The following is a 113,281-nucleotide window of genomic DNA, read 5'->3' as shown; positions in this document are numbered from 1 at the left end:
GCGACCATGAGCCCCAGCAGCACCATGAAGCCAAGAGAAAGCCACCGGGACGGAACGCCACGAGCTGCCGCAACCTCAGGGTCGAGGCTGTCGAACGTCAGCGGACGCCACACGACAAAGAGCGCTGCCAGCACCACGACGCTGATCACGATGAGCAGGCCGAGTTGCTCACTATCAACCGAGATGATTTGGCCCGTGAGGAGGCCAAACTTGTTTCCACTGCGTCCGGGATAGAGCGCCAGGAACAGGATGCCCAAACCCATACCGAACGGCATGAGCACACCAATAATTGAGTTTCGGTCGCGAGCCTTCGCCCCGAGCATCCCGATCAGAATCGCAGCAACGAGGGAACCCGCGAGCGACCCAGCCACCACATTGGCGCCAAACAGCAGCGCGGCGGCGGCTCCCGCAAAGGAGAGTTCGCTGATGCCGTGCACGGCAAAGGCCATGTCTCGCTGCATTACGAAGACGCCGATGAGGCCGCCCGCGATGCCGAGTACTGCTGCGGCAATCAGGGAAAACCGCACCAGGTTCAGGAGTTCGCCGTAGTCGCTGAAGTTAACGACCTGACCCCAGAATTCGTCGAAGGTCATTCGATCTCCTCCTCGTGATGGTGGTCGCCCTGCGGCGTGCCGGCCACGATGACGCGGCCGCCCACCCGCACAACTTCCACGGGTGTGCCGTAAAGCTCGCTCAGGACCTCGCTGCGCAGCACTTCGTCTGGCGTGCCGATCATGAACTTGCCACCGGCGAGGTACAGGATGCGGTCGACCATGCTCAAAATTGGGTTCACGTCGTGGGTCACAAAAATTACGGCGGTGTCGTGCGCGCGACGGCGGCGATCGATCAGTTCAGAAACGCCGCGCTGATGTTGCAGGTCGAGGCTGAGCAGGGGTTCGTCGCAGAGGAGCAACACAGGGTCAGCGGCCAAGGACTGGGCAACCCGCAAGCGTTGCTGCTCGCCGCCCGACAGTGAACCGAGGGGTTGGCTTGCGTAACCGGTCGCCCCCACGTCAGCGATGAGCTCATCAACGCGTTCTTTTACCGCGCGGGGGAGCGTGGGGAATCCGAAACGGTGCCCATTGACTCCCAGAGTCACCAGATCCCGACCGCGCAAAGGGGTACCAGGGGCCGCAAGTTTTTGTTGCGGGATATAGCCGATACAGCGATCGCCCCGGCGAACCGGATGCCCGGCTACCGTGATCGTGCCCGAGTCGAGCTTCTGCTGCCCGAGGATCGTTTTCAGCAGACTCGATTTGCCTGAGCCATTAGCGCCCAAAACTGCGAGAAACTCGCCGGGTGCGACATCGAGATTCAGGCCTGACCAGAGAGTGCGCGCTCCAAAGCCGAGTACACCATCGCGGATGCTCAACACGGGAACTGCCGCGGACGCCGAACCATCCGCGGCAGAAGCCGGTGTAGTGGCTGTAGTACTCACAGCGTTGCCACCATTACGGGACAAGGACCACCGCGAGTTCGTCCAAGTTTGAAGTCATCCATTGGATGTAGTCTGCACCCTCGGGCAGCGTCTCCGTAAATGACACCACGGGAAGGCCTGCTGCTTCGGCCGCTTCGCGGACTCGCTCAGTCTCGGGGCTTGCGGTCTGCTCGTTGTACGCCAACAGCGCGGCGTGACCGGAATCGATCAGGTCGAGCACCTCGAGCAGAGCAGCCGGGGGAACATCCGAACCCTCTTCAATCGCCTCAGTGAATTCCGGCGACGTGTCATCGTGCAGGCCAACCGCTTCAAGCAGGTAAACGGCAACAGGCTCTGTTACCGCAGCGCCCTTACCCTCCGCGCTCTCGGCGATGGTGTCGGCCTGGTCTTCGAGTCCTTCAAGATCCGAAAGGAACGCTGCGAGGTTTGCCTCGAAAGCGTCGCTTTTCTCGGGGCTCAGTTCCGTGAGCTCTTCGCTGATATGTTCAGCAACGTGCTCGATGGCGTGGAAGCTGTACCAGATGTGCTCGTTGAAGCCCTCGATGTGGTCGTGGTCCTCTTCTTCGTCGCCCTCTTCTTCGGCATGCTCGTCTTCGTCAGCGTGATCGTCGCCGTCTTCCTCAAGCAACCCGGATACTTCGACCGCTTTGATCAGGAGGGCTTCTGAACCGGCAGCTTCATACAGCGCTTCGGCGAAGGGGTCGTAGCCGCCACCGTTGAGGATCATAAGGTCAGCTTCGGAGACAGCGAGCTGGTCGCGAGCCGACGCTTCGTAGCTGTGGGGATCTTGAGCCGGGTTATCGATCAAGCTCGTGACGGTAACGGCGTCGCCACCGATCGTGGCAGCGATGTCACCGTAAACGATCGTGGACGCGACGACGGCGATCGTGCCGTCATCCTCGGTGGGCTCGGTGGCCGAACATCCGGCGAGGGTGAGTGCGGAGACCGCAAGCACGGCCCCAGCGGTCAGCGCGCGTGAGCGCGGAGTTGCAGAAAAGGCAGAGGTGAAGCGAGACAAGGGAGTGTCCTTCGAAAGCTGTAGGTAATAGCGGTAATGAGATTCGTTATCAATAGAGTACACCTGGAACGAGAGGACGGCGAATCAGCCGACATCCATCCCTGCTGGCTACGCTCAAAGGGCCCTGCGATGGGCACAGAAAGCGAGTACACAGTGTCAACACCACTCACCAACTGGGCCGGCAACCTCAGCTACATCGCCGAAACGATTGAGCAACCGACGACCGTCGTTGAGGTGCAAGAAATAGTGGCTCGCTGGCCCCGCGTTCGAGCGCTCGGCACCCGACACTCCTTCAGCGACATTGCGGATACCTCCGGGGCGCTCATCAGCCTGGCCGAACTCGACCCCGAAATTCGGATCGATGCGGCATCGCTGACCGTCAGCGTCACCGGGGGAACCAGCTACGGCATCCTGATGGCGGAACTGCAGAAGCACGGCTTCGGCCTGCACAACACCGGGTCTCTCCCGCACATCTCTGTTGCCGGAGCCACCGCTACCGCAACCCACGGCTCCGGAGACGGCAACGGCATCCTCTCCACCGCCATTGCCGCTCTCGAACTCGTCACGGCAGACGGCTCCCTCGTGACGGTCGATCGCTCCAGCGACGACCTGTCAGCGCTGGCGGTGGGGCTCGGAGCTTTTGGCATCATCACGCACGTGACCCTCGACATCCAGCCCAGCTATGTTGTGCGTCAAGACATCTACCGGTTCGCGCCGTGGGAGACGGTGCTCGAACAGCTGGATGAGGTGATGGCTAGCGCCTACAGCGTGAGCCTTCTTGCTGACTTCGCTAGCCCTACCGTGGCCCAGGTCTGGCTCAAGACCCGCCTCAGCGATGGCGCTGAGGCGCCACTGGCCTCCACCCTGTTCGGCGGCACCTGGTACGACGATTCCGAGGAAGCTTCGCGCGAGCATGTGAACCAGCGCGCGAGCGTGCCCGGCCCGTGGTCAGAACGGATGCCGCACTTTCGCCTCGACGGTCAACCCTCCAACGGCGGCGATGAGTTGCAAAGCGAGTACTACGTCGCGCGCGAGCACGGCGTTGAAGCGTTGCGCGCACTGCGCTCTCTTGGCGCCCAGATCTCGCCGCACCTGCTCATCTCAGAGATCCGTACTGCTGCGGCCGACGCCCTGTGGATGAGCCCCGCCTACGAGCGGGATGTGCTGTGCATCGGCTTCACCTGGGCGAAGCACCCTGCCGAGGTCGCAGCGCTACTGCCGGTGATCGAAGAAACTCTTGCACCATTCGCACCGCGGCAGCACTGGGGCAAGCTTTTTCACTATGGCGCCGACGACATCCACAAACGCTTTCCGCGAACCGCCGACTTCGTTGCGCTTCAGCGAGAGTACGACCCTCACGGCAAGTTCTGGAATCCGTTTCTCGAACGGACCCTAGGGCCCCGCTAGCGCGCTACTTCTTCTTTTTCGCGGCCGCCGGATCAACATCGGGCCGGTGCCCTTTTTCGTTCCAGGTCTTGAGAATCGACCACCCCACCGCAGCGATCGGCACGGCCAACACTGCGCCCACAATGCCGCCCAGAATCGTTCCGGCCGTCAATGCCACCAAAATGACGAGCGGGTGGATGCTCAGCGACTGCGCCATCACGACGGGCTGCAAGAAGTTGCCCTCGAGCTGATTCACCAACACGACGATGCCCAGCACGATTAGTGCCACGACCCAACCGTTGGTCACGAGAGCGACAACGGCGGCCAAGATGCCGGCGACGGTCGCACCGACGAGAGGGATGAAGGCGCCCAAGAACACAATGACCGCGAGCGGCAGCGCCAGAGGAACCTGCAAAATGAGCAGTCCGATACCGATACCGAAGGCGTCAACGGCCGCAACCGTTGCCGTGCCGCGGACGTAGCCGCCCAGAGTGCGCACGGCAGTGTGACCGATGCGGTGTCCGCGTGCGAGGCGTTCGCCATCAAGCGGGCGAAGGAAGAACTCCCAGATGCGGTCGCCGTCTTTGAGGAAGAAGAAAAGGATCACGAAACCGAGCAGGATTCCCGTGACCACCTGAGCCGCCGCTGAAACGCCCTGAATAGCTCCGAGACCGAAGGTTGCGCTCGTCACGAAGTCGATCACCGCGTTCCAGGCATCATCGAGGGCTGTCTGATCGATCGGGAACGGACCGTCGAGCGCGAAGTCCTTGAGTTGCTCAAAGCCCTCGACAGCCGAATCAGAAAGCTCCGACCACTGATCCTCTACGGCGAAAACGACCGCGGTAACCAACCCACCGAACACCACGATTCCGCCAAGCAGCGCGGTCCAGGTCGACAGTGCTCGTCCGACACCACGGCGACGCATCCAGACCACGATCGGGCTCGCAGCCGCAGCGAAGATCAGAGCGATAAGCACGGGAATAACGACAAGTTTGATCTGCGTCAGCGCAAACACAATCACCGAGATGAGCGTGAGCAGCAAGAGCACCTGAAGCGCCCGAATGGACCAAGCGCCCAAGCGGTCGGTCCAGAGGTCGTGGATTCCAGGGCGCGTCGAATCGGATGTGGAGGGAAACACCGACGATTTCTTTCCGAAGATCATTCGGCTACATTACCTATCGCTTCGCCTGATGTGGTGAAGCGATGGAGTGTTGTTGCCTAACGCTCAGCTACTAGTCGAGCAGCAGAGCAGGCTCTTCCAGCACACTCGCAAGATCTGCCACGAAACGGCTCGCAACATCCCCGTCAACAATGCGGTGGTCGAAGCTCGCGCTGACCGTCGTGACGTAACGGGCCCGCACTTCGCCGTCGACAACCCACGGCTTTTGCTTGATCGTGCCCATCGCAACAATCGCCGCTTCACCCGGGTTGATGATGGGGGTTCCCGTATCCATGCCGTACGAACCGAGGTTAGTGATCGTGATCGTGCCGTTCGACATTTCGGCGGGTTGGGTTTTGCCATCGCGTGCCGTCAGCGTGAGCTGCTCGAGGGCCTTGGCGAGCTCGAGAAGGCTCAGTTCTTGGGCATCTTTGATATTCGGAACGATGAGTCCCCGCGGCGTTGCCGCAGCGATACCGAGGTTTACGTAGTGGTGAACGGTGATCTCTTTATCGGTCCAGCTCGAGTTCACGGTCGGGTTGCGACGCACAGCCCAGTTCACGGCCTTCGCCATGATCAATAGCGGACTCACGCGCACGCCAGCAAAATCGGTGGAACTCTTGAGGCGCTTCACGAACTCCATGGTCCGCGTGGCATCCACGTCAGTAAAGACGCTGACGTGCGGTGCAGTGAAGGCGCTGTGAACCATTGCCTTCGCGATTGCCTTGCGCACACCCTTGACCGGAATGCGCTCTTCGCGTTCGTCACCCCACTCCGGGGTTTCGATGTTGCGGAAGACACTCGCTTGCGACGCGTGACGAATCACGTCTTCGCGGGTGGTCTCACCAGCCAAACCTGTCGCCTCGACCTCGGCAAGTTCAACGCCCAAGTCTTTGGCGAGCTTGCGAATCGGTGGCTTCGCAATGATCGGGCTTGCGAACGAAGCGGGGACGGATGCCGGGCGCGGCTTCGAGGGAGCGCTGGCGGCAACGACATCCTTCGCCGGCTGCGCACCCTTGCGGCGACGCGAGCTGACATGCCCGCCGGTGCCGTAGCCCACGAGCACTGCCCCTGGCTTATCGTCTTCGCTAGCGATCGTGGATGCTGTGTCGGCGACCGCGGCAGCCGTGTCATCCTCAGCGCTGCCCTCGGCGCCGACGTCAGACATCATGCCGTGGCTCTCGTCTTCGCCGGAGCCCGGAGCGGTCAGCTCGAGTGAGCCGCCTACCGACTGCACGGTGATGATCGGGGTTCCGACCTCAACGGTCATCCCCTCCTCAACAAGCAGCTTCTGCACGGTGCCTGCAAAAGGCGATGGCAGTTCAACGAGCGACTTAGCCGTCTCGATCTCAACGAGCACCTGGTTGACGACGATTTCATCGCCGGGCGCAACTTTCCAGGAGACGATCTCGGCTTCAGTTAGCCCCTCGCCCACATCGGGGAGAGGAAATTCAGATACGGCCACGAGGGCCTCCTTCGTCAGTAGGCCAATGCCCGGTCGACAGCATCCAAGATGCGGTCAACACTAGGCAAGTACACGGATTCCAGCTTGGCAGGAGGGAATGGGGCGTCGTAACCGCTCACGCGCAGCACCGGTGCTTCGAGTGAGTAGAACGCACGCTCTGCCACGGTAGCCGCAACCTCCGAGCCCACGCTCACATTCCCGGGTGCCTCTTGAACAACAACAACGCGGCCCGTTTTTTGGGCGGATGCCACAATCGGGTCAAAGTCGATGGGGGAGAGCGACCGAAGGTCAACAACCTCAACGCTTGTGCCTTCTTCGGCGGCGAGTTCTGCTGCTTGCAACAACATCGACACAATCGCGCCATGGCCAACGAGGGTCACTTCGGTGCCCTCGCGCACGACGCGGCTGGAGTGAGTGGCGATGCCTGCCGACTCGCGGTCGACCTCACCCTTCTGCCAGTAACGCGATTTGGGCTCGAAGAACATCACCGGGTCGTTGCTGGCGATGGCTTCTTGAATCATCCAATACGCGTCGTGAGGCGTAGCGGGGCTGAGCAGGCGCAACCCGGCAGTGTGCGCGAAGTAGGCTTCTGGGCTCTCTTGGTGGTGCTCAACAGCGCCAATGTGGCCGCCGTAGGGAACACGAATCACGACGGGCATCTGAAGCGTGCCCTCGTGGCGCGCGGTCAGCTTCGCCAGTTGGGAAGTGATTTGGTCAAAGCCGGGAAAAATAAAACCGTCGAACTGGATTTCGCACACGGGGCGGAATCCGCTCATGGCAAGCCCGATCGCGGTCCCCACGATTCCGGATTCAGCCAGCGGAGTATCGAGAACACGCTTGTCACCGAACTCGGCCTGCAGCCCCTCGGTGACGCGAAAGACGCCACCGAGCGGCCCAATGTCTTCGCCCATCAACAGGACTTTGCTGTCAGCAGCCATCGCGGCACGCATGCCCTCGTTGAGAGCCTTCGCCATCGTCATCGTTTCAGTCATCAGTTGCCCTCCTCAAACGATGCCTCGAAGTCGGCGAGCGCCGCGCGCTGTGCATCCATCAGCGGATGCGGGTCTGAGTAGACATTGTCAAACATCGTCGAGCTGGCCGGCACCGGCAACTCGGTGATGCGCTTACGGATGTCGGCAGCGAGGTCGTCACCCTCTGCCGCAATTTCGTCGAAGAAAGCTTGGCTCGCGCCGCGGCCCCGTAGGTAGGTGTCGAAGCGGGTGATGGGGTCACGCTGAGCCCAGAATTCGAGTTCGCTGTTGTCGCGGTATTTCGAGGGGTCGTCGCTCGTGGTGTGGGCACCCATACGGTAAGTGAGGGCCTCGATAAAGCGGGGGCCTTCGCCGGCGCGGGCGGCATCAAGATTGGCCTTGCTCACAGCGAAGCTTGCGAGAACGTCGTTGCCGTCGATTTGAACGCTCGGGATGCCGAAACCTTCGCCGCGCAAGTAGAGCGGGGTGCGCGACTGGCGTGAGACGGGAACCGAGATGGCCCAGTGGTTGTTTTGCAAGAAGAAGACTTGAGGAGTTTGGTAGCTGGCAGCGAAGACCATTGCTTCGCTGACGTCACCCTGGCTCGTTGAGCCGTCGCCGAAGTAGACCATGACGGCCGCGTCGGTGTCGGGATTGCCGGTGCCGGCACGACCTTCGAGGTTCATGCCCATGGCATAACCAGTCGCGTGCAGCGTCTGCGAACCAATCACGAGCGTGTAGAGGTGGAAGTTGTCGTGCTCTTTCGGGTCCCAACCACCGTGGCTGAGGCCACGGAACATCGACAGGATCGTGATGGGGTCGACCCCGCGCATGAGAGCGATGACGTGTTCCCGGTAGGAGGGAAATAGGTGGTCTTGGGGTTTGGCAGCGAGCGCCGAACCCACCTGAGCGGCCTCTTGGCCGTGGCTCGGAACCCAGAGGGCAAGCTGGCCCTGTCGCTGCAGGTTCGCTGCCTCAATATCGAAGCGGCGCATCACCACCATGTGGCGGTGGAACTCCTGAAGAGCGTCATCACTGAGCTTGTCGACGTAGGGGAGGTACTGTTCGCTGGCATCGCTGTGAACGAGCGTGCCCTCGGGAGAGAGCAGCTGAACCGTCGCGGCGGTATAAGACATTCGACTAATCTAACGCGGCCAGCGTTAGATCGTTTCCCTTGAAGCGACAACCTCTTGGGCTGCTCTTAGGAGTTTCTCCACAGATTCCTCTTCGCCAACGCTTACCCGAAGGCCTTCGCCGAGCGCCCGAACGACTATCCCGTGTGACCGGAATACCTCTGCAGCCCAGTCGGTTGCTGACCCGGTCGGCAACCACACAAAGTTGCCGTTGGGGGCGGGTACGTCCCAGCCTTGCTCGCTGAGGCCAGCAACGATTCTGTCGCGCACCGCATTAATGCTGGTCACCCGCTCCAACAATTCATCTTCATGTTCGAGGGATGCGATCGCTGCTTTCTGCGCAATCTCCGTGACCGAGAGTGGAATGGCCACCGCTCGCGCCGCATCCATCACGTATTCGGGGCCGACCGCATACCCGATGCGGAGGCCTGCAAGGCCGTAAGCCTTGGAGAATGTGCGCAACAACACGAGGTTCGGGTACGTGCCGACGAGCGTCTCTCCGCGCACAGCCTCGACGTCGGTCACGAACTCGCGGTAGGCCTCATCGAGAACGACAAGAACGTTCTCGGGAACTGTTGCCATGAAGTCGCGGAATTCGGCATCCGTGACAACAGTGCTGGTGGGGTTGTTGGGGCTGCAGACGATCACGACGCGAGTGGACGCTGTGATGGCGTCGCTCATAGCCGCGAGGTTGTGCCGGTGGTCGCTTTGATTCGCGATCTGCACGCTCGTGGCTCCGGCTGCCGAGACCAACAGTGGGTAGGCCTCGAAACTGCGCCAGGCGTAGATGACTTCGTCGCCAGCGGCTGCGGCGGCGCTCACGAGTTGGGCGAGCACGGCTACCGAACCTGCCCCGACCTGCACGCTGTCGGGCGTAACACCGAAGCGTTCAGCAATCTGCGCCCGCAATGCAGCGGCGGATGCGTCGGGGTAGCGGTTGATCGAGTGCGTCGACAATTGCGCCAGCACCGAGGGCAACGGCTCGTAGGGGTTTTCGTTGGAGGACAGCTTGAAGGCATCCGCGGCGGCGGGCGCACCCTGGCGGTAGGGCACGATGGCGGCGATTTCGGGGCGGAGCTGTACTCGGTTGCTGGTCACGTCACCAGCCTAGGGGCGCGAGTGGATGCATTCGTTTCGCGCCGGTGACAATGTGCGAGGCGATTCGCGCGCCTCGTTGTGCCGCCCTTCAGCGGATAGCCGTTGCGGCAGTACAAACACGTGCTGCATAGTTGAGGTATGAGAATCATCGTGCGCTTGCTGATCAACGCTCTTGCTTTGTGGCTGACTACGGTGGTTGTTGCCGGGGTCGAGATCATTCCTTTTGCTCCCGGGGGAACCCTTGAGGTCGTTCTGACCTTCTTGCTGGTCGCTGCGGTGTTCGGAATTGTGAACGGCGTGCTCGGCAATCTGATCCGTATTGTTGCTTTCCCGCTGTACGTTCTGACACTGGGCCTTCTTGCTCTCGTGGTGAATGGTCTGCTGCTGTTGCTCACGAGTTGGATCTCAGGTCTCTTCGGTTTCGGCCTCGTTGTTGACGGATTCTGGTGGGGAGTGCTTGGCGCGCTCGTCTTGGGTCTCATCAGCTGGTTCATCGGCATCTTGGTTCGGCCCGTAGTAGGCCGCAAGCGCTAAGGCTGCACCCGCTCGTACCCGTAACTAGTGACGGTGGTTACAGCATCCTTGTGAACGGTCGGCGTTAGGTTCGACACGGCGTCGCGAAGAAATTCACTGTCTGTGCTGTCTATTCGGCGCGCAGTTTCTCGATACTCGTCCAGTTGATGGGCTGGCGCCATAACACCGTCGAGTAGCGGACGGCCAGCAAAGACCTCTCGCTCCACGATCACCGCGTGCTGATTTCCTTGAATCCCCCCAGCTGCCGGAACGATGTCATCGCTGTGCTCGAAGAGGAGCGTGGGAACGGTTGGTGGGATCTTGATCTGACCCGTGTTGCCTCCGAACCCGACTAAACCGGTGACGTTGTAGTCTTCCGATTCTGCGAGCCGGGCGATGATCGCTGCCCCCTGAGAATGCCCGGTCAAAGCAACCGCGCTTTCGGCGGTAATACCCGCTTCTGCCATCGCTGCAACCACAGCGCTATACGCCGCCGCCTCCTGGTCCGCGGCGAGGCTGAGATTGCTCGTGCCGTCGAACGGTTGCGCTGAGTCGGAGATAGCAAAGTCAACGGTCCCGGAAACGTACACCTCGAAGGAGTCGTCCTCTCCGGGAAATGATGTCTTTTCTATGCGGATCTGAAACGGAGAATCTGGGGTGGGTTGGGGAATTCGTTCGGCGCGTTCCTCAACAGAGTGGGCGGGCTCCACGCGAGTGGTGTCGCTCTTGCTGACCAGTTGCACCGGCGTTTCTTTCAGCACCCCGGCGATACCTCCCAGCCGCTGGATCGCCCCGGCTGCGGTGGGAAGCCCCAGAACACCCGCCGCGCTCAAGACGCTCACTAGTGATGGCGGTAACCCTGCGGCTCCGGCCAAGAACTCATCGGCATTCATCACACCGAAGCGAACAGCGAGTACATACGCCGGATCGCTTATGAGTTCGTTGAGTTCAGCAGTGAACTTTTCGCTGGCGAACACTTCTGCTGGATTGCGGCCCGTCACGAGAGCTGCTGCTGTGATCCCCAACAGAATCGGCACCGCTGTCACCGACAATGCCAACACTGCGGCGTGCGTCGGGAACAAGAAACCGAGCCACGCCGCGGCATCGGCCGTGATCTTGCGAGAAACTCCCTCGGCGAACGCCTCAGCCAACCCGTAGCTGTCGGCAGCGAATCGCACGAGATTACTCAGGTGCTCGGCACGATGAGCGACTCTCTGAAGGTCAGAGAAAGCGAAGTCGAGGTCATCCTCGGCGAGCGCGGCAGCCGTAGGGATGCCGAGCATCTCGAGTTGGCTGAGGGTGAGCCGGGCATCCACCATCTGAATGGCACCGGCGATGTCCCGCGTCATTTCGGCCGCCCGCTGGAGTGTGCTGACAGCGATGAGCATTTCCTCCGTCGAGACCGAAACGCTGCCACCACCGGAGATGATGAGTTCATCCGACATAGGAGCCCATCTGCTGAAGTGCCAACATCGTTCGATGTTCTGCCGTCTCAATCAAGGTCCGTGCTCGCGTTAGGTCCCGGTGCAGTTCAAGCACCCCGGCATCGAACAGCTCCTGGGCAGGACCGCGCCAGTCGATGCCCGCGTGGGGAAGAAACTCTCGCACAGAGCTGAGCCGGGCAAGGATCATGCGGAGTTGTTGGGCTTGAAATTCAAGTGCGACGCGAGCAGTCGCATCCAGGGGTGTAGTCAATGGTCGCCTTTCGCTGTCACAACTCTCGCCAAACCCCGCCCCACACAGTGGCTACCAACACGTATCGGGGAAGGGAATACGTAGACCAGCGCTGTTGGGGAGTTGAAACTGCGACAGAATGAAGCATGACCTTCGAGCGAGCACTCTCAGACTCGACTGCTTTTAGGGTCTGTTTCGTGTGCACCGGCAACATCTGTCGCTCTCCGATGGCCGAAACAGTGTTTCGAGAGCTTGTTGCCGAAGCTGGCCTTCAGGACCGCATCGCGGTTACTTCCGCCGGCACCGGTGACTGGCATGTCGGGGAGTCAGCTGACCCCCGCACCATCAGCGCCCTTGCCGCACGCGGCTACAATGGTTCTGGGCATCGCGCCCGCCAGTTCGACCCCGAATGGTTTGACAAGTTCGACCTCATCGTCGCGTTCGATCGAGGACAGGAACGCATTCTGCGCACGTGGGCACCCAACGATCAAGACCGATCAAAAGTGCAGCCCATGTTGAGCTTTGACAGCGAACTCGCTCCTCTTATCGACGTGCCAGACCCCTACTATTCGGATGCCGCACTTTTTGATCATGTCCTCGGCATGATCGAGAAAGCGTGCGGCTCACTATTTCGTCAGATCACGCCAGGCATCACAGCACCAACCCCCAACAACCAGGGAGCCCCATGAGCCCGTTGCCCGTTCAACCACTGAGTCCCCTCGATGGCCGCTACCGTCCCGCCGTTTCGGCCTTGGGGGAGTACCTGTCCGAGGCTGGCCTAAACCGGGCCCGCGTGCATGTTGAAGTTGAATGGCTGATTTTCCTCACGAGCAAGAGCCTGTTTGGTTCGAACCCGATGAGCGCCGACCAGGTCACCGCCCTGCGCGCCTTCGCTACCGATTTTGGTCAAGAGCAGATCGATGAACTCGCTCGCCTCGAAGCCACCACCCGCCACGACGTCAAGGCCGTCGAGTATCTGGTGCGCGCCAAGCTCGACGAGCTGGGCCTGAGCGCGATCGCTGAGCTCACTCACTTCGCCGCCACGAGCGAAGACATCAACAATCTCTCGTACGCGCTCACTATCTCGGATGCCGTACGCGAAGTCTGGCTGCCCAAGTTCCGTACCGTGCTCGGTGCGCTTCGCGCGCAGTCCGAGCTCATGCGCGACAACGCGATGCTCGCTCACACCCACGGTCAGCCGGCGACGCCGACCACCATGGGCAAGGAATTCGCGGTCTTCGTGTACCGACTCGACCGCATCCTGATCCGCATTGAAGGCATCAGCTACCTCGGCAAGTTCAGCGGAGCTACTGGCACGTTTGCCGCCCACCTCGCTGCAGACCCCGAGCAGAACTGGCCAGCCCTTTCGAAGGAGTTCGTGGAATCCCTCGGGCTCGACTGGAACCCGCTGACCACGCAAATTGAATCGCACGACTGGCAAGTGGAGCTGTACCAAGCCACAAGTCACGCGAACCGCGTGCTGCACAACCTCTGCACCGACGTGTGGTCGTACATTTCGATGGGCTACTTCCGCCAGATTCCGCAGGCGGGCGCAACCGGTTCGTCGACAATGCCGCACAAGATCAACCCGATCCGCTTCGAAAACGCTGAGGCCAACCTCGAGCTCTCGAGCGCTCTTCTCGAGTCGCTCGCTCAGACTCTCGTGACCTCACGACTCCAGCGCGACCTCACCGACTCCACGACGCAGCGCAACGTGGGTGTCGCCTACGGTCACTCGCTGCTCGCTCTCGACAACATCGAGCGCGGCCTCAAGGAGATCGCCCTCAACCCTGATGCTCTTGACGCTGATCTCGACAGCAACTGGGAGATCCTCGGCGAGGCCATCCAGACGGTCATTCGCGCCGAGGTCACCGCGGGCCGCAGCACCATCAGCGACCCCTACGCCATCCTCAAGGAACTCACGCGCGGCAAGCGCATCAACTCTGTCGACCTCACCGAGTTCATCTCGGGGCTCGACATTGGTGCGGATGCCAAGGCACGTTTGCAGGCGCTGACCCCCGCCACCTATGTCGGCCTTGCGAGCTCGCTCGTTGACTACCTCGGCGACGCCAAGTAGCCCTCGCACTGCGGCGAGCAACTCACGCTAAACAAAGGCCGGTCTCCTCACGGAGGCCGGCCTTTGACGTTTGCGCCCCTGATTGCTCCGTCCGACAGGGGCGCCGCACACCCCTCGGGGCTTAGTAGTACACAGCGAGCGCGCCGTTAGGCCCGTCGATGACCTGCACCGGGGTGTCGAAGATCCGGGTGAGCACGTCATCGGTCAAGATCTCAGCGGGCGTTCCGAACTCGGTGACTTGGCCATCCTTGACGGCACAAATGTGGTCGGCGTAGTGTCCGGCAAAGTTGATGTCGTGAAGCACGATGATAATCGTGCGGCCGAGTTCTTGGGCGGCGCGCTTGAGGTGACGCATCATCTGCACTGAATGCTTCATGTCGAGGTTGTTGAGGGGCTCATCCAGAAGCACATATTCGGTGTCCTGCGCGAGCACCATGGCAACATAGGCGCGTTGGCGCTGTCCGCCCGATAGCTCGTCAAGGTAGCGGTCTTGCAGGCCTTCAAGGTTCAGAAAGTTGATGGAGTTGTTGATCGCCACCTCATCCGCTTCGGTCAGTCGGCCTTGCGAATACGGGAAGCGGCTGAACCCCACGAGCTGACGCACCGTGAGTCGGGCGATGAAGTGATTCTCTTGCCGCAGGATCGCGATGATCTTGGCGAGGTCTTTCGACTTGGTCTTCGCGACGTCGTAGCCCGCGACTTCGATGTGGCCGGAGTCAATCCCGAGCAGGCGACCGATCATGGTCAGCAGCGTGGATTTGCCCGCACCGTTCGGGCCCACCAGCGCGGTGATGCCCCCCTCGGGGATCGTGAGGTCGACCGGCCCAATAGTGATTTCGTGGCCATAGCTTTTGCCCACATTGTTCAGGGTGATCACAGGCGGCCCTTTCTCAGAATGACGATGAGGAAGACGGTTCCTCCGACAAGTTCAACGATGATCGACACCACTCCTTGCGCGTAGAACAGGTTCTTCATCACGAAGTACGCGCCGCCCAAGACCACGAATCCGGCCAACACCGCGATCGGGAAGATGTGGCGATGGTCGTAGGTGTCCGCGAATTGGTAGGCGAGTGTCGCGACTAAGAACCCGAAGAAGGTCATCGGGCCGACGAGCGACGTGGAGACTGCCATCAAGATCGAGACGAAGAACAGTACGCGCATGATCTCGAAGCGGTAGCTGATTCCCAAGTTCGTGGCGGTGTCAGACCCCAGGGCGACGATATTGAGGCGTCGGCCCTGCGAGAGCAGGAAGGTGCCGGCCACCAGGCAGAGCACGAGCGAGATGGGCAGGTAGCTGGCATCCGCATTGGAGATGGACCCGAACAGGCGGGCCGTGAGGATGTCGAACTCGCTCGGCGTGAGCAGGCGCTGCATGAATGTCGACACCGCTCCGAGCCCGCCGCCGATGATGATGCCGACGAGCAGCATGATCTGCAGGTTGCCGTACTTTCCCGTGAGCAACCAGCCGTACAGCAGTAGCGAGAGCCCCACCATCAGCGCGATCTGAAGCAGGAACTGGGGGAGACCCTGCAGGGCAACGATGCCGCTGATGCCCAAGAAGTACACCGCGGAGGTTTGAACGGCCACATACAGAGACTCGAAGCCCATGATGGATGGCGTAAGAATCCGGTTGTTGGTCACCGTCTGAAAACTCACGGTCGCAATCGCCTGGCAGAAGGCCACGACGGCAATCACAATCACGTTGGTAGCGCGCAGCTCAGCGATGAGCCAGAACCCGTCGGTACCGACCGGCATTGGGTTATCCCACGCCAGCAGGCCGACGGCGATCGCGACAGCGGCCACGCTCAGGATGCTGAGGAGTATCCAGTAGCGGCGACGCGCCTTGACCGTGGGGAAGGGCCCCGTCACGCCGGCCGCGCCGACGGCAATAGTCGGCTTCTCTCGAGCATCCAAGGGACTATGCACGGCGGCGCTGCTTCAACAGAAGGGCAATGAAGACGACCGCACCCACGACGCCCAGAATGAGCGACACGGGTACTTCGAACGGCATGATGATCGTGCGGCCCACGATGTCGCACACGGTCACGATGGCGATGCCGAGCAGGCACACCCAGGGCAGGTTGCTGCGCAGGTCATCGCCGCGGAACATCGACACGATGTTGGGAACGATCAGCCCGAGGAACGGCAGATTGCCGACGACAACGGTCACGACTCCGGTCGCTACCGCAATGAGCGCGGTGCCGATGAGCAAAATCTGGTTGTAGTTCACACCGACATTCGTCGCAATGTCTTGGCCGAGCCCCGCCACGGTGAGCCGGTCGGCGAACAGGAAGATCACGACCACGACGACTGCGACGATCCAGAGCAGTTCGTACTGCCCGCGCATCACCGAAGTGAAGCTGCCGGCGAACCACACGGAGAGGCTCTGAAGCATGTCGGTCGAAAGAGCAATGTAGGTGGAGATGGCGCCAACGACGGAACCGAGCATGATGCCGACGATCGGCACGATCAGCGACGAGCGCAGGGTGACGCGGCGCAGGAAGAGAAAGAACACCCCGGTGCCGATGAACGCGGCAATGACCGCACCGGTCATGCGGGCGAGGATGCTGGCTCCCGGAAAGAGAATCATCACGGTGAGCAGTCCGAGGCCTGCCCACTCGGTAGTGCCGGTCATGGTCGGTTCCACGAAGCGGTTCTGCGTCAGCAACTGCATGACGAGCCCGCTCATTGCCATCGCTGCACCCGCGAGCACGAGGGCAACCGTTCGGGGAACGCGAGTAATGCCGAACATTCGTTGGCCGTCATCCGCCCCAAAAATGTCGTAGACACCGATGAAGAGCGAGGCAACCAACAGCAGCACAACGCCCACCGTCGCGAGCAGGAGTTTCCAGTCGAAGAGGGTGGTCGCGTTGGCGGGCCGCCGTCGGGCCAGTGTTGACGTCATCCGTGAGTGAGGGTTTCTGATTGAAGGCCAGAACCGTTCGGTGCTGAAGTTCGCCCGGGGGCACACTTCAGCACCGAACGGCGTGAGTAACGCTAGTTCTTGGCTTCGAGAGCGTCAGCGAGAGCGTTGAAGAACTCGGTGTACGTCTGGATGCCTTCGTTCGTGTAGGTGTCAGCCGGCATGTACACGAGGTTGCTTTCCTGCACCGCGGTGACGCCCGAGAGTGCTTCGGAGCTCTCAAGAACTTCGCTGCCCTGCACGTAGCTGGGGTCGTCAGCGAGAATCGCGGCGTCGCGGTCCATCACGAGAATCCAGTCGGGGTTGGAGTCAGCAATTGCCTCTACCGAGATGTCATCACCCTGGTGGTCTTCGCTGCTGTCATCGACATCCAGTGCGGCGGTGAAGTCGAAGATGTCGAAAAGCGGGCCGAGGGTGCGACCGACGGTCGGAGCCGCGTATCCGATCTCTCCACCGGAGGTGATGACAGCCATCACGGAGTCTTCGCTGTTGTACGCCGCGTTCACGCGCTCGATGGAGGCATCGAAGTCAGCATTCAGCTGTTCGGCCTCTGCTTGCTTGCCGAAGATCTCACCCAGAATGGTGGTCTGGCGCTTGAGCTCGGCGTCAAAGGGCTCACCCTCGCGCGGGTCAAGGTCAACGACCACGGCGTCAGGCACGAGCTTGGCGAAGTCGTCGTAGTACGGCGCAAACCGCTGCCCGTTGATGATCACGTCGGGTTGTACGGCAACGACGGACTCGAGATCGGGCTCGCTGTGGTTACCCAGGTCGATGATCGAGTCATCTTCGGTGTAGGCAATCGTGCTCGGCATCAGCGCGACAGCAGCGGCACTGAGTTCGATTCCCCAGTCCGAGAGAGTTTCGAACGTGCGGTTATCCGTGGCGACTACCGAGGTGAATGGCGTCGACAGCGTGTGGCTGCCGTTGTTGTCTTCGAACTGAACAGATGCTTCAGCCCCGTTTGAATCTGCAGCTTCGGGGGTAGCGGTGCTGCAGGCAGCAAGCGCGAGCGCCAGTACTCCGACGAGTACTCCGTGCCGGGTTCGTGAAAAGTTCATGGTGTCCTTAGTTATTTCGGATGACCGAAAGCGGTCGGGCGTAAAAACGCAACACCCGCTGCAGCGAGTGTTGCTTAGGTAAGCCTAACCTTAATAAAGACTGGGAGTCAAAGAAGTTCCAGTCACCAACCGCATGAACTTCTGGGCGCTCCAAAGAGGTCGATCGGGGCGCACTTCAGCCGTTTTAGGCGGGTGCACACTACCCCCGTACGTCAGAGCACACTAGTGCGAGGCGTCGCGGTCCTGCTCATCCATGTCAAGAAGTTCGTCCTTATCGGGACGAACGGCGAGCACGAGCATTGCGATAACAACAAGCGAGACGATGAACGCAACCCCAGTGAAGATGAGGGCGAGCATCAGTTCACGGGTCGACATGAAAACGACGAGACCGGCGAACAGCCCGAAAATCGCGGAAAGACCGAGCATTTCGGCTGGACGCGTGCGGTCACGCTTGTCTGGGGAGGTCACTATTCTTCTTTCTCTTGCACGGCTGCGGTTACAACATCATGATCGGTTCGACTCCACTTGAGCGAGAATGCCGCGATCACTAGGTACACACCAAGAATGGCCCAATAAGCTCCGAGAAGACCGACTACCACAATGGATGCCGTGAGTTCTCGGTCGATTCCATCGGGTCCTGTGTAGGGCTGGCTGAATCCCGGCGGCACAAGCAGCACGATGAGCGCGAGTAGCGCAGTCAGGCCCCCGACGAAAACCCAGTCGCGGGATGACGCGTCACGTCCCCGGCTGCGGAGACCCAGGTAGAGCTCAAGAAAACCGGTGATGGCGGCGAAGGCTGTCAGCAAGAAGACGAAGTAGGCCTGGCCTCCACCTGTCGCGACGAACGCGGCGACGGCAGTGGCGAGCGTGACGACGCTCTGCGTGATCGTGAAGGAGCGGGCGATACCCCGGTGCGGCGACATGATGCTTGCCGTGAGCAGAACGGCGCCGACCACGAGAGTGAAACTTGCGAGGGTGACAAGACCAAGGCGCGACGAATGATCGGCCGAAAACGTAATGACGATGGCCAGCGCAAGGGCGGGAATAGCGCGAGCTAGCGGCACGTACCACGCAGTGGATGCCGGCAGCGGCTCAGCGTGAGCACTAGTCAAGCGATCGCCTTCTTTCTCAACAAGCGGATGCTTCTAGTGTAGGCCGCTTGGGACACTCCCCTGTCGGGGATGCTGACCAGAAACGCCTAGGACCCTGGCGGCAGGTCGACGAAGCGCGAGAAGTGGCCGTGGAAGCCCACGGTGACGGTGCGCGTCGGTCCGTTACGGTGCTTGGCGATGATCAGGTCGGCTTCACCGGCGCGGGGGCTATCCGCTTCATAGGCGCTTTCGCGGTGAAGCAGGATAACCATGTCGGCGTCTTGCTCGAGCGATCCCGATTCACGAAGGTCGGAGAGCGCTGGCTTCTTGTCGGCACGCTGCTCAGGACCACGGTTCAGCTGCGAGATAGCGATAACGGGAACTTCAAGCTCCTTGGCGAGAAGCTTGAGCGCACGAGAGAACTCGCTGACCTCTTGCTGACGCGACTCGACTTTCTTACCGCTCGTCATGAGCTGCAAGTAGTCGATGATGACCATGCGCAGGCCAACCTTTTGCTTGAGCCGACGGCACTTGGCGCGAATCTCCACCAGAGTCATGTTCGGGCTGTCGTCAATATAAAGCGGAGCATCATTGATGCGGCCACGAGTCTGCGCGATGGTGGTCCAGTCGTTGGCGTGCACCGAACCCTTACGCATGTGCTGCAGCGGAACGCTGGCTTCTGCCGACAGCAGTCGCATAGCGATTTCGCTTCGTCCCATTTCGAGCGAGAACACAATCGACGGCAAATCATGGTGAATGGATGCTGCGCGTGCGAAGTCCAAACCAAGAGTTGACTTACCAATAGCTGGTCGCGCGGCCAAAATGATCAGCTGACCGGGGTGCAGCCCGTTGGTCAGTTCATCGAGCTCAGCGAATCCGGTGGGAACACCGATCATCTGGCCGTCGCGGCCGCGAGCTGCTTCGATTTCGTCGATTGCGCTCTCGACGGCGGTCGTGAGGGGTACGTAGTCTTCGGTTTCAACGCCACCGGTCACGGAGTAGATCTCGGCCTGGGCGTTGTTGACAAGGTCGAGAACTTCGCCCTCGCTGGCGTAACCCATCTGAACGATTCGTGTCCCCGCTTCAACAAGACGGCGAAGGACCGCTTTCTCCGTGACAATCGTCGCGTAGAAGCCGGCATTAGCTGCGGTTGGTACGAGACCAGTGAGGGTGTGAAGGTACTCAACTCCACCGGCTCGGGAGAGCTCACCTGTTTTCGTGAGCTCGTCGGTAACGGCGATGACGTCAGTTGGTTCACCGTGCGAGTAGAGGGTGAGTACTGCGTTGAAGATGGTTTCGTGCTTGGGGACGTAGAAGTCGACTCCGCGTACGGTCTCGATGACATCGGCGACAGCATCCTTGCTCAGGAGCATTCCACCGATGGCGCTTTGCTCGGCAAGGAGGTCGTGGGGAGGTACGCGGTCGCCGCGGGAGCTGCCTCGAGATTCGCCTGATTGACGCTCGTCGCCCGAAAGGCCTAGGTGCGCGATCGACATGGTTTTCCTCCTTGTGGGGCAGCTCTATTTATACGAGTAGCCCCTGACACTCGGGCAGGCTCCTCACTGGGACCCGCTCCAAGGCTGCTTTACCCTACGAAGCAGAATCAACTACCCACAACTGGGGATGTGTATAAACCTGTGCACAACTCGGACGAAACGCCGACTGCTGTGTGAACAACCTGTGGAAACAACTGTGGAAACAGCGGGGAATAAACACTCAAATCGCCGTCTGACCTGCACTTTTAGTTTTCACACACAATGTGTAAAAACATGCCTAAAGTCGAGATTGAGGGTTCCGTATTTTTCGTAATCCTGTGCACAAAAGGCTTGACAACGGGCCTTAAAACACAAGGACGACGAGCCAAGCGGCTCGTCGTCCTTGCGATAAAACAGTTACTTGCTAGCAACCACCTGAAGGGTGATCGTTGCAACGATGTCGTCACGCAGACGGATCGTAGCTTCGTGATCTCCAACAACCTTGATTGCCGACGAGATTTCAATCTTGCGCTTGTCGATGTCGCCAAGTCCTGCAGCGGCAACAGCGTCCGCTACGTGAGCGGGCTTAACCGAACCGAACAGACGTCCACCCTGACCAGCGGTCACGGTGAGCTTGACCTTGGTCGCCTGGAGGCGAGCCTTGAGGTCCTGAGCTTCTTCAAGCGTGGCGTGCTCGCGCGATGCGCGTGCTGCCTTGATGGACTCGACCTGCTTTTCGCCACCGCGAGTCCACGCCACGGCAAAGCCCTGGGGGATGAGGTAGTTACGGGCGAAGCCGTTCTTTACGTCTACAACGTCGCCAGGCGCGCCGAGACCAGTCACTTCGTGAGTGAGGATGAGCTTTGACATGTCGGTGGCTCCTTAACGGCCTGCGCCGGCGTAGGGCAGCAATGCCATCTCACGGGCGTTCTTGACGGCCGTGGCGATGAGACGCTGCTCCTGAACGGAAACACCGGTAATACGACGGGCGCGGATCTTTCCACGCTCGGAGATGAACTTACGAAGCGTAGCGACATCCTTGTAGTCGATAACGCCTACGCGGATCGACTTGGCTGGTGCGGCGTTCTTGCCGTCCTTGCCTTTGCGGATGGGCTTGCGGCGGTCGCCGCTGCTCTTTCCTGCCATGAGTGTTACTTCTTTCTGTAAATAAGACTGATCGTCGAGTGCCTAGAAAGGCGTCTCGTCGGAGTAGTTACCAGGGGTGTTCCATACATCGCCAGATGAGGCTGCAGGAGCGCTAGCTGCCCACGGCTCTTCCTTTGCCTGGCCGCCACCGTTTTGCTGGACTCCACGAGGGGCCGAGCTGTCACGGGGGGCGCGGGTGATCTGCGTCGTTGCATAACGGAGGCTGGGACCGATTTCGTCGATCTCCAGTTCCATGCTCGTGCGCTTTTCGCCCTCTTTGGTTTCGTAGGAACGCTGACGAAGACGACCCTGCGCAACAACGCGGGTTCCCTTGGTCAGTGAGCTGGCAACGTGCTCGGCGAATTCACGCCAGCAGGAAGCGCGGAGGAAAAGTGCTTCTCCGTCTTTCCACTCGTTGGATGCTCGATCGAAGGTGCGCGGCGTAGAGGCAATGGTGAAGTTAGCTACGGCAAGTCCGCCCTGCGTGTAACGCAGTTCGGGATCTGCCGTGAGGTTCCCCACGACCGTAATGACTGTTTCGCCGGCCACGGTTACTTAGCTTCCGCTTCAGCCTTGGCTTCGTCAGCAGGAGCGGCGGGAGCGGCGGGCGCCGGAGCAGCCTTAGCTTCTTCAGCAGGAGCCTTGGTTGCGGCTGCAGGAGTCTTTGCTGGAGCAGCAGCCTTGCGGGCGGCCTTCTCTTCAGCAACCTTCTTGGCAGCAGCTACCTGAGCGAACCCAGCTTCTGCACGCAGCACCTTGGTGCGCATGACAGCTTCGCTGAGTGAGAGTTGGCGGTCGAGCTCATCTGTTGACTTGCTCTCTGCGGTGAAGTTGACGACGGCGTAGATGCCCTCGGTCTTCTTGTTGATCTCGTAGGCCAAACGACGGCGACCCCAAATATCGATGTTATCGATGGTGCCACCGTCATTACGGATGACATTGAGGAACTTGTCGAGACTGGGAGCCACGGTGCGTTCGTCGATCTCTGGATCGAGGATGACCATGAGTTCGTACTGATGCGTCACAAACCCACCTCCTTCGGACTTAAACGGTTACAGACGGTCTGTAACAGGAGGGTGTTGACGTTCATCGAACTGCCTAAAGGCAGTCAGACAACCTGCCCAGTGTAGTTGCTTGGCACGCTAATACTCAAGGTGAGAAGAAAAGCCGCTTTCGCTAGCGGGCGTCTACTGGCGGGCAGCCCACCAGGCTCGCAATCGCTTTTCTGCTTCGTCGTCACCGAGCGGTCCTTCATCCAGACGCAGGTCGAGCAAGAACTTGTAGGCCTCGCCCACCTCACGACTCGGCTTAAGCCCGAGGATCGCCATGATCTGCTCACCGTCAAGATCGGGACGAACTGCAGCAACTCCCTCTGCCTCAGCGATAGCCGCAATGCGGTCCTCGAGATCGTCGTAGGCAAACGAAAGTCGATCGGCCTTGCGCACATTGCGCGTGGTGACATCCGCCCGCGTAATGATGTGGAGACGTTCAAGTTGGTCACCGGCATCCCGAACGTAACGGCGCACGGCCGAATCGGTCCAGGCACCCTCGGTGTAGCCAAAGAACCGCAAATGCAATTCAATAAGGCGCGCCACCGCGGTGATGGTCTCCTTGTCGAAGCGCAGTGCACGCAAACGCTTCGTCGCGAGCTTCGCACCCACAACATCGTGGTGGTGGAAAGTAACAACGCCACCGCGCTCGATCTTGCGGGTCGATGGCTTGCCAATGTCGTGCAGAAGCGCAGCAAGACGCAGAATCAGATCGGGGCTTTCAATGCCCGGCCGACGCTTCTCGAGATCGATCGCCTGACGCAACACGGTGAGGGAGTGTTCGTAGACGTCCTTATGGTGGGCGTGCTCGTCCACTTCAAGCTTCAAGGCGGGCACTTCAGGCAACACTTGGTCAGCAAGGCCGGTTTCGACCATGAGGCGGATGCCCGGCACGGGGTCATCCGTCTTCAAAAGTTTTGTCAGCTCATCGCTCACGCGCTCTACGCTCACAATGTCGAGGCGCGGAGCGAGCTGCTTCATCGCCGCGACAGTAGCGGGGGAGACCGTGAAACCCAGCTGCGACGTAAACCGTGCGGCACGCATCATGCGCAGCGGGTCATCACCGAACGAGACCTCGGGGGAGCCCGGCGTTGTCAGAGTCTTGCTGAGGAGATGTTCAACGCCGCCCCACGGATCAACGAGAACGCGCTCCGGCAATCGCAACGCCATCGCGTTGACACTGAAGTCGCGACGTTCCAGATCTTTTTCGAGAGAATCACCGAAGGCGACAACAGGCTTACGGGTCGCACCGTCATAACTATCGGCACGGTAGGTCGTAATCTCAACCGTCTCGCCATCAATGCGGGCAGCGATCGTGCCAAAGTCCCGGCCGATATCCCACTGCGCTTCTGAAATCGGCTTCACCATGCGCATGATGTCGTCGGGGGTCGCATTAGTTGCAAAATCGAGGTCTGTGACCTTGCGGCCCAAGAACGCATCCCGCACCGGACCACCCACGAGGGCGAGTTCGAATCCCTCAGCAGCGAAGCGCGCCGATAAGGTGGCTACGGGTTTAGAGTCGGCAAGCTGTCCGAGACTCTCGATCGCGTGGGCAACACTCTCCATGATGCGACTAGTTTCGCACGAGCAACGAGTGCAATTTGTCCCCAACCGCGCAAAGCACCCACCATTCAGACAAGGACGAATAAACTCACACCATGCTGGCCACGCGAGAGTACGGGGTAATCCCTTGCTTATAAGAGTCTTTAGTGCCGCTCTGGCGCTCGGTCTCGGGCTCACTCTTGCCGCGAGCGGAGCCAGCGCCGCGCCTGCTGTCACCGATGCTCCGGTGCTAACGACGGCATCCGCGGCTACCGATGTTGCCATTATTGCTCCGTTGACGGTTCCCACCGGCAGTGGCGGTCTTCTCGACGCAGACGCCCTGGCTGACTACACGGAACCTCTTGGTCTTCTCACGCGTCAACTGGATGCCATGGCTGGAAAGCCTGTGGCAATCGCAGTTGATCCGATGATCGTGGCTTCCATTCGCGTGCTCGGCACAAGTGCTCCCGCCTCGGCGCGCGAGTGGCTCGAACGACTCTCACTCATCGACAATGAGATCGTTCCTTTGTCCTACGCGAACGCGGACATCACCTTGGCGACTCAGTCGGAGCTGGGCGCCACGGTAGAACCCATCTCCTTCGACTTCGCTCTCGACTCGTCCAACTTCGCGGTGAGTGACACTCCGGCGCCTACGCCTTCCTCGACAGCTACCGCGCAGGCGGAGGACCCGGACGCGGTTCCTAGTTTTCCCACTACGGAGTCCTTGCTCGCCTGGGATTACGAAATCGATGGCTTTATTCTTCCCCGCACCGACACGGTTGTTGCGAGTGATCTGGCTGCGTTTTCCGATAGTGGCTACAGCACGATCGTTTTGTCGTCGACGAACGTCTCTCGAGAATCCGGCGCCGGCTCGGTAACCACCATCGATGGTGTTACCGCCCTCGTGGCTGATGCAACTGCTTCCTCAGCAATGGATGACGCGCTCGGATCCACCCTCGACCGCGACGTGACTGCCGCCGAAACGGCACTCAGCCAGGCCGTGCTCGACGCCGGTGCTAGCCAAACGGCAGACACCGGATCCGTGTTGATCACGATCGATCACTCATTGGAACTCAGCTCGGCGAGACTAGATGCCGCCCTTGCCACCATGACGGCCAGCCCGTCAATCACGATGGTAAATCTGAGCGAACTAGCATCGACCGAAGCCACTGCGGTAACAATCAACGACATGCCTCAGTCGGAATCGCGCATCGGTGATGTTTCACGAATGTTCGCCGCAGCCCAAGCGGAACGCACGTTCTTCTCGATCGCCGCAGACCCTGAATCTCTTATCGCGGAACGACGGCTTGCTTTGCTCGACGTGCTCGGCACCGTAGAGACTGAGGATTCCACTGACTGGCTGGCTGAAGTAAACAACTTCCTGGTCGACTCCCGTGAGTTGCGCACTTCAGTGACCGTCGTGGAGGCCAGCAACTTTCTGGTTCTAGCCGACAACGGATTTCTTCCCGTGTCGGTCAGCAACAATCTTGGTCAAGCTGTCACCGTTTTCATCACGGTCGACCCACGAACCGGCCTCCTCGCCGTGGGGGACAGTCGAGTAGAGCTGACGATCGAACCCTATTCTCAAGCCAAGGGCGAAATTCCGGTGCAATCGTTGTCAAACGGGGTCGTGGATGTCGAAATTAGCCTCAGCAGCAGCACCGGACTGAAGATCGGCTCCACCACGGTCAGCGAGATCAACGTGCAGGCAGGGTGGGAGACTCCCCTCGTGCTTGCGTTCGGAGCCCTCGTCTTCGTGATTTTCGCGGTCGGATTCGTTCGCAGCATCGTTCGCCGCAGAAAGCCGGCAGATGACTGACCGACCCAATCCCGACGCGATGCCAACGCCCGGAGTGCCCCTGCCCGCCGCGGCCGTGCCAGAGGTCAAGAACTCGACAATCGGGCGAGCGAGCGCTCTTCTAGCGTCCGGCACGTTGGTCTCTCGCATCTTGGGATTTCTGAGCGCCATGGTGCTTGCCCGCACTTTGGGGCTGTTCGGCACGAGCGATACCTATGCCATCGCCAACCAGCTTCCCAAAGCGGTCTATGCCATCGTGGCTGGTGGCGTTCTGAGCGCGGTCATTGTTCCGCAGATCGTGCGGGCCGCTCTGCACAAAGACGGCGGCCAGAAGTTCATTAACCGTCTAGTGACGCTCGGCATCGTCGTTTTCCTCGTCATTACAGTCGCAGCAACGTTGAGCGCGCCTCTTCTTGTGCAGGTGTATGCGCGACCCAGCGTCAACTTTGGGCCAGCAGAGTTCGCACTCGCGACGGCCTTCGCCTACTGGTGCCTTCCTCAAATCCTCTTCTACGCCTTGTATTCACTCCTCGGTGAGGTCCTCAACGCTCGCGGCAAGTTTGGGCCGTTCACGTGGGCACCCGTAGCTAACAACGTGGTCATGCTCATTGGGCTGTTCGTCTTCAGCTTGCTCTTTGGCGACGTGACACAGTATTCGTCCGAGGACTGGACGCCGCAGATGATCGGAGTGCTCGCCGGCGGCGCCACTCTCGGTGTCGCGGTGCAGGCAACACTTTTGGCCTTCTTCTGGCGTCGCGCCGGTCTTCACTATCGCCCGGAGTTCCGCTGGCGCGGAGTGGGGCTCGGCAACGCCGGCAAAGCAGCGGCCTGGACCTTCGGCATGATTCTTGTCACGCAGGTTGCGGGTGCTGTTGGCACCCAGATTGCCAGCCTCGCCTCTACTGTCGCCGCATCGGTCTTCGTCATCACGACCGCGTGGCTCATTTTCATGCTGCCGCACTCCGTGATTTCGGTCTCGATCGGGATGGCCTACTTCACCCGGATGAGTGGCCATGCGCGTGATGGAAACCTCACGGCCATGCGCGACGACGTATCAACCGCCATACGCTCAATTCTGATGCTGCTGATGTTCGCAGCCATCGGCCTCATGGTGATCGCATTCCCGTTCAGCGCACTTTTCTCCACTGTCTATGCCGAGCAATCGTCCCTAGCGATCGTGTTGATCATTTATCTGGTCGGGCTGGTTCCCTTCAGCATCATGTACATACTGCAGCGAGTTTTCTATGCCTTCGAAGACACTCGCACTCCCTTCATCTTGCAGACGATTCAGGTTCTGGTCTATGTTGCGGGCGCTCTATACGTCTCCACTTTTCCGCTCGATCGCATTGCGATGGGGCTCGCCGCGATGATCAGCATCGCCGGCACGATGCAGACGATCATTGCGTTGATCGTGGTCCGCAAACGCGTTCCAGGATTCCAGCTACTTCCTCTCGTGCTTCGCGCTCTGTGGTTCCTCGCGGCGATGATTCCGTCGGCCGCAGCCGGCTTCGGCATCCTGACTCTCCTGGGCGGATTAGGGGAGGGTTCTTTCGCCGTCTCTGGCTTCGCCGGTGCTTTTGTCTCCATCGCCCTTTCGGGTACCGGCATGCTGATTGTCTACGCGGCAACTCTTGCCCTCACCCGCAATTCCGAGTTCTTCGCGTTCGCTCGACCGATCGTGTCTCGACTTCGCCGCCACTAACGGCCGGCCCGTCCCACAGTTCTGCCGTCAAAAAGCGAACTTAAAGTGACGGTGCTCCGAACTCTTGGGTGTTAGCCCCGCACGCCCCAGCCACTCGGAATACTCCGTGGCTAGGATGTGTTGAACCGGGTAATCACAATCCCAAGGAGACACAAAAAGTGCGCCAACTCATCATCATCGGATCCGGCCCAGCCGGGTACACTGCTGCGATTTACGCGGCGCGCGCGAACCTTGCGCCCCTCGTCATTGCGAGCTCTGTTGAGGCTGGCGGCGAGCTCATGAAGACCACTGAGATCGAGAACTACCCCGGCTTTGCCAACGGCATCCAAGGTCCCGAGCTCATGATGGAAATGCAGAAGCAGGCTGAGCGTTTCGGCGCCGAGATTGTTCTCGACGACGTCACCGATCTTCAGCTTGAGGGCCAGGTCAAGAAGGTCACTCTCGGCAATGGAGAAGTGCACGAAGCACTCGCGGTTGTGTTTGCAACTGGGTCTGCTTATCGCAAGCTTGGACTTCCCGACGAAGAGCGCCTCAGCGGCTACGGAGTTTCTTGGTGCGCTACGTGCGACGGTTTCTTCTTCCGCCAGAAGACGATTGCTGTCGTTGGCGGGGGAGACTCGGCCATGGAAGAAGCGACGTTCCTCACCAAGTTTGCTGAGAAGGTTTACGTGATTCACCGCAAGGATGAGCTGCGTGCCTCGAAGGCAATGCAGGAGCGTGCGTTTAGCGACCCGAAGATTGAGTTCCTCTGGAATAAGGCTGTAACCGGCATTACCGGTTCCACCCTCGTTGATGGCATTGATCTCACCGACACCGTCGATGGTTCCACCTCACACGTTGAACTCAGCGGTTTGTTCATCGCGATCGGCGCCGACCCCCGCACCCACTTGGTACACGGCCAGCTCGACATCAACGCCGACGGAACCGTTGCAGTGGATGGTCGTTCCTCTCGCACCAACATCACTGGAGTATTCGCGGCCGGCGATGTCATCGACCCGACCTACCGTCAAGCAGTTACGGCCGCCGGCTCCGGCACCGTCGCTGCGCTCGATGCAGAGCACTACCTTGCATCATTGCCCCGCGAACTCGTTGCCAGCGCAATCCAGCCCGCGGAACCAGCAGCTCCCGTAGCTGCCTCCGTCTAAAAACGTCCCATCGAACAAAGGAATTAGAAATGTCAGCAGCAACAGAAGTAACCGACGCCAACTTTGAAGAACTCGTCATCAACTCAAAAGACACCATCATGGTGGACTTCTGGGCTGAATGGTGTGGCCCCTGTCGCGCAGTCGGCCCCATCCTTGACCAGATCGCCAGCGAAAACTCCGACAAGATCAAGATCGTCAAGCTCAACGTAGACGACAACCCCCAGATGGCTATGAAGTACCAGATCACCTCCATCCCCGCGATGAAGGTCTTCAAGGGCGGCGAGGTCGTCAAGACCGTTATCGGCGCAAAGCCGAAGCCTGCAATTGAAGCAGACCTCGCAGAGTTCCTAGCCTAAAGCCCAGTCTCTGCCGAAAGCCTCCAGCATCCACTATTTGGTGGGTGTACGGAGGCTTTCGTATTTAACGCCCGTGAGACGCTCTGACTCAAGCCAGAGTTTGGTCGCGTCGACGTCCGAGTGTGAGGCTGCGTTCGACTCAACCAATACAGGAGCACCTCGATGCTCGTTACGGCTGCCGGGGCCAAAGAAGTCGCCGCCCTGCGCCGTGGGGTCGGTTGCGGCCCGCAGAGAGGGCCTCGCGCCTTGCCTCGGCGACTGAATACCCAAGAAAACCAGTGATTTGAGCGGGCGCAGATACCAGCGATTGAAGAGGTGGTCGGCTAAACCTGTGCCGGCCGTGCCGGGATGTGCGGCCACGGAGATCGCATCCACCCCGGTTGCTTCGAAGCGGCGTTGAAGCTCGTAAGCGAAGAGAAGATTAGCGAGCTTGGAGCGACCGTAGGCGGCTCGGGGAGTGTATGAGCCGTTGTGGAACATCAGGTTGCCGAATTCCATGAACCCCCAGCGGTGAGCAAGGCTGGAAAGACTGACTACTCGTGCGCCCGGAGTTGCCTCGATGAGGTCCATCAGATGACCAGTCAAAGCGAAGTGACCGAGGTGGTTGGTGCCCAGTTGAGACTCGAAGCCATCGATCGTGAGTTGGGCATCCGTCATCATGATTCCTGCGTTATTGATCAACAGGTCTAGCCGCGAATGTTTCCCGTGAAACATCTCGCTAAATCGACGGACTGATTCCAGATCGGCCAGATCAAGCAACATTGTTTCGAGTGACACGGAACCGAGGTTGTCCAGCAATGCCTGCTTAGCGACTGCAGCCTTCTCGGCGCTGCGCATCGTCATCACAACGTGCGCCCCTGCTTTGAGCAGGGCACGACTTGTTTCAAACCCGAGCCCAGAGTTCGCACCCGTCACCAGTGCCACGGTGCCGGTGAGGTCTCCGATGTCAGATTCTGTCCAGCTAGTGCGAGCGTTCACTAATGTTCTCAATTTCGTAGTCGAGTGCTGTCAGAGTGCTGCGGTGATCGTGACGCAAGCTACCCATTTTCAAAGCAGACCTCATCATTTGAACACGACTTTCTCTGCGTCGCCTTTGAACCTTATTCGGAGCGAAGAGGGATGAGGTTTGGCTGAGATCGCCCCGTAAACGTCGCTCAGTTTCGAGTCCTTAGGGTCAAACGCCTATTGTTTAAAGTCAACCGAACGGGATTGCCCATGACAACACAGCCAAACAACCTTGACCAGTGGTTTGACCACTATGCAGATCGTGCCTCCGGCCTTGCGGCCTCTGAGGTCCGAGCGTTGTTTGCGGTGGCCTCGCGCCCCGAAGTTGTGTCTCTCGCCGGCGGCATGCCGTATGTTTCCGCCCTGCCTCAAGACCTCATTACCGAGTCGATCGATCGCGTGATGCGCGATCGCGGTGCGGCCGCCCTTCAATATGGCTCCGGCCAGGGACTACCTGCACTTCGCGAGCAAATCCTCGAAGTGATGGCTCTCGAGGGAATCCGTGCCAGCGTCGATGACGTTGTCGTCACGACTGGCTCACAGCACGCCCTTGAGCTCGTTACGAAACTCTTCATCAATCCCGGCGACGTCGTTATTGCCGAGGGCCCCAGCTATGTCACGGCTATGGTCGTATTCAAATCGTTCCAGGCCGAGATTACGCATGTTGAGATGGATGAGTTCGGCCTCGTTCCCGATTCGCTGCGGGCTCACATTGCCTCAGTGCGGGCCGCGGGCAAGACAATCAAGTTCTTGTACACGGTTCCGACCTTCAGCAACCCCGCTGGAGTCACTCTCAGCTGGGAACGACGTCTTGAAGTTCTCGAGATTGCCCGCGAAAACGGCATTCTGGTGCTCGAAGACAATCCCTACGGCCTCCTCTATTTCGATGGTCCGCCACCGCACGCGATGCGCTCAGTCGAAGAAGACGGTGTCGTGTATTTGGGCACATTCTCGAAGACCCTCGCTCCCGGTTTCCGGGTTGGTTGGGTGCTCGCTCCCCACGCGATTAGAGAGAAGCTCATTTTAGCGAATGAGGCGGCCGTGTTATCGCCGAGCTCATTTACCCAGAACATCATTAGCGAGTACATGAATGTCTCTGATTGGAAGGGCCAGATCGACACCTTCCGTGGTGTCTACCGGGAACGTCGTGATGCCATGTTGGATGCCCTCGACGACTACCTGCCCGACCTCGAGTGGACTGTACCCAACGGTGGTTTCTACATCTGGGTCACGCTCCCCGATAACCTCGATTCGAAGTCGATGTTGCCCCGCGCGGTCAAGGAATTAGTGGCCTATACGCCAGGTACGGCCTTCTACGCGGATGGGAATGGGCGCAGCAATATGCGTCTGTCCTTCTGCTACCCGACGCCTGACTTCATTCGTGAAGGCATCCGTCGTCTCTCCACTGTGATCAACGGAGAACTTGAGTTGCTCAGCACATTCTCGCAAACAGCCCCTCTCACGGTTGTGCCTCCCACACCGTCGATGATCAACCCTCCAGCCAACCTCAGCTAGGACACCTCATGAACGATTCACCCACTCGCGTCCTCGTTCTTGCTGGCGGAATCTCGCACGAACGCGACGTTTCCCTCCGGTCTGGTCGCCGCGTCGCCGACGGATTGCGCGCTCAGGGCAAGATCGTCGAGCTCCGGGATCCGGATGCCACGCTGCTTCCCTATATTCGCGAATCGAAGCCGGATGTCGTGTGGCCTGCTCTGCACGGTGCCAGTGGTGAAGATGGTGCTTTGCGCGGTCTTCTCGACCTCATCGGCATCCCTTATGTTGGATCGCGAGCGGATGCCGCGCGTCTCGCGTGGGACAAGCCCACCGCTAAGGCTCTAGTCTCGCGAGTAGGAGTGCGCACGCCGCTGTCGATCGCGTTGTCGCGGGACTCCTTCCGTGAACTTGGCGCCCACAGCATCCTCGATGAACTGGCCGATGAACTTTCGGGGGAGCTCGTTGTGAAGCCCGCACAGGGTGGTTCCGCGCAGGGCGTCTCGATCGTTACCGATCGTTCTGATCTCCCGCAGGCGATGGTCAATGCCTACAACTACTGCGACGTAGCCCTCATCGAACAGCGCATCACGGGTGTAGAAATCGCGATTGGAATCCTCGATAGCGGCATGGGCCCGGTTGCTCTGCCCGCCGTCGAGATCGAACCGGTCGACGGAGCCTACACATTCGAGGCTCGTTATAATGCTGGTCAGACCCGCTTTTATACTCCCGCCCGAATTTCCGAGGGTGAAGCTGACCGCGCGGCCGAAGCCGCTCTCGCAGCACATTCCGCGTTGGGCCTTCGCCACCTATCGCGCGTCGACATAATTGTCGATGGCGCCGGCACGCCCTGGTTCCTCGAAGCCAATGTGTTGCCCGGCCTCACCGAGACGTCGATTCTTCCCCAAGCCCTCGTCGCCGCCGGACACGATCTCGGCTGGGTCTATGCTGCTCTCGCGGACATCGCGATGGAAGGTTAACCAGCGCATCATGCACCACAGCTAGGGAATGCACTCACTCAGAGCCCTGGCCTTTTTACAGCCCATTTTGTATCAGTCGGCGCGGTTGCGCCGCATTCGGTCCACTAATCGACTGCGGGTTGAGTTGAGGGGCCAGAACACGGCAGCCAGCACCCAGCTTCTTTCACCTCTGGCCGGTGGCTGGTGGCCGGGTACCGGGTTGCTGGGTACTGGGTACTGGGTACTGATGGCTGCGATCGCACAGCTCGTGGGCCGATCTAGAAGCGTCCACGCCGGTAGCGTTTCACGTGGAACATCTGTGCTCACTCTTCGAGGCGCAACGAATCTCGTGCAGTGGTTTCACGTGAAACATCGTTGCCCACAAAGTTACGGATTTGGCCGAGACTTCAATGTTTCACGTGGAACACTCGTGATCCCAACCGCGGGAATCACGGGGTCTGAACTATCGTGCCCGATAAACCCCGCAACCTCACACTCCGGTGGAGGCGGCCGTGTGTCGTCGCGCAGCGTGATTTCCCTGCGCGAAGAAGCGGGAATCTCAAACCCCCTGTTGCAAACGGACATATCGCTGGCCCTGTACGCCAAAACCGGAGGTGTCTTTTAGCGCCGTCAGGTCACCCCGCTCCCACATACAACATGGGGCGGGGGAGCAGCGGCAGACCATGGGATCGCCTAGCCATATTGCACATGCGCCGAAAAGGGAGCGTGCGAACCGCAACCTAATGTGCGAGGAGAATCTCTGTAGACGCAAAGGCCCAAACATTCGCCGAGGCGCCGAACTTCAAGGCACCGAGCATCAAGACACTGAGCAACGTAGGCACTGAGCACTAGGCACTAGGCACTAGGCACTAGGCACCGAGCACAGTGCCCCGCTAAAGGACCACTGCTACAACCAACCCAGACGCGGCGCCGGGCCAGACCGCATACCAATCCGATGGAACGGTGCAAGAACGGTTTAGGAGTTGAAACCAGTATCGCCGAGCTCTTCGAGAATGCGGTTGAGGTCTGCGACGGTTGCGAAGTCGATTACGACTTGGCCCTTGCTCGCACCGAGCGAAACCTTCACTCGGGTGTTCAGTCGGTCGCCCAGGCGCTCTGCGATCTCATCGAGATGACCCTGCTTCTTGCCCCGTGACGGCTTTGAGCGAGGAGGCTTGGTCGATAAGGAGCCTGCAGCTGCTTCGGCGGCACGAACAGAGAGCTCCTCGTTGACAATTTTCTCCGCCAAACGCTCCATTCCAGCGTTGTCAGGAAGCGATAAGAGCGCTCGCGCGTGTCCTGCGGACAGGACGCCAGCTGCTACCCGGCGCTGAACGCTTTCTGGAAGGCGCAAAAGACGCAAAGTGTTCGTAATTTGGGGCCGTGAGCGTCCAATTCGTTCACCCAGCTGTTCTTGGGTGATGCCGAAGTCGGCTAAAAGCTGCTGGTACGCCGATGCTTCTTCCAAAGGATTGAGGTTTGCGCGGTGCAAGTTCTCGAGCAACGCATCGCGAAGCATGTCTTCATCTGCTGTGCTCTTAATCACAGCAGGAATTGTCGCCAAGCCTAAGTGCTTGCTCGCACGCAGACGACGCTCGCCCATGATCAGTTCATATTGCGGTTGACCGTCAACAGCACCAGCGAGGGGACGAACAACGATTGGCTGAAGCACGCCTATTTCGCGGATCGAGATGATGAGCTCTTCGAGTTCCTCTTGACGGAACTCAGTTCGTGGCTGGCGAGAGTTGGGAACGATATCAAGGGGGGAGAGGCTGGCTAGCCGAGCGCCAGGAACCGACCGAAGCTTGTCCGGTGTTAGCTCTCCGCCAGGAAAAAACACGTCGACGGGACGTTCTTCATTCTCATCCGAGGAGGGGATAAGAGCGCCGATTCCACGACCGAGACCCGTACGTTTTGGTGCTGCCATTATTTGCGTGCTCCTCGGTAAGCAATCTCGGCCGCTGCTTCAAGGTAAGAGAGCGATCCGGGGGAGTTCTGGTCGTAACTGATGACACTTTGCCCGTAGCTGGGAGCTTCGGAAATCCGTACTGAGCGAGGGATGACCGTGGTCAATACCTGCTTGGGGAAGTGCTGCCGCACATCGTCCACAACCTGGTTAGCTAGATTGGTACGAGAGTCGTACATTGTCATCAAGATAGTCGATACCCGGAGACGAGGGTTCAAATGACGCTCGATGAGCTTGATGTTGTTCAGCAGTTGGCTCAAACCCTCGAGCGCGTAGTACTCGCATTGAATGGGGATGAGCACTTCCTGCGCGGCTACGAAAGCGTTGATTGTAAGCAGGCCCAGTGACGGCGGGCAATCAATGAATACGTAGTGGAATGGCTCGGGCGTTTCCGCCAGAAACGCATCCAACGCAGAACGTAGGCGTTGTTCACGAGCCACGAGCGAAACGAGCTCAATCTCCGCGCCAGCGAGGTGAATCGTGGCGGGTACGCAATAAAGAGCGTTGAACTCGGGGCTCTTTTGTACAACGTCGGCCATCGGCACATCGTTGATCATGACGTCGTAGACACTCGGGGTCTCCGAGCGATGCTCCACACCAACAGCGGTTGAAGCGTTACCCTGTGGATCGAGATCGATCACCAAGACCCGTGCCCCGGTCCGAGCGAGCGCGGCGGCGAGATTCACCGTCGAGGTAGTTTTTCCGACCCCACCCTTCTGATTCGCGACGGTAAACACGCGAGGATTTTCAGGCAAGGGGAGTGAAGCGGACGCAACAGCTTCACGTCGGCGAGTCAGATCCGCGACTTCCCGCGCAAGCGGCGTGGTTTCATCGAACGACTTGCCTTGTTCGTTGACTTCGCTTTCGGGATGTTTCACGTGAAACTTTCTCTCAGGGTGATGAAAAACGGGGAGTGTGAAGACTGCGCTGAGCGGAGTCGAATCAGTCCACTCTAGCCCGAAAGACCCTAGTGATCTCGGGGGTGATTCCCTCGCCAAGAACGATCGACTCGACATCCTTCAGCCGCGCTTTACGAATGGCTTTAGATGCAGCTTCAATCTCTTCATCGATGCGCGCACCCTTCATAAAGACCATCTCTCCGCCAGGGGCCAAAAGATGCTCGGTTGATGGGATGAGCTTGGAAAGAGCGGTGACCGCGCGGGCCGTAATCTGAGTCAATCCTTCAGCGTACGGAGCATCCTGCGAACGAGAACGATTAACCACAACATTCGAGAGGCCGAGGCGTTCGGACTCAGCATTGAGCCAATCGACACGCCGCTCCATCGGTTCTATCAACACAAATTCAACATCTGGTCGCGCAATCGCGAGAACCAATCCCGGAAGCCCTGCACCGCTACCGATATCTCCGACAAATCCTGGGCGAAGCAGGGGAGCGACAAGCACACAGTTAATGATGTGTCGAGTCCATAGTCGTGGCACTTCAAGCGGACCAATTAGTCCGAGTTCCTCGCCGCGGAGAGCAAGACTCTCCGTATACGCTCGCGCAACATCAATACGAGGCCCAAAGAGTTCAGCCGCTATCTCAGGCTCGCGCTCAAGCCCCAACTCATCCGTCAATGTTTCACGTGAAACTATGAACGGGTAATGACCGTGTGACGGTCGCGACCCTCGCCGCTTGATTGCGAGACAAAACCGCGCTCCGCAACAACATCGTGAACAAGCTTGCGCTCGTACGACGACATCGCGGGGAGTGCTGCAGAATCTGCGCCGGCCTCAATGCGCTCAACGGCAGTGTCTACGAGCTTCGACAACTCAGCAGCACGAGCCTCACGCGAACCTCCGATGTCAAGAATCAAACGCGAGAATGCACCTGTCTTGTTCTGAACCGCGATGCGAGTGAGTTCCTGAAGAGCCGTCACAGTCTCGGGCTTCGACAACAACCGGAGGTTCGTGTCCTCGCTCGATGTCACGGAAACATACGAGCGTCCGGCACGAGCATCAATCTCGATGTCGCCATCAAGATCAGCGATATCGAGCAGTTCTTCGATGTAGTCGGCAGCAATGTCGCCTTCTTCCTCGAGTTGCGCGGTCGTGCGGTCGTCGCGATCCTCCACAGGAGCGGACTCGACTGCGGTGGTGTCAGTATCAGAAACGTTCGTCATTTCTTCTTTCCCTGCTTCTTCTTTGCGCGGTTCTTACTTACAGGTTGATCCCGCTGCACGTTCTTAGGTTCTTCAATCACAGCAGTTCCGGAGTCGGATTCGGGAGCTTCTTCGATGATTCCCTTGCGCTGATTACGTTTTGCCAAACGAGCTTCGCGAGCGAGCGCCGCTTCACTACCAGGAGTAGGCATGTTGCGAATAACGAGGAACTGCTGACCCATGGTCCAGAAGTTGGAGACGAGCCAGTAGAACATAACGCCCAGCGGGAAAGTAAACCCAGAGAAGGCAAAAACGAGGGGGAGTAGGTACAACATGATCCGCTGCTGGCGGTACATGGGGCTTGCCTTCATTTCAGCCGACTGGTTCTTCGACATGATCTGAAGCTGTGTAATGAATTGTGAACCGGTCATGAGAATGACCATGATCACTGCAGTAACGATGACCGCGGTGTTGCCGTCTGCCGTGCTGATTGCAAGGTGCAGGGGAGCGATGTTGAAAAGTGACGAGGTTCCGAAGGATTCTGAGAGCTCAGCGTTGAGGAGGCCAACACCAGGAGCGTTTCCCTCGAGCTGTGCATTGCGCAGCACCGAAAAGAGCCCGAAGAAGATCGGCATCTGCAGAAGAAGAGGGAGGCACGAACTAAACGGGTTAGTTCCCGCGTTCTTGTACATCGCCATTGTTTCGCGAGACATCGCCTCACGAGAGAACTGATCCTTCTTGCCTTTGTACTTGTCCTGAATCTTCTTGAGTTGCGGCGCGACTTCCATCATGCGTCGCTGACTCTTGATCTGGCGAACAAAGACCGGAATCAAAGCTGCGCGCACAACCAAGACGAGACCGACGATCGAAAGAACCCAGGTCAGGCCGGCATCCGCGTCCATTCCGAAGAATGTAAGGATTTCGTGGAAGGCCACGAGGATTGCCTCGATCACCCACTTGATCGGCCAAAGCAGACTGCCGAAGAAAGCAAAAAGATCCATGAAGTAGTTAGCCCCTTTCGTGGCTTGCGGCTACAACAAAGCCGAATCGAGTGATCTGGTAGCGGTCGTGCCGACGAACCGGGATGTCATCGATTCCGCCTTCGGCCCACGGGTGGCAACGAAGAAGACGACGAGAACCAAGCCACACACCACGGATAACACCGTGTTCCTGAATTGCTTGAAGTGTGTAGTGAGAGCACGAAGGGTAATACCGGCAGACATCACCGTAGAGAGGTGAGATCACTGCTCGATAAATCCGCAAGACAAGGACACACACGTTGCGCGGAAGGAGCATCGCAAATGTCACGACGGAACTCATACCTTCACCACGATGCGGTCGATCCCTTCTGCAATCTCAGCCTGAAGCGTAGTGCACGCAGCTTGCTCAGAACCTGCCAGCGCACGAACCACAATGTCTACGTTCGACTGGACGTGAGGAAGAAGCTGAGCAGCAGCAGCACGAAGCCGACGCCGAACTCGATTGCGTACAACCGCATTGCCTACCGCTTTAGAAACAATGAAACCAAAGCGAACGCTCTGAGACCGCTCATTATTCACAATGTGGACAACGCAGTGCGGTGCTGTGAAACGACGACCGCGACGCACAGCCAAGCGAAAATCGCTAGGAAGCGCCACACGGTTTGCCTTAGACAGCACCGGACGAGATTACGCGGAGAGTTCGGTGCGTCCCTTGCGGCGACGAGCGCTCAGGATCGAGCGACCGGCACGGGTGCGCATACGCAGACGGAAACCGTGAACCTTCGCGCGGCGACGGTTGTTGGGCTGAAAAGTTCTCTTGCTCATAGCTATATCTCCAAGGCCCAGCTCTAGCAGCCGGGAAGAATTGGTAGGCCCAAGGGCCAGAAGTCAACTGATTAAAACTACGGCGTTAAACGGGTGCGGTCAAACCACACTTTCTGCAACGGCGCATTATCCACACAGAATACATCCTTATTGGTAACGACATGCTGTGGACAACTACGATGACTATCAGTGCACAACGGCCAAAAGACCGCAGTATTTCAGCGAGAATAGCTGTACTCACCAGTGGATAAGCCTGTGAGTAAATACTGCCAAGGGATGGGAAAAGAATGTCGGAAACACCCGACCCGACTAAAGGACTGTGGCAAACAGTTCTGACACACCTCAACGGTGATGAGCGAATTACCCCTCAACTGCAGGGATTCGTGAATCTGGTTGAACCAAAAGGCGTCATGGCCGGCACCCTCTATCTCGAGGTTCCCAACGAGCTCACGAGGGGGATGCTCGAACAACGACTGCGCCAGCCGTTCATCGACGCGATCGCCGCTCTCGACGACGAACACGGAATTTCAAACTTCGCCACCGTGGTCAATCCTGAAATCCAACAGGATGCCCTTTCTCAAGACATACCGCGTACCGAGCAGCCCTACATTGAACCGACTCCACAAAAGCCCGTCGAAACATCAACGCCTCGACGCGGCGATTCACGGCTCAATCCCAAATACAGTTTTGACAACTTCGTTATTGGTGGATCCAACCGCTTCGCTCACGCAGCAGCAGTGGCTGTCGCCGAAGCACCAGCGAAGGCCTACAACCCGCTCTTCATCTATGGCGAGTCCGGGCTTGGCAAGACTCACTTGTTGCATGCCATAGGTCACTATGCAGAGAGCCTCTACCCTGGAATCCGGGTGCGTTACGTGAGTTCCGAAGAATTCACCAATGACTTCATCAACTCGATCGCTAATAACCGCGCGTCAGTATTTCAGTCTCGTTATCGTGAGATCGACATCTTGCTGATCGATGACATCCAGTTCCTTCAAGGTAAGGACTCCACTCAAGAAGCGTTCTTCCACACCTTCAACACCCTTCACGATCACAACAAGCAAGTGGTCATTACCAGCGACCTACCTCCGAAACACCTCACCGGTTTTGAAGACCGGATGCGGTCGCGATTCGAATGGGGCCTCATCACCGACGTGCAGGCGCCCGACCTTGAAACGCGAATCGCCATTCTTCGCAAAAAGGCCCAGAGCGAGAAGATGCAGGTGGGCAACGACATCCTCGAATTCATGGCATCGAAGGTCTCATCAAATATTCGTGAACTCGAAGGAACATTGATTCGAGTTACGGCGTTTGCGAGCCTTAACCGCACCGAAGTCGATATGGCTCTTGTCCAGACCGTGCTGAAAGATCTCATCACTCTTGATGAAGATAACGTCATAGCGCCGGTCGACATCATCAATCACACCGCTGACTACTTCAAGCTTTCCGTCGACGACCTCTATGGTTCTTCCCGTTCGCAAGCAATTGCAACCGCGCGTCAGATCGCTATGTATCTCTGTCGAGAAATGACGAACCTCTCGTTGCCCAAGATTGGTCAGCTGTTTGGAAATCGAGACCACACGACAGTGATGTACGCCAATAAGAAGATCACTGAGCTCATGAAAGAGCGTCGCTCGATCTATAACCAGGTCACTGAGCTCACAAGTCGCATCAAACAAAACCAGCGTTTCAGCCAGAAATAGGTTTTCCCACTTGGGGATAACTTGGGGATAACCCTCCCAACTCGCCGGAAAGATTGTTGACCACAAGAATTTTTCTGTGGAATCAAGAATTCGCGTGATTCGAGTTTCCACGAAGAGTGCGAGTGTTCTCCACTGGCCGTCAACAACTCACACCGATGTAGTTTCCAGTAATTACATGAATTTGGAAGAGTTATTCACACAATCCACAACGGTTAAGAGTGTGACCTTTAAAGAATGAAATTTGAATCCCAAATAACCTGTAGTTCGCAAGTGGATTGGCTGTGCCAGTATTAACGGCCAGAGCTTGATCCGGTTAGGGGTAGTTCATGAAGTTTCAAGTCAATCGTGACGTCTTCAGCGAGGCGGTTTCGTTCGCGGTAAAACTGCTGCCGCAACGCACAACGCTGCCGATTTTGAGCGGTGTCTTGATCGAAGCTACCGATGAGGGCCTCACGCTTTCGTCTTTTGACTACGAGGTTTCCGCACGAACACAGATCCTCGCTGAGGTTGAAGAACCTGGTCGTGTGTTGGTTTCTGGCAAGCTTTTGGCTGACATTGCCAGCAGACTTCCCAACGCTCCTGTGCGTTTTAGCACCGAAGACAACAAAATCACCGTCGCCTGTGGCACCGGCCATTTCACGTTGTCGAGCATGCCGGTTGAAGAATATCCTTCACTTCCGCAGATCTCCGACAAGGTGGGAACGCTCAAGGCTGACCTCTTCGCCGCCGCTATTTCTCAGGTCGCGGTTGCTGCATCACGCGACGACGTCACGCCCGTCATCACCGGTGTGCAGCTCGAGGTTTCTGAAAATAACATCTCGCTTGTTGCCACTGACCGCTACCGAGTAGCCGTTCGTGACATCGAATGGGATGCCGGTGCATCCGGAGTCGAAGCTGCAACCGCATTGGTGCCGGCCAAGACTTTGGTCGAAGTGGGAAAGACTTTCGGCAACAGCGGCGAGATTTCCGTCGCGATCACGAGTTCCGATGAACGTGAGCTCATTGCGTTCCAAGCGGATAAGAAAACTGTGACCTCGTTGCTCATCAAAGGAAACTTTCCACCGGTTCGCCGACTTTTTCCCGAGACTGTGGATAACTTCGCTGTCATGAACACTGGCGAGCTCATTGAAGCCGTTCGTCGAGTGTCCCTCGTGCTTGAGCGGGAAGCTGCCCTGCGTTTTACTTTCACGACCGAGGGCGTCACTTTGGAAGCCATCGGGTCTGAACAAGCACAGGCATCCGAAACCATCGACGCGTTCCTCACGGGCGACGACACCGTGGTCTCACTCAAGCCGCAATTTTTGATCGATGGCTTGAGTTCGGTTCATTCCGAATTCGTGCGAATTTCGTTCACCAAGACCGAAAACCCGAACAAGCCAGGCCCTGTGCTAATTACGAGCCAGTCATCGAAGGATCAGCCAGGCAGCGACAACTACAAGTACCTGTTGCAGCCCAACCTTTTGTTGAGGTAATCCATGGCGGAAACTATGCATGTCGGAATCATTGGCCTAGGAAAAATGGGTGGCAACATGCGCGAGCGCATGCGAGCCGCCGGTCTCACAGTGACCGGGTACGACCCCAATCCTGAGGTTAGTGATGTGGCCGATCTGACCGACTTGGTGGATGCGTTGCCGGCCCCCCGCATTGTGTGGGTCATGGTCCCTTCCGGCACGATTACGGATTCTGTAATTACCGATGTCGCGGCATTGCTCACACCTGGCGATCTCGTCATCGATGGTGGAAACACGCGGTTCACGGATGATCAACTTCACCGTGATCAGCTCGAAGAACTCAATCTTTCCTTCGTGGACGTCGGAGTCTCTGGTGGAATCTGGGGACTTGATAACGGCTACGGGCTGATGGCCGGTGGCAATAAGACGGATATCGAACGAGCGATGCCGATCTTCGACGCTCTTCGCCCCGAAGGCCCGCGCGAAGAGGGTTTTGTTCATGCTGGCCCCGTTGGTGCAGGTCACTACGCCAAGATGGTCCACAACGGCATCGAATATGCCCTTATGCAGGCCTGGGCCGAAGGCTTTGAACTACTCGACAGCCGCAAGGATCTCATCGAAGACGTTCCCGGCACCTTTAAAGCTTGGCAGCGAGGAACAGTCGTTCGCTCCTGGTTGCTTGAACTTCTCGTGAAAGCTCTCGAAGAAGATCCCGAATTTTCTGATATTGCTGGCTACGTCGAGGATTCGGGGGAGGGCCGTTGGACTGTACACGAGGCTCTCAATCAAGCCGTTGCTGTTCCGACGATTAGCGCCGCAATTTTTGCACGTTTCGTTTCTCGTCAAGAAGACTCTCCTTCCATGAAGGCGGTCGCCGCTCTCCGCAATCAGTTCGGCGGGCATAGCGTCCGCAAGAGCTAAGTTTCGCCGCAATGCGTGTAACTCATGTGGAGCTCAAAGATTTCCGTAATTACAAGGGCCTGACTCTAGAACTGGCCGCAGGACCGACCCTCATCGTAGGTTCCAATGGCCAGGGTAAAACGAATCTAGTTGAGGCTCTTGGATTCTTGAGCACGCTCGGTTCACACCGCGTCTCGACTGATCACGCCATGGTTCGGCAATCAACGGATGCCGCAATTGTGAGAGTGCGCCTCGAACATAATGAACGAAAATTCTTGGCCGAAGTGCAGATCAATCGTTCTGGGGCTAACCGTGCTCAGATCAATCGTTCAGTTATCCGCACCCGCGAACTTCCGCGCTACTTTTCCAGTGTTCTCTTCGCGCCAGAGGATTTGGCGCTCGTGCGCGGCGAACCCTCCGGGCGGCGGCGCTTTATCGATGAGCTTCTCGTGCTTCGCTCTCCACGATTCAGTGGGGTAATGAGCGACTACGAACGTGTCGTGAAGCAACGTAACATGCTGCTGAAATCAGCACGGGCATCCGGCATTCGAGACGCCCAGTTGAGCACTCTCGATGTGTGGGATGAACGGCTCGTCGCCTTTGGTGCCGAAATCATCAGCGCCCGCAGTGCCTTGGTTGCTGATCTTAGCCCCGAAGTGTCCCTTGCTTACGAACGTATCGTCGGTGCAGATCACGGTGCATCGCTCGCCAATTCGTTGAGCATCATTTCTCGTCAGGATGACGCAGAAAACGCGGTAGCCACTAGCGCGGTTGGCGAAATAATTTCAGTCGCTGACGCGACGGCAGCATTCACCGCGGCCCTGGCATCCGTACGAAAAGCAGAACGTGATAGAGCAATTACCCTCGTTGGACCGCACCGCGATGACTTGATCTTCGGACTCAATGGGTTGCCAGCGCGAGGGTATGCCAGCCACGGCGAATCGTGGTCGTTCGCTCTCGCGCTGAAGCTGGCATCCGCTGAACTGCTGCGTCGCGATTCTTCGGCAGGCGACCCGGTGCTTATTTTGGATGATGTCTTTGCAGAGCTCGACCAATCTCGTCGCGAAAGACTTGCGACTTCGATCGCGGGTTTCGAACAAGTTCTCATAACCGCTGCGGTATTTGGCGATGTTCCGACGGAACTCGCGGCGAATGTAGTGCGCATCAGCGCCGGCGAGGTGATTGACGATGAATGACCGGGATCCTGCGGTGGATGAGCACGTTGCGGTCTATCTCCGATTCCGCGATGTTTTCGGTGATGCCAGCAAACGTTCGTATATGGCGCGCAAGCGTAATCGCAAGGAGCCGGGAACGAGCGTTCCTTTTGCCCCCGGTCGCGATCCGCACGGACTTGGCGATGTGATGGATAACCTCACGATGAGCATGGGGTGGAGCTCTCCCTTGGCTCGCTCTGAATTGATTCTTGCCTGGACCACAATTGTTGGCGCCGAAACGGCAGAACACTCGGAACCGATCGGGATTGAAGAGGGAGTGCTGACCATCCGGTGCGATTCCACCGCGTGGGCAACCCAACTTCGACTCATGCGTGGCCACATCACAACGACGATCGCTCAACAGCACCCGGAAGCCGGTGTGGAATCCGTGCGCTTTGAAGGGCCCAACGCCCCTTCGTGGAAAAGAGGCCCCAGATCAATTCCAGGTAGGGGCCCGCGAGATACTTACGGCTAGGAAGGCAAAATAGGTCACGCTACTAAAGAAACTCCCGCAGAAGGCAATTTGAGCGCCGCGGGCTCTCGGAATTTGGTAGAATCTCCAAAGCCGTCGGACGCGCCTCCTCAGGGAGTTATCCGCTCTGAATGGCCAGCGTGAACTAGCGGCAGGAGCCTAACTTCAGATGACATCGACGCCCGAGAACGACGTGCCCGAAAGCCATATCATTGCCAACGGTCATGTTGCCGCTGACAGTTACGGTGCCGATCAGATCCAGATCCTTGAGGGTCTTGAGGCCGTGCGCAAGCGCCCCGGTATGTACATCGGTTCGACCGGCCCCCGCGGTCTTCACCACCTTGTGTATGAGGTTGTGGATAACTCTGTGGATGAGGCTCTCGCGGGTTACTGCGACAACATCAACATTTGGCTCCGCAAAGACGGCTCGGTTCGAGTTCGCGATAACGGCCGCGGTATTCCGGTCGATCTTAACCAGCAGGAGCAGAAGTCCACTGTTGAAGTGGTTATGACGATCCTGCATGCTGGTGGAAAATTTGGTGGCGGCGGTTACGCCGTCTCCGGTGGACTCCACGGTGTTGGTATTTCTGTAGTGAACGCACTCTCGGCAGAAATCGACACCGAGGTTCGTCGTCAGGGACACGTCTGGCGGATGAGCTTCGCTAACGGTGTGCCGACAGGTCCCCTTACCCAAGGCGAAAGCACCGACGAAACAGGTACTCAGCAGACTTTCTGGCCGAGCAAGGAGACTTTCGAAACAGTCGAGTTCGACTTCGAAACTCTGCGCGCGCGCTTCCAGCAGATGGCATTCCTTAACAAGGGACTGCGCATCACTATCACTGATGAACGTGGCGAAGACGAAATCTCCGAGAGCTACATGTACGAGCGTGGACTCGTTGACTACGTGGAGTACTTGAACAAGACGAAGAAGAACGAACTCATCCACCCGGATGTCATCGCCTTTGAATCGGAAGACACCGAGAAGAGGATTTCGCTCGAAGTCGCGATGCAGTGGACGGCGGGATACTCCGAAAGTGTTCACACCTATGCCAACACCATCAACACTCACGAGGGTGGAACCCACGAAGAGGGTTTCCGCGCTGCGCTCACCACTTTGGTGAACCGCTATGCGCGTGAGAAGAACATCATCAAGGAAAAGGACGACAACCTTTCTGGTGATGACGTGCGTGAGGGGCTGACCGCAGTCATCTCAATCAAGCTGGGCGAGCCCCAGTTTGAAGGCCAGACCAAGACCAAGCTCGGTAACACCGAAGCGAAAGCATTCGTTCAGCGAATTGCTGGGCAGCAGCTCGGTGACTGGTTCGACCGCAACCCCACGCAGGCCCGCGATGTTATTCGCAAAGCCATTCAGGCATCCCAAGCGCGACTCGCTGCCCGTAAAGCGCGCGAACAGACTCGTCGTAAGGGTTTGCTTGAGTCGAGTGGAATGCCCGGAAAGCTGCGCGACTGCTCGAGCAAAGACCCGTCACTGTCTGAGATCTTCATGGTTGAGGGTGACTCGGCCGGCGGTTCTGCTGTACAAGGTCGTAACCCCGAGTTCCAGGCAATCCTCCCGCTGCGAGGCAAAATCTTGAACGTCGAGAAGGCGCGCCTCGATCGCGCTCTCGGCAACGCCGAAGTCCAAGCAATGATTACTGCGTTCGGCGCTGGTGTCGGCGAAGACTTCGACCCCGAGAAGGCTCGGTACCACAAGATCGTTTTGATGGCTGATGCTGATGTTGATGGCCAGCACATCACGACGCTGCTTCTCACTCTGCTCTTCCGCTACATGCGTCCGCTGATCGATTTGGGTTACGTGTACTTGGCGCAGCCCCCGCTCTACCGCCTCAAGTGGAGCAACGCGCAACACCAGTATGTGTACAGCGATGCTGAGCGCGACGCCCTGACCGAAATGGGTCTCGCGGAGGGCAAGCGCATGCCGAAGGACAACGGCATCCAGCGTTACAAGGGTCTTGGTGAGATGGACTACAAGGAATTGTGGGAAACCACGATGGATCCCGCCACTCGCACGCTTCTTCAAGTCACCCTCGATGACGCTGCCGCGGCAGACGAAATCTTCTCGACCCTCATGGGCGAAGACGTTGAGTCTCGCCGAAACTTTATCCAGCGCAACGCCAAAGACGTCCGCTTCTTAGACATCTAGCTCGCTACGAGCACACGGCGCCCGCACTCGCGACTCACACAGACTGGAATTGACACTTAATGGCTGACGAAGAAACTCCGAAGAAGACCTTCGAGGATGCACCCATAGACGACCGCCACGACAAGATTAATCAGGTCGATCTTCAACTGGAGATGCAGCGCTCCTACCTCGACTACGCGATGAGCGTCATCGTGGGTCGTGCGCTTCCTGAGGTGCGCGATGGCTTGAAGCCTGTGCACCGTCGTGTTATTTACGCGATGTACGACGGTGGCTACCGCCCAGACAAGGGTTTCTCCAAGTGCACCCGCGTCATCGGTGATGTCATGGGGCAGTTCCACCCGCACGGTGACTCGTCGGTGTACGACGCCCTCGTTCGTTTGGTACAGCCGTGGAGCCTTCGTTATCCATTGGCCCTAGGCCAAGGAAACTTCGGATCTCCCGGCAACGATGGTGCTGCTGCCCACCGTTACACGGAAACCAAAATGGCTCCCCTCGCTATGGAAATGGTGCGGGACATTGAAGAAGACACCGTCGACTTCCAAGACAACTATGACGGCCGCACCCAAGAGCCGACGGTTCTTCCTAGCCGTTTCCCGAACCTGCTCGTCAATGGTTCTGTGGGTATCGCGGTCGGTATGGCTACAAACATTCCGCCGCACAATCTCCGCGAAGTTGGCGAGGGTGCCCTCTGGCACTTGGCCAACCCAGATGCTTCTCACGAAGAGCTCGTTGAGGCGCTGATTCAGCGCATCAAGGGGCCGGACTTCCCGACCGGCGCGCAAATTCTTGGTGTCAAGGGAATTCAGGATGCGTACCGCACGGGTCGTGGTTCGATCACGATGCGTGCTGTAGTGAATGTCGAAGAACTTCAGGGTCGCACGTGCCTCGTCGTCACCGAGCTCCCGTACCAGGTGAACCCCGACAATCTGGCACTGAAAATCGCCGACCTTGTCAAGGACGGCAAGCTCGCCGGGATCGCCGACATCCGCGACGAGACGTCTGGTCGTACCGGCCAGCGCCTCGTCATCGTGCTGAAGCGCGATGCTGTGGCGAAGGTTGTTCTCAACAACCTCTACAAGCACACGCAGCTGCAGGAAAACTTCGGTGCGAACATGCTCGCGATTGTCGATGGCATCCCGCGCACGCTCTCGATTGATGGCTTCATCACCGAGTGGGCTACCCACCAGATCGAAGTGATCGTTCGCCGCACCGAGTTCCGCCTGCGCAAGGCTGAAGAACGTGCCCATATCTTGCGTGGTTACCTCAAGGCTCTGGACGCTCTCGATGAGGTCATTGCCCTCATCCGCCGTTCGCCCACCGTTGAAGATGCGCGCAACGGCTTGATCGATCTCCTTGACATCGATGAGATTCAGGCCCGCGCAATTCTCGACATGCAGCTGCGTCGACTCGCGGCCCTTGAGCGCCAGAAGATCATCGACGAACACGATGCTATCGAGCTCGAAATTGTTGAGTTCAAGGCAATCATTGCGAGCAAGGAACGCCAGAGCAACATCGTCAGTGAAGAACTGACGGAGTTGCTTGCCAAGTACGGCGACGACCGCCGTACCGAAATCATGATGGGTTTCGATGGCGACATGAGCATGGAAGACCTCATCCCCGAAGAGGAGATGGTGGTTACTGTGACGCGCGGCGGTTACGTCAAGCGCACCCGCAGCGACAACTACCGCAGCCAGCACCGCGGTGGCAAGGGAGTCAAGGGCGCACAACTTCGGGCCGATGACATTGTTGACCACTTGTTCGTCACCACGACGCACCACTGGTTGTTGTTCTTCACGAACACCGGCCGCGTGTACCGCGCCAAGACCTACGAGCTGCAAGAAGGTGGCCGGGATGCCAAGGGGCAGCACGTTGCCAACTTCTTGGCGCTGCAGCCCGGCGAAGAGATCGCTCAGATTCTCGACATCCGTGACTATGAACAGTCCACATACCTAGTTCTTGCAACGCTCAAGGGTCTCGTCAAGAAGACCGCCTTGGCGGAATATGACACCAACCGCAGCGGTGGCATCATCGCCGTGAATCTGCGGGAAGGCGATGAACTCGTGTCGGCCCTGCTGGTGGAGAACACCGACGACGTTTTGTTGGTTTCGCGTAAGGGAATGTCCATTCGCTTCACGGCATCCGATGAAGCACTGCGCCCCATGGGTCGTTCAACGTCTGGTGTGATGGGGATGAGCTTCCGAGAGGATGACCAACTGCTCAGCGCGAGCGTGGTTCCCGACAGTGGCTTCGTGTTCGTCGTCACTGAGGGTGGCTTCGCTAAGCGCACTGCTGCCGACCAATACCGCGTTCAGGGTCGTGGTGGTTTGGGTATCAAGGTTGCCAAACTTGACGGTACTCGTGGCGACTTGGCCGGTGCTTTGATGGTCGGGGATGAGGACGAAGTTCTTGTGGTTCTTGCCAGTGGCAAGGTGGTACGCTCATCTGTCGCTGAGGTTCCGGCCAAGGGCCGTGACACCATGGGAGTGGTTTTTGCCCGCTTCGCAGCGGATGACAAGATCATTGCAATCGCACGAAACAGCGAACGAAATCTAGAGAAAAAAGAACTTGAAGCTGGGAACGATAGTGTTCCAAGCGAAGATGCCCCTGCTGGGAAGGACGAGTCGGTAGATGAGTAGTGTCGCAGAGAAGCTGCAGCGCAAGTCGCAGCGCCAAACATCGGTAAAACAGGTTCGCCTGAAGCTCGTGTACATCGACTTCTGGTCGGCCGTTAAGTTCTCATTCCTAGTAGCAGTGTCTTTGGGAATTGTCCTCGTGGTGGCATCGCTTCTGGTGTGGATCGTGCTGAACTCCACCGGAATTTTCGGAAAGGTCGATGAGATCTTCCGGGATATTTTGAGTGACGAAACCTTCAGCGTGGCGACAACGTTCTCTCTTGCCCAGGTCGGAGGATTCTCGCTGGTCGTTGCCATCTTGAACGTTTTGATCGGTACTGCACTCGGCGCAATTTCGAGTATGCTTTATAACTTCAGCGTTCGACTTACTGGCGGAATCCTCGTGGGTTTCACTAACAACTAGTCGATTACGCCAAACGGTCAGAATGCGATACTCTCGTATCTGCCCAACGGGGGTATAGCTCAGGCGGTTAGAGCGCTTCGCTGATAACGAAGAGGTCCGTGGTTCAAGTCCACGTACCCCCACTGGAATCTCCACAAGAGGTTCCTTAAATTGGGGCCTTAGCTCAATTGGTAGAGCGCCTGCTTTGCAAGCAGGAGGTCAGGGGTTCGATTCCCCTAGGCTCCACAGCAAGAACAAAAACCCCGGCCAGTCTTCTGGCCGGGGTTTTTGCATGTCTGGGGGAGTGCAATGTGATCGTGTGATTCTCGGCACTAACTCTGTTATCAATGATTACATGTCTGTGTTATCGTCGATATCATGGATGCACGCGCGACGATAATCGAAGCAGCGGCCCAGCTGCTTGCCGATTCACCCCACGGAGATATTTCCACGCGGGCGGTGTGCGAAGCAGCGCAGGTTCAGCAGCCGGCGCTTTATCGTCTATTTGGCGACAAAGCAGGATTGCTCGGCGCAACAGTCGACCACGTGTGGGACCGCTACTTGAGCGTGAAGCGCGCAGCAGTGAAATCTGCCGACCCTCTTGTTGACCTTCGTCGAGGCTGGGACAGCCACACCGCCTTTGCCCTCGCAAATCCCCAGGCGTATCGCCTGCTCTTCGGCTCTACCGTCGCGGTCGCAACTGACTCGGCGGCAGAAGCGCTTCGGCTGCTTCGAGAAGTGTTGGAACGACTCGCCGCGGAAGGACGACTTCGGGTGAGCCCGGCCATCGCCGCACAACAAGTGATGGCAGCAAACACCGGAGTCGCACTCGCACTCATTCTTCGCCCCGTGCAGAACCCAGACAAGGGCATCTCCGAAAGGATGCGCGAAAGCATCGTGGCCGCGATTCTCACGGACACGGACACGGACACGGACGCGGACGCGGATGATCCCGCCAGCACTGATTCGTCGGCACCGACGAGCGAGTCTGGAGCGGCTGTGACGCGCACCCCAGCACCACAGACGGCCGCGATCACGCTTCGGGCCGCGCTACCCCTAGTCGCGAGCGGAAGCTTCAGCGCAAACGAACTCGCGCTTCTCGATGACTGGCTTGACCGCATCCAGAATCTGACCACTGTCGACGAGAGCGATGGAACGCCATGAACCCCACGCCAGCAACCCATGCCCTGCGGGATGACTCGGAGGGTATACCCACCACGAGGCTCGACCGCGTCGCGCTCGTCACGGGCGGATCGGGCGGAATAGGCCGGGCCGTTGTTGAGCGCCTCGCCCAGGATGGCTTTGCGGTTGCCGTGCACTACAGCGGTAACAAGGCTCGCGCCGATGAGACGGTAGTTCAGCTCATCGCCTCGGGTGCCCGTGCAATTGCAGTCGGGGGAGACGTAGCTGATGAGGAAGAGATGATCGCGGCCTTTGACGCGGTCGAGGCAGAATTCGGTCGAATCGACGTCGTGGTGAACACGGCAGCAATCATGGTGCTTGCCCCGATCGTTGAACTCGATCTCGATGACTTGGATCGGATGCACCGCACCAACATCCGCGGCACGTTCGTGGTTTCTCAACAAGCAGCACGACGGGTGCAGGCGGGCGGTGCGATCGTGAACTTCTCCACCTCGGTGACGCGCACGCAATTCCCCACCTACGGCGCTTACACGGCTAGCAAAGCCGCGGTGGAAGGTCTGACGCTCACTCTCGCCCGTGAACTTCGCGGCAAGGACGTGACGGTCAATGCTGTGGCTCCTGGGCCGACCGCAACGCCACTGTTTCTGGATGGCAAAGACGACGCCACCATCGAGAAGCTCGCCCAAGCGGCGCCACTTCAGCGATTGGGACAGCCAGACGATATCGCGGAGGTAGTTTCGTTTCTCGCGGGCCCTGCACGGTGGATCAATGGCCAAATTCTCTTCGCGAATGGCGGACTTGATTAGCAAGGTCAGCGCACGACAAAAAAGTTCTGGCCCAGTTCGTTGGGAACTGGGCCAGAACTTTTAGAGGTTGGAGCTACACCGTGTGAGGTGCGAAGCAGCGGAAGGCTACGCCGTCTCTGCTTCGTCGTCGATCCACAGGTCATCATCCGCGCGAAGTGTCTGCCACGCGGCGTACGCAACGCCGACTGCAGCAACGACGCCGATGCCGATGAGAATGTAGCGACCGAAGCCGGCAGACTTGGGCTGGGGTTGTGCCTTCATAAGCCCGGTCTTCTCGCCAGCGGTCGCAGCGAGACCCGAAACGCGAGCGAACGCATCCCGAACCTGCTGGTTCTTGGCCACTTCGAGAGCTGCAAGGGCTGTGCCGAGCGCTGACGTGACAGCAGGCAACACATCACCCTTGACCTTGGAGCGGGTGCTCTCGGCCACTGAGCGGGCTCCAGCAACGGATGACGACACAACGGGCTTCACCCGGGAGTCGATCGTGTTGTGAATCTTGGGGCTGACTTCTTCGCGGGCGTAACTGGCGGCCTGATGGCTCGCCTCTCGTACAACCGCAGAAGCGTGATCAAGCAGCTCCTTTTGGTCGGCCCACAGGTCTTCAGCTTGACCTTTCAAGCGCTTGAGTTCTTTCCGGCGTTTGCGAGTTAGTGCCACGGGAAACCTCCAAAGATGGTCGAACGGTGAGTCCATACTGCCATGGCCTCTTCTGTGTGCGCACTGCTTTGCCTGTGAGCCCCCTGAATAACAAGGATCTGAGGCTCAGGTTCGCTATGTAAGAATTGACCTTATGTCTCAACACACCGCAGTTGCCACGATCAAGACAAACCTCGGAGAAATCCGTCTCAACCTCTTCGGCAACCACGCGCCGAAGACCGTTGCTAACTTCGTTGGTCTCGCCAAGGGCGATATCGAATGGACCCACCCCGCCACCGGGCAGAAGACCACAGCGCCTCTCTACGACGGCGTCATCTTCCACCGCATCATCAAGCAGTTCATGCTTCAGGGCGGCGACCCCCTGGGCAAGGGCATCGGCGGCCCCGGCTACAACTTCGACGACGAAATCCACCCCGAGCTCGACTTCTCGGCTCCCTACATCCTCGCCATGGCAAACGCCGGAACGCGCGGAGGCAAGGGAACCAACGGTTCGCAGTTCTTCATCACCACGGTTGCTACTCCCTGGCTTCAGGGCAAGCACACCATCTTCGGTGCCGTTGCTGACGACGAGTCGCGCAAGGTAGTCGACGCAATCGAAGCCGTCGACACCGATGGCAGCGACAAGCCCCTCACCGACATCGTCATCGAGTCCGTCACGATCGACGAGGTCTAACCTTCGTGACCACATCCCCGGATGCCAGTGGCAACTATTGCTACCGGCATCCTGACCGGCAAAGTTTTACACTCTGCCAACGATGTGGGCGCACCGTATGCCCCAGCTGCCAAACGCAGGCAGCTGTGGGCGTACATTGCCCCGAGTGCATTAAAGAAGCCCGCGCTAACGGGCCGAAGCGCAAACCTGTTCTGGTTCGCGCAGCTCGAGCCTCCGAGGGCAAACCCGTAGTCACATACACGTTGATCGGTCTCACTGTCGCAATCTTCCTGCTGCAGCTCATTCCGGGTCTCGGCGTGACTCAAGCGCTCGTGTACTATCCACCTCTGACGGCTATTGAGCCGTGGCGGATGATTACTTCGGCCTTCCTGCATTCAACAAGCAGCATCTTCCACCTCGGCTTCAATATGTTCACGCTCTTCATCTTTGGGCGCGTGCTGGAGATTCCGCTGGGTAGAGCGCGGTTCATCGCGCTGTATCTGATTAGTGCGTTGGGTGGCTCTGTTGCCGTCCTGCTGCTTGCACCGACCTCGGTCGTGTTGGGCGCATCTGGATCGATCTTCGGAATCGTTGCAGCGTTCTTCGTGATTCAGCGCCGTATGGGCGTGAACAACCGCGTGCTGCTGATCGTGCTCGTGATCAACCTCGTCGCTGGCTTCATTCCCGGATTGAACATCTCGTGGCAGGCCCACGTGGGTGGACTCGTCACGGGTGCCGTTCTCGCGCTTATCTTCGTGCGCCAAAGGAATAAGCGATCCGCTAATTCGGAGATCGCGTTAGTGGCCCTCGTCGTCGCGGCTTTGATCAGCCTGACACTGGTGCGGATCTTCGTTCTATAGCTGACTAAAAGTTATCCACAGGGTTATTAACACTGGGTATAACTACACGCGTGTAATTTCTAACGCCACCGTGTTGTCATCAGGAATCCGACGAAGAGGATTCCGAAGCCGACCAGGATGTTCCAGCTGCCGAGCGATGCAACAGGCAACTGCTGGTTGCTCACATAGAAGACGATGATCCACGCGAGCCCGATCAGCATGAAGCCAAACATGACGGGCTTGAACCAGACCGCGTTGGGGGCGTCTTCAGCGGGACGCGACGATGATTTTTCTGCAGAGTTACGGGCCATGGGAGAGATTCTAGCGCGAACGCCCTGAGTGCTGAACGGCCGCGCGGAAACCAGCCAGAGTCTGCGGATAGAATTGCGCCTATGGTTCTCGAAGACGGCCGCCGCGTGCGGCGCAGTGCGAAGCCCCGCCGCCCTATCTCTTTCATTGGTGTGCTCGGTGAAATCTTCATTACCGCCGGCGTAGTTGTGCTGCTCTTTCTTGTCTGGCAGACCTGGGTAAACAGCTATTTCGTCAGCAATGCACAGCGCGATGACGCTCTCGAGCTCAGCCAAGAGTGGAGCAAGGGCGAAGCTGTCACTCTGGCGCCGGATGAGCGTGCCGACCCCGGCGTGCCCGTGGTCGACGAAGCTCCCGGACAAGCAGTCGCCTTCGGCACGTTGATCGTTCCGCGTTTTGGCGAGGACTACGCGATTCCGATCGCCGAAAGCGTGAGCCTCTACAGCGTGCTCAATGCACAAGGCGTTGGCCACTACACCGGAACCCAAATGCCCGGCGAGGTCGGCAACTTTGCGGTTGCTGCTCACCGCACCGGCTACGGTGACCCCTTCTTCGATATCGACAAGCTTCAGCTCGGTGACAGCATTTATGTTGAGACCGAAGCCGGTTGGTACCGCTACGTTTACCGTTCTCTTGAATATGTTCTGGCATCCGGTGTTGGAGTTCTGGAGCCTGTTCCACAGTTCGGGGGAGCAGCGGCCAGTGATCGCATCATGACGCTCACGAGCTGCAACCCCATCCACACCGCCGACGAGCGCATCATCGCCTACGCGGTGTACGACACTTGGTATCCGCGATCTGAGGGTGCCCCCTCGGAGATCTCGGCGATCGCCCTCAATCTCGAAGGAGCTGGCTAATGTACGCTGCCCTCTGGCGGGTGCTTCCAGGACCCGCAATTATTCGCGTTCTCCTGTTGTTGGTGATGGCCGCGGCCATCGTGGCTGCCCTGTTCATGTGGGTCTTCCCTTGGGCTTTGCCGCTGGTGACTCCACTGGATGCGACGGTGCAACAGTGACCCGCATCCTCGTCGTTGATAACTACGACAGCTTTGTGTACACGCTCAACGGGTATCTGCTTGAGCTCGGCGCTACCACCGAGGTCGTGCGCAACGACGCTTTCAGCGCGGATGACGCGGCCGCCGTTCTCGCGGACTACGACGCGGTGCTGCTCTCGCCTGGTCCGGGCACTCCGGCCGACGCTGGCGTGAGCATCCCGATCGTGCACGCAGCTCTTGCCTCGGGTATGCCATTGCTGGGAGTGTGTCTCGGGCATCAGGCGATTGCTGAGGCTCTCGGCGCCACAGTTACTCACGCGGCTGAGCTCATGCATGGCAAGACGTCGCAAATCGAACATGATGACAGCCTCATCTTCCGCGACATGCCTCAGCCGTTCACCGCTACGCGGTATCACTCGCTTGCCATCGTTGATGGCACTGTGCCTGATGACCTCGTGGTCACTGCTCGCACGCATGACGGAATCATCATGGGTGTGCAGCACGCAACGCAGCCTGTGTACGGAGTGCAGTTCCACCCCGAGTCTGTGCTCACCGAGGGTGGTTACTTGATGCTCGGCAACTGGTTGTCTCGCGTCGGCATGACTGAAGCGCCCGCGCTAGCGAAGACGCTGACGCCCCTCGTTCACAACTAGGAAGCGTCGGCAGACGCCGCCGGAGCTGGCGAAATGCCGTAACGCTCAGCAGTGAGGCGTGAGACTATCGCAGTCTTAGCCAGCGCAGTACTGCAGCGTGATCTCGGACTTCTGAGCTTGGTCGCCCACGATTGATTGGTAGCTGACCGTATTGCCGGAGCATCCGAAGTCCGCACTCAACTTCACGCTGAGCTGCAGGCCGGTGAGCGTCGTGTTCGCTTCACCGATGTCTTTGCCGGTGACATCAGGAACCTGCACGAGCCCATTGGACACGACGAGGTTTACAGTTTCACCCTCGCGGATTACCTCACCGTCTGAGGTGCGCTCCGCATCCCCGCGGGGGTCGGAACTGATGACGGTGCCCTTGCTGAGATTGGGCGAATAGGTCTGGGAGGTTGTGCCGTAGACCAGCCCCGCCGACTCGAGGAGCTTGATCGCCGCTTCTTCTTGCATGTTGCTGACATTCGGCACGGTCACCGGAGTGCGACCAAGCGAGACAACAACCTGAATTTCGAGGCCGAGAGGCACAGTCTGGCCGGGGCCAGGATCTGTGCGGATGATGATGCCCTCTTCAATAGTCTCGCTGGCCTGATTGACCCGCTTCGGAATGAGGTCGAGCTCTGTGAGCAGAGCGGCACCCTCTTCGTAAGTCAGGCTCGCGACATCCGGAACGTCCACTGCACTGGTTCCAGAGAGCTGAGCCGGAGTGAGGCTGAAGGCCCAGACGACGACAGAGACAATGATGACAACCATGAGAGCAATTCCGCCCCAGATCCAGGCAACCGGAGGACGGTTCTGGGTGCGCGGAGTGCGATCGTTCTCATCGACCGCGAGCTGACGGAAGGTGGCGTCGCTGCCGGCAGTGCTATTCGGGTTGACCCCGAAGAGGGTGGAATTAAAATCGGTGGATGCGAGTTGCTTGCGTTCCGGAACCGAGCCGGCAGCAGCTGCCTCAAGGTCGGTGCGGAACTCGGCAGCACTCTGGTAGCGGTCGAAGCGATCCTTCGAGAGCGACCGCAGTACGACAGCATCGAGAGCAGGGGAGACAGCGGCAACCATCGTGCTCGGGGGCACTGGCTCCGAGTTCACGTGCTGATACGCAACGGCGACCGGGTTTGCTCCAGTGAACGGCGGCTGCCCGGTGAGAAGCTCGAACAGAACAACGCCGGTGGAGTAGAGGTCGGAGCGGGCATCCACCCCTTCGCCACGAGCCTGCTCGGGAGAGAAATATTGGGCGGTGCCGACGATGGCACTCGACTCAGCGATCGTCGCAGCGGAGTCAGAAACCGCACGGGCGATGCCGAAGTCCATGACTTTCACTTGGCCACTCTTAGTGACCATGATGTTGCCGGGTTTGATATCGCGGTGAACGACTCCAGCACGATGCGAGTACTCAAGAGCCGTGAGTACTTGCGAGACGATGCGTGCTGACTCGTCGGGAGCAATCGGGCCTTCAGCCACGATGTCTTTCAACAGACGCCCGTCGACGTATTCCATGATGATGAACGGGATGAGGGTCTCATGACCCGTCTCATCGATTACGGACTCTTCGCCAGCATCGAAAATTCGCACGATGGTGGGGTGCGCCATCTTTGCGGCATCGTGAGCTTCCCGCCGAAAACGGGTACGGAACGCAGGGTCGTTCGCCAGCGACGGCTTGAGCAGCTTGATCGCCACACGACGACCTAGCCGCGTGTCCATTCCCAAGTGAACATCAGCCATACCGCCGTGGCCAAGAAGTTCGCCAATTTGGTATCGCCCGGCGAGCTGGCGTACGCCCTTTGCCACGCCTTCGCTCACTGGTTCACTCCTGTTTGTTGTGGGGTCTGTACCGACTCAGTCTATCCGTTGCGAGTAGTGATATTGCCTCACGGACCGGCAACGATCGTGACCGTGACCGGCTCAGAAGACGGCGACTCAAGATCGGTACACACTGCGGTGTACGAGATCTTTGTAGTGTCGCCCTCATTCGACGGCAGCACGATGTCGAACTGGCTCACGCCGGCGGCATAGCTGGAAGCTCCAGCGTTGGGGCCGCCCACCACGAGGAAGTTGAATGACGTTAGCGGATGACCAGCAGGGCAACCCTCATACGTCGTCCACTTCACCGTGACAGGTTCGTCTCCGTAGTAGGGGCCGAGTGGGGTCAACGTCGTCGCAGAAGGCTGCGTCGGGTCCGGAGTCACCGCAATTTTGTCGTAGAAGTAGACCGTGATGGTTTCGCCCTTAGAGACGTTGCCGGTAGGGGCTGCCTGGTACGAGAAACCAACCTTTTCAGACGACGGTGCCTCGGTGCCGATCTGAGCATCGAGCACGAGCTCTTTGTCTTCGAGAATCTGCGCGACCGCATCTTGCTTGCGGTCCAAGAGTTCATCTTCGCTGAGCGCGACTACTGTGGGCGTGGGTTCCGGCGAAGGCTCCGCAGACTCGGTAGCGCTCGGCGATGCGCTTGTTGCCACGGGCTCTTCATCGCCCGGGCTCGCGAGCAGCGCGATGATCGCACCGATCAAGACGACGGCCAGCAGGGAAATGAGCGCAACGATCGGCCAGGTCCACGGATTGCGACGCTTGGTCTCCTCGAGAACTTCGCCCGGGGTGACGGCTGCGCCGGCAGGGTTCGCGGTCGTGAGAACGCGAGTCGCCTGTGTGTTGTTGCCGTAGTTAAGGCCGACGGTCGCGGCATGAGAGTTATCGCCCAAGATGCCGGGAACCGCGGTGGCTGCAGCAGCGACATCCCCGCGGCGCAACGACTGTGCTGCGCGAGACAGGTGAGAAGCGGATGCCGGGCGGTCGCCGGGTGACTTAGCCAAGCACGCGTACACAAGATTGCGCACCGGTTCGGATACCGTCATCGGCAGCTCGGGTGGAGTCTCGTTGATCTGTGCCATCGCGATCGCGACCTGCGATTCGCCCGTGAACGGGCGGCGGCCAGCGAGGGCTTCGTAGGCGACGATTCCAAGAGAGTAAATGTCGGTTGTCGGGGAGGCGGGGTGACCACTGGCCTGTTCAGGCGAGAGGTATTGCACCGTTCCCATGACTTGACCGGTTGCGGTCAGTGGCACCTGATCGGCGATGCGGGCGATACCGAAGTCGGTGATCTTGACGCGGCCTTCTGGTGTGATCAGAAGGTTTCCGGGCTTGATGTCGCGGTGTACGAGACCTGCAGCGTGGGCAGCCTGAAGCGCGGCGGCGGTCTGAGACACGATATCGAGAACACGGTCGGGGTCAAGAACGCGTTCACGTTCAAGGATGGCGCTGAGCGCTTCGCCAGGAACCAGTTCCATGACGAGGTAGGCGCTGCCCTCTTCTTCGCCGTAGTCGAAGACGTTGGCGATGCCCTCGTGGTTGACGAGAGCAGCGTGGCGCGCTTCGGCACGGAAACGCTCCAAGAACCCGGGGTCCCCGAGGTACTCGTCTTTGAGGATCTTGATCGCAACCGTTCGACCGATCACGAGGTCTGTTGCTTGCCAGACCTCGCCCATGCCACCAATCGCTACGCGACTGGAAAGCTGGTATCTACCGCCGAATGTGAGTCCACTAGTTGGTCTCATCTGTTTAGCACCGCCTCTAGTACTTGACGCCCAATTGGTGCGGAGAGCCCACTCGATGTGCCGGACTGTCCTAGTCCGCCACCGTCTTGAACAACTACCGCGACAACAACTTCTGGATCATTTGCCGGCGCGAATCCGGTGAACCATAGGGTGTATGGCTCGCCTTCTCCGTTTTCTGCTGTACCGGTTTTACCTGCAACCTCAACCCCATCAATACTGGCAGTGTTCGCCGCACCGTTACTGACCCCATCCACCATCATCTGGGTGAGTGCAGCCGCGGTTTGCGGACTGATTGCCTGATTGAACAGGGTTGGCTCGAAGGATTGGATGGTTGTGAGATCGGAGGACACGATGCTCTCAACAAGATTGGGCTGCATCAGAGTGCCGCTATTGGCGATTGCCATCGACACCATTGCCATTTGCAGGGGGGACGCGCGAACGCTGGATTGACCGAATGCGGAGAGCATGGTCTGGGGAGCGTCAAGCGCGCTAGGGTAAACGCTCTCGGTCGAGGCGAGCGGCACAGAGACGCTCTCGTTGAAACCGAACAGGTTGGCCTGCTCGCGAATCGCGTTAGATCCGAGCTCTGCACCCAACTGAGCGAACGGGATGTTGCACGAGAGCCGGATTGCCGTAGCGATTGATGCGGTGCTGCCCGAGCCACACGTCGCGCTGTCGGAGTTGCTGATGACGAAGGTGCTCTCGGGGAGCTGCAGCTCTGCAGGGTTCGGGAACGTGCTGTCGGCGGTGTAGTCGCCGCTCTCGAGAGCAGCAGCAGCGACGACGAGCTTGAACGTCGATCCGGGAGGGTCCAACGGTCCGGCAAGTGTGCGGTTATAGAACGGGTCATCCGGGTCAGCGAGCAGGCGGTCATACGCATCGATGACCTCGCTCGTGTTGTGAACGGCCAACTCGTTGGGGTCATACGACGGCTTGGACACCATCGCCAAGATTTCGCCTGTATCGGGCTTGATAGCGATTACGGCGCCCTTGAGGTCTCCAAGGGCATCCCAGGCAGCCTGCTGAATCACAGGATCGATCGTGAGCTCGACAGCAGCACCGGTGGGGTTCTGTCCGGTGAGGATTGAGTTCACCTGATCAAAGAACTGATCGTTCGAGGAACCACTGAGGTAGTCGTTGAGCGAATCTTCGAGACCAGTGTTGCCCTGGTTCAGAGTGAGGTAGCCGGTGATCGGCGCATACAGCTCGCCCTTCGGGTAGACCCGCAAGAACTTGAACTCGTCATCCACAGGCTCTGAAAATGCGATTGGTTCGCCATTGACGAGGATGGGGCCACGCTCGGCCGAGTAGCTTGCGTAGAGCGTGCGCACATTGCGACCATCCGCCTGCAGGCTGTCGGCCGTGACAACTTGAATCACTGAACTTGAAATGAACAAGCTCACAAACATGAGAAGCACGACGGCGCTTACTCGCTTGAGTTCGCGGTTCACTGTCCCACCACCAATCGGTTTTCGATCGAGGGCTCAATAACGAGCTGCGGCTGGTGACGCACGGTGTCAGAGAGGCGCAGCAAAAGCGCTGCAATGATCCAGTTGGCGACCAGCGATGAACCACCGGCGGCCAAGAACGGGGTCGTGAGACCCGTCAAGGGAATCACGCGTGTGACGCCACCGATAACGACAAAGACCTGGAGGGCGATCACAAAAGCGAGACCGACACCCAAGAGGCGGCCGAAATCATCTTGACCGGCAAAGCCGATACGGAATCCACGAGACACAAACAGAAGGTACAACGCCAGAATTGCGAAGATGCCGATAAGTCCCAGTTCTTCGCCGAGCGACGCGACGATGTAGTCGCTCTCGGCGAGGGGGGTTATCTCGGGGCTGCCTCGTCCAAGCCCGGTACCGATGAGGCCACCGTCAGCGAAACCGAAAAGGCCCTGAACCAACTGGTAGCTTCCTCCGGTTGCCTCGTAGACCTCCTGATTGAAGGGATCGAGCCAGGCGTCAATACGGCCAGAAATGTAGGTGAGGTAGCGGCTAGCGACAAAAGCGCCGCCCAAGAACATGGCCATTCCGAGCAGAATCCAGCTCGACCGCCCTGTTGCGACGTAGATCATCACGAGGAAGAGCCCGAAGTAGAGCAACGCTGTTCCCATGTCGCGTTGGAAGATCAACACGAGCATGGATGCGACGAAGACAACGATGATGGGGCCGAGGTCGCGGGCGCGAGGGAAGGTCATCCCCAGGAACTTGCGACCAACCATAGAGAGCGAATCACGCGCCGAGACGAGATACCCAGCGAAGAACACCGCGAGAGCGATCTTCGCGAGTTCGCCCGGTTGGAAAGAGAACGCACCGATTTGAACCCAGAGGCGGGCGCCGAATCGGGTGTCGCCAATGACCGGCGCAAGCGGCAGCAGCAGCAGGGCGATACCGCTGAACATTGCGATGTAGCGATAGCGCTGCAGCACTCGGTGATTCTTGATGATGATGAGCACCGCCATGGCGATGATGATCGCAATGCCGGTCCAGACGATCTGGCGAACGCCGCCGCTGCCCCAGCCAGTAGATTCGTCCGCCAAATCAATGCGGTAGATCATGGCGATACCGAGACCGTTGAGCACCGTAATGATGGGCAGAATCAGGGGGTCGGCATCCCGCGCTGTTTTGCGCAGCGTGATGTGCATCGCGAATACGAGCACACCTAGCAATCCCGAGAGGCCCAAGACGGTGTAGCCAAGGTGGCCCATCGCGCCCAATTGCACGAGAGCGATAGCGCCCAAGTTGATGCCAATTGCGACAATGATCAGCAGCAATTCGAGGTTGCGCAGGCGCGCAGGAACCCGCAGTTTAAGACGGATGTTTTCGGTGATAGCTCGGGGGCCGGCCGCCGCTGAGGCCCGAGCGTCAGCGCTAGGGGACACGGGCATCAGACAACATTTCTACAATGCGTTGGGCATCCTCAAGGTCACTCGCATTGATGGTGTTCTCAACGCTCGAGCGCAAATAGAGGGGAAGATCAACAACGCGAACGTCGGTGATTTGGTAAACGTGGGACAACGAAATCGGGCCGATGCTTTGCTGCACACCCTGATAGATAGCAACCTTGCCGTCATCCGTCCCCACGAAGTGCTGCTGTTGCGTGTACTGGTAGCCCAGAACTAGACCCGTAATGATCGCTGCGATAGTGAGGGTGATGAAGGTAATCCACGAAATGCGGCGGCGGCGAACTCGGCGGCGATCCTCGCGGATGATGGCCTGGTAGTACTCGTCAGACTCGGGCTCGAAGTGGCTGTCGTCGGTTTGCGTCGCTTTTAATGGGTGCAGCAACAGGTTCGGCAAACGAACCGGCTTCTTCACGATTGTCGGCTCGAATGAGAGCGGGGAGGCTGCGGAACCAACCATGAGCGGCGGCTCGTGGGCTGACGACGCGTCGTCGCCGACATCCACCAATACAACGGTGACGTTGTCGGGGGCACCCTGATCGAGAGCAGCCTGAACGAGACGCTCGGTCGCGACCTCCGAGTCGGTTACCCGGCGAAGGATTGCCGCGATTTTCTCTTCAGTAACGAAACTGCTCAGACCGTCGGAGCACAGCAACCAGCGGTCACCGGGCTGGGTGTCAAAAACTTCGGTGTCGATCTCGGGCGACGCATCAACGTCACCCAACACCCGCATCAAGACAGATCGCCGCGGATGCACGGCCGCTTCTTCGAGGGTGATACGGCCGCTTTCGACCAGACGTTGCACGAAGGTGTGGTCGTGAGTCATTTGCTTCATCGTGCCGTTGCGCAACAAATAAATGCGCGAGTCACCAATGTGGGCCATGCCCATCTTGTTGCCGACACGAACCATTCCACTGACCGTGGTGCCCATGCCAGTGAGCTCATTGTGCTCGATAACGGTGTCAGAGAGGATGCGGTTGGCGGCGAGCAGAGTGTCGTGCAGCGCCTGAGCTGCTTCTTCCGCTGTCTCAAAAACGTGGTCGGCTTCTACAACATGCTTGATAGTGATTGCGGAGGCGACGTCACCGCCAGCATGACCACCCATGCCGTCCGCGACGATAAAGAGGTGACTGCCGGCGTACGCACTGTCCTGGTTGTTAGCCCGAACCTTTCCCACATGGGAGGCGGCAGCACTGTTGCCCGAAGTGGCCATTCAGTTACCGTCGCAGTTCGAAGCTAGTAGTGCCGATTTTGATCGGCGTATTCAACGGAATTGGCGTCGGAACACTCACACGCTGACCGGCCAGGAAGGTGCCGTTCGTGGAATCAAGATCCTGAACAACCCAGCTATCGGCCCACCGCAACAAGCGTGCGTGGTGAGTGGAGGTGTAGTCGTCACGGATAACGAGGCCGGATTCACTCGAGCGGCCAATCGTGAGCTGCTCTTCGGGGAGCGAAATTTCTAGCCCCTCTTTTGATCCAGAGACAATGACGAGGCGCGTAGCGTCGAGCGAGCTTCCCTCGGCGGGCGCTGGCGGCACGGGGCGCGTGGGCTGGGCGGCGGCAGGAGCCGGAGCGGCCGGTGCTGCGGCAGCTTGCTGCACCTGAGCTGCGTTCTGAACAGGCATCCGACGCACCTTTTCTCCGAAAAGATCGGAGCGCAAGGCATACACGATGGCAAAGATAAAGCCCCACATGACGGCCAAGAACGCAACGCGCAACAGAAGGAGGGTTAGTTCACTCATAGGGTGAACCCCCGGTCGTCGCGACGATCAGCGGGCTGGTCGACATCTGCAGATTGGGCAAGCACACGGAATACGATACGGGTTCGACCGATATCAATCACGGATTCCGGCGCGAGTGGTGCACGAGAAACTGGCGATCCGTTCAGTTTTGACCCATTTGTGGAGTTCAGATCGTTAACTTCGGCACGGCTGCCGTCCCACAGGATCTCAACATGCTTGCGTGAAATGCCATTGTCGTCGAGCGTGATGTCGGCTTCGCTGCCGCGACCAATGATCGTACGGGCGTGCTTAAGGGTGTGACGAGTTCCGTTGATGTCGAGTACCGGAGTCCAAGCGACGGTGCCCTTCACATTGACAGAGTCGACTTCGATCATCCCCTGGCTGAGGGAATCATCGGGGACAAGAGCGATAGAGATACCGCCAGAGAACGAATAGTGCTGGGCGGTGGCGTGACGCTGCACCAACTCGGTCAGTTCAGAGATGAGGGTGCTGCCGAGGCCAGCCATCCGCTGATAGTCGCTTTGGCTGAGGCGCACGGTGAAGTTGTTGGGTACGAGGATGCGGTCTCGCGATACAACGGCAGCCTGCGTGTCGAGTTCGCGGCGCAAGGCGCTCGTGATCTCGACGGGTTGCAGACCACTCTTGAAGGTCTTAGCGAAAGCGCCATTAACGGCGCGTTCGAGACCTCGTTCAAAGTTGTCCAGAAGACCCAAAGCTCTCCTCGTTGTGGCTCGTTGTAGTACGTCGATGTTAGCTGGTGCATGTCGCTAACCCGTTACCCACGGTTGAGCAATTAGGGCAGGAGACCCATCGGGTCAACGCGTGTGCCGTTGACGTAGGTCTCAAAGTGGAGGTGGGCGACGGTGACGTAACCGGTGCTGCCGCTCAGGCCGAGGGGGGTGCCTGCTGCAACAGTTTGGCCGGGGGAGACCATTTGCGAGCCTTGAATGAAGTGAGCGTAGAGCGTGGAAACGCCGCTGCCGTGATCGACCTTGACGTATTGACCCCAGCCGCCACCGTAGGTGACCTGAGTAACGACGCCGGGTGCGGCCGACACGACCGTCATGCCGCTGCCGGTCATGATGTCGATTCCGCCGTGGAATTCTGATCCGCGGTAGCCGAAGCCATCGTTGACAGGAGCGTTAGCCGGCCACTGAGTGAGGAAACCAGCGAAGGCACCGTTGTAGCTTCCGGAGAATGAACCCGAAGGCGCTGCGGCATAGACCTCAACAACAGGCTCGGGCTCGGGCTCGGGCGCTTTTACCTTGATGGCGTCGCGAGTAGCGGCTGAAATTTCGGTTTCTACCGAAGAAGCGAAAGACTGGATCGGCACAGTCTGTGCGGGTTCTGTGGGGGCGATAGCAGCAGACTGCTGCAAAATTGCGGATGCCGACGCTGCAGAAGCAGTCGACTCGATTTCGCGCGACGAGGGCTCCATGTGTGCTGCGGCTGGAACAGTCACACTCACGACAACAGCCATGACTGTGCTGATTATCAGCAATCGTTTCACGCGGTAACCCCCAGGGGTGTGGTCTGTGTTCTGTCTGGTTGGACAGATTTTGGATCAAGTCTGGTTGAACCCGTAGCGTTAGGCACACGGACAGCTATCGAGACTATATGACGAAGCTGTGAATCGTCACTATTCATCTTCTGGACCCGGAATCGCTGAACCACTGGGCGCTGTGATAATCTCACTCAGTTGAGTGTTCAACTCAACCCACGCGTGAGTGGCGGAATTGGTAGACGCGCACGGTTCAGGTCCGTGTGTTCGAAAGGACGTGGGGGTTCAAGTCCCCCCTCGCGCACAGTGCAATCGCACACAAGAAGTAAAAGAAAAGGCCCACCGGTTGGTGGGCCTTTTCTTCTTGGTCTGCTCTGCGCTCTGCGCTGTTCGCTAGCGAACCTGGCGCGCAGTGAACTGCATCTGCGGGTTCGCATAGAACTCTTGCGACTCAACGAGCTGCAGCTCGCGCTCGCCCGACTCGAGGGTCTTGGTGAGCAGGTCGAAGACGCTGGATGCCGTGCGAGCCAAGGCATCCGCGGCGTCGCCGGTGCGCACAAAGTGGGCGGTGAAGAGCGCGGCGGTCACGTCACCGGAACCGTTGGCCTTGATGGGAAGCTTCGGGGTTTGCACGATCCACGCCCCGGCATCCGTCACGACCATCATTTCAATCGTGTCGGTCTCACGGTCGGGACGCTCCACGCTCGTCACAAGAACAGTGCTCGGGCCCATCGCGCGGGCGAGATCTGCGGATGCCAGCGTCGATTCGATGGTGTCGGGCTCGGTTTCGGTGAGAAAACCCAGCTCGAACTGGTTCGGGGTGATGATGTCGGCGACAGGCACCACGCGCTCACGAAGCAGGATCGGGATGGCCGGGGCCACGAAGCATCCGGATTTCGCGTTGCCCATCACGGGATCGCACGCGTAAATCGCGTGGGGGTTCGCCGCCTTGACGCGTGCAACGGTGTCGATGATGACATCGCCGATGCCCTCTCCGCCTTGGTATCCCGAGAGGATGACATCGATCTGAGGGAAGACTCCGCGGTCCTCGACGCCCGCAATGACCTCGGAGACATCGCTGGGGTCGATCATCGGCCCGCGCCACGCGCCGTAGCCGGTGTGGTTAGAGAAGTTGACTGTATAGACCGGCACAACCTCGACGCCGATGCGCTGCAGCGGGAACACCGCAGCGGAGTTGCCGACATGACCAAACGCGACTGCGGACTGAATCGAGAGGATCTTCATCCTTTGATTCTCCCACCTTCTTGTAGAGGGCGCTTTTCTCCCGAAGGCGAACAGCTGCGTCACCACAACGTGGGGGCGCGCTTGATGAGGGGCGCTAGATAACCTCAATTTTGACTTATTGAAGCGATTTAGGGGATTTTGTGATTGTTAGAACTAAGACCATGAGCGTTATCGCGGCAGCGATTGTGGCCTGCACAATGATGTCTGGTTGCGCATCCTCTGGAGCGAGCAATGATCCGGAACCCTCATCGTCAGCCGAAGGTGGCATTGCGGTCGAAGAGAAATTTCTTGACGTCGTCGTGACGCTGCCGGCGAGCTTCTTCGAAGACATGAACGCGGAGGAGATCCAAACAAGTGCGGAGGAGTCCGGCTACAAAGCGGTCGTCAACGACGACGGTTCGGTCGAGTACACCATTCCCAAATCAGTGCACGCCGAGCTGATTGCTGAGATGGCCAGCGGAATCGACGACAGCATCGCCGAAACGCTGAGCACGGAAGCATCGATCGAAGAGATCACGCACGATGACAAATTCGCCACCTTCGCCATGACCGTAGACCGCGCGGCGTTCGAAGATTCGTTTTCCGCTCAGTTCATTCCGTTCAGCCTCGGGCTCCAAGCGATGCTCTTCCAGTCGTTCGATGGAATTTCGCTAGATGACAGGCGGGTTGTCGTGACCTACATCGACTCGGCTTCGGGAGAAGAGTTCGACACCTACGAGCTTCCTGACGCTTTGGAGTAATCGCTTGGGGCTTGGGGCTAGTGGCGCCCGAGCTCCACGAGCTTGCGCTCGCGCATGGCCAGGAACAGTGGGAAGGTGAACGCGAAGGCCGTGATGCCCGAGAGCACGATGTAGAGCCAGGCCCGCTTCATCCCGAGGCGACGCGCTTCGATGATGATCAGGATGCTGCCCGCCACGGCTACGACGAGAAGGTCGGCGCCGAGCGAGTTGACGGCCGGGCCGCTACCGAACCAGTCGCCGAGGTAGTCGCGCATCTGCACAATCGCTAGCGCATTGAAGACCCACGTGCCGACCAGGCCGATGATGGAGAGCACCGCGAAAGTGATTGCGGTGGCATTCCAGTGGCGGAGAAGAGCGGGGCGCTTACGGTCGTGCGGCTGAGGGGACATGCTCCGTAGACTCTCGCACCACTAGCTCTGGGCGCAAGAGAACCGAGCTGCCCGGGTCGGTCGACTCGTTTGACCCGCGCTCGACAGCCTCCGAAACGGCAAGCTGCGCCATCCGTGTGATGGGTTGGCGAACGCTCGTCAGCGGCGGGTCATAAAGGTCGGCGAGGATGATGTCGTCAAAGCCGATCACAGAAACATCGCGCCCGACCTTGAGCCCCAAATCGCGCAGGCCGCGGCAGAATCCCAGTGCCGTCATGTCATTGATCGCTACCACCGCAGTGGGGGCATTCTTCGGGTCAGCGAAGAGGTCGCGTGCGGCAGCCCGCCCCACTTCGGCAGCTTCGACGTCGCCGAAGTGTGCGGCATCCATCCCTGTCCATTGCGGCATGTCAGCGACCGAGAGCCCAGCGGCTTCGATGGCATCGCAATACCCGCGGTAGCGCGCCGACCGGTTGACCGAGCGAATCGAGCCAGACACGAAGGCGATGCTGGTGTGACCCAATTCCAGAAGGTGAGCGGTGGCGACTTGGCCGCCCACGTTGTTGTCGATGCTGATGCTCACCACCGATTCGGGATCATTCGGTTGAGCTGGCCGATCAAAAGTGACAAGACGGAGGCCCTCGGCGATCACATGACTGACGTGATCGAGCGACGGCAATGAGGTGCAGAGGATGATGCTGCGCACGCCGTCTTCCCACAGCTCTTCGACGTAGCGGCGCTCGCGTTCGGGATCGCGCTCGCTGTTGCAGAGCAGAACGCTGCATCCCAAAGCCAGCGCTGCGACCTCAACCTCGTGAGCGAATGCTCCCCAGAATGGGTTGCCGACAGAGGGCACAACGAGGCCAACCGTCTGCGTTTTGCCGTTGCGCAACTGTCGCGCAGCACGGTTGGGCCGGTAGCCGAGTTCTGAGATCGCCGTCTCAATGCGTGTTCGTGTCGCAGCGACCATTCGACCCTGACGGTCGTTGAGGAAGTTGGAGACGGTGCTGGGGGAAACGCCAGCGGCCTGCGCCACATGCTGGATGGTTACTCGAGCCACGTGACCTCCTTTGGTTAATGGCGATCCTGATGATCGCTGTTTCAGTGTAACGATTTATTAGTTTTCGGCAAACGGCCCTGAACCACTCGCGCCGGCGTCGAACCTATTCAAATAAAACCTATTGACGTAACGAGACAGACTCGTCTATGGTCAGTGCATCGTTACACCGATTTCATCCACCCCCCTAGGAAATCGGTTAGGAATCGAATGAGCCGACGACGACGTCGCGGAACGAAGGCACTGGAGCCGTCGCTCAATCTCAGCTTGAGAGGACATGCACATGGAAGTGAAGTCACGAATGCGCCGCACAGCATCGGTCGCGATGGTGGCCCTGATGGGTCTCGGTCTCGCCGCCTGTTCAGCAGGAGAAGCGGATGCCGATCTGAACCCCGATGAGGTTTCGGGCGAGATCAGCCTGCTCACCCCCATTTTTGAAGGAAGCCCCGGGCAAGACCTTCTCGAAGACGAGCTGCTTCCGCAGTTCTACGAGGAGTACCCCAACGTCACGGTCAACGTCGATTACACGACCTACGGAAACCTGAACGAGAAGCTCACTACGGCGGTCGTCTCGGGCCTCGTGCCTGACGTAATGCTTATGGGCGTCGGTTGGATTGAAGCCTTTGCTGATAAGGGCGTACTCGCCGACCTCGGTGAACTCGGTCTCAGTGAAGCTGACCTTAAGGAGAGTTACACCGACGAGATCGTTGAAGCCGGCATGTGGGACGGCAACGTTTACGCCGTGCCGATCATGCTCGATACTCGCTTCGGAGTCGCTCGCATGGACATCCTCAAGGAAGCTGGCTACGACAGCCCGCCCTCCTCCTGGGAGGAGCTCATCGAGATCGCAGAAGCGACCACCGTGCGCTCATCCAACGGTTCGCTCGAGCGTGCAGGCTTCGACATGATGTCGCTGGATGCCCGTCAGGCGTTCGAGACAATGCTCTTCTCGGCCGGCGGCGAACTCTTCAATGACGATGCAACGGCACCCGCGTTCAATAGTGAGGAAGGCGTTGCGGCTCTTGGCCTCATGGCTGACCTGGTGAACAAGTATGAGGTCGAAGACATTGGCTTCACCTCAACCGATGACATCGTGAACCCGCTCATCAACGGCCGGGCTGCAATGGGTATCGCCCACAACAACCTGTGGACCCAGGCGCAGGAAGCCGACCCGACCGTGCTCGACAACCTTGAGCCTTTCGTTATTCAAGGCGACGCGTCCGGCATGTTCTTCGGTGGAACCTTGGCGACTGTTGCCAACAACTCCAAGAACCCGCAGGCGGCTCGCGCACTCCTCGAATTCCTGTCGAGCCCCGACGCAGCACTTGCAGCCAATGAACAGCGCGGAAACGTGCCGGCTCTGACCGAACTGCTCGACTCTGACTACGTGCAGTCGAACCGCTTCGTGCAGTTCGCCATGGAGAACTTGGATGTCGCTCAGCGCGAGGGCGGCCCGTCACAGTGGCTTGAGGTGCGTGGCGACTTCGCCCCCGCAGTTCAGGGCGCTCTGCTCGGACAGAAAACTCCCCAGGAAGCGCTTGACGATCTCGCTGCTCTCGTTCAGACAGCAATAGACCGCTAGTTCCTCCCCTGAGTGCCCGGGCGTCCAACCCGCCCGGGCACTACCTCCCCAGACTTCAACCACACGAGGGCGTGATGACCACTACAGAGCGACACCCCATTCGCAGCGCGGAAGCGGCAGCGAAGCAGGTTTCCCCATCCACCGCACCGAAGAAACGCAAGCGGATCAGTACCGCGGAGAAGAAGCGGCGCCGTGCTGGCTGGCTGATGATCACGCCATCCGTGATCCACGTGGGACTGTGGACGCTGATCCCCGTCATCGCGACCTTCTATCTTTCGTTCACTGACTACGGCATCTTTGAAGCGCCAAAGTGGATCTGGTTCGACAACTATGTCGAAATGTTCAACGACGCCGTCTTCATGCAGTCCATCGGCAATACCGTTTGGTACACGTTCTGGACAGTGCCCGTATCAATGGCTGTCGCTGTCGTCGTGGCAGTGCTGCTCAACCAGGGTCTCAAACTACAAAAGTTTTATCGCACCGCCTTCTTCCTGCCGCAGGTCACCGCTACCGTCGCCATCGCGATGGTGTGGCTGTGGATCTTTAACCCGCAGTACGGTCTGCTCAACGCGATGCTCGAAACGCTGGGCATTCCCGGTCAAGCCTGGCTCGTCGACCCGCAGTGGGCGCTCCCGGCAGTGATCTTGGTCGGCGCTTGGCAGGGCATCGGTATCAAGATGCTCATCTACATTGCGGCGCTGCAGAACATTGACGAATCGCTCTATGAGGCAGCATCGCTCGACGGCGCATCCTCCATTCGCAAGTTTTTCAGCATCACCGTTCCGATGCTCAAGCCGGCCACGTTCTTCGTCTTCATCATCTCGATCATCGGCGCCTTCCAAGTGTTCGACCAGATCTACGTGCTCACCGACGGAGGGCCTGCCAACGCCACGACGATGATGACCTACGAGGTCTACCGCTCGGCATTCCAAGAATTCCGGATGGGGATGGCATCCGCTCAGTCGGTCGTGCTCTTTGCCTTCCTTCTCTTTGTCACTCTCATTAGCCGTCGCGTCACCAAAGAAGAGGACTAGTGATGACTCTCCCTACTATCAAGGCCCTCGCCATCAGCGAGCAGGTCACGGTCGTTCCGCGCAAGCGGTGGTTCCACCACGCGAAGGGCCGTCAAGCGGCGCTCATCAATGTGGCGCTCATCCTCGGCTCGATCACCATGCTGGTGCCGTTCCTGTGGATGGTGCTCACGAGCCTCAAGTCGCCGGCCGAGCTGGCACAGTTTCCGCCCACGTTCTTTCCGCAAGAGTGGATGTTCAGCAACTACGCGGCGACTCTGGATGCTGCGCCGTTCGGCCTGTACTTTCGCAACAGCTTTGTGATCGCCACCACTCATACCCTCATCACTGTCGTGTTGGGTTCGATGGCGGGGTATGCGCTGGCGCGTATTTACTTCAAGGGGCGGGAGGCGATCTTCCTCGCTTTTATCGCGATGCTGATGATCCCCACCTACACGAAGATCGTTCCGCAGTTCCTGCTCGTGAAGTTCATGCCCTTGTTCGGTGGCAACGACATCCTCGGCCAGGGCGGTAGCGGTTGGTTGGACACCTGGTGGGCGCTCATCATTCCTGGTGGGCTCAGCGCCTCCGCTATCTTCCTCTTTCGTCAGTTCTATTTGTCCCTGCCGAAAGACCTCGAAGAGGCGGCCCGTATCGATGGGCTGGGCGAATTTCGTATCTTCGCGCAGATCTATACGCCGCTCATCAAGCCGGCCATCGCGACGGTGGGACTGCTCACCTTCCAGGAGAGCTGGAACAACTTCCTCTGGCCGCTGCTCGTCACGACGAGTAGCGACCTGCGCGTGATCCAGGTCGGGCTTGCGGTCTTCCAGCAGCTCGACAACACGCAATGGCAGTACCTGATGGCCGGAACCACGATGGCGACAGTGCCCATGGTGATCCTGTTTGTCTTCGCCCAGAAGTACTTCATTCAGGGCTTCACCAACGCTGGCATCAAGTAGCCGCACCCCCTTCACGAACGGCTGCTCTAGTGGCAGCCGCCCATCCAACAAATAGATAGGCACGGTACATAGACATGAGCATTGACCTCACCGGACGACGCGCACTCGTAACAGGCGCGGGAGCAGGAATCGGCGCGGCCATCGCGAAAGCACTGGCGGCGGCAGGAGCTGACGTAGTGGTGCACTACGCGAACAGTGAAGCGGGAGCGACCGCCGTCAAGGAAGAGATCGAAGCGGGCGGGCGGCGCTCGCTGGCCGTTCAGGCTGATCTCACGGACTCAGCGCAAGCAACGAAGTTGGTGGATGCCGCCGTCGAGTTTCTTGGTGGCCTCGACATCCTCGTCAACAACGCCGGTCACTTGGTGGGCCGCGCCACGATCACCGAGACCACGGATGAGCGCTGGAACGAGATCATGGATGTGAACGTGGCCAGCACATTCTTCACAACCCGGCAGGCGCTTCCCGCGCTCGCCGAGTCGGAGCACGGCCGCATCATCACGATGGCATCGCTCGCTGCGGAGAACGGTGGCGGCGCTGGCTCGGTCGTCTACGCCACTTCGAAGGCTGCGGTCGTCGGCTTCACTCGGGCGTTGGCCAAGGAGATCGCCGGCAAGAAGATCACGGTTAACGCAGTTGCTCCCGGGTTCATCGGTGAGACTGCCTTCCACGAGACGTTCACCCCGGGCGAGGCCCAGAAGAACATCGTCGCGGGCATCCCGCTCGGTCGGGCAGGCACCGCGGGCGACGTTGCTGACGTCGCACTGTTCTTGGCCTCTGACCTCTCGTCGTATGTCACTGGCCAGGTTGTCGACATCAACGGAGGCCTCAACTTCCGATGAGTTCTGTTCCGCAGCAGCCGGGTGGGTGGTGGCATGACTATGTCTGCCCCACGCATGGCATCGAGTTGGGCGCCCGCGACGGCGACGAGTTTCTGTGCAGCTACGGCTGTCGCCTCACGGGTGACAAGGTCGAGGCCGCCTGGCTCGCGCTTGAACATCAAGCCCTTGCTCGGGCCGCCCGGGTTGCTGCGCGACGGTTCGCGCTGCACGGTGACGTTGCCGATCGAGAACGGGCCGTCGAGCTCGTTCTCGACTACTCCGCTCTCTACGTGCAGATCTCGGCCGGCGGCTGGAGCGACAAGAGCGAATCGTGGATGCTGCAGGGCAAGCTTTTTGCTCAAGCGCTCTCTGAGGCGCAGTGGGCTGTCGGGTTCGCGGATGCCATCATCACGCTGGGCCCGCTTCCCGAACTTCGCGAGTCGGCAACCCTCAACCGCACTCTCGAAGGGCTCGCTGACACGCTGGCCGAGTCGCGCCGGATCCTCGTCGAAGACCGCAACGACCAGCGCAGCAACTACACCGCGTGGTTGGATGCCGCCGCTCGCCTCATCGCGCTAGCCCGCGAGTCGCTGGGTGGCGAGCCTGTTGCCGCACACTTCGAGGCCGCGATCGTGGATCACCTGCAGCTCGCCGTGCGTTCTGACGGCTGGGAGTGGGAGGCATCCACCTACTATCACGTGTTCGTTTTGCGGGCCTATCTTCTGGGTTTGCGTGGGTGCGACCCGCAGCAGGTTCCGACTGAGGTTGCCGATACTGTGCGCCGAATGATTGACGTATTGGTGTCGATCGCTGCCCCCGATGGATTTTTGCCCGCGCTGCACGACGGCCCCTACGACCGGGTCGCCATGCATCGCGAGGTGTTGGAGATCTGCACCCTGGGTGCTCAGTTCTTCAGCGATACCGGCCTCGCGACTGTGCAGTCGTGGGTTGTCGAAAGACTTGGTGCTGACCACGATGGTCTCGAGTGGATGCTCGATGGCTGGTTCGTGGGGGCGCCGCTTGACCGCGCACCGGTGGTGGTCGGTTCGCGAGCATTCGAGGATGCCGGGTATGTCGTGTTGCGTGATTCACGCAACCGCATGGTCGGCATCCTCGATGCTGGACCCCACGGCGGAGCCCACGGTCACTTCGACAAACTTGCGCTCTATCTCTATGGCGATGGTGTTCGCTGGCAGCCGGCCCCGGCGGTTCCGCCGTATGGGCACGCGTTGCGTCATTCGTATTACGCGCGCACGATCGCGCATCCGACGGTGAGTGTTGATGGCGCCGATCAGGTCGAAGCAACCGCCGAGATCACCGCGTGGGATGCTGCGACCTCGCGCGTCACGGCCGTCACCACGACCGCGATCGAGGGCGTGCGCCTGAGCCGCACGGTGCAACTCGCCGACGGAGTGCTCGTGGATGTCGTTCACGTCACGTGCGACGACGGCGAACCACACACGATTGCGCTTGGTCTTCGCCCTGCCGTTGATTTCAGCGTCAGAGTTATCGGCAACTCGTGGCGTTCGACTTGGGGTGCTGGTGCGGGAGCAGCTGCTTCGCCCGCGGGCGCGCACGCCACAACTGGCGAGCAGACTCTGCCGGCCTTGAACGGTTGGCACTGGGCCGCCGGCGAAACCACGCTCGACCTCCACGCCGGTCGCGGGCCCTCCGACGACCCAAGCCGGCTCCAAGGAATCGGCGACTGGGTGACCACGGCCCCGACCGCGACTTTCGTGAGCGTCTACAGCTTCGATCCCGACGCCACCATCGACTCCATTGAGACCCATATTTCCGATACCGCTGTGGTGATTGAGCTCGCCACCGCTGACCACGACACTTCCCGAATAGAGGTAGCACTGTGACCACCCCCATGCTGATTGGTAGCCGCGAAGCTGAGCTGCGGAGCGCGCTGGATGGCCCGTTGAGCGCGCAATTCCGTCGACTCTTGGAGGAATGTGAGCGTGCGAAGGGGATGGAACTTCCGCAGGAACACCCACTGGCATCCATCACCTATTTCGGGCCGGGCTCGGCGAACCTCGCGCTCGCGTACCGGCTGACCGGGCAAGAGGCGTACCTCGAAGAGTTGCGTCGCTGGTTGGCGCCGCCGCTGTCGTTCCCGCACTGGGGCAAGGCGAATCTGCCCGACCACGACCTCGATGCCGGCTGGATTCTGCACGGGTTGTCGCTCGCGTATTCCTGGGCGGGTGACGCCCTGCGCCCCGAAGAGAAGCAAGCGCTCGAAGACAAGCTGCTGCTTCAGGGCCAGCGCATGTACGAGTTCGCCGTGGAGAAAGAGGGCGGATGGTGGTCGTCGTCGTACTGGCAGAACCACAACTGGATTTGCTACGCCGGCCTCGCGACCGCCGGCTACGCCCTGCAAGAGAAGTACCCCGAAGCCAAGGCCTGGACTGAGCGTGCGAAGGACAACTTCGGCAAGGTTCTCGACTCGCTTCCCGACGACGGCTCCAACAACGAGGGCGTCGTCTACTGGCGCTACGGAGTGCCGTGGATCGCGAGTTACCTCGACGTGCTGCGCGACCAAGAGGGCCTCGACTGGTTCAATCGCGGCACCTATCTAAAGGAAACGTTCTGGTACCGCCTCTACCAAGCAGCTCCGGACATGGAGCGGATCGTCGATCACGGTGACTGCCACGACCGCCGAAGCGGGCATCCGGTCGCCCTGTATTACAAGCTCGCTGCCGAGTACCGCATCCCGCAGGCACAGTGGTTGGCCAACAAGGTGTCGACCGAGTTCTACTGGCGCGAAGCCTACGAGAGCGGAGTGCGGCCCGGCGTGCGCCCCGAGGCGTATCAAGAGCTGCTGTGGTTCGACCCCAGTGTTGAGGCTGCTGGCCCCGAAACGCTGCCGCCGAGCAAGTACTTCGAAGACCTTGGCCTTGTTGTCGGTCGCACATCGTGGGATGAGCAAGCGGCGCTCGTGTCGTTCAAGGCCTCACCCGGTGGCGGCCACAAGGCCTGGAACCAGTCGCACCGCCAGCGCGAGCAGAATGGCTGGGTCACACTGAACGCGGGACACCACCACCCCGACTCGGGCAGTTTTGTGTTCCTTGGCCACGGCTCGTACCTCGCGATCGACGAAGGATATTCGTCGCGCAAGCTCACCGAACACCACAACTCGATCCTCATCGACGGCAACGGTTTTGTGAACGAGGACCGCTACCACGTCTTCGAAGAGCTGGCCGAGGAGTTCACGGCCGAAATTCTGACGACAACGATTAAGGACGGTTGGACGCACGCCGTGAGCGAGTCATCCGCGATGTATGACCGAGCCCTCGGCGTCACTCGGGTGCGCCGCCACCTCGTACTCACGCCCGGGGGCAACCTCGTGATCGCCGATGACCTCGCCGCCGACCAGCCGCGCACCTGGACCTGGCTGCTGCAAACCGACAACGCTCCGGTCGCCATCAGCGACAAGCGCTGGCGAGCGGATGCCGGACACGGTGTCATGCCCATCGCTGCGCTCGACGAGAACCCCACCAGCGAAATCGTCGAGACGTTCGTGCACGCCAACCCCACGTCATCCACGCCGAGTTTGGCAATCAGCAAGAAGCAGCACACGCTCAAGCGGCTGAGTGAGCCGACCATGAGCGCTCGGTTCGTTACGGTGCTGGAGTCGCGCAACTGGGATGACACCGCACCCGCGACCATCCGCTACGACGTCGCAGCGGGCGGAGTGCGTGTGGAGATCGAGCGCAACGGCGTGACCGAAACCGTATCGTTGGGCTTCGATGGTGACGCGCCCACACTGGGCGCCACCGCTGTCATTGGCGAAGGATTCCAAGGAAGCACGAACGCGCGACGATGAGCCAGCCGAAGAGAACCAAGCGCCGCACACCGCGGTGGGAGCGCAGCATGCTGACCGCGCTCACCTACCCGGGCAACATCTTTCTGGGTTCGCTTGCGGTGCTGATTCTCTCGCTCGGCATCATCACGGTGCTTCCCGCTGCGATCGCTCTCGCTCGAGCGTTCGCGCAGTGGATAGTCGATAACGATGACAAGGTCTTCACGAACACTTTTCGGGAGTTTCGCGATACGTGGCGGCGCACGCTCGGCCTCGGTGTCATCGCGACCGTGGTGCTCGCGATCATGGTCGGCGATGGTGTGTTCTTGGCGTACCAACTGGCTCAGGGTGGCGGCTCCATTGCGTTGATGCTGAGCGCCGCCGTCATCCCGGTGGCTGCCGGTGTGTGCGTACTGTTCGTAGCTACGACCACCGCCGCGACCCTCACCCCGGAAGCGGATGCTCGCACCTGGGTTCGGGAGGGATTCGTGCTGATGCTGCAGCATCCGCGTCGCGCGCTCTTCGTGTCGTTCACGGTTGCGGTGACTCTCGTGGTGTCGATTCTGCTGCCGACGATTGCGCCCTTCGCGGCAATCGCACTGCCGGTCTATGTGGGCGTGCGGGCGTGGGGCCCGAAGCCTCCCGTCGACGACGAACAGGATTAGGGCGGTGGCGAAGCGCCCGCCGATCTCGTTTGCGCTGAAGGTTCTCTATGGCGACACCTTCACGATGGCCGTCGGTTTTTACATGCTCGTGCCCTTGCTGGCGTATCACTTTTTGCAAGATCTGGCCCTGACGATTGCGGTCGTCGCTGCCCTCACCGCGCTGCGCACAGCAGCCCAAAACGGGATGATGCCGATCGCGGGGTGGGTTGCTGATCGCATCAACTTTCGCCGCGCCATTCTGATCGGGGTGCTGGTTCGAGCCTTGGGCTTTGCGATGCTCGGCACTGTCGAGTCGATTCCGCTGCTCGTGGTGGCGTCGATCTTTACTGGTTTGGGCGGTGCCCTTTTTCACCCGGCGAGTTATTCGGCCTATGCGGCTCTCACAACCGGCGCCGACCGGGTGCGGGTGTATTCGACTCGCGAGGTCGTGAGCAACGTCGGCTTCATTGTTGGCCCCATCATCGGTGGGTTTCTGGCCGGCGCAGACTTCGCTTTTGTGAGTTTGTCGGCGGCCGGGATGTTCGTTATCGCGTTCATCATCAGCGCCTTCGGCTTGCCGCACCCGAGCGATGAAGAACGGGCTCGCACGCCTCCGCGTTTGAAAGTGGCCTTCGCGGATGCCGCATTCCTGCGTTACTGCGCGCTCGTCGCGGGTACCGCGGTGCTCATCGCCCAGTTCTATCTCGTGATCCCGTTTCGGGCTGCCGAGTTCACCTCCGGGCCGTCTGACCTCGGCTTCATCTATTCGGGGGCCGCCGTGGTCATGGTGATCACGATGCTGCCGCTCACGGGTGCGGCCAATCGTTTCCTGCCCGACCGCATCACGCTCGCCGGCGCCACCGCGTGCCTCGGGATAGGCGTCGGAATCATGGGACTGTCGACAAATCTGGTCGGGATGCTCGTCGGCGTCGCCGTGTTCATCGTCGGCCAAATGTTGGTGCAGCCCGTGCTCAACGCGACAGTGTCACGCTTCGCCCCCGAAGGCTCTGTCGCTAGCTACTTCGGAGTGCAGGGTCTCGCCAACGCGATCGGTGGCGTCGTGGGAAGCAGCTCAGCCGGTGTGATCTACGCGCTCGCCGGCTCGGGTGAGCCCGGGGCCGAGTGGGTCTGGCTGACCTACCCCGCGTGGGCGGTCATCGTTGCGGTGTTGTTTGTGGCGTTTGGGCCGCGGGCACACCGGATGCCCGCCAACGAATAGCGAATTGCGAATAGCGGCTAGCGCCGCTCGCCCCACCACTGCGGGCTCGCGGCGAGCACCGCGTGCACGGCGCCGTCGAGGTCATCGAGGTCGCCCGTGAGGAGCCACGCTTCGGCTGCGGCGACCGTTCCGCCGGCGGCGTAGGCGACCGCCATGGCGAACGTTGTTTCTGAGAGCGGGGCGAGCTCGGTGGGCACGATTTCTGGATGCCGCCTCAGATGATCCGCGAGAATCTCGCGCGCAGGCTCGATGAGCACCGATCGCAGCCGGCCGCTCAGGCTGCCGCTGGCCGCCATCCGATAGAGCGTGGCGTGGGTGCGTACGTGACTGAGGAAGACGCGAGTGGGGCCGGCGAAAACATGGTTCGTCGTCGACAAGGTCGTGGTCGATGCGTTCTGGTTCGCTCTAGCGTCCGGGGCAGGCTCAGTGGCGTGGGAGAACGCAGCCGTCTCCGCGGGGTCGAGCAGATCACCGAATTGTTCGATTGCTTCAGCCAGCTCGGCATGCAGAGCAGTGGCGATGAGATCAACGGGGTCGCAGGCATGGCGGTAGAAAGTGTCGCGGCTGATGCCGGATGCGTTCGTGATGTCGGTGACCGAAATAGTGGCGATGTCGCGCTGCTCGGCGAGGGCGTAGGCCGCCGCAACGAGAGCGTCGCGGGAGCGGCGAGTGCGAGCATCCATAACCGAACTGTACCGGAATAGGCCACTATCTGACACTTGTCAGATAGTGCGTATAGGCTGGAGGTGAGGCTGCAAACCTCAGCCTCACCCTAGAGAGGATTTAGCCCATGCAAGCAGTGAAGCTCGTAAGCCCCCACACGATGGAACTTCAGGATGTTCCCGTGCCGGAGATCGGTCCCGATGAAATTTTGGTCAAGATTGCGGGCGCTGGGCTGTGCCACTCCGACCTCCACGTCCTTCACATGGGCGAAGAATGGCCCTTCTTCGGCGGAACAGTCGGTCACGAAGGCGCCGGCTGGGTGGAAAAAGTTGGTTCAGCACTCGAGGGCTACAGCAAAGGTGACGCCGTTCTTGTGAGCCTAATCTGGGCGTGTGGCCACTGCCGCGCCTGCATCGAAGGTCGCGACAACGAGTGTGAAGTCAACGGCAGCCGCATGCAATTCCCCACCACCCCTGGCCTCGGCCCAGACGGCGCCATGGCCGAGTACCTGGTCGTGAAGGCCCGCCACCTCGACAAGATCGGTGACCTCGACCCCGTTCAGGCAGCGCCCCTCGCGGATGCCGGTGTCACCCCCATGCACGCCATCAACAGTGCGCGTTCGCGCCTCACTCCTGGCTCGACCGCCGTAGTAATCGGTGTCGGTGGCCTCGGGCACCTCGGACTCCAGATCCTGAAGGCCACCACCGGTGCCCGCATCATCGCCCTCGACAGTGATGACTCCAAGCTCGAGCTCGCGCGTGAACTCGGTGCTGACCTTGTGCTCAAGAGTGACGGTGCTGCAGCTCAGCGCATCCTCGACGAAACCAACCAGTACGGTGCGGATGCCGTCTTCGATTTTGTTGGCATTCAGCCCACTGTAGATCTCGCGGTTGCCGTGATCGCTCCCGGCGGGATGCTCCGCTTTGTAGGCCTCGGCGGTGCACAGTTCGACTACGCCGTAGGTGCCGCCCCGGTCCTCCCGTGGGGAACCGACGTTCAGCTTTCCTATGGCGGAACCCGCGCCGATCAACTCCAGGTGATCGCGCTTGCTCAGCAGGGCAAGCTCGGCGTTGAGGTAACGAAGTACCCGCTGGCTGACTTCCAAAAGGCCTTCGACGACCTCGAAGCCGGCCGCATCACCGGCCGTGCGGTGCTCATCCCGTAACGGCTAGCCGCGCTCCGAACAGCGCGACGGTCACGGCCCTCACCACACCCGGTGGGGGCCGTGGCTCGTTAACGCTCGTTGCCCGTGCCCGCTGCCAGTTGCGTCGCAGCCTGTCACTCGGCAGACCCTAAGCCCGCCCCACCAGAATGGGGGAATGCACACGACACCAGGCGCCAACGATTCGACCGGTCCCGCCGCACCACGAGAGCCGATCGAAGTCGCGTCTGTCAGAGATTCAACCGCGCCCGATGAGCCTTCGCGTGCGAGCCGCATTGGCCGCCGGATCGGCCGCATTGCGCTCGGCGCCTCCCTCGTGTTCGCCGGCATCAGCCACCTCACCTTCGCGCGCGAAGACTTTCAAGCGCAGGTGCCCACGTGGCAGCCGTTCGACCCCGACTTCGTGGTCGTGGCATCCGGAGTCGTCGAAATTGCGCTCGGCAGTGCGCTGATCTTCGCCAAGAAGTACCGCCCGTACGTGGGCTGGGTTGCCGCTGCGTTCTTCATCGCGATCTACCCCGGCAACATCTCTCAGCTCGTCAACCAGGTCGATTCGCTCGGTCTCGACACCGACCTCAAGCGCTGGATTCGGATGCCGTTCCAGCCCGTGCTGATCGCGTGGGCGCTCTGGTCTACCGGCGCGTGGCGCGCGTGGCGTGCCGCCCGACGCAACGATGGTCGAAACCTCGGTGCGTGATAGCTTCACTCTATGAGCGGAGTCTCTGAATGAGCAGAGTTGCGGCAGTCGCCCCGGTGGTGCCCGAGCACAGCTACACGCAGGCGGAAATGACCGGCATGCTCGCGCCGCTTTTGGCCGAGAATTCCCGCCATCAGGCCGTGATTGAGCGGATGCACGGAGCCAGTGGCATTGACCGTCGCCACATGGCGCTTCCGCTCGAGCGGTATCCCGAACTCGGCAGTTTTCGCGAAACCAACGACGAGTTCATCCGCGTCGCGACCGACCTTCTCGAGCGTGCACTGACCACGGCGCTCGCCGATGCCGGCCTCGCCCCGAGCGATGTCGACTTCGTCTTCTTCACTTCGGTCACCGGCATCTCGGCACCATCGATCGACGCGCTGCTGATCCCGCGGCTGGGGCTGCGGCCCGATGTGAAACGGATTCCTTCGTTCGGCCTCGGATGTCTAGCGGGGGCCGCGGGCCTGGCCCGGGTGCATGACTATTTGGTCGGGCATCCGGATGACGTTGGCGTTGTCCTGAGCGTCGAACTGTGCTCGCTCACCCTGCAGCGCGATGACCACACCATGGCCAACTTCGTCGCCACCGGCCTCTTCGGCGACGGTGCCGCGGCGGTCGTGATGGTGGGGGAGAACCGCAGCGAGCCGGGCCCGCGCATAATTGACACCCGCAGCACGTTCGTTGCCGATAGTCACGATGTGATCGGCTGGAACGTGGGCGGCACCGGTTTCGAGATCGTGCTGAGCGCGGGCGTGGCCGACGTGATTCAGAACAGTTTCCCGGGCGAGGTCAGCGAGTTTCTGGGCCGCAACGGTCTGACCATCGCCGACATCGATACGTGGATCGCGCATCCGGGTGGCCCCCGCGTGCTCGAAGCATTCGAGAGTTCGCTCGGGCTTCAGCGCAGCGATCTGCAGTCGAGTTGGGATTGCCTTGCTCGCGTCGGCAACCTGTCCTCGGCGGCCGTGCTGCATGTGCTCGCGGATGCTCTGCACGCCGATCTCGCGCCGGCCCCCGGCAGTCACGCTCTCGCCTTCGCTCTCGGCCCGGGAGTGAGCGCCGAATTCGTCCTCTTGGAGTGGTGAGTATGACCGTCATTGCCTACATCGCTCTTGTACTCGGCACCGGCATGGAGCGCCTCTATGAGCTGCGCATCTCGAAGCGCAATGCCGCTGCAGCCTTCGAGCGTGGCGGTCGCGAGTACGGTCAGAAGCATTTTCCGTGGATGGTGGCCCTGCATACGGGCCTCCTCATCGCGTGCGTTGTCGAAGTGATCGTCGCCGATCGCCCCTTCCTGCTGTGGCTCGGAATCCCGATGCTCGTCATCACCCTGCTCTGCCAAGCGGCGCGCTACTGGATCATCAGCTCGCTCGGCGCTCAGTGGAACACGCGCGTGATCGTGGTGCCCGGGGCCGGCCGTGTGCAGAACCGCGGGCCGTATCGCGTGACCTGGTTGCCGCATCCGAACTACCTCGTCGTAGCGATCGAGGGCATCGCGTTGCCGCTCGTGCACACCGCGTGGGTCACCGCGATTGTGTTCACCGTGCTTAATGCGGTGCTGCTGTTGGCGTTCCGCATCCCGACCGAAAACCGGGCGCTGCGCGAACTGACGCCATGAGTGCGGCGGGCGACGATGCGGTCGCTGCAGGTGTGGCCGATGATGCGGTGGCCGAACCGAGCGTTTCGCCGGTCGTCGATGTCATCGTCGTCGGTGGCGGGCCGATCGGCCTCGCCGCTGCCATCAATGCGCGGATGCACGGCCTCACCGCGCTCGTGATCGAACCCCGCACCGGCACCATCGACAAAGCCTGCGGCGAAGGAGTCATGCCCGGTGCCGTCACCGAACTCGCCGCCCTCGGGGTTCACCCGCGCGGGCGCAGGATCGCAGGCATCAGTTATCAAGACGGCACCCTCATCGCCGAACACCGCTTCGCTTCGGATGCCGCGCTCGGCGTTCGCCGCACCGAGCTGCACCGGGCGCTCACCGACCGGGCGCTAGAGCTCGGTGTCGAGTTCGACCACGGCAAGGTTGAGGCGATCGAGCAGCATGATGACGGTGAGCAGGGCGGTGCGGTATCCGCGCACCTCGCTGACGGTCGCACCATCGAGGGGCGGTGGATGCTCGGCTGCGATGGCCTGCACTCCACGGTGCGCGAGCTGGTCGGTCTGGCCGCGCGCCCTCGCCGCGTGAGGCGACATGATTCTCGGCGGTTCGGCATCCGGCAGCACTTTGAGGTTGCTCCGTGGACTGATCTCGTGGAGGTGCATTGGGCGCCGACCGCTGAGCTGTATGTCACGCCGGTGAGCGACGCCGAGGTGGGTGTTGCCGTGCTGGGCCCGCGGGGAACATCGTTCGAGGAGGCGTTGGCGAGTGTGCCGGCGCTCGCCGAACGACTGCGCGGTGCGACGCCGGCGTCGAGCGTGCGAGGTGCTGGCCCGCTGTTGCAGAACACGACCGGGCAGCGCGCGGGCCGAGTGTTGCTCGTCGGCGACGCTGCTGGCTACGTCGATGCGATCACGGGGGAGGGCATCCGCTTAGGGCTCGCCGAAGCGCGCGCTGCGATCGAGTGCATCGTCGCCGGCAAGCCTGAACGCTACGAACGCGAGTGGCGGCGAGTGACCCGCGACTTTCGGATGCTCACCACCGGGCTCGTGGCGGCCGCGAACTCACCGCTGCGCCGAGCGATCGTGCCGTTCGCCGCGCGGCTGCCTGGTGTTTACGGTCGCGTGGTGGAGAGTTTGGCCCGCTAGCTAGGAAGAAGCAGCGGCAGCAGTTCTTCTGCCTTCGAGACCACAGCGAGCGATCCGTCGGATTCGCCAGGGTTGCCATAACCCCAGTCGACATAAATCGTGGGGATGTTGTGCTCGGCTGCACCCTCGATGTCGTAGAAGCGGTCACCGATCATCACCGGGTTGCTCACGTCGGCACCGATCATCGTCAGGCGCGTAAGCGCTTCGGCCACGATGTCTTTCTTGGCGCTGCGAATCTCATCGATCGAGGCGCCAGCCATCACACGGAAGTACTGCGTGAGGTTCGCGTGATCCAGAATCACGGATGCCGGAAACTCGGGCTTCGAGGTCGCCAGCGACAGCGGAATTCCGGTCGCGTGCAGCGTCTTCAGAACCTCGGGGATGCCGGGGAAGATGTCGCTTCCGTTGGCGCTATTGCCCTCCATGTAATGGCGGCGGTAGATCGAGAGTGCCTGCGCCGCTTCAACGGGCGTGAATCCGGCGCGGTCGCGGAACGAGTCCACAATGGGCGGGCCAACGTAGGCGCGCAGCTCTTCAGCCGAGGGCACGGGGTAGCCCATCTCCTCAAACATGTACGCGAGCGACGCCGTGATTCCGGGCGCCGAGTCAGCGATCGTGCCGTCAAGGTCAACGAGAATGCAAGTCCAGTTATTAGCCATTTGTTACCAGCCTAAGGCGTGCGCCTGAAGACTAGAACAATCGCATGTTGGGGTCGTCGAGGCCGCGCATCTCGTCGTAATCCAACAGCACACAGCGGATGCCGCGGTCCTTCGCGAGCGTACGCGCCTGGGGCTTAATTTCTTGGGCTGCGAAAACGCCAGTGACCGGAGCCAGCAGGGGGTCCCGGTTCATCAGTTCGAGGTAGCGGGTCAGCTGCTCAACGCCGTCAATGTCGCCGCGGCGCTTGAGCTCCACGGCAACGCTTGCGCCCTTCTCGTCGGTCGCGAGAATGTCGACTGGCCCGATGGCGGTCATGTATTCGCGGCGCACAAGACGGTAGCCCTCACCCAAAATGTCGATGTGCTCGGCCAACAGCTTCTGCAGGTGAGCCTCAACGCCATCCTTTTGCAATCCGGGGTCGACGCCTAGTTCGTGGCTTGAGTCGTGCAGGATTTCGTGAATCGAGACGATGAGCATGTCGGCCGACTTAGTGTGGGCGACTTTCCAGATCTCGGTGACTCCGGCATCCGACTGCTCGGCTTCGGGCTCAAGGGTGGAAAGCACACAGGGCGGGCTCATCCAGTTAAGCGGCTTGTACGAGAGCGCATCGGAGTGCACGAGCACACTGCCGTCGGCCTTCAGTAACAGCAGTCGCGTCGCGAGGGGCAGATGGGCACTGAGACGCCCGGCGTAATCAACGGAGCATTTGGCTATGACAAGTCGCACCGTCCTACGGTACTCGGAGAAGGCCGGTGGTGAATCATTCCGGACGAGATTCATCATCTGGCCGCGCCGCCGACGGCCATCCGCGTTCGCGCACCTGACAGGATGGTAACCATGTATGTCGCCACCTCCGGACCAGCTGATGCCCCGCCCGTGCTGCTTCTCCACGGTGGCGGTGTTGCTGGCTGGATGTGGGATTCACTGCGAGAGCGGCTCGAGGCCGATTACCGGGTGATTGTTCCCGACCTCCCGGGCCACGGACAATCAGCTGACGAGCCCTATGTTTCACACGCCGCGACGGTCGCAGCGCTGGCAAGTCTCATCACGACCCCGGTCACCGTGATCGGGTTCTCGCTGGGGGCGCAGCTTTCGATTCTGCTCGCGTCGCACCACCCCCGACTCGTCACGAACGCGGTGATCGTGAGCGCGCAAGCGAAAGCTATGCCGTTCACAGGCCTCACGCTTGCCGCTCTGGGGGTCAGCGCGCCTCTCGCTCGTCAGCGTTGGTTCGCCAAGCTTCAAGCTCGCGAATTGTTCGTGCCTCCCCACCAACTCGAGAACTACATCGAGACGAGTGCCGGCGTCACGAAAGAAAGCTTGCTGGCCGCCGTCGGTGAGAACATGAGATTTGAACTCCCCGCGGAGTGGTCTGCCTTCGACGGTCGTGTTCTGGTGATGGCGGGCACCAAGGAGCGTCGGCTGATGCACGAGTCGGCCGCCGCGATTCACGAAGCCCAGCCCAGCAGCACACTCACGCTCGTCGAAGGTTGCGGGCACGGCATCCCGCTTCAACGCCCGGACTGGTTCGGCGACCGCGTGAGGGAGTGGCTCACTCAGGCCTGAGCTGATCAGCCAACTGCGTCAGCCGCGTAGGTCGCGAAGTCATTTCCCGCTGCCGCCGCCCGGGCGCTTGCGCTTGAACTTGCCTAAGCCGCGACGCTCGTTCTCGCGCTGCGCTTCTTCGATCTGCTCGGGGGTGATGACGAAGTGCATTTCGGTGGTCGCCATTGTGATGGCAATGGATGTCGTACCCGGCGACGAGAAGTCGACGTACGGGAACGCGTGGCGGCCTGCCAGTTCTCGGGCGTACGGCGAAAGTAGCCCAGAGATGATCGCGAGAACCACGATCAGCAGCAACGCATTCAGCACGCCGACCTGGTCGCTGAGCACGCCGATCATGGGTGGGCCGATGAGCGTGGAGGCGTAGGCGATGGTTGCGACGGCCGTCACTCTCGCGGTGGCGCGCTTGGGGTCATCCGCAGCGGCCGAAATGCCGACGGGGAATCCGAGGGCAGCACCAGCACCCCAGAGCGCGGTACCGATGACGGCGAGCCAGACGGCCGGCGAGAAGATGACGAGTAGCAAGCCTGCAGCGGCGAGACCTGCGGATGCGCGCAGCACGGGAACGCGACCGAAGCGGTCGAGGGCGCGAACCCCAAAGAATCGGGTGGCGGTCATGGCGGTCACGAAGACACCAAAGATCAGAGTGCCGAAGGCATTAGAGATTTCGTAGCCATCGACCATGGCGAGAGCGAGCCAGTCGATGGCCGAGCCCTCCGCGAAGGCCATGCCGAGCACAATGATGCCGATGAGGATGGTGCGGGGCTCGAGCCAGACGCTTTTCAGCTTCGGGGCGGTCAGCTCTCCGGCGGCGACCTTCATCTCGACGGTGTTGGGCGGCGGATCCGCGAGTCGCTCCGGAAGGATCAATGCCGACACGACGAGCGCAGTGATGAGAACGATCGCCGAGACGATCACGAGGTGAGTGGCGAGCGGAACGCTGAGCGCCTCTGCTGCTGCACCGAAGCCGGCGCCCGCCATCGTGCCGAGGCTGTAAAAACCGTGCAGCGTGGGCATGCTCGAACGACCGAGTAGCCGTTCGTTCGCGGTGCCCGAGAGGTTAATCGCAACGTCGTAGGTGCTGAAGGCGAGTCCAAACACGGCGAGAGAAATCACCGCACCGAAGAAGCTGCCCAGCACCCCAATGATGATCGCAGTAGCAGCGAGCGAGCCGACAAACAGCACCACGCACGCGCGCACGACGATCTTCGCGCCGAACCGCTCGACGAGCTTGCCGGCAACGACGAGACCGAGCAGCGAGCCGATCGCGAGCCCAAAGAGCAGAATGCCAATCTCCGAATGACTGGCATCAAAAGTGTCGCGCACCGTCGGGATGCGGCCCACCCAACTGGCGAAAGAAAAGCCAGCGAGAGCAAAAAGGGTGGCGATCGCATTGCGCCACGAGAGCACCTGCCGGCTGGTGAGGCCGTGCGGAAGAGAGGGTGGTGTGGCGGCCGAGTCAGAGGCTGTCATCAGTTAAGTGTAGGCCTATCCACTGGTCTTCGATTCGCAGCTAATCCTTGTAAAGAACGCTCTAGGCTGGGGTGCATGAGTGCCGAATCATCATTGCCTTCCGGAATTGCCGTCAACGATCTTGATCCTCAGGTGCGCCCTCAAGACGATCTCTTTCGCCATGTGAATGGCGCCTGGATCGACCGCACCGAGATTCCGTCTGACAAGGCGCGGTATGGCTCCTTCATGGTGTTGGCCGAAGAAGCCGAAGAGGCTGTGCGCGACATCATCATCGAGTCGCAGTCGGCAGAGCCCGGCACCGAACAGCGCAAGGTTGGCGACCTCTACGCGAGCTTCCTCGACGAGGCTCGTGCCGACGAACTCGGGGCTACGCCCATCGCGGCCCAGCTTGCTGATGCTGCTGCGGTTGACTCCATCCCCACTTTGCTCAGCACGCTCGGCCGCCTTGAACGCGGGGGCACGAGCGGGTTCTTCCAGCTCTTCGTCGACAATGACCCCGGCAACCCCGAGCGCTACCTTGTCTTTCTCGAGCAAGGTGGTCTCGGCCTTCCCGACGAGTCGTACTACCGCGAAGAGAAGTTCGCCGAGGTCTTGGCGAAGTACACAACTTTCATTGAGCGGATGCTGACGCTCGCCGGTCTCGATGCTCCGGCTGAGCGCGCCGCCCGCATCGTCGCCCTCGAAACCGAGATCGCGTCACAGCACTGGGATAACGTCGCCAATCGCGACAGCGAAAAGACCTACAACCCGATGACGTGGCAGGCCGCCAACGACCTCACGGGCGCCATCGACTTGAACGTGTGGCTCGACGCCATCGATGTTCCCGCCCACTCCTTCGACGAAGTCGTCGTGCGCCAGCCCAGCTTCGCCGAAGGGCTTGAGGCGGTGCTGAGCGACGACCACCTGCAGGCGTGGCGCGACTGGCTGTCGTGGCAGGTCATCCGCAACAACGCTGCGTATCTGTCGGGCGATTTTGTGGAAGCCAACTTCGACTTTTATGGCCGCACCCTGTCGGGCACCCCCGAACTTCGTGCCCGCTGGAAGCGCGGTGTCTCGCTCGTTGAAGGCGTGCTCGGCGAAGCTGTCGGCAAGATCTACGTGGAGCGCCACTTTCCGCCCACGGCCAAAGCGGCGATGGATGTGCTCGTCGCTAACCTCGTCGAGGCGTACCGCCAGTCGATCACTCAGCTGGAATGGATGAGCCCGACTACGCGGGAGCGCGCGCTCGACAAGCTCGACAAGTTCACTCCCAAGATCGGATTCCCCGACAAGTGGCGCGATTACTCCACTCTGGAGATCAGCGCGGATGACCTCGCCGGCAACGTGCGGGCCGCGAACGAGTTCGAGTTCCAGCGCGAGCTCGGCAAGATCGGCAAAGAGCTCGACCGCGATGAATGGTTCATGACGCCGCAAACCATCAACGCGTATTACAACCCCGGCTTCAACGAGATCGTGTTCCCGGCCGCCATTCTGCAGTACCCCTTCTTTGATGAGGGTCGGGATGACGCCGCCAACTACGCCGCGATCGGTGCGGTCATTGGTCACGAGATCGGCCACGGCTTCGACGACCAAGGTGCCAAGTACGACGGCGATGGTCGCCTCGTCGACTGGTGGACGCCAGAAGATAAGGCTGCCTTCGAAGAGCGCACAAAGTCGCTCATCGACCAGTACGATGCTTTGGCTCCCGCCCAGGTTCCCGAGCACCACGTCAACGGTTCGCTCACGATCGGTGAGAACATCGGTGACCTTGGCGGGCTCGCGATCGCGTGGAAGGCCTACCAAATCTCTCTCGGCGGCGCCGAAGCTCCCGTGATCGATGGCCTCACTGGAGCCCAGCGATTCTTCATGTCGTGGGCTCAGGCGTGGCAACAAAAGGGTCGCGATGAAGAAGTAATTCGCTTGCTTGCAATCGACCCTCATTCGCCGAATGAGTTCCGCTGCAACCAAATTGTTCGCAATCTCGATGCGTTCTATGAGACATTTAGTGTTACGAAATCCGATTCGTTGTGGCTGGACCCGAAAGATCGCGTCACTATTTGGTAGAGATCGAGCAAACCCGAGAACGCCGGAATCGCATTCGCACCCCCCGAGTTGCGAAGCATGCCGGAACTGGAGAAGAACCCAACTTCACCAGTACCTTTGCCGCGCTTGGAAAACTGAAGCTTTCCGACCGCAGCGTGCGAGTGTCCGCCAGCGCTGTTGATATCAACACGGGCAAGACGATCCTCAGCATCGACGATCGGGTAGAGCTCCCCACCGCCAGCATCGGCAAAATTCTGCTGCTTATCGAAGTAGCGGCGCGATTCGATAGCCGAGACTTTGCGCCCTACGGCATCCTCGACAAAGTTCCCGGTGCATCCGTTGGAGCCGCCGGACTCTGGCAGCACTTGCAAGCACCATCGCTTCCGGTAGCTGACCTGGCCGCGCTCGTCGGTGCCACCAGCGACAACCTGGCGACCAACATCCTGCTTCGACTGATCGGGTTGGATGCTGTGCGAGCTCGCACCGAATCCCTCGGTCTTACCAAGACAGCACTCCTCGATCTCGTGCGCGACACTCGCGGTCCCGACGATGCACCCCAGCTCTCCGTCGGCTCCGCCATCGAACTCAGCTGGCTATTCGGTGCTCTTGCCCGTGGCGAAATTGTGAACTCGATCGCCAGCCAGCGCGTGCTCGGTTGGCTCTCGCTCAACACCGATCTGTCGCTCGTCGCGAGTGCGTTCGGGCTTGATCCCCTGGCTCACCGGGGAGCAGACCACAACACACTCCTGGTCAACAAGACCGGAATCGATCAGGGGGTGCGAGCGGAAGCGGGCGCCCTCAGAGGCAACAAGCGCGCAGTCGCGTATGCGGCATCCATCCAATTCGATGACGCCAACCTTCGTTCACGCCTGCGCGTGATTGAAGCGATGCGCACCTTTGGGCTCGACCTGCTGGAGTACGTGCACTAAGCAGCACCCCGTGACTAGCGACTGAAGCGTGCTTTCAGCCGGGAGAAGATTCCCTCTTTCGAGGCTTCAGGCTCAGGCATCCGGATCACATCGGCGGTCGTATCGACGGTGTGAGTCAACAAACCCATCAGTTCAAAGGTGGAGACTAGTCGGCGCGCTTCGTCTTCGGGAACGTGTGCGAGTGACGCGAGCTCGGTGATCGTGAGGTAGGCGGCGCCGAGCATTGCCGTCATGCTCATCTGGTCAGTGGTGTGCGTCAGGGTGGTGAGGTTTGGCCAGCGACGCAGCTTAAAGCGAGCTCCAGAAAGGCTCAGTGGGTCGAACGACTCGGGCTGAGCCTGAGTGCCGATGAGCCAAATCAGAGGCTCCCAGTCGCGGCCAGCTTCATCGTGGTGAATCGCGAGCGGGCGAGCAACGGTCTCGACGTCGCCGTCGGTGGTCGTTTCAGAGAGCTTCTCAAGAGGTTGAGCCCACCAGTAAACGCCACCGCGGGGATCAATGACCAGGGTGGGAGCATCGGCGAAGCGGAGCTCGACGAGCGGTTCCGCGGCAGAGTGAACGGCTTCGGTGATGGCACGGTTGAGCGCATTCCAGGTGGCTGCGGGCAGAACGATATCAACACTGGTAGCGGGTCCCGTGCGGCGCTTGCCGGCCGCGGGCGTACCGGAGGCGGCATCCGCTGGAGTGTTTTTGTCGTCGATCGGGGTGACGTTGAGGATCTGTGCTGTGGCGCGCTGGGGTCCCGCAGCATTCGCTTCCGTCGTTGAAGCGGCTGAGAACGGGACAGGAGCGGTGGCCGTAGTTGTGGTGGTGCCGGCCATGGCGGGCATCGCCGAGTCCATGGAGGCGCTAGCGTTCGCATGATCGCGGGCGCTCTTGCGCGGGGCCGGGTGAATGACGAGCACGTCAGGGTCCCCGGCAGTGGCAGGAGCGCTGACGTTGAACTGTTCTTCATCGACCGTGACGTTGAGAGGTGTTGGCTCGCTGTCGAGGGCTGAGACGTGCTCGGTCCAGGCGGTGGCATCCCACCAGCGAAGTTGCAGAGAGCCAAGCGGGTCGCGGTACCACCCTGCGGGGATACTGGTGCCGTCGGTCATGATGTTTCTTTCTGAGCGGTGAAGCCTGCTGTGGCGGTCATCGGATGGCCGCCACAGCGAGAGGATTTTTAGAGGCCGAGGCTGGAGTCGGCAGTCTTGACGTTGATACGTGCAAGCGCGAGGTTCGACTTCGCCTTGTCGAGCACGAAGTAGATGAAGACCTCGGGGTTCGATGACAGCGGGCGGATGATGTGGTACTGGCTTGAGAGCGTGATGAGGATGTCATCGATGGAGTCCTTGAGGCCGAGAGCCTTCATGGTCTTGAGCTTCGCGCGCACTACCTCGGTGTTACCGGCTGCTGCTGCGTCGAGGTCGATGCCGCTTCCAGCGCTTCCGAGCAGCATGCCCGAGCCACTGTCGACAACAGCGGCGGCCATGGCGCCATCGGTCTCGAGAAGGGTTGCGAGGGTTTCAGTGATGTTTGACATTATGTTCTCCGTTTGAGGTGTCGGGTTGGTAATACTTCGATGTGATGCTGGTTAAGCAATGAGCTCGGCCATGCGTCGCGCGGCAATGCGTGCGATCGAGAGGCCTTTGCCCAAAGTTTCATGAGTATCGAACAGCGCGGCGAGCACGATGGGGTGCCCTTGAACGCGCAGCTGGATGACGTGGCCGAGTTCGGATGCGATGATCACGTACTCGTTGGTGCCGATTTTCAGTTCGTGGGCGACAGCATCGCTGAGTGCTTGCACTGAGCTGGACATGCTGGCGAAGCGTCCGCCATCCGCGTGGGTTCCATTGAGGTGAACGATCTCGAAGCCGTCATCGGTGAGCAGCGAGGCAAAGGTGAGTGAGCTCGCGAGATCTTGCATTTCGGCGAGGGTGCGGTTGCCGGCTTCGATGTGGACGGGGTTCAGGTGCGACGCAATAGCGGCGACGGGTGCAGGGGTGAGGTTCATTAGATGTTCTCGGAGATCGGTGTCGGGGCAGGTGCAAGGAGTTCACGCATTTCGACGCTGGCGACGAGGGTGAGCAGCAGGGTGCGCATCTCTTCGGCATTGCGAGGGTCGACGGTGAATACGGGAATCAATTGGTCGGGAGACGCAGCGGTGAGCGCGGCCGAGTAGTCGGCAACGCTGGGTGTTTCGGAAACATCAGACTTGGTGACACCGATGACAACCGCGCCGCGGGCGTGGAGTTCACGGAAGTCGTTGAGGTATTCGAGAAGCAGCGCGACAGAGTCAGGCGCATCGTTATTGATGAGAAGAAGTAGACCACGTGCGCGGCCGGCCAAAATCGACCACATGAAATCGAAGCGCTTTTGCCCCGGTACTCCGTAGAGGCGAACCTTCGTGACATCGTCGATGGTGATCTCGCCGTAGTCAAGCGCCACCGTAGTGGTCTCTTTATCCGCTGTCTCGCGATCGGTGTTGGTAGCCTCGGTCGACACCACAGCGATTTCGCTCAGACTGCGAATAGCGGTCGTCTTGCCGGAGCCCATGGGGCCAGCAAACAAAACGACGTGCTCAGACATAGATCTCTTTCGGTTGGTTAGTGGTTCGGAGCGAACGCCCCATCAGATGGGCGTGAAAAGTCCGCGAAACGATTGGTCATCGTTTGTGGCGTTAATAGAATCGGTGCTGCCCAAAATCTTCACGAGTCCCCACTCGGGGGTCGCGAGAACGGGACCCGCAGAAAACTGCACCAGAACGTTCTGTCTGTCCCCTAGTCTGGGTGGATGTTTTTCCCGGAAAACAGGGGAATTCGCAGACTAAAGCGGTGGTGCGAGAACCCTAGGCGAGCGGGTGGACTGCCCATTCGCGGTCGAGAATCGCGTAAATACCGGTGTCGGCCCACGCGCCCTTAAACCACATATCTTCCACGTGATGGGCTTCATGCCGCATGCCAAGCGCGAGACACAAGCGAACGGAATCGTCGTTTCGGGGATCCAAATTGGCGAAAACTCGGTGCAGCTTCAGGGTGTCGAAAGCGAGATCGAGCAGAGCGGATGCTGCCTCCCGGGCATAGCCCTTGCCCTGGAAGTCGGGATGCAGAGCCCACCCGATCTCGGCATTCGAATCCTCAGCACTCTCAATCTTGAAATACAGGGTTCCGATCATCACGGAGCGGCGCTCGCGGTGGTGAGCTGTGGGCTCCGCACCCACCGCAAGAGGAGGAACAGCATCCGGCAGCTCAATGGCCAGCTGCACGTAATCGTCAGTCTCCGCGAGCACTTCGCTCACTGTCCACTCGGTGATCTTCTCGATTATCGTGGCGCGGTCGCGGGGCTCGTAGAGCATGTAGGTAGTCAGCTCGGGGTCTGATTGCTGCGCGTGCAGGTCATCGATATCGTGCTCGCTATGCGTGAGGCGGCGCAGCACGAGGCGCTCGGTGTACAGGGGACCTGTTGACTCATACGGTTTCATGCGAGCCCCTCATCATTGTGGGTGGTGCCGAAGGCCAGCATCGCGGCCCGACGCTAAGCCGTGTGCGGTCGCGCCTGAGCGTCGCTTGCCCGTGCCGTGCGCTCGACCGGGATGTTGTAGAGCGCCGAGAGGGCAGCATCAAACTCTGCGACGCGGCCATCAGCCGCGAACTCGCGGGCGCGCACCGAAGGGCCGTGCAACAGCACGCCGCCGAGGTGGCGCAGGGCAGAAATCGTTTCGTCGCCGGCTCCGCGGGCAGTGGCGCGAGCTATTTCCGCCTCAAGGAGGGCGAAGTGGTGCGTGCGAAGAGCAACGATGGCGGGCTCCGCCTGGCTTTCGGCAGCGAATTCGTGGGCGGCCGTGCGAACCAGGTCGCGAGCATCCGCGTGCGCGTTCAGTTCTTCGAGCGGGGCGTGCAGGCTGATGGTTTCGAGGTCGAGCAGGTCAACACCGTTGAGTTGGCCAACGGCGGGGTCAACGTTGCGGGGGAGCCCGAGGTCGAGCACGAGGCACTTGCTGGCGGCTGAGAAGCGTTCGGTGCCGAGCACGGCGCTGGCGGTACACGTGACAATGACGTCAACGTCGAAGTCCTCGCTGGGGGTGAGGCTGTGCTTGAGGGCGAAGGCGGCGTCGCGGCCCGAGGGCGAGAAGACGCGCAGGTCGAGTGCGCCCTTGTCGCGCAGAGCGTTGACGGTCGTGACGGCGTAGCGGCCGGTGCCGACGACGAGAACACGTGCGGTCGACCAGTCGGCGACGCGGCTCGAGGCGAGTTCGAGAGCGAGGCGCACGAGGGACTTGCCCGCTCCGCCGATGGCCGTGTTGTTCTTGATGCCGCGGCTCGTGTGAGTGGCGCGCTGAAAGAGGCGCTCGAGGTCGCGGGTAGTGGTGCCGTTTTTGCGCGCTTGGTCGAGCGCACGGCTGACTTGGCCCGAGATTTCGGCTTCACCGATCACGACGGACTCAAGACCCGAGGTCACCGCGAAGAGGTGAGCTGCGGCATCCGCCCCCTCATGAACGGCGATGGAGGCATGGAGAGTGTCGACGCTGAGGCCGGTGCGTTCGCTCAGTGATTCGAGCAGCGAGCAGACCGTGATGGCTGTGGCGGCGGTGAGAGGTTCCTCGACATCGAGGTAGGCCTCGAAGCGATTGCAGGTGGCAACCAGAACGGCTCCGGCCACGAAATCATTGTGCGTAACAAGGTCGACGGTGGCCGCCGGGGCGACCTCAGACAGACTTTCGAGTACGTCTAAGCTCGCGTTGCGATGATTCGAGCTAAGACACAGGAGCACGACCTAATGTTAACCCGTGACTTTGAATTCTGACCACCCACTTCTCGACGGCCGCACAGCTAACTCGCCTATCATCCGGGCCTATCGCGGCGATCGCCCCGAAACCACTCCCGTCTGGTTTATGCGCCAAGCCGGCCGCTCTCTTCCCGAGTACCGCAAGCTGCGTGAAGGCAACGAAATGCTCGAGGCGTGCCTGACGCCCGACCTCGCGAGCGAGATCACGATGCAGCCGGTGCGTCGCCACAATGTCGACGCCGCCATCTTCTTCAGCGACATTGTTATCCCGGCCAAGCTGGCTGGCGTTGAGGTCGAGATCGTTCCCGGCCGTGGCCCTGTCTTTGCCAACCCCATTCGTACGGCGGCGGATGTCGCCAAGCTGCACCCCATCGACCCTGCGGCGTTTGCGCCCATCCGCGAGGCTGTCGCGCAAACCGTTGCTCAGTTGGGCACGACGCCGCTCATTGGTTTCGCTGGAGCACCATTCACTCTCGCGTCGTACATGGTCGAGGGTGGCCCGAGCAAAGACCAGCAGCGTGCCCGCACACTCATGTATTCCGACCCGCAGACCTGGGCAAACTTGCTCAACTGGTGCGCCGATGTTGCTGGCGAGTTCTTGATCGCTCAGGTCGAGGCAGGCGCCTCTGCCGTGCAACTCTTCGACTCCTGGGTCGGTTCGCTCTCGGAACAGCAGTACGTGCGCCGGGTGGCCCCGCACTCCAAGCGCGTTCTTTCGCACTTGCGCGGCTACGACGTTCCGAAGGTTCACTTCGGCGTCGGCAGCGGCGAAGTTTTGCAGGCCATGCACGGCATTGGCGCCGACGTGATGGGTGTTGACTGGCGCATCCCGCTCGATGAGGCCGACCGTCGCCTCGGTGGCGGAGTGCCGCTGCAGGGCAACATCGACCCCGCCCTGCTCGGTGCTCCGTGGCATGTGCTCGAAGCGCACGTGCGCGACGTCATGAACCGCGGCCGCGTTGCTCCCGCCCACGTGGTCAACCTCGGCCACGGCGTCGGCCCCGACACTGACCCGGATGTGCTCACCAAAATTGTGGAGCTCGTTCACGAGGAAGGTTAGTGAGCGTGAGCACGACAGAATTCACCGTCGTCGGCGGCGGCATCGCAGGGCTCGTCGCTGCGCGCAGGCTCGCAATGGCGGGCCGAACCGTGCGCCTCATCGAGGCGAGCGATCATCTCGGCGGCACGGTGGCATCCCACCTTGTCGGCGGCATCAATTTGGATGCCGGAGCCGAAAGCTTCGCCACCCGCGGCAATACTGTTGCCGACCTTGCTCGCGAGCTGGGCCTTGGCGACGACATCGTTTCGCCGAGCGACGAAGGTGCCTGGCTGCAGCCCGTGGATGGCGCGGCCCTCCCGTTGCCCAGCACCGGCATTTTGGGCATTCCGGCGACACCGCTCGACGCTCAGACGATTGCGGTTCTGGGTATGGGCGGCGCTCTGCGCGCCCAACTCGACTCACTTATCCCGTGGTTTGGAAAGCGCACCGATGTGTCGCTCGGTGCTCTCGTTCGTCGCCGCATGGGCAAGGCCGTTGTAGAGAAACTGGTCGCCCCCGTCGTGCACGGCGTGTACTCGCTGCACCCCGACGATCTTCCGCTCGACCGCGTTGCAACGCTCAAGGAACGCCTCGCCCTCCACGGGTCGTTGGCGGCAGCGGTGCGTTCGATGCGCGGCGCGATGCCGGCTGGAACAGCGGTTCAGGGCATCCGGGGCGGGATCAATCGACTTGTGACTGAGTTGGCCGCCGACCTGAAGACCTACGGGGTTGTTGTCGAGCTCGACCGGCGCATTGAGAGTGCCGGCGAGCTTGCGGAACTCGACGGCACCGTCATTGTGGCGGCTCCCGGCATCCTCGCCCCCGTTCGTGGCCGCACCGTCACGCTCGCGACTCTTGTGCTTGATGCGCCCGCGTTGGATGCCGAACCCCGCGGTTCGGGAGTGCTCGTCGCCCCCGGCTGCACCGCAGTCTCCGCTCGCGCCCTCACCCATGCGACCGCCAAGTGGCAGTGGTTGAAAGAGCAAGCGAACGGCCACCACGTCGTGCGCCTCTCGTACAACGAGGTGCCCGCCGGAGACTTCGCTGACGTTGCCCGTCACGATGCTGAAGTGCTGCTCGGGGTCTCGTTGCCACCGGAGTCGGTCATTGATTGTGCTCGTCGCGAATGGGTTCGCCCGGCCGCGCTTGCCGCCGCTGAGCGCACGGATGGCGTAGCAGTTGTCGGCGAAACCGTCGGCGGAACCGGGCTGGCTGGCATCGTCACGCACGCCAATGCCACGGCCGATCGCTTGCTGGCGCTCGCGGCCGAGGAATCTGCCGAGGAACCTGCCGAGAAGCCCGCCGCCGAAGCAGCCACCGCGCCAGCCACCGAGGCCGATGACGCCACTCAAGAGGTAAGCTAGTTAGGTTCACCTAACTCACGGTATTTTCCCAGTGTGCCCAGAAGGCGCGGGAGAGAATGGAAGACATGACAGACGTCGACAAGTCCACTGAAATTTTGGGTTACACGCTGTGGGCGGTTCTCCGTCGTGACCCGCACCGTCCGGCGCTCGCCGGTAACTTGGAGCCGGCTGTTGCCGCTGTCGAGGCCCGCGGGGTCACCATCCGCGGTTTCTATGATGTCTCGGGCATGCGCGCCGACGCCGACCTCATGATTTGGCTGCACGGCAGTAACCCCGAAGACCTCCAATGGGCACTGCGCGAGTTGCGTCGCCATGACCCGCTCGCCTCGCTGCTTCCCACGTGGAACGCCATGGGCGTGCACCGCGACGCGGAGTTCTCGAAGAGCCACATGCCCGCCTTCATGCGCGGCAAAGAGCCCGAAGCCTGGCTCACCATTTACCCCTTCGTGCGTAGCTACGAGTGGTACCTGCTGCCCGATGCCGAGCGCAGCAAGATGTTGCGCGACCACGGCATGAAGGGCTCCGAGATGCCGCAGGTTCTCGCGAACACCGTTGCGAGCTTCGCCCTCGGAGACTACGAGTGGATGCTCGCGCTCGAAGCCCCCGAACTCGTTGACCTGGTCGACCTCATGCGTCACCTGCGCCAGACGGATGCCCGCCTGCATGTGCGCGAAGAGGTGCCGTTCTACACGGGCCGTCGCATCACTCTCGATGAGATCGCCGAGGTGCTGGCATGACCCACGTTCTCGGTGCTACGGATGCCGCCGCATCCGGCCCGGAACACGTCGAGGAGCCCGTGGCGTATGACGCCATTCTCCTCGCGAGTTTTGGTGGGCCTGAGGGTCAAGACGATGTCATCCCGTTCCTGCGGAATGTCACGCGCGGACGAGGCATCCCCGAAGAGCGCCTCGAAGAGGTCGCGCATCACTACCGCGCGTTCGGTGGCATCAGCCCGATCAACGACCAGAATCGCGAGTTGAAGGCCGCGCTTGAAGCCGAGCTTGCTCGTCGCGGCATTGACCTGCCCGTGCTGTGGGGAAACCGCAACTGGAACCCCTACTTGAGCGATGCGCTCACCGAGGCCAACGAGCGCGGCTTTAAGAAGCTCATCGCCGTGGGCACGAGCGCCTATAGCTCGTACTCGAGCTGCCGCCAGTACCGCGAAGACTACGCAATTGCGCTCGAGCAGACCGGTCTCGAAGGCACGATCCAGATCGACAAGGTGCGTCAGTTCTTCGACCACCCCGGCTTCGTGCAGCCGTTCATCGACGGCGTTCGTGACGGTCTCGCTCAGATCGCCGCCAAGGGCATTGCGCCCGAGAAGACGCACGTGCTCTTCACGACCCACTCGATTCCGTCGACGGATGCCGCCAAGAGCGGCCCGGAGTCGCGCGGTTTCGGAGAGGGCGGTGCCTACGCGGCACAGCACCTCGCCGTCTCCGAAGTTGTGATGGCGGCGCAGGCGGAAGACTTTTCCGCCACCACGCTGCCGGCGCACAGTCTCGTGTACCAGTCGCGCAGTGGCCCGCCCTCGATGCCGTGGCTGGAGCCCGACATCAACGATGCAATCGATGCGCTTGCCGCCGATGGTATCGAAGCGGTCGTCATCGTTCCGGTCGGATTCATTTCTGACCACATGGAAGTGAAGTGGGATCTCGACACCGAAGCGTTGGAAACGGCGGGAGGCCACAACATGGTTGCCGTTCGCGTTCCCACGCCCGGCGTACATCCGGCGTTCGTCACGGGTCTTGTTGACCTCGTGTTGGAGCGCCGCGACGGAGTGCCGGTGGCAGACCGCCCCGCACTAACAACAATCGGCCCCTGGTACGACGTCTGTCGTCCTGGATGCTGTGAAAACGTGCGGCTCGGCTTCAAGCCGGCAGCCGCGGGGGTAGCACCGTGACCGTAATTCGAATTGGCACGCGAGGCAGCACACTCGCAATGGCGCAGACCACCACGGTGGCACGCCAGCTCGAAAGCAAGACCGGCGTCGAGACGGAAATCATTCCGATCTCCACTCAGGGTGACCGCTCAACAGAATCGCTCTCCACGATCGGCGGGCAGGGTGTGTTTGCGAACGCTCTGCGCGAAGCGCTGCTCGCGGGGGAGTGCGATGTTGTCGTGCACTCGCTCAAGGACCTTCCGACCGCTCCCGTGCCCGGTCTCACGATCGCGGCCATCCCCAAGCGTGCCGACGAGCGCGACGTGGTGTGTGCTCGCGATGAGCTCACGCTCGCGACATTGCCCGCCGGTTCCAAGGTCGGCACCGGTTCGCCCCGTCGCCAAGCTCAGCTGCGTTCGCTCTACCCTGACCTTGAAGTTGTCGACATTCGGGGCAACATCGATTCGCGACTCGACAAGGTGACAAACGGTGAGTTGGATGCCGTCATTCTCGCCGCCGCCGGCCTCGCCCGCGCCGGTCGTGCCGCCGCCATCACTGAGTACCTAGGCATTTCGGGCTGGCCAACGGCTCCCGGCCAAGGCGCCCTCGCGATCGAAACGCGCACGGGTGAAGAGAAGCTCGCGGCAGTGCTCGACCACAAACCCAGCCGCACCAAGACAGACGCCGAACGCTACGTTCTCGCTTTCCTCGACGCCGGATGCTCGGCACCCCTCGGAGCGCACGCCGTGATCGACGACGGCCTCCTGTTCTTGGATGCGCGGGTCTACGCCCTCGATGGCTCCCGCTACCTCACCAGCTCGCACGCGCTGTACGTCAACGATGTGGATGACCCGGCCCGCGAGGCAGCACAGCGGGTCGCCGACGATCTTTTGGCACAGGGCGCTGGGGAGCTCACCGGGGCACGAGCGTGATCATCCGCCCCCGCCGTTTGCGGTCGAGCCCGGCGATGCGTCGTCTGGTCGCCGAAAACCGCACCCACCCCAACCAGCTGATCCTGCCGATGTTTGTGCGCGAAGGGCTCACCGAGCCTGCCGCGATCAGTTCGATGCCGGGCGTGCAGCAGCATTCGCTCGACTCGATGCGCCGCGCGATTGCCGAAGCCGCCGAACTCGGCGTCGGTGGCGTGATGCTCTTCGGTGTGCCTGAACACAAGGATGCCGAGGGCTCGGGAGCGATCGACCCCAACGGAATCCTCAACGTCGCCACGCGCGCGGCTGTCGCCGAGGCTGGTGACGCCCTCGTGGTGCAAACCGATCTCTGCCTCGACGAATTCACTGATCACGGTCACTGCGGGGTACTGCGCGGACGCACCCACCCCGTGACCGGTGTGACCGAACTCGTCGTCGACAATGACGCCTCGCTCGAGCGCTACCGCGAAATGGGCGTCGCTCAGGCCGAGGCCGGTTCGCAACTGCTCGGCCTCAGCGGCATGATGGACGGCCAAGTTGCCGCCGTGCGCGACGCCCTCGACACCGCCGGGCACACTGACACCCCCTTGCTCGGTTACGCCGCCAAATACGCCTCCGCGTTCTACGGCCCGTTCCGCGAAGCCGTGCAGTCCTCCCTTGAGGGCGACCGCCGCGCGTACCAACAGAACCCCGCCAACCGCCGCGAAGGCATCCGCGAAGTCGAACTCGACATCGACGAAGGTGCCGATGTGGTGATGGTCAAGCCCGCCATGAGCTTCCTCGACGTGCTGGCCGACGCCAGCGCGATCAGCAGCGTGCCGGTCTGGGCGTACCAAGTCTCCGGCGAATACGCGATGATCGAGGCCGCCGCCGCAAACGGTTGGATCGACCGCCGCCGCGCTATCGAAGAATCAGTACTCAGCATCCAGAGGGCCGGCGCCGAAGCGGTGCTCACCTACTACGCAACAGAACTTGCAGAATGGCTACGCCGATGAGCACCAGCACCCCGAACAGCGCCACCACGAGCGGCACCGCCCCCGCCACCAACCAGCAGTCGTTCGACCGCGCTCGCGGCGTGCTGCCGGGCGGCGTGAACTCGCCCGTGCGCGCCTTCGGCTCCGTCGGCGGAACACCTCGTTTCTACGTAAAGGCCTCCGGCTCGTACGTGACGGATGTTGAGGGCCGGTCGTACATCGACCTTGTCAACTCGTGGGGCCCCGCCATTCTCGGCCACGCTCATCCCGAAGTGATCGACGCCGTTCAGCAGGCAGCGTCGCGCGGCCTCGGCTTTGGAGCGTCCACCCCCGCCGAGACCGAGCTCGCCGAACTCGTGCGCGACCGCATCAGCGTCGGGGGAGTGAGCCCGATCGAACGGTTGCGCCTCGTCTCCACCGGCACCGAAGCGACCATGACGGCCATCCGTTTGGCTCGCGGTGCGACCGGTCGTCGCCTGCTCGTGAAGTTTGCCGGTCACTACCACGGTCACTCCGACGGGCTTCTGGCCGAAGCCGGCTCTGGCCTCGCGACGCTCTCGATGCCAGGCTCTGCCGGTGTCACCGCCGAGACCGCCGCTCAGACCCTCGTCATCGAATACAACAACGTCGCCGCGCTCGAGCAGGTCTTCGCTGAACACGGCCACGACATCGCCGGAGTCATCTTCGAAGCCGCTGCCGCGAACATGGGCGTTCTCGCCCCGCAGCCTGGCTTCAACGAAACCATCGTGCGCATCGCCCACGAGCACGGTGCCCTTGCGATCAGCGACGAAGTTCTCACCGGCTTCCGGGTTGACCCCGCCGGCTACTGGGGCTTGGATGCTCGCGCCGCAGCGGCCGCGAACCCCGACGCCCCGGAGGCGCGCTGGGTTCCCGACCTCTTCACCTTTGGCAAGGTCATCGGTGGCGGGATGCCGCTGGCCGCTTTAGGCGGTTCGGCTCGCATCATGGAGTTGCTGGCTCCGCTCGGTCCGGTCTACCAAGCAGGCACCCTGAGTGGAAACCCGGTCGCCGTTGCGGCGGGCCTCGCTACGCTGCGGCTCGCTGACGACGCCGTGTATTCGCGGCTCAACCAGGTTGCCGAAACTCTCTCGGCCGAAACGTCGGCCGCACTCTCCGCCGAGGGTGTTGAGCACGTCGTGCAGCACGCGGGCAACCTGTTCTCGTTCGTGTTTAGCGGCTCCGAGCCGATGAACTTTGCCGACGTGAAGGCCCAGCAGGGCTACCGCTACGCACCGTTCTTCCACTCGATGCTGGACTCCGGGGTCTCGCTGCCGCCGAGTGTGTTTGAAGCGTGGTTCGTTTCGGCAGCCCACGACGATGGCGTGGTCTCGAAGATTGTCGAGGCGCTGCCCGCCGCCGCGAAGGCTGCCGCCGCGGCATCCGCCCCGCAGTAGCCGGGATTGCTTGCGGCGACCTTGCCGTGGGCCTCGAAAGCGATGATGGCTCGACTGTAAACTCTGTGTGAGTTCTTGGGGAAGCACTATGCCAATCTGAGAATATGCTCCAGAATAGCTACCTGCGTTACCAGAAAACCCTGACCCCGGGCTGCAGTTAACGCGAGTATGTTGGAAGAACCAACCGGCAACGAAATGGAGTTCACCATGAAGGGCAAGATCCTCCTAGTAGTAGGACTCGGCATCGGCTACGTGCTCGGAACCCGCGCTGGCCGCGAAAAGTACGAAAAGATCAAGGCAACGGCAGGCAAGCTGTGGAACGATCCCCGCATCACCCAGCAACGCCATAACGCTGAAGACTTTGTGAAAGACAAGGCTCCGGATGTTGCGGAGTTCCTTGCAGACGGCGCCAAGAAGGTTGTCAAGCAGGTCGCGTCAAGCAAGAGCGACAAGGCGGCGCCAGAAAAAGTGACCACCACCAGCAGCGCGCCTAAAAAGAAGCCTGCCGCCAAGAAGTCTTCGTCAGCGGCATCCACGACGAAGTCCACCAACTCGAAGTAGGGCTGCCATGTACGGTGAATCACCGAATACAGAACCGCAGCGCGACCCCAAGCGGTCACTCGCTGCACTAATCGCCGACGTCCCTCGCCTTCTCGGCGATCTCGTCCGCGGAGAGATCGAATCGCTCAAGAGCGAGATGGTCGGCAAACTCAAGAACGCCGGAATTGGCGTTGGCCTGTTTGCGGGAGCAGCGTTTTTCGCGCTGTTTGCGCTGATGGTTCTCATTGCTGCCGCCGTGCTCGGCTTTGCAGAAGTAGTGCCAGCCTGGGCTGCCGCTCTGATCGTGGCCGGCATCTTGCTTGTGATCGTGGCGATTCTCGTTTTTGTGGGCCTCGCGCTCGTCAAAAAGGGAACCCCGCCAGCCCCCACCGAAACGATTGAAAGTATTAAGAGCGACGTTCGTGCCATCAAAGGCACCCGAAAGCGGAGGTCATAATGTCTGAAGAGACCAACAACACGATCGAGCAGGCTCGCGCCGAACTCGAAAAAACGCTCGACGCCATCGAAGATAAGTTCAACATTGGCAAGCGTGTAGATGAAGTTGCAACCAACGTACGCACCTCCTACGAGAGCAACCCGTTGCCGTGGATTATTGGTGCAGCAGCGGCAGCGGTCTCGGTAGTGGCCGTCGTTGCATGGGCAATTCTCAGCGACGACGACTAGCTCGATTAGCGTCTGACTCCCCAACAGGGGGAGTATAGAGAGCATGGCAAGAAAAGCACTCGATGGTTTGCGCGTGCTCGTCCCGCGCGGAGGCAATTGGGGCGACAGCGTCGCAGCACTTTTGAGGGGTCACGCGGGCATTCCCGTGATTGCGCCCCTCATCAATTTCGCGCCCTCAGAGAATGTCGCCGCGCTCGCCAACGCCTTTCATGAACTCAATGATGGGCAGTTCGACTGGATCGCTGTGACCAGCGCGACCACCATTGATGTGTTGATAGCAAGTGGCGTCAAAATCCCCGACAACACCAAAATCGCTGCCGTCGGCGAAACCACCGCCAGCGCGCTGGCGCTCGCTGGACACCGGGTCGATTTCGTTCCCGAGTTTGATAACTCCGGTCGTGGGCTCGTTAAAGAGTGGCCCGACACGACTCCAGGACTCCGGGTTTTGGCACCGCAATCGAACCTTGCCGATACGACTCTTGTCGATGGGCTCGGTGCGCTCGGTCACGAGGTATTGAGCGTTTCGGCGTATAGCACCGTTGGGGTGCCTGTGGCTGACAAGGTGCGGGAGGATGTCGCATCCGGTCGTATCGCAGCCGTGCTGATCAGTTCTGGTTCGGTCGCGCGGCAAGTGGCCGAGCAGCTCGCGCCGCTGCCCGAAGACACCATCGTGGCGTGCATTGGTCCGCGCACGGCGTTCGACGCGCGTGCAGCTGGTCTCACCGTGCACGTGATCGCCGAAGACCGCTCGAGCGAATCTCTCGTCGAGACGCTTGTCGAGTACCTGCGCCGCTAGCGGGTGGTGCGGCCCGCCAGCGGGCGAAGGTGGACGTTAACGCGGGTGTGGCGGTTGCCGTCGGTTCGTGCCGTCTTAGCCGACGTTGAGGGCCAGGACGAGGAAGATGATTCCGAGTAGCGGCGGCGTTCCCTGGATGATCGCGGGGCGAGCCATCAGCTTCGGCTGCGACGTGATCAAAACCACGGCCGCGAGAAGCATGCTGAGCGCTCCAAACATGGCGAGCGCGATGCCGGCCGGCCACAGGTTGGTGGTGCCCATGAGCACGAGACCCGTTCCGGCGCCGAGAGCGAGGAACACGTTGTAGAAGCCCTGGTTATAGGCCCACGGCTTCACGGCATCCGCATCCTGGGGGCGCACGCCGAAGATCTGCTGAACGCGAGGCGTGTGAAAGAGCACGCTCTCCATGAAGAAAATCATGAGGTGCACGAGGGCGGCGAGAAAGATAAAAGCTGATCCGAGGATGGCTAAAGCAGTGTTCATGCTCAAAAGTGTGGCACAGCCGGAATGCTTAGCCGTGCACGTCAACGACGGTACGACCGCGGATACGCCCCGCGATGATGTCCTCGCCAGCAGCAATAGCGCTGCTGAGCCCGATCGTGGAAGTCGTGCTCTCGAGCAGGCTGAGGTCGAGATCGCGCTCCAATCGCTCCCACGCTTCGAGGCGGTGTGCTCGGGGGGTGAAGACCGAATTGATGCCGACGAGGCTCACTCCGCGCAAAATGAAGGGCATCACGCTCGTGTGCAGGTCGCTCGATTGGGCGTTGCCGCACGCGGTGACCGTTCCGCCGTATTGGGTGGCGGCGATCGCCGAGGCCAGAGTCGTGCCACCGACGGCGTCAATGGCGCCACCCCAGCGCTGCTTCATGAGGGCTTTGGGTTCGGTGCTGAGTTCGGCGCGATCAATGATGGTGGTGGCGCCTAGGGCGCGCAAGTAGTCGTGTTCGCTTTCGCGACCAGTGGATGCCGTCACGCTGTACCCGAGCTTATTGAGCAGGGCGATGGCCACAGACCCTACTCCGCCGGCAGCACCGGTGACGAGAACCTCGCCGGAGACCCCACCGCGCTCGATGGCGAGCACGGAGAGCATCGCGGTGAAGCCGGCCGTGCCGATGGCGGCGGCCTGATGGTTGCTGATGCCAGCGGGCACCGGAACAACCCAATCGCCCGGAACACGTGCCCGTTCCGCGTAACCACCATGATGGGTTTCACTGAGACCGCAGCCGTTCACCAACACGCGCTGACCAGCACTAAAGCGGTCATCCGTCGAGTCGGCGACGACGCCGACGAGGTCGATGCCGGCGATGAGGTGGGGGGCGCGAACAATGCCGGGCCTGCCGGTGAGGGCGATGCCGTCTTTGTAGTTCAGGCTGGAGAACTCGACATCGATCGTGACATCTCCGGGCATCAGGATGCTGTCATCCAGTTGCTCAGAGAGCTCCACGTGCGCCGGAGCTTGCCGGTCGGACTCGTTCTTGGTTACTTCGATTCCACGCCACATACCGTCAGCCTAGAACCGCAGGCTGGGTTTTGGTTCAGCGCTGGTATTAGCCGAAGAGAATCGCAGCTTCGTCGTAGCGTGACTGTGGCACCGTGTTGAGCTTGCCGAGGGCATCCTCGAACGCCACGTTGGTGATCTCGGTTCCCCGCAGGGAGACCATGCGACCCCAGCGACCGTGGATGACGGCGTCGACTGCGGCGAGGCCGTAGCGAGTGGCGAGAACGCGGTCGTACGCGCTGGGAGTTCCACCGCGCTGGATGTGGCCCAGAGTGGTTGAGCGCGTCTCGAGGCCGGTGAGGGCTTCGATCTCGGGCGCGAGCTGGTCGCCGATGCCGCCGAGGCGGGGGCGACCGAACGCGTCGAGGCCACGCTCGGAGTGAGCGTCATCCATGGTGTCAAGGGTGAAGCCTTCGGCCACAACAACGAGAGGAGCGCGGCCGCGGTCGCGAGCAGAATTTACCCACTCCACGATCTGCGCCATGCTCGTCTTCTGTTCGGGGATGAGGATCGCGTGTGCGCCGGCAGCCATGCCCGAGTGGAGGGCAATCCAGCCGACGTGGCGGCCCATGACCTCGGCGACCATGCAGCGGCCGTGCGAGTCACCGGTGGTGCGCAGGCGGTCCATGGCGTCGGTCGCGATCTGCGTGGCAGTATCGAAGCCGAACGTGTAGTCGGTGGCCGAAAGATCGTTGTCTACCGTTTTGGGGACTCCGACGATCTTGATGCCGGCATCCGTCAGCCGCTTGGCAGCAGCAAGCGTGCCTTCGCCACCGATGGCGATGAGGGAGTCAACCCCGAGGCGTTCCATGTTTTCGCGCACAGTGTCGGCGCCGTCGGTGCCCTCGAAGGGGTTCGTGCGCGAGGTGCCCAGAATGGTGCCACCCTGCTTGGAGATGCCCTGAATGTCTTTGCGAGTGAGGGGCATGGCGTCGCCTTCAACGACTCCACGCCAACCGTCGCGGAAGCCGACGAACTCTTTGTCGTAGACCTGCGTGCCCTTGAGCACGATGCCGCGAATAACTGCGTTCAACCCGGGGCAATCGCCACCGCTGGTCAGGATTCCGATCTTCATGAACCCATCATGGCGCATTTTTGTGCGCTAGCGAGCCACGATCTGGTTCGCAGCGCCGCATAACTTTAGCGGCTGATTGCTGCTTCGCCGATCGGATGCGCGGCACACGCCACGGAGTCTGCGTGCTCATCGCACACCACGAACTGCTCACGGCAGGCCTTGTTGTGGCAATTCTCAACCCGTTTGGTTGCCGCACCGCACTGGTAGCAGGCGCCGATTGCTTTGGTGTCTGCAGTGAAGTCAATGGCCATGCGCTTGTCGAAGACGTAGAGCGAACCGTTCCAGAGGCCGGAGTCGCCGTACTTCTCGCCGTAGCGAACGATACCGCCCTCGAGTTGGTAGACCTCGCCGAAGCCTCGGCTGCGCATGAGGGAGGAGAGAACTTCACAGCGGATGCCGCCCGTGCAGTACGTGACAACGGGAGTGTTCTTGAGATGGTCGTACTTGCCGCTGTCGAGTTCGGCGACGAAGTCACGAGTGGTGGCGACATCCGGAACTATCGCATCGGTGAATTTGCCGATCGCGGCCTCGATGGGATTGCGGCCGTCGAAGAAGGTGACCTCTTTGCGAGCCACGAGCTCGTGGAGCTCTTCGGGGCTGAGCTTCGTGCCGCCGCCAATCACACCGTTCTCGTCGACCTTCAACTCACCGGGGGCGCCGAAGCTCACGATCTCGTCGCGCACCTTCACGCTGAGCTTCGGGAAGTCGTTGCCCTGACCCTCGCTCCACTTGAAGTCGATGTTCTTGAACGCCGGGTACTCGCGCGTCTTGCGCACGTAACGCTTGATGTCTTTGAGCTCGCCGCCAACGGTGCCATTCATGCCGTCTTTGGAGAGGATGATGCGACCGCCGAGCCCGAGGAACTCACAGAGGTCGCGCTGCCATAGCCGCACAGCCTCCGGATCGGCCAGCGGCGTGAACACGTAGAAGAGAAGGATCTTAGGAACAGCCACGGGGCAAGTTTACGGCTGTTGGGTGCGGGAGTTGCTCTCGCCGGCGGCGCTGGGGCTGGATGCCGCAGGCACGTCCACCGCCACGTCGGCTTCGGCGGCGGCGAGCTCGGCCTGGAGAAAGAGCATCCACTCGTCGTACACGTCGTCGGGGCGGAGGAAGACGCGGCCGATGGTCTGGGCCAGAGTGCGACCGGAGTCGGGGAGGAGCCGGTGCCAGAGCATCCCGCGCACAAGTGTCGAGGCCAGCACGAAGCTGAGGGCATAGGCGACGAGGGTGTTCAACGCCTGCTGTAGCGGGGCGACGTCGGGCTGCAGAAAGAGCACGCCCATCGCGCCGGCGAAGCCAAGGAGGAGCGCACCCGCACGGGGGAGGGGCCGCGGGGCAGGCACGTGCACCCTGGCGTAGACGGCTCCAATAAGAAAGCCGCCGACGATCGCGCCGATGAAGAGAAGCATGGACGCAGTTTAGTCAGCGGCGGGGTTCTGGCCTGCTGAGAGTTCGCGCTCGCCGAGCATCGCCGTGTACTCCTTGCGCAGGTCGCGGGGGTTGCTGAATTGGCGCGCAACCAGCTGCCAGTAGGTGAAGCCGGATTCGGGGAAGGCCCGTAGCCAGATCCGCGGGGCGTAAGCAAATTGGGTAATGATCAGGCCGCCGAGAAAGGCATAGCCCATCATCCCGTGGCCTCCTGTTGTTGCGATGATGACGATTACCGCGCCCATGCCCACCATGAGAATGACGACGTTGGGAAGCGGTTTGTAGGTCGGAGTGCGTGCTTCGCACGACAGCACCCCCGTGATCAATCCGATCACCGCCGCAATAACCAACCACATCATGAGACAAACTCTACGTCAGGGGTGGCGCGTAATCTAGGGCTCATGACTGACGCGCTCGCTGCCGCCGAGCCTGTGCGCCTGCGTTTCGCGCCCGGGCGGCCCGTCGATGTGCGCGCGACGCTGCAGCCGCTCAAGCGTGGTGCCGGTGATCCGACCATGCAGGTGGATGCCGCGGGCACCTGGCGCACGATGCTCACGCCTGCTGGCCCCGCCACCTTGCTTCTCGTGCAGCACCAGTCGCATGTGGAGTGCACCGCGTGGGGCGCCGGAGCCGAGTGGGCGATCGACAGCGTTCCCGAGTTGCTGGGGGAGGGCGACGACTGGAGCGACTTCGATATATCGGCGCTTCCTTTCGCGGCTGAGGCCCAGCGGCAGAACCCCGGCCTGCGGCTCACTCGCACCAAGCTCGTGTTCGAAGCACTCGTGATGGCGATTCTGGAGCAGAAGGTCACGGGTATCGAAGCAAAGCGGGGGTGGCGCATCCTCGTCACCAAGTTCGGTTCACCAGCCCCCGGGCCGGCTCCGGCCGGGATGCGGGTCGTGCCGTCGCCGCAGGAGTGGGCGCGGATTCCGTCGTGGGAGTGGCACCGCGCCGGGGTCGGGCCGCAGCGTTCGGCGACGGTGATGCGCGCGACGCAAGTGGCGGCATCCCTCGAGCGCACGGCCGACTGGGGCCGCGGCGGGCCGCGCATTGACGCCGCGCTGCGATCAGTCGTGGGCGTTGGAGTGTGGACGGCCGCCGAAACCGCGCAGCGCTCCCACGCCGACCCCGATAGCCCCAGCGTCGGCGATTACCACCTTGCCGCGGTCGTCGGTTGGGCCCTCATTGGGGAACCCGTCGACGATGAGCGGATGCTCGAACTGCTCGAGCCCTGGCGCGGCCACCGTCAGCGGGTTGTGCGACTCATCACGGCATCCGGGTTTCGCAAGCCGGCGTTTGGTGCGCGCATGACGATTCAGGATCACCGCTCGCACTAGCGGCGCGGGTCCAGTGCAGCTTCGCTAGGTGGGGTCACGGTTCCATGTCGTCGTGCACCACGACTCGGCTCAGCTCGATGCCTCCGTCGTCACATTGCCAAAAGTGGAGACGTCGCGCTGATGCAACATTCTTTTCGATATGAACGCGCATGCAGCGAGCTCCGTCAGAGCGAACTACGTCGCCGGCGGTCGCACCGTCGCCGCTTCGCAACGGGTGCAGCGCGCGGGCGGGGAGTTCACGCGCTCGGCCAGTGAGCACGTCGACGACCGCTTTGAGTGTCTTATCGCGAGAAGAGCTATCGTGCAGTTCAAATGACGGCGAAAACTGCTCGCCGACCGAATACTTTGTCGGGAGCGGCCAGTTGGCCCGATCGTTTGCGTCCATTCTTTCGATCCAAGCAAGGTAGATCTCGTGGCGAACCCACTCGTCAACGGTGTCAAAACGTTCTCGTCGTTGCTCCTGGCGCGGTTCAGACACAGTTTGTCGTGCCCGACGCAGCAGTGCACGCTGCGTTTGTTGGTCAGCTTTCAGCCTCACCAGTTGCTCCTGCTGCCGCACGTTCTCGGCATGCAACTCTCGAAGTTCAAACCGAAGGATTGACGCTTGTTCAAGGGCGCTCGCTGAACCAATTTCTTGGAGTTGCTCTTCTAGCCGCTTGGAGCGCTCGCGCTCCTGCTGAAGCGCTAATTGGGTGGTGAGAAGAGCAGACGACTTGTGGCGAGGAGCGGGCGGTGCGGGCGAGTCGTCGAGCTCGCTAGCGGGCTCGCTGAGGGGCTCGGCGTCGGTCAACGAATCACGTTCCGGCAGCGGATTGCTGTCGACCGCCGTTCTAATCAGGTGGATGCCCGGTGCCGGCCGCGGTGCGGGGCGGCGGGGCGGGGCTGAGGGCAGGGTGTCGCCTGTCGGATCACCGGGAAGAGTTTCGTCGTCGCTTTCCGGAGGCATGGCTTTGTTAGGGATAACTTCAGGCTTGTGTCGATCCTCGACGAGCCAGGGCTCACCCCCAGGGATAAGCGCAAGAGGTGTGCAAATCTCTTCGTCGTCATCCACGTCGCTAAGGCGAACCGCAGTGCGACCCCGAGCATCCCGAACCACCCGCACGCGCACCACATCGCCGGGGGCCAGGAGCAAGTCGACACGGTCCAACGGATTCGTTGACACTTGTGCGCGCGTGACAGTGATGGGAAGCGAAGGGTGAACAGCGAGAATGCCCGTCTGCCGCTCAACCGAAACGACGAATGCCAAAGTGACGGTGCCGTCGGGGTAGTGCTCGAGGAGTTCCTTGGGGTCGACGCGGACTACATCGAGGGCGAGTCGCTTGGTTTCGGGGTCATACAAGCCAGTGACGCGTTGGTCCTCGCGGATGACCCACTCAAGGGGAATCTGCGGAAAAGTGAGCTCGTGAACGATGGTGGCGAACCCGCCGGAGTCCAGCTGTACGAGGGCACGTTTTCCGCCAGCGAGAAGAGTACGCACGTGGCCACTGACCGGAATGGAACTCGGCGCAGCCTTGACGAAAAGCCCCGCAGAGTGGGCCATGCCGAGCGCATCCGCGACTAATTTGTCGGTGACGTCTGCAGTATCGCGCGGGTTGTGAACGATTCGCAGCGGCGACTCTTCGGGAGCTTTGTGCCACGTGGCCCCTGTTGGATACACGCGGGCAGCTCCACCGTAGACCTGGCAGCGGTCGGGGAGGAGCTCATCGAGTTCGCGAGTGAGAGTGCCGGTCGCGATGATGAAAATACCGCAGACATCCCCGACCTCGGTAGCCAGCTGATCGACGTCGACCAGCGGAGAGGCGCCGGCTACAGGAATCGATACGACTGCCCACGGGCGGTCTCGACGCGGGTTGAGCAGCCCGGAAGCTAATTCCAGAACGTCAGCGCTGGAGTTAACGTGCTCTAGCGGCATCATGACCACCTTCCCTGTGCGGCCCGGCCGGTCCGCTTGCTGAGAAAATATCGGTAGCCAGCGACATTGCGGGCGCGTCGTGCTCCATGACTACACGAGCCTCATCCCCGAGGTCGCGCTCGCGAGGAGCTCGTCGAGCACCTCGGGGGCAGTGGTGTTCTCGCCGAGGCGATTGGGCTTGACCGTCGAGTGGTAGTCGCTGGAGCCGGTCATCCGCAGTCCTAGGTCGGTGGCCAGGGCAGTGAGTTCTGCGCGGGCGAGGGCGGTGTGCTCGCGGTGGTCGACTTCGAGACCAAAGAGTCCGGCATCCCGCAGCTCAGCGATCTCGGCGGCGGTGAGGCCGCTGCCCCGTCCTCCGTCTCGCGGATGCGCGATGACCGTGACTCCGCCGGCTTTCTGGACGAGCTCGACAGTGGTGAGCGGGCTCATCCGTATCAAGGGGACAAGGTATTTGCTGCCGTCCGCGAGAACCTTTGTGAAGGCGTCACGTGGAGTAGGGACGGCGCCGATCGCCACCAGTTCGGCCGCGATGTGCGGCTTGCCCAGCATTGTGCCGACACCGGCGCGCTCGGTAATGGACTCGAACGAGACAGTGAAATCCTGCTGGAGGCGTTCAACAATCGCCCGCACGCGATCCTCGCGTTGCTGGGGAGCTTTCGCGAGTTCGGCGAGCAGCTCGGGCGCTTTCGGATCAAACAGGTACGCCAGCATGTGCACCGTGCCGCCCCGGGCATCCGTCGTAGAAAGCTCGGCACCACGAAGTAAGCCGATGCCCTGCTGCTGTGCGGCGACGGCTGCTTCCGCCCAGCCCGCCGTCGTGTCGTGATCGGTGAGGCCGATGACCGACAGCCCGGCTGCGGCGCCCAGACGCATCAGCTCGGCAGGGGAGTCGAGACCGTCGGAGACCGCCGAGTGCGTGTGGAGGTCGATCATCATTCGGATGCTCCCTCAGTTCGAACCACGCTAGCGTCGGCAAGCGCCGCCCGAAATGCCCCATTCGGGCGGGCGTTCGGCAGGGCCGCGCGCACTTCAGCCAGCGCAGTGTC

At 60.5% G+C, this 113,281-nt stretch carries 116 protein-coding genes, 3 tRNA genes and 1 pseudogene (2 of these 120 cut by a window edge); 57 read left to right on the top strand and 63 right to left on the bottom strand.

Annotated elements, in window-relative coordinates:
- The 3 genes from I6E74_RS01390 to I6E74_RS01380 form a co-directional block, all read right to left on the bottom strand.
- Positions 1-593: the 5' portion of a metal ABC transporter permease gene (locus I6E74_RS01390; RefSeq protein ID WP_197122365.1), read on the bottom strand. 319 nt of this gene lie to the left of the window's left edge; the window shows 593 of its 912 coding nt (coding positions 1-593); the start codon lies at positions 591-593; its stop codon lies off the left edge, out of view.
- Positions 590-1,372 (bottom strand): ATP-binding cassette domain-containing protein, encoded by a 783-nt coding sequence (locus I6E74_RS01385; RefSeq protein ID WP_231601228.1) that lies wholly within the window; start codon positions 1,370-1,372, stop codon positions 590-592. Before I6E74_RS01385 ends, I6E74_RS01390 begins: the two co-directional genes overlap by 4 nt.
- A gap of 79 nt (positions 1,373-1,451) precedes the next feature.
- Complete coding sequence (locus I6E74_RS01380) at positions 1,452-2,456, bottom strand: metal ABC transporter solute-binding protein, Zn/Mn family (RefSeq protein ID WP_197122361.1); 1,005 nt, start codon at positions 2,454-2,456, stop codon at positions 1,452-1,454.
- A 129-nt stretch (positions 2,457-2,585) separates the two neighbouring features.
- On the opposite strand from I6E74_RS01380, the gene I6E74_RS01375 reads away from it, so the two are divergent.
- Entirely contained in the window at positions 2,586-3,863 is a 1,278-nt protein-coding gene (locus I6E74_RS01375) for a D-arabinono-1,4-lactone oxidase (RefSeq protein WP_231604445.1), read from the top strand.
- 4 nt (positions 3,864-3,867) lie between these two features.
- Here I6E74_RS01375 and I6E74_RS01370 read toward each other — a convergent pair whose 3' ends face one another.
- The 5 genes from I6E74_RS01370 to I6E74_RS01350 all read right to left on the bottom strand — a co-directional run bounded on the left by I6E74_RS01370 (position 3,868) and on the right by I6E74_RS01350 (position 9,668).
- Complete coding sequence (locus I6E74_RS01370; protein WP_197122359.1) at positions 3,868-5,004, bottom strand: AI-2E family transporter; 1,137 nt, start codon at positions 5,002-5,004, stop codon at positions 3,868-3,870.
- A 70-nt stretch (positions 5,005-5,074) separates the two neighbouring features.
- Complete coding sequence (locus I6E74_RS01365) at positions 5,075-6,466, bottom strand: dihydrolipoamide acetyltransferase family protein (protein WP_197122357.1); 1,392 nt, start codon at positions 6,464-6,466, stop codon at positions 5,075-5,077.
- A 14-nt stretch (positions 6,467-6,480) separates the two neighbouring features.
- On the bottom strand, positions 6,481-7,458 hold the full coding sequence (locus I6E74_RS01360; protein WP_197122355.1) for an alpha-ketoacid dehydrogenase subunit beta: 978 nt from the start codon (positions 7,456-7,458) through the stop codon (positions 6,481-6,483).
- Positions 7,458-8,573 (bottom strand): thiamine pyrophosphate-dependent dehydrogenase E1 component subunit alpha, encoded by a 1,116-nt coding sequence (locus tag I6E74_RS01355; protein WP_197122353.1) that lies wholly within the window; start codon positions 8,571-8,573, stop codon positions 7,458-7,460. The genes I6E74_RS01360 and I6E74_RS01355 overlap by 1 nt, the downstream gene beginning before the upstream one ends.
- Positions 8,574-8,597: 24 nt before the next feature.
- A complete protein-coding gene (locus I6E74_RS01350; protein WP_197122351.1) occupies positions 8,598-9,668 on the bottom strand; it encodes a histidinol-phosphate transaminase in 1,071 nt (356 codons plus the stop codon).
- A 138-nt stretch (positions 9,669-9,806) separates the two neighbouring features.
- On the opposite strand from I6E74_RS01350, the gene I6E74_RS01345 reads away from it, so the two are divergent.
- Positions 9,807-10,202 carry a phage holin family protein gene (locus I6E74_RS01345; RefSeq protein ID WP_197122349.1) on the top strand — a complete coding sequence of 132 codons (396 nt, stop codon included), beginning with the start codon at positions 9,807-9,809 and terminating at the stop codon, positions 10,200-10,202.
- Here the strand turns inward: I6E74_RS01345 and I6E74_RS01340 are convergent.
- Both I6E74_RS01340 and I6E74_RS01335 read right to left on the bottom strand, forming a co-directional pair.
- On the bottom strand, positions 10,199-11,626 hold the full coding sequence (locus tag I6E74_RS01340) for a hypothetical protein (protein WP_197122347.1): 1,428 nt from the start codon (positions 11,624-11,626) through the stop codon (positions 10,199-10,201). The genes I6E74_RS01345 and I6E74_RS01340 overlap by 4 nt on opposite strands.
- The gene (locus I6E74_RS01335) at positions 11,616-11,876 is read right to left on the bottom strand and encodes a hypothetical protein (protein ID WP_197122345.1); all 261 of its coding nucleotides are present in this window, start codon (positions 11,874-11,876) and stop codon (positions 11,616-11,618) included. Before I6E74_RS01335 ends, I6E74_RS01340 begins: the two co-directional genes overlap by 11 nt.
- A 125-nt stretch (positions 11,877-12,001) precedes the next feature.
- On the opposite strand from I6E74_RS01335, the gene I6E74_RS01330 reads away from it, so the two are divergent.
- A complete protein-coding gene (locus tag I6E74_RS01330) occupies positions 12,002-12,544 on the top strand; it encodes a low molecular weight protein-tyrosine-phosphatase (protein WP_197122343.1) in 543 nt (180 codons plus the stop codon).
- Entirely contained in the window at positions 12,541-13,932 is a 1,392-nt protein-coding gene (gene purB, locus I6E74_RS01325) for an adenylosuccinate lyase (RefSeq protein ID WP_197122341.1), read from the top strand. Before I6E74_RS01330 ends, purB begins: the two co-directional genes overlap by 4 nt.
- A 121-nt stretch (positions 13,933-14,053) precedes the next feature.
- On the opposite strand, the gene I6E74_RS01320 is transcribed toward purB, so the two are convergent.
- From I6E74_RS01320 to I6E74_RS01265, 12 genes and pseudogenes are all read right to left on the bottom strand, one after another.
- Positions 14,054-14,809, bottom strand: a complete 756-nt coding sequence (locus tag I6E74_RS01320) for an ABC transporter ATP-binding protein (RefSeq protein ID WP_197122339.1) — start codon at positions 14,807-14,809, stop codon at positions 14,054-14,056.
- The gene (locus I6E74_RS01315) at positions 14,806-15,858 is read right to left on the bottom strand and encodes an iron chelate uptake ABC transporter family permease subunit (RefSeq protein ID WP_374221040.1); all 1,053 of its coding nucleotides are present in this window, start codon (positions 15,856-15,858) and stop codon (positions 14,806-14,808) included. Before I6E74_RS01315 ends, I6E74_RS01320 begins: the two co-directional genes overlap by 4 nt.
- Positions 15,851-16,837, bottom strand: a complete 987-nt coding sequence (locus I6E74_RS01310) for an ABC transporter permease (protein WP_197122337.1) — start codon at positions 16,835-16,837, stop codon at positions 15,851-15,853. Before I6E74_RS01310 ends, I6E74_RS01315 begins: the two co-directional genes overlap by 8 nt.
- Before the next feature lie 92 nt (positions 16,838-16,929).
- On the bottom strand, positions 16,930-17,913 hold the full coding sequence (locus I6E74_RS01305; RefSeq protein ID WP_197122335.1) for a siderophore ABC transporter substrate-binding protein: 984 nt from the start codon (positions 17,911-17,913) through the stop codon (positions 16,930-16,932).
- A 222-nt stretch (positions 17,914-18,135) separates the two neighbouring features.
- Positions 18,136-18,381, bottom strand: coding sequence for a hypothetical protein (locus I6E74_RS01300; RefSeq protein ID WP_197122333.1), 246 nt, complete (start codon positions 18,379-18,381; stop codon positions 18,136-18,138).
- Positions 18,381-19,025: a hypothetical protein gene (locus I6E74_RS01295; protein ID WP_197122331.1), complete on the bottom strand. Its 645-nt coding sequence runs from the start codon at positions 19,023-19,025 to the stop codon at positions 18,381-18,383. The genes I6E74_RS01300 and I6E74_RS01295 overlap by 1 nt, the downstream gene beginning before the upstream one ends.
- Positions 19,026-19,111: 86 nt before the next feature.
- Positions 19,112-20,500, bottom strand: a complete 1,389-nt coding sequence (gene dnaB, locus I6E74_RS01290) for a replicative DNA helicase (RefSeq protein WP_197106864.1) — start codon at positions 20,498-20,500, stop codon at positions 19,112-19,114.
- A 396-nt stretch (positions 20,501-20,896) separates the two neighbouring features.
- The gene (rplI, locus tag I6E74_RS01285; RefSeq protein WP_197122329.1) at positions 20,897-21,349 is read right to left on the bottom strand and encodes a 50S ribosomal protein L9; all 453 of its coding nucleotides are present in this window, start codon (positions 21,347-21,349) and stop codon (positions 20,897-20,899) included.
- Positions 21,350-21,361: 12 nt separating this feature from the next.
- Positions 21,362-21,625: a 30S ribosomal protein S18 gene (gene rpsR / locus I6E74_RS01280; RefSeq protein ID WP_009773575.1), complete on the bottom strand. Its 264-nt coding sequence runs from the start codon at positions 21,623-21,625 to the stop codon at positions 21,362-21,364.
- Positions 21,626-21,667: 42 nt separating this feature from the next.
- Entirely contained in the window at positions 21,668-22,174 is a 507-nt protein-coding gene (locus tag I6E74_RS01275; RefSeq protein WP_197122327.1) for a single-stranded DNA-binding protein, read from the bottom strand.
- Positions 22,175-22,287: 113 nt separating this feature from the next.
- Positions 22,288-22,629: pseudogene (gene rpsF, locus I6E74_RS01270) on the bottom strand (30S ribosomal protein S6); the annotation flags it as partial.
- Positions 22,630-22,812: 183 nt separating this feature from the next.
- Positions 22,813-24,240 carry a CCA tRNA nucleotidyltransferase gene (locus I6E74_RS01265; protein ID WP_197122323.1) on the bottom strand — a complete coding sequence of 476 codons (1,428 nt, stop codon included), beginning with the start codon at positions 24,238-24,240 and terminating at the stop codon, positions 22,813-22,815.
- A gap of 124 nt (positions 24,241-24,364) precedes the next feature.
- Here I6E74_RS01265 and I6E74_RS01260 point away from each other — a divergent pair, with 124 nt between their 5' ends.
- The 4 genes from I6E74_RS01260 to trxA all read left to right on the top strand — a co-directional run bounded on the left by I6E74_RS01260 (position 24,365) and on the right by trxA (position 29,217).
- Positions 24,365-26,035: a DUF6049 family protein gene (locus I6E74_RS01260; RefSeq protein WP_197122321.1), complete on the top strand. Its 1,671-nt coding sequence runs from the start codon at positions 24,365-24,367 to the stop codon at positions 26,033-26,035.
- Positions 26,028-27,716, top strand: coding sequence for a murein biosynthesis integral membrane protein MurJ (murJ, locus tag I6E74_RS01255; protein WP_197122319.1), 1,689 nt, complete (start codon positions 26,028-26,030; stop codon positions 27,714-27,716). The genes I6E74_RS01260 and murJ overlap by 8 nt, the downstream gene beginning before the upstream one ends.
- Positions 27,717-27,874: 158 nt before the next feature.
- Positions 27,875-28,861 carry a thioredoxin-disulfide reductase gene (trxB, locus tag I6E74_RS01250; protein ID WP_197122317.1) on the top strand — a complete coding sequence of 329 codons (987 nt, stop codon included), beginning with the start codon at positions 27,875-27,877 and terminating at the stop codon, positions 28,859-28,861.
- Positions 28,862-28,890: 29 nt separating this feature from the next.
- The gene (trxA, locus tag I6E74_RS01245; RefSeq protein ID WP_197106872.1) at positions 28,891-29,217 is read left to right on the top strand and encodes a thioredoxin; all 327 of its coding nucleotides are present in this window, start codon (positions 28,891-28,893) and stop codon (positions 29,215-29,217) included.
- 33 nt (positions 29,218-29,250) lie between these two features.
- Here the strand turns inward: trxA and I6E74_RS01240 are convergent, their stop codons facing one another.
- The gene (locus I6E74_RS01240; RefSeq protein ID WP_197122315.1) at positions 29,251-30,195 is read right to left on the bottom strand and encodes an oxidoreductase; all 945 of its coding nucleotides are present in this window, start codon (positions 30,193-30,195) and stop codon (positions 29,251-29,253) included.
- A gap of 237 nt (positions 30,196-30,432) precedes the next feature.
- Between I6E74_RS01240 and I6E74_RS01235 the strand changes: the two genes are divergently transcribed.
- A complete protein-coding gene (locus I6E74_RS01235) occupies positions 30,433-31,737 on the top strand; it encodes a PLP-dependent aminotransferase family protein (RefSeq protein WP_197122313.1) in 1,305 nt (434 codons plus the stop codon).
- Between the two features lie 8 nt (positions 31,738-31,745).
- Positions 31,746-32,696: a D-alanine--D-alanine ligase gene (locus I6E74_RS01230; protein WP_197122311.1), complete on the top strand. Its 951-nt coding sequence runs from the start codon at positions 31,746-31,748 to the stop codon at positions 32,694-32,696.
- Between the two features lie 955 nt (positions 32,697-33,651).
- Here the strand turns inward: I6E74_RS01230 and I6E74_RS01225 are convergent.
- The 8 genes from I6E74_RS01225 to rpmH form a co-directional block, all read right to left on the bottom strand.
- Positions 33,652-34,602 carry a ParB/RepB/Spo0J family partition protein gene (locus I6E74_RS01225; protein WP_197122309.1) on the bottom strand — a complete coding sequence of 317 codons (951 nt, stop codon included), beginning with the start codon at positions 34,600-34,602 and terminating at the stop codon, positions 33,652-33,654.
- Entirely contained in the window at positions 34,602-35,519 is a 918-nt protein-coding gene (locus tag I6E74_RS01220) for a ParA family protein (protein WP_307784348.1), read from the bottom strand. Before I6E74_RS01220 ends, I6E74_RS01225 begins: the two co-directional genes overlap by 1 nt.
- A 64-nt stretch (positions 35,520-35,583) precedes the next feature.
- Positions 35,584-36,219 (bottom strand): 16S rRNA (guanine(527)-N(7))-methyltransferase RsmG, encoded by a 636-nt coding sequence (gene rsmG / locus I6E74_RS01215; protein WP_197122307.1) that lies wholly within the window; start codon positions 36,217-36,219, stop codon positions 35,584-35,586.
- A 14-nt stretch (positions 36,220-36,233) separates the two neighbouring features.
- Complete coding sequence (locus tag I6E74_RS01210) at positions 36,234-36,764, bottom strand: R3H domain-containing nucleic acid-binding protein (protein ID WP_197122305.1); 531 nt, start codon at positions 36,762-36,764, stop codon at positions 36,234-36,236.
- Positions 36,761-37,744 carry a membrane protein insertase YidC gene (gene yidC / locus I6E74_RS01205; protein ID WP_197122303.1) on the bottom strand — a complete coding sequence of 328 codons (984 nt, stop codon included), beginning with the start codon at positions 37,742-37,744 and terminating at the stop codon, positions 36,761-36,763. Before yidC ends, I6E74_RS01210 begins: the two co-directional genes overlap by 4 nt.
- A gap of 7 nt (positions 37,745-37,751) precedes the next feature.
- Positions 37,752-38,039 carry a membrane protein insertion efficiency factor YidD gene (yidD, locus tag I6E74_RS01200; RefSeq protein WP_231601222.1) on the bottom strand — a complete coding sequence of 96 codons (288 nt, stop codon included), beginning with the start codon at positions 38,037-38,039 and terminating at the stop codon, positions 37,752-37,754.
- 20 nt (positions 38,040-38,059) lie between these two features.
- On the bottom strand, positions 38,060-38,350 hold the full coding sequence (gene rnpA, locus I6E74_RS01195; RefSeq protein WP_374189212.1) for a ribonuclease P protein component: 291 nt from the start codon (positions 38,348-38,350) through the stop codon (positions 38,060-38,062).
- Positions 38,351-38,410: 60 nt separating this feature from the next.
- Positions 38,411-38,548: a 50S ribosomal protein L34 gene (gene rpmH, locus I6E74_RS01190; RefSeq protein ID WP_055810406.1), complete on the bottom strand. Its 138-nt coding sequence runs from the start codon at positions 38,546-38,548 to the stop codon at positions 38,411-38,413.
- A gap of 287 nt (positions 38,549-38,835) precedes the next feature.
- Here rpmH and dnaA point away from each other — a divergent pair, with 287 nt between their 5' ends.
- The 12 genes from dnaA to I6E74_RS01130 all read left to right on the top strand — a co-directional run bounded on the left by dnaA (position 38,836) and on the right by I6E74_RS01130 (position 51,416).
- Positions 38,836-40,251, top strand: a complete 1,416-nt coding sequence (gene dnaA / locus I6E74_RS01185) for a chromosomal replication initiator protein DnaA (protein WP_197122297.1) — start codon at positions 38,836-38,838, stop codon at positions 40,249-40,251.
- Between the two features lie 326 nt (positions 40,252-40,577).
- The gene (dnaN, locus tag I6E74_RS01180) at positions 40,578-41,723 is read left to right on the top strand and encodes a DNA polymerase III subunit beta (RefSeq protein ID WP_197122295.1); all 1,146 of its coding nucleotides are present in this window, start codon (positions 40,578-40,580) and stop codon (positions 41,721-41,723) included.
- Positions 41,724-41,738: 15 nt separating this feature from the next.
- Positions 41,739-42,623, top strand: a complete 885-nt coding sequence (gnd, locus tag I6E74_RS01175) for a phosphogluconate dehydrogenase (NAD(+)-dependent, decarboxylating) (RefSeq protein WP_197123575.1) — start codon at positions 41,739-41,741, stop codon at positions 42,621-42,623.
- 11 nt (positions 42,624-42,634) lie between these two features.
- Complete coding sequence (recF, locus tag I6E74_RS01170; RefSeq protein ID WP_197122293.1) at positions 42,635-43,798, top strand: DNA replication/repair protein RecF; 1,164 nt, start codon at positions 42,635-42,637, stop codon at positions 43,796-43,798.
- Entirely contained in the window at positions 43,791-44,291 is a 501-nt protein-coding gene (locus I6E74_RS01165; protein WP_197122291.1) for a DUF721 domain-containing protein, read from the top strand. Before recF ends, I6E74_RS01165 begins: the two co-directional genes overlap by 8 nt.
- A 166-nt stretch (positions 44,292-44,457) precedes the next feature.
- Complete coding sequence (gene gyrB / locus I6E74_RS01160; RefSeq protein ID WP_197122289.1) at positions 44,458-46,452, top strand: DNA topoisomerase (ATP-hydrolyzing) subunit B; 1,995 nt, start codon at positions 44,458-44,460, stop codon at positions 46,450-46,452.
- A gap of 59 nt (positions 46,453-46,511) precedes the next feature.
- Positions 46,512-49,088 carry a DNA gyrase subunit A gene (gene gyrA, locus I6E74_RS01155; protein WP_197122288.1) on the top strand — a complete coding sequence of 859 codons (2,577 nt, stop codon included), beginning with the start codon at positions 46,512-46,514 and terminating at the stop codon, positions 49,086-49,088.
- The gene (locus I6E74_RS01150) at positions 49,081-49,488 is read left to right on the top strand and encodes a DUF3566 domain-containing protein (RefSeq protein WP_197122285.1); all 408 of its coding nucleotides are present in this window, start codon (positions 49,081-49,083) and stop codon (positions 49,486-49,488) included. Before gyrA ends, I6E74_RS01150 begins: the two co-directional genes overlap by 8 nt.
- Positions 49,489-49,536: 48 nt before the next feature.
- Positions 49,537-49,610 (top strand) — tRNA-Ile (locus I6E74_RS01145).
- Positions 49,611-49,640: 30 nt separating this feature from the next.
- Positions 49,641-49,713, top strand: a tRNA-Ala gene (locus tag I6E74_RS01140).
- A gap of 132 nt (positions 49,714-49,845) precedes the next feature.
- Positions 49,846-50,631: a TetR/AcrR family transcriptional regulator gene (locus tag I6E74_RS01135; RefSeq protein ID WP_197122283.1), complete on the top strand. Its 786-nt coding sequence runs from the start codon at positions 49,846-49,848 to the stop codon at positions 50,629-50,631.
- Positions 50,628-51,416 (top strand): SDR family oxidoreductase, encoded by a 789-nt coding sequence (locus I6E74_RS01130; RefSeq protein WP_197122281.1) that lies wholly within the window; start codon positions 50,628-50,630, stop codon positions 51,414-51,416. Before I6E74_RS01135 ends, I6E74_RS01130 begins: the two co-directional genes overlap by 4 nt.
- A 105-nt stretch (positions 51,417-51,521) precedes the next feature.
- Here the strand turns inward: I6E74_RS01130 and I6E74_RS01125 are convergent, their stop codons facing one another.
- Positions 51,522-52,073 (bottom strand): hypothetical protein, encoded by a 552-nt coding sequence (locus I6E74_RS01125; protein WP_197122279.1) that lies wholly within the window; start codon positions 52,071-52,073, stop codon positions 51,522-51,524.
- Positions 52,074-52,206: 133 nt separating this feature from the next.
- On the opposite strand from I6E74_RS01125, the gene I6E74_RS01120 reads away from it, so the two are divergent.
- Both I6E74_RS01120 and I6E74_RS01115 read left to right on the top strand, forming a co-directional pair.
- A complete protein-coding gene (locus I6E74_RS01120) occupies positions 52,207-52,746 on the top strand; it encodes a peptidylprolyl isomerase (protein ID WP_197122277.1) in 540 nt (179 codons plus the stop codon).
- Between the two features lie 242 nt (positions 52,747-52,988).
- Entirely contained in the window at positions 52,989-53,585 is a 597-nt protein-coding gene (locus I6E74_RS01115; protein ID WP_231601088.1) for a rhomboid family intramembrane serine protease, read from the top strand.
- A 59-nt stretch (positions 53,586-53,644) separates the two neighbouring features.
- Here the strand turns inward: I6E74_RS01115 and I6E74_RS01110 are convergent, their stop codons facing one another.
- Positions 53,645-53,875 carry a cell division protein CrgA gene (locus I6E74_RS01110; RefSeq protein WP_197122273.1) on the bottom strand — a complete coding sequence of 77 codons (231 nt, stop codon included), beginning with the start codon at positions 53,873-53,875 and terminating at the stop codon, positions 53,645-53,647.
- 81 nt (positions 53,876-53,956) lie between these two features.
- Between I6E74_RS01110 and I6E74_RS01105 the strand changes: the two genes are divergently transcribed.
- Genes I6E74_RS01105 through I6E74_RS01095 form a run of 3 tightly spaced genes read left to right on the top strand, consistent with a single transcriptional unit; the run spans position 53,957 to position 55,520 of the window.
- A complete protein-coding gene (locus I6E74_RS01105; RefSeq protein ID WP_197122271.1) occupies positions 53,957-54,730 on the top strand; it encodes a class E sortase in 774 nt (257 codons plus the stop codon).
- On the top strand, positions 54,730-54,888 hold the full coding sequence (locus tag I6E74_RS01100) for a hypothetical protein (protein ID WP_197122269.1): 159 nt from the start codon (positions 54,730-54,732) through the stop codon (positions 54,886-54,888). The genes I6E74_RS01105 and I6E74_RS01100 overlap by 1 nt, the downstream gene beginning before the upstream one ends.
- Positions 54,885-55,520, top strand: coding sequence for a gamma-glutamyl-gamma-aminobutyrate hydrolase family protein (locus I6E74_RS01095; RefSeq protein ID WP_197122267.1), 636 nt, complete (start codon positions 54,885-54,887; stop codon positions 55,518-55,520). The genes I6E74_RS01100 and I6E74_RS01095 overlap by 4 nt, the downstream gene beginning before the upstream one ends.
- 75 nt (positions 55,521-55,595) lie before the next feature.
- On the opposite strand, the gene pknB is transcribed toward I6E74_RS01095, so the two are convergent.
- The 8 genes from pknB to I6E74_RS01055 all read right to left on the bottom strand — a co-directional run bounded on the left by pknB (position 55,596) and on the right by I6E74_RS01055 (position 65,192).
- Positions 55,596-57,320 carry a Stk1 family PASTA domain-containing Ser/Thr kinase gene (pknB, locus tag I6E74_RS01090; protein WP_197122265.1) on the bottom strand — a complete coding sequence of 575 codons (1,725 nt, stop codon included), beginning with the start codon at positions 57,318-57,320 and terminating at the stop codon, positions 55,596-55,598.
- A gap of 68 nt (positions 57,321-57,388) precedes the next feature.
- Positions 57,389-59,071, bottom strand: coding sequence for a protein kinase (locus I6E74_RS01085; RefSeq protein ID WP_197122263.1), 1,683 nt, complete (start codon positions 59,069-59,071; stop codon positions 57,389-57,391).
- The gene (locus I6E74_RS01080; protein WP_197122261.1) at positions 59,068-60,522 is read right to left on the bottom strand and encodes a penicillin-binding protein 2; all 1,455 of its coding nucleotides are present in this window, start codon (positions 60,520-60,522) and stop codon (positions 59,068-59,070) included. Before I6E74_RS01080 ends, I6E74_RS01085 begins: the two co-directional genes overlap by 4 nt.
- Positions 60,519-61,964 carry an FtsW/RodA/SpoVE family cell cycle protein gene (locus I6E74_RS01075; protein ID WP_197122259.1) on the bottom strand — a complete coding sequence of 482 codons (1,446 nt, stop codon included), beginning with the start codon at positions 61,962-61,964 and terminating at the stop codon, positions 60,519-60,521. The genes I6E74_RS01080 and I6E74_RS01075 overlap by 4 nt, the downstream gene beginning before the upstream one ends.
- The gene (locus I6E74_RS01070; RefSeq protein ID WP_197122257.1) at positions 61,948-63,192 is read right to left on the bottom strand and encodes a Stp1/IreP family PP2C-type Ser/Thr phosphatase; all 1,245 of its coding nucleotides are present in this window, start codon (positions 63,190-63,192) and stop codon (positions 61,948-61,950) included. The genes I6E74_RS01075 and I6E74_RS01070 overlap by 17 nt, the downstream gene beginning before the upstream one ends.
- Positions 63,193-63,196: 4 nt before the next feature.
- Positions 63,197-63,724: an FHA domain-containing protein gene (locus tag I6E74_RS01065; protein WP_197122255.1), complete on the bottom strand. Its 528-nt coding sequence runs from the start codon at positions 63,722-63,724 to the stop codon at positions 63,197-63,199.
- Positions 63,721-64,437 (bottom strand): DUF3662 and FHA domain-containing protein, encoded by a 717-nt coding sequence (locus I6E74_RS01060; protein ID WP_197122252.1) that lies wholly within the window; start codon positions 64,435-64,437, stop codon positions 63,721-63,723. Before I6E74_RS01060 ends, I6E74_RS01065 begins: the two co-directional genes overlap by 4 nt.
- Positions 64,438-64,517: 80 nt before the next feature.
- Positions 64,518-65,192 (bottom strand): M23 family metallopeptidase, encoded by a 675-nt coding sequence (locus I6E74_RS01055; RefSeq protein WP_307784346.1) that lies wholly within the window; start codon positions 65,190-65,192, stop codon positions 64,518-64,520.
- A gap of 253 nt (positions 65,193-65,445) precedes the next feature.
- On the opposite strand from I6E74_RS01055, the gene I6E74_RS01050 reads away from it, so the two are divergent.
- A tRNA-Leu gene (locus I6E74_RS01050) sits at positions 65,446-65,529 on the top strand.
- A gap of 89 nt (positions 65,530-65,618) precedes the next feature.
- Here the strand turns inward: I6E74_RS01050 and pdxY are convergent.
- Positions 65,619-66,470, bottom strand: coding sequence for a pyridoxal kinase PdxY (gene pdxY, locus I6E74_RS01045; RefSeq protein WP_197122249.1), 852 nt, complete (start codon positions 66,468-66,470; stop codon positions 65,619-65,621).
- A 140-nt stretch (positions 66,471-66,610) separates the two neighbouring features.
- On the opposite strand from pdxY, the gene I6E74_RS01040 reads away from it, so the two are divergent.
- Entirely contained in the window at positions 66,611-67,210 is a 600-nt protein-coding gene (locus I6E74_RS01040; protein ID WP_197122247.1) for a hypothetical protein, read from the top strand.
- Positions 67,211-67,227: 17 nt separating this feature from the next.
- Here I6E74_RS01040 and I6E74_RS01035 read toward each other — a convergent pair whose 3' ends face one another.
- Positions 67,228-67,599 carry a DUF2834 domain-containing protein gene (locus I6E74_RS01035; RefSeq protein ID WP_197122244.1) on the bottom strand — a complete coding sequence of 124 codons (372 nt, stop codon included), beginning with the start codon at positions 67,597-67,599 and terminating at the stop codon, positions 67,228-67,230.
- Positions 67,574-68,638, bottom strand: coding sequence for a LacI family DNA-binding transcriptional regulator (locus I6E74_RS01030; protein ID WP_197122241.1), 1,065 nt, complete (start codon positions 68,636-68,638; stop codon positions 67,574-67,576). Before I6E74_RS01030 ends, I6E74_RS01035 begins: the two co-directional genes overlap by 26 nt.
- A 280-nt stretch (positions 68,639-68,918) precedes the next feature.
- On the opposite strand from I6E74_RS01030, the gene I6E74_RS01025 reads away from it, so the two are divergent.
- The 8 genes from I6E74_RS01025 to I6E74_RS00990 all read left to right on the top strand — a co-directional run bounded on the left by I6E74_RS01025 (position 68,919) and on the right by I6E74_RS00990 (position 78,675).
- Positions 68,919-70,217, top strand: coding sequence for an ABC transporter substrate-binding protein (locus I6E74_RS01025; RefSeq protein WP_197122238.1), 1,299 nt, complete (start codon positions 68,919-68,921; stop codon positions 70,215-70,217).
- A gap of 74 nt (positions 70,218-70,291) precedes the next feature.
- Positions 70,292-71,251 (top strand): carbohydrate ABC transporter permease, encoded by a 960-nt coding sequence (locus I6E74_RS01020; protein ID WP_197122235.1) that lies wholly within the window; start codon positions 70,292-70,294, stop codon positions 71,249-71,251.
- A 2-nt stretch (positions 71,252-71,253) separates the two neighbouring features.
- Positions 71,254-72,189 carry a carbohydrate ABC transporter permease gene (locus I6E74_RS01015; RefSeq protein ID WP_231601086.1) on the top strand — a complete coding sequence of 312 codons (936 nt, stop codon included), beginning with the start codon at positions 71,254-71,256 and terminating at the stop codon, positions 72,187-72,189.
- Between the two features lie 74 nt (positions 72,190-72,263).
- Entirely contained in the window at positions 72,264-73,028 is a 765-nt protein-coding gene (locus tag I6E74_RS01010; RefSeq protein WP_197122229.1) for an SDR family NAD(P)-dependent oxidoreductase, read from the top strand.
- Positions 73,025-74,872: a heparinase II/III family protein gene (locus tag I6E74_RS01005; RefSeq protein WP_197122226.1), complete on the top strand. Its 1,848-nt coding sequence runs from the start codon at positions 73,025-73,027 to the stop codon at positions 74,870-74,872. Before I6E74_RS01010 ends, I6E74_RS01005 begins: the two co-directional genes overlap by 4 nt.
- The gene (locus tag I6E74_RS01000; protein WP_307784344.1) at positions 74,869-76,836 is read left to right on the top strand and encodes a DUF4962 domain-containing protein; all 1,968 of its coding nucleotides are present in this window, start codon (positions 74,869-74,871) and stop codon (positions 76,834-76,836) included. The genes I6E74_RS01005 and I6E74_RS01000 overlap by 4 nt, the downstream gene beginning before the upstream one ends.
- A 47-nt stretch (positions 76,837-76,883) precedes the next feature.
- On the top strand, positions 76,884-77,477 hold the full coding sequence (locus tag I6E74_RS00995; RefSeq protein ID WP_197122224.1) for a DUF624 domain-containing protein: 594 nt from the start codon (positions 76,884-76,886) through the stop codon (positions 77,475-77,477).
- A 4-nt stretch (positions 77,478-77,481) separates the two neighbouring features.
- Positions 77,482-78,675, top strand: coding sequence for an MFS transporter (locus I6E74_RS00990; protein ID WP_197122222.1), 1,194 nt, complete (start codon positions 77,482-77,484; stop codon positions 78,673-78,675).
- Positions 78,676-78,692: 17 nt separating this feature from the next.
- Here I6E74_RS00990 and I6E74_RS00985 read toward each other — a convergent pair whose 3' ends face one another.
- On the bottom strand, positions 78,693-79,358 hold the full coding sequence (locus I6E74_RS00985) for a hypothetical protein (RefSeq protein ID WP_197122220.1): 666 nt from the start codon (positions 79,356-79,358) through the stop codon (positions 78,693-78,695).
- 107 nt (positions 79,359-79,465) lie between these two features.
- Here I6E74_RS00985 and I6E74_RS00980 point away from each other — a divergent pair, with 107 nt between their 5' ends.
- The 5 genes from I6E74_RS00980 (at position 79,466) to I6E74_RS00960 (ending at position 83,948) form a co-directional block, all read left to right on the top strand.
- Positions 79,466-80,503: an NAD(P)-dependent alcohol dehydrogenase gene (locus tag I6E74_RS00980; RefSeq protein WP_197122218.1), complete on the top strand. Its 1,038-nt coding sequence runs from the start codon at positions 79,466-79,468 to the stop codon at positions 80,501-80,503.
- Between the two features lie 154 nt (positions 80,504-80,657).
- Positions 80,658-81,197 carry a DoxX family membrane protein gene (locus tag I6E74_RS00975; protein WP_197122216.1) on the top strand — a complete coding sequence of 180 codons (540 nt, stop codon included), beginning with the start codon at positions 80,658-80,660 and terminating at the stop codon, positions 81,195-81,197.
- Positions 81,198-81,226: 29 nt separating this feature from the next.
- Complete coding sequence (locus tag I6E74_RS00970) at positions 81,227-82,282, top strand: type III polyketide synthase (RefSeq protein ID WP_197122214.1); 1,056 nt, start codon at positions 81,227-81,229, stop codon at positions 82,280-82,282.
- Positions 82,283-82,284: 2 nt separating this feature from the next.
- Positions 82,285-82,815 (top strand): isoprenylcysteine carboxyl methyltransferase family protein, encoded by a 531-nt coding sequence (locus I6E74_RS00965; RefSeq protein ID WP_197122212.1) that lies wholly within the window; start codon positions 82,285-82,287, stop codon positions 82,813-82,815.
- The gene (locus I6E74_RS00960; RefSeq protein WP_231604443.1) at positions 82,812-83,948 is read left to right on the top strand and encodes an NAD(P)/FAD-dependent oxidoreductase; all 1,137 of its coding nucleotides are present in this window, start codon (positions 82,812-82,814) and stop codon (positions 83,946-83,948) included. The genes I6E74_RS00965 and I6E74_RS00960 overlap by 4 nt, the downstream gene beginning before the upstream one ends.
- Here the strand turns inward: I6E74_RS00960 and I6E74_RS00955 are convergent.
- Positions 83,945-84,607, bottom strand: coding sequence for an HAD hydrolase-like protein (locus I6E74_RS00955; RefSeq protein WP_197122209.1), 663 nt, complete (start codon positions 84,605-84,607; stop codon positions 83,945-83,947). The two genes, I6E74_RS00960 and I6E74_RS00955, sit on opposite strands and share 4 nt — an antisense overlap.
- A gap of 31 nt (positions 84,608-84,638) precedes the next feature.
- Entirely contained in the window at positions 84,639-85,334 is a 696-nt protein-coding gene (gene nucS, locus I6E74_RS00950) for an endonuclease NucS (protein ID WP_197122206.1), read from the bottom strand.
- Positions 85,335-85,445: 111 nt separating this feature from the next.
- On the opposite strand from nucS, the gene I6E74_RS00945 reads away from it, so the two are divergent.
- Complete coding sequence (locus I6E74_RS00945; protein ID WP_197122203.1) at positions 85,446-86,174, top strand: alpha/beta fold hydrolase; 729 nt, start codon at positions 85,446-85,448, stop codon at positions 86,172-86,174.
- Positions 86,175-86,213: 39 nt separating this feature from the next.
- Here I6E74_RS00945 and I6E74_RS00940 read toward each other — a convergent pair whose 3' ends face one another.
- Entirely contained in the window at positions 86,214-87,644 is a 1,431-nt protein-coding gene (locus I6E74_RS00940) for an MFS transporter (protein WP_197122200.1), read from the bottom strand.
- A gap of 75 nt (positions 87,645-87,719) precedes the next feature.
- Between I6E74_RS00940 and I6E74_RS00935 the strand changes: the two genes are divergently transcribed.
- Both I6E74_RS00935 and I6E74_RS00930 read left to right on the top strand, forming a co-directional pair.
- A complete protein-coding gene (locus tag I6E74_RS00935) occupies positions 87,720-89,687 on the top strand; it encodes a M13 family metallopeptidase (RefSeq protein ID WP_197122197.1) in 1,968 nt (655 codons plus the stop codon).
- Positions 89,681-90,595, top strand: coding sequence for a serine hydrolase (locus I6E74_RS00930; protein ID WP_197122194.1), 915 nt, complete (start codon positions 89,681-89,683; stop codon positions 90,593-90,595). The genes I6E74_RS00935 and I6E74_RS00930 overlap by 7 nt, the downstream gene beginning before the upstream one ends.
- Before the next feature lie 14 nt (positions 90,596-90,609).
- Here I6E74_RS00930 and I6E74_RS00925 read toward each other — a convergent pair whose 3' ends face one another.
- The 6 genes from I6E74_RS00925 to I6E74_RS00900 all read right to left on the bottom strand — a co-directional run bounded on the left by I6E74_RS00925 (position 90,610) and on the right by I6E74_RS00900 (position 95,347).
- On the bottom strand, positions 90,610-91,692 hold the full coding sequence (locus tag I6E74_RS00925) for a DUF2510 domain-containing protein (protein WP_197122191.1): 1,083 nt from the start codon (positions 91,690-91,692) through the stop codon (positions 90,610-90,612).
- A 68-nt stretch (positions 91,693-91,760) separates the two neighbouring features.
- Entirely contained in the window at positions 91,761-92,120 is a 360-nt protein-coding gene (locus I6E74_RS00920; RefSeq protein ID WP_197122188.1) for a hypothetical protein, read from the bottom strand.
- 51 nt (positions 92,121-92,171) lie between these two features.
- On the bottom strand, positions 92,172-92,591 hold the full coding sequence (locus tag I6E74_RS00915; RefSeq protein ID WP_197122185.1) for a roadblock/LC7 domain-containing protein: 420 nt from the start codon (positions 92,589-92,591) through the stop codon (positions 92,172-92,174).
- Complete coding sequence (locus tag I6E74_RS00910) at positions 92,591-93,166, bottom strand: ATP/GTP-binding protein (RefSeq protein WP_197122182.1); 576 nt, start codon at positions 93,164-93,166, stop codon at positions 92,591-92,593. Before I6E74_RS00910 ends, I6E74_RS00915 begins: the two co-directional genes overlap by 1 nt.
- Positions 93,167-93,425: 259 nt before the next feature.
- Positions 93,426-94,058, bottom strand: a complete 633-nt coding sequence (locus I6E74_RS00905) for a GNAT family N-acetyltransferase (RefSeq protein ID WP_197122179.1) — start codon at positions 94,056-94,058, stop codon at positions 93,426-93,428.
- 53 nt (positions 94,059-94,111) lie between these two features.
- The gene (locus I6E74_RS00900; protein ID WP_197122177.1) at positions 94,112-95,347 is read right to left on the bottom strand and encodes a glutamyl-tRNA reductase; all 1,236 of its coding nucleotides are present in this window, start codon (positions 95,345-95,347) and stop codon (positions 94,112-94,114) included.
- 16 nt (positions 95,348-95,363) lie between these two features.
- Between I6E74_RS00900 and hemE the strand changes: the two genes are divergently transcribed.
- The 11 genes from hemE (at position 95,364) to I6E74_RS00845 (ending at position 104,985) form a co-directional block, all read left to right on the top strand.
- Positions 95,364-96,422, top strand: coding sequence for a uroporphyrinogen decarboxylase (gene hemE / locus I6E74_RS00895; protein ID WP_197122175.1), 1,059 nt, complete (start codon positions 95,364-95,366; stop codon positions 96,420-96,422).
- A gap of 5 nt (positions 96,423-96,427) precedes the next feature.
- Positions 96,428-97,765, top strand: coding sequence for an NAD(P)/FAD-dependent oxidoreductase (locus I6E74_RS00890; protein ID WP_197122173.1), 1,338 nt, complete (start codon positions 96,428-96,430; stop codon positions 97,763-97,765).
- A 56-nt stretch (positions 97,766-97,821) separates the two neighbouring features.
- Positions 97,822-98,502, top strand: coding sequence for a hydrogen peroxide-dependent heme synthase (gene hemQ, locus I6E74_RS00885; protein WP_197122171.1), 681 nt, complete (start codon positions 97,822-97,824; stop codon positions 98,500-98,502).
- Positions 98,499-99,668 carry a ferrochelatase gene (locus I6E74_RS00880; RefSeq protein ID WP_197122169.1) on the top strand — a complete coding sequence of 390 codons (1,170 nt, stop codon included), beginning with the start codon at positions 98,499-98,501 and terminating at the stop codon, positions 99,666-99,668. The genes hemQ and I6E74_RS00880 overlap by 4 nt, the downstream gene beginning before the upstream one ends.
- The gene (hemC, locus tag I6E74_RS00875) at positions 99,665-100,579 is read left to right on the top strand and encodes a hydroxymethylbilane synthase (protein ID WP_197122167.1); all 915 of its coding nucleotides are present in this window, start codon (positions 99,665-99,667) and stop codon (positions 100,577-100,579) included. Before I6E74_RS00880 ends, hemC begins: the two co-directional genes overlap by 4 nt.
- On the top strand, positions 100,576-101,571 hold the full coding sequence (gene hemB / locus I6E74_RS00870; RefSeq protein WP_197122166.1) for a porphobilinogen synthase: 996 nt from the start codon (positions 100,576-100,578) through the stop codon (positions 101,569-101,571). Before hemC ends, hemB begins: the two co-directional genes overlap by 4 nt.
- Complete coding sequence (locus I6E74_RS00865) at positions 101,568-102,965, top strand: glutamate-1-semialdehyde 2,1-aminomutase (protein WP_197122163.1); 1,398 nt, start codon at positions 101,568-101,570, stop codon at positions 102,963-102,965. The genes hemB and I6E74_RS00865 overlap by 4 nt, the downstream gene beginning before the upstream one ends.
- Positions 102,966-103,172: 207 nt before the next feature.
- Entirely contained in the window at positions 103,173-103,526 is a 354-nt protein-coding gene (locus I6E74_RS00860; protein ID WP_231601083.1) for a YtxH domain-containing protein, read from the top strand.
- Positions 103,527-103,533: 7 nt separating this feature from the next.
- A complete protein-coding gene (locus I6E74_RS00855; protein ID WP_197122157.1) occupies positions 103,534-103,962 on the top strand; it encodes a phage holin family protein in 429 nt (142 codons plus the stop codon).
- Positions 103,962-104,189 (top strand): DUF3618 domain-containing protein, encoded by a 228-nt coding sequence (locus tag I6E74_RS00850; protein ID WP_197122154.1) that lies wholly within the window; start codon positions 103,962-103,964, stop codon positions 104,187-104,189. The genes I6E74_RS00855 and I6E74_RS00850 overlap by 1 nt, the downstream gene beginning before the upstream one ends.
- A 43-nt stretch (positions 104,190-104,232) precedes the next feature.
- A complete protein-coding gene (locus tag I6E74_RS00845; protein WP_197122151.1) occupies positions 104,233-104,985 on the top strand; it encodes a uroporphyrinogen-III synthase in 753 nt (250 codons plus the stop codon).
- Positions 104,986-105,060: 75 nt separating this feature from the next.
- Here the strand turns inward: I6E74_RS00845 and I6E74_RS00840 are convergent, their stop codons facing one another.
- From I6E74_RS00840 to I6E74_RS00815, 6 genes are all read right to left on the bottom strand, one after another.
- On the bottom strand, positions 105,061-105,468 hold the full coding sequence (locus I6E74_RS00840; RefSeq protein ID WP_197122148.1) for a DUF1304 domain-containing protein: 408 nt from the start codon (positions 105,466-105,468) through the stop codon (positions 105,061-105,063).
- A 28-nt stretch (positions 105,469-105,496) separates the two neighbouring features.
- Entirely contained in the window at positions 105,497-106,486 is a 990-nt protein-coding gene (locus I6E74_RS00835; protein WP_197122145.1) for an MDR family oxidoreductase, read from the bottom strand.
- 46 nt (positions 106,487-106,532) lie between these two features.
- Positions 106,533-107,558, bottom strand: a complete 1,026-nt coding sequence (locus tag I6E74_RS00830) for a 6-phosphofructokinase (protein WP_197122143.1) — start codon at positions 107,556-107,558, stop codon at positions 106,533-106,535.
- 65 nt (positions 107,559-107,623) lie between these two features.
- Positions 107,624-108,511, bottom strand: a complete 888-nt coding sequence (locus I6E74_RS00825; protein WP_197122140.1) for a rhodanese-related sulfurtransferase — start codon at positions 108,509-108,511, stop codon at positions 107,624-107,626.
- A gap of 9 nt (positions 108,512-108,520) precedes the next feature.
- Positions 108,521-108,901: a hypothetical protein gene (locus I6E74_RS00820; protein ID WP_197122137.1), complete on the bottom strand. Its 381-nt coding sequence runs from the start codon at positions 108,899-108,901 to the stop codon at positions 108,521-108,523.
- A gap of 75 nt (positions 108,902-108,976) precedes the next feature.
- Positions 108,977-109,345 (bottom strand): hypothetical protein, encoded by a 369-nt coding sequence (locus tag I6E74_RS00815; protein ID WP_197122134.1) that lies wholly within the window; start codon positions 109,343-109,345, stop codon positions 108,977-108,979.
- A 42-nt stretch (positions 109,346-109,387) separates the two neighbouring features.
- On the opposite strand from I6E74_RS00815, the gene I6E74_RS00810 reads away from it, so the two are divergent.
- Positions 109,388-110,323: a DNA-3-methyladenine glycosylase gene (locus I6E74_RS00810; RefSeq protein ID WP_197122131.1), complete on the top strand. Its 936-nt coding sequence runs from the start codon at positions 109,388-109,390 to the stop codon at positions 110,321-110,323.
- A gap of 34 nt (positions 110,324-110,357) precedes the next feature.
- Here the strand turns inward: I6E74_RS00810 and I6E74_RS00805 are convergent, their stop codons facing one another.
- The 3 genes from I6E74_RS00805 to I6E74_RS00795 all read right to left on the bottom strand — a co-directional run.
- Positions 110,358-112,238, bottom strand: coding sequence for a hypothetical protein (locus I6E74_RS00805; RefSeq protein ID WP_197122128.1), 1,881 nt, complete (start codon positions 112,236-112,238; stop codon positions 110,358-110,360).
- An 87-nt stretch (positions 112,239-112,325) separates the two neighbouring features.
- Positions 112,326-113,171: a PHP domain-containing protein gene (locus I6E74_RS00800; protein ID WP_197122125.1), complete on the bottom strand. Its 846-nt coding sequence runs from the start codon at positions 113,169-113,171 to the stop codon at positions 112,326-112,328.
- Positions 113,168-113,281 carry the end of an ADP-ribosylglycohydrolase family protein gene (locus I6E74_RS00795; RefSeq protein WP_197122123.1) on the bottom strand. Its footprint extends 1,302 nt past the window's final position, so only the last 114 of its 1,416 coding nucleotides appear in the window; the start codon falls outside the window, past its right edge; the stop codon is at positions 113,168-113,170. The genes I6E74_RS00800 and I6E74_RS00795 overlap by 4 nt, the downstream gene beginning before the upstream one ends.

The sequence above is a fragment of the Salinibacterium sp. SWN139 genome, from assembly GCF_015864625.1.
Lineage (GTDB): Bacteria > Actinomycetota > Actinomycetes > Actinomycetales > Microbacteriaceae > Rhodoglobus.
This window is presented reverse-complemented; position numbering and strand designations above follow the sequence as displayed.

Coding starts and splice junctions, on each gene's coding strand:
- I6E74_RS01375 (WP_231604445.1), top strand. CDS start 2,586: ATGGGCACAGAAAGCGAGTACACAGTGTCAACACCACTCACCAACTGG.
- I6E74_RS01370 (WP_197122359.1), bottom strand. CDS start 5,004: ATGATCTTCGGAAAGAAATCGTCGGTGTTTCCCTCCACATCCGATTCG.
- I6E74_RS01360 (WP_197122355.1), bottom strand. CDS start 7,458: ATGACTGAAACGATGACGATGGCGAAGGCTCTCAACGAGGGCATGCGT.
- I6E74_RS01355 (WP_197122353.1), bottom strand. CDS start 8,573: ATGTCTTATACCGCCGCGACGGTTCAGCTGCTCTCTCCCGAGGGCACG.
- I6E74_RS01345 (WP_197122349.1), top strand. CDS start 9,807: ATGAGAATCATCGTGCGCTTGCTGATCAACGCTCTTGCTTTGTGGCTG.
- I6E74_RS01340 (WP_197122347.1), bottom strand. CDS start 11,626: ATGTCGGATGAACTCATCATCTCCGGTGGTGGCAGCGTTTCGGTCTCG.
- I6E74_RS01330 (WP_197122343.1), top strand. CDS start 12,002: ATGACCTTCGAGCGAGCACTCTCAGACTCGACTGCTTTTAGGGTCTGT.
- purB (WP_197122341.1), top strand. CDS start 12,541: ATGAGCCCGTTGCCCGTTCAACCACTGAGTCCCCTCGATGGCCGCTAC.
- I6E74_RS01310 (WP_197122337.1), bottom strand. CDS start 16,837: ATGACGTCAACACTGGCCCGACGGCGGCCCGCCAACGCGACCACCCTC.
- I6E74_RS01305 (WP_197122335.1), bottom strand. CDS start 17,913: ATGAACTTTTCACGAACCCGGCACGGAGTACTCGTCGGAGTACTGGCG.
- dnaB (WP_197106864.1), bottom strand. CDS start 20,500: ATGTCGATCGCGCACCTAGGCCTTTCGGGCGACGAGCGTCAATCAGGC.
- rplI (WP_197122329.1), bottom strand. CDS start 21,349: ATGTCAAAGCTCATCCTCACTCACGAAGTGACTGGTCTCGGCGCGCCT.
- rpsR (WP_009773575.1), bottom strand. CDS start 21,625: ATGGCAGGAAAGAGCAGCGGCGACCGCCGCAAGCCCATCCGCAAAGGC.
- I6E74_RS01265 (WP_197122323.1), bottom strand. CDS start 24,240: ATGGAGAGTGTTGCCCACGCGATCGAGAGTCTCGGACAGCTTGCCGAC.
- murJ (WP_197122319.1), top strand. CDS start 26,028: ATGACTGACCGACCCAATCCCGACGCGATGCCAACGCCCGGAGTGCCC.
- trxA (WP_197106872.1), top strand. CDS start 28,891: ATGTCAGCAGCAACAGAAGTAACCGACGCCAACTTTGAAGAACTCGTC.
- I6E74_RS01235 (WP_197122313.1), top strand. CDS start 30,433: ATGACAACACAGCCAAACAACCTTGACCAGTGGTTTGACCACTATGCA.
- I6E74_RS01230 (WP_197122311.1), top strand. CDS start 31,746: ATGAACGATTCACCCACTCGCGTCCTCGTTCTTGCTGGCGGAATCTCG.
- I6E74_RS01225 (WP_197122309.1), bottom strand. CDS start 34,602: ATGGCAGCACCAAAACGTACGGGTCTCGGTCGTGGAATCGGCGCTCTT.
- I6E74_RS01210 (WP_197122305.1), bottom strand. CDS start 36,764: ATGACGAACGTTTCTGATACTGACACCACCGCAGTCGAGTCCGCTCCT.
- yidC (WP_197122303.1), bottom strand. CDS start 37,744: ATGGATCTTTTTGCTTTCTTCGGCAGTCTGCTTTGGCCGATCAAGTGG.
- yidD (WP_231601222.1), bottom strand. CDS start 38,039: ATGCTCCTTCCGCGCAACGTGTGTGTCCTTGTCTTGCGGATTTATCGA.
- rpmH (WP_055810406.1), bottom strand. CDS start 38,548: ATGAGCAAGAGAACTTTTCAGCCCAACAACCGTCGCCGCGCGAAGGTT.
- dnaA (WP_197122297.1), top strand. CDS start 38,836: ATGTCGGAAACACCCGACCCGACTAAAGGACTGTGGCAAACAGTTCTG.
- dnaN (WP_197122295.1), top strand. CDS start 40,578: ATGAAGTTTCAAGTCAATCGTGACGTCTTCAGCGAGGCGGTTTCGTTC.
- gnd (WP_197123575.1), top strand. CDS start 41,739: ATGCATGTCGGAATCATTGGCCTAGGAAAAATGGGTGGCAACATGCGC.
- recF (WP_197122293.1), top strand. CDS start 42,635: ATGCGTGTAACTCATGTGGAGCTCAAAGATTTCCGTAATTACAAGGGC.
- I6E74_RS01165 (WP_197122291.1), top strand. CDS start 43,791: ATGAATGACCGGGATCCTGCGGTGGATGAGCACGTTGCGGTCTATCTC.
- gyrB (WP_197122289.1), top strand. CDS start 44,458: ATGACATCGACGCCCGAGAACGACGTGCCCGAAAGCCATATCATTGCC.
- gyrA (WP_197122288.1), top strand. CDS start 46,512: ATGGCTGACGAAGAAACTCCGAAGAAGACCTTCGAGGATGCACCCATA.
- I6E74_RS01150 (WP_197122285.1), top strand. CDS start 49,081: ATGAGTAGTGTCGCAGAGAAGCTGCAGCGCAAGTCGCAGCGCCAAACA.
- I6E74_RS01135 (WP_197122283.1), top strand. CDS start 49,846: ATGGATGCACGCGCGACGATAATCGAAGCAGCGGCCCAGCTGCTTGCC.
- I6E74_RS01130 (WP_197122281.1), top strand. CDS start 50,628: ATGAACCCCACGCCAGCAACCCATGCCCTGCGGGATGACTCGGAGGGT.
- I6E74_RS01120 (WP_197122277.1), top strand. CDS start 52,207: ATGTCTCAACACACCGCAGTTGCCACGATCAAGACAAACCTCGGAGAA.
- I6E74_RS01110 (WP_197122273.1), bottom strand. CDS start 53,875: ATGGCCCGTAACTCTGCAGAAAAATCATCGTCGCGTCCCGCTGAAGAC.
- I6E74_RS01105 (WP_197122271.1), top strand. CDS start 53,957: ATGGTTCTCGAAGACGGCCGCCGCGTGCGGCGCAGTGCGAAGCCCCGC.
- I6E74_RS01100 (WP_197122269.1), top strand. CDS start 54,730: ATGTACGCTGCCCTCTGGCGGGTGCTTCCAGGACCCGCAATTATTCGC.
- I6E74_RS01085 (WP_197122263.1), bottom strand. CDS start 59,071: ATGAGACCAACTAGTGGACTCACATTCGGCGGTAGATACCAGCTTTCC.
- I6E74_RS01075 (WP_197122259.1), bottom strand. CDS start 61,964: ATGCCCGTGTCCCCTAGCGCTGACGCTCGGGCCTCAGCGGCGGCCGGC.
- I6E74_RS01070 (WP_197122257.1), bottom strand. CDS start 63,192: ATGGCCACTTCGGGCAACAGTGCTGCCGCCTCCCATGTGGGAAAGGTT.
- I6E74_RS01065 (WP_197122255.1), bottom strand. CDS start 63,724: ATGAGTGAACTAACCCTCCTTCTGTTGCGCGTTGCGTTCTTGGCCGTC.
- pdxY (WP_197122249.1), bottom strand. CDS start 66,470: ATGAAGATCCTCTCGATTCAGTCCGCAGTCGCGTTTGGTCATGTCGGC.
- I6E74_RS01035 (WP_197122244.1), bottom strand. CDS start 67,599: ATGTCCCCTCAGCCGCACGACCGTAAGCGCCCCGCTCTTCTCCGCCAC.
- I6E74_RS01025 (WP_197122238.1), top strand. CDS start 68,919: ATGGAAGTGAAGTCACGAATGCGCCGCACAGCATCGGTCGCGATGGTG.
- I6E74_RS01020 (WP_197122235.1), top strand. CDS start 70,292: ATGACCACTACAGAGCGACACCCCATTCGCAGCGCGGAAGCGGCAGCG.
- I6E74_RS01015 (WP_231601086.1), top strand. CDS start 71,254: ATGACTCTCCCTACTATCAAGGCCCTCGCCATCAGCGAGCAGGTCACG.
- I6E74_RS01010 (WP_197122229.1), top strand. CDS start 72,264: ATGAGCATTGACCTCACCGGACGACGCGCACTCGTAACAGGCGCGGGA.
- I6E74_RS01005 (WP_197122226.1), top strand. CDS start 73,025: ATGAGTTCTGTTCCGCAGCAGCCGGGTGGGTGGTGGCATGACTATGTC.
- I6E74_RS00995 (WP_197122224.1), top strand. CDS start 76,884: ATGCTGACCGCGCTCACCTACCCGGGCAACATCTTTCTGGGTTCGCTT.
- I6E74_RS00985 (WP_197122220.1), bottom strand. CDS start 79,358: ATGGATGCTCGCACTCGCCGCTCCCGCGACGCTCTCGTTGCGGCGGCC.
- I6E74_RS00980 (WP_197122218.1), top strand. CDS start 79,466: ATGCAAGCAGTGAAGCTCGTAAGCCCCCACACGATGGAACTTCAGGAT.
- I6E74_RS00975 (WP_197122216.1), top strand. CDS start 80,658: ATGCACACGACACCAGGCGCCAACGATTCGACCGGTCCCGCCGCACCA.
- I6E74_RS00970 (WP_197122214.1), top strand. CDS start 81,227: ATGAGCAGAGTTGCGGCAGTCGCCCCGGTGGTGCCCGAGCACAGCTAC.
- I6E74_RS00965 (WP_197122212.1), top strand. CDS start 82,285: ATGACCGTCATTGCCTACATCGCTCTTGTACTCGGCACCGGCATGGAG.
- I6E74_RS00960 (WP_231604443.1), top strand. CDS start 82,812: ATGAGTGCGGCGGGCGACGATGCGGTCGCTGCAGGTGTGGCCGATGAT.
- I6E74_RS00955 (WP_197122209.1), bottom strand. CDS start 84,607: ATGGCTAATAACTGGACTTGCATTCTCGTTGACCTTGACGGCACGATC.
- I6E74_RS00945 (WP_197122203.1), top strand. CDS start 85,446: ATGTATGTCGCCACCTCCGGACCAGCTGATGCCCCGCCCGTGCTGCTT.
- I6E74_RS00940 (WP_197122200.1), bottom strand. CDS start 87,644: ATGACAGCCTCTGACTCGGCCGCCACACCACCCTCTCTTCCGCACGGC.
- I6E74_RS00935 (WP_197122197.1), top strand. CDS start 87,720: ATGAGTGCCGAATCATCATTGCCTTCCGGAATTGCCGTCAACGATCTT.
- I6E74_RS00925 (WP_197122191.1), bottom strand. CDS start 91,692: ATGACCGACGGCACCAGTATCCCCGCAGGGTGGTACCGCGACCCGCTT.
- I6E74_RS00920 (WP_197122188.1), bottom strand. CDS start 92,120: ATGTCAAACATCACTGAAACCCTCGCAACCCTTCTCGAGACCGATGGC.
- I6E74_RS00915 (WP_197122185.1), bottom strand. CDS start 92,591: ATGAACCTCACCCCTGCACCCGTCGCCGCTATTGCGTCGCACCTGAAC.
- I6E74_RS00910 (WP_197122182.1), bottom strand. CDS start 93,166: ATGTCTGAGCACGTCGTTTTGTTTGCTGGCCCCATGGGCTCCGGCAAG.
- I6E74_RS00905 (WP_197122179.1), bottom strand. CDS start 94,058: ATGAAACCGTATGAGTCAACAGGTCCCCTGTACACCGAGCGCCTCGTG.
- hemQ (WP_197122171.1), top strand. CDS start 97,822: ATGGAAGACATGACAGACGTCGACAAGTCCACTGAAATTTTGGGTTAC.
- I6E74_RS00880 (WP_197122169.1), top strand. CDS start 98,499: ATGACCCACGTTCTCGGTGCTACGGATGCCGCCGCATCCGGCCCGGAA.
- I6E74_RS00865 (WP_197122163.1), top strand. CDS start 101,568: ATGAGCACCAGCACCCCGAACAGCGCCACCACGAGCGGCACCGCCCCC.
- I6E74_RS00860 (WP_231601083.1), top strand. CDS start 103,173: ATGAAGGGCAAGATCCTCCTAGTAGTAGGACTCGGCATCGGCTACGTG.
- I6E74_RS00855 (WP_197122157.1), top strand. CDS start 103,534: ATGTACGGTGAATCACCGAATACAGAACCGCAGCGCGACCCCAAGCGG.
- I6E74_RS00850 (WP_197122154.1), top strand. CDS start 103,962: ATGTCTGAAGAGACCAACAACACGATCGAGCAGGCTCGCGCCGAACTC.
- I6E74_RS00845 (WP_197122151.1), top strand. CDS start 104,233: ATGGCAAGAAAAGCACTCGATGGTTTGCGCGTGCTCGTCCCGCGCGGA.
- I6E74_RS00840 (WP_197122148.1), bottom strand. CDS start 105,468: ATGAACACTGCTTTAGCCATCCTCGGATCAGCTTTTATCTTTCTCGCC.
- I6E74_RS00835 (WP_197122145.1), bottom strand. CDS start 106,486: ATGTGGCGTGGAATCGAAGTAACCAAGAACGAGTCCGACCGGCAAGCT.
- I6E74_RS00830 (WP_197122143.1), bottom strand. CDS start 107,558: ATGAAGATCGGAATCCTGACCAGCGGTGGCGATTGCCCCGGGTTGAAC.
- I6E74_RS00815 (WP_197122134.1), bottom strand. CDS start 109,345: ATGATGTGGTTGGTTATTGCGGCGGTGATCGGATTGATCACGGGGGTG.
- I6E74_RS00810 (WP_197122131.1), top strand. CDS start 109,388: ATGACTGACGCGCTCGCTGCCGCCGAGCCTGTGCGCCTGCGTTTCGCG.
- I6E74_RS00805 (WP_197122128.1), bottom strand. CDS start 112,238: ATGATGCCGCTAGAGCACGTTAACTCCAGCGCTGACGTTCTGGAATTA.
- I6E74_RS00800 (WP_197122125.1), bottom strand. CDS start 113,171: ATGATGATCGACCTCCACACGCACTCGGCGGTCTCCGACGGTCTCGAC.